The sequence below is a fragment of the Micromonospora sp. NPDC023737 genome (assembly GCF_040639715.1).
In the GTDB taxonomy this organism is placed as follows: Bacteria; Actinomycetota; Actinomycetes; order Mycobacteriales; family Micromonosporaceae; genus Micromonospora.
The window spans coordinates 454,163-569,505 of sequence record NZ_JBFAAL010000002.1 but is presented as its reverse complement, the minus strand read 5'-3'; the positions used below and the strand labels follow the sequence as shown (position 1 = coordinate 569,505).

97 protein-coding genes, 1 tRNA gene and 1 pseudogene (1 of these 99 cut by a window edge) are annotated in these 115,343 nt (G+C 71.8%); 37 read left to right on the top strand and 62 right to left on the bottom strand.

Annotation, left to right across the window (positions count from 1 at the left end):
• A protein-coding gene (locus tag AB0F98_RS08000; protein ID WP_357730428.1) for an aldehyde dehydrogenase family protein crosses the window boundary here: on the top strand, nt 1-1,392 show its 3' portion. It extends 108 nt beyond the left edge of the window; 1,392 of the gene's 1,500 nt are visible here — the last part of the coding sequence; its start codon lies off the left edge, out of view; it ends in the stop codon at nt 1,390-1,392.
• A gap of 173 nt (nt 1,393-1,565) precedes the next feature.
• Here the strand turns inward: AB0F98_RS08000 and nucS are convergent, their stop codons facing one another.
• Nucleotides 1,566-2,225: an endonuclease NucS gene (nucS, locus tag AB0F98_RS07995; protein ID WP_076472317.1), complete on the bottom strand. Its 660-nt coding sequence runs from the start codon at nt 2,223-2,225 to the stop codon at nt 1,566-1,568.
• A 71-nt stretch (nt 2,226-2,296) separates the two neighbouring features.
• Between nucS and AB0F98_RS07990 the strand changes: the two genes are divergently transcribed.
• Nucleotides 2,297-2,914 carry a DUF4126 domain-containing protein gene (locus tag AB0F98_RS07990; RefSeq protein WP_357730425.1) on the top strand — a complete coding sequence of 206 codons (618 nt, stop codon included), beginning with the start codon at nt 2,297-2,299 and terminating at the stop codon, nt 2,912-2,914.
• Between the two features lie 634 nt (nt 2,915-3,548).
• Here AB0F98_RS07990 and AB0F98_RS07985 read toward each other — a convergent pair.
• A complete protein-coding gene (locus AB0F98_RS07985) occupies nt 3,549-4,145 on the bottom strand; it encodes a hypothetical protein (protein ID WP_357730422.1) in 597 nt (198 codons plus the stop codon).
• Nucleotides 4,146-5,428: 1,283 nt separating this feature from the next.
• Between AB0F98_RS07985 and AB0F98_RS07980 the strand changes: the two genes are divergently transcribed.
• Nucleotides 5,429-5,725 carry a DUF1540 domain-containing protein gene (locus AB0F98_RS07980; RefSeq protein ID WP_357730419.1) on the top strand — a complete coding sequence of 99 codons (297 nt, stop codon included), beginning with the start codon at nt 5,429-5,431 and terminating at the stop codon, nt 5,723-5,725.
• Between the two features lie 41 nt (nt 5,726-5,766).
• On the opposite strand, the gene AB0F98_RS07975 is transcribed toward AB0F98_RS07980, so the two are convergent.
• Nucleotides 5,767-7,773 (bottom strand): protein meaA, encoded by a 2,007-nt coding sequence (locus AB0F98_RS07975; protein WP_357730416.1) that lies wholly within the window; start codon nt 7,771-7,773, stop codon nt 5,767-5,769.
• A gap of 151 nt (nt 7,774-7,924) precedes the next feature.
• Here AB0F98_RS07975 and AB0F98_RS07970 point away from each other — a divergent pair, with 151 nt between their 5' ends.
• Both AB0F98_RS07970 and AB0F98_RS07965 read left to right on the top strand, forming a co-directional pair.
• Nucleotides 7,925-8,773 carry an ABC transporter ATP-binding protein gene (locus AB0F98_RS07970; RefSeq protein WP_357730411.1) on the top strand — a complete coding sequence of 283 codons (849 nt, stop codon included), beginning with the start codon at nt 7,925-7,927 and terminating at the stop codon, nt 8,771-8,773.
• Nucleotides 8,770-9,615, top strand: a complete 846-nt coding sequence (locus tag AB0F98_RS07965; protein ID WP_357730408.1) for an ABC transporter permease — start codon at nt 8,770-8,772, stop codon at nt 9,613-9,615. The genes AB0F98_RS07970 and AB0F98_RS07965 overlap by 4 nt, the downstream gene beginning before the upstream one ends.
• 109 nt (nt 9,616-9,724) lie before the next feature.
• Here AB0F98_RS07965 and AB0F98_RS07960 read toward each other — a convergent pair whose 3' ends face one another.
• Nucleotides 9,725-10,573: a 3-hydroxyacyl-CoA dehydrogenase family protein gene (locus AB0F98_RS07960; RefSeq protein ID WP_357730404.1), complete on the bottom strand. Its 849-nt coding sequence runs from the start codon at nt 10,571-10,573 to the stop codon at nt 9,725-9,727.
• 105 nt (nt 10,574-10,678) lie between these two features.
• The gene (gene murA, locus AB0F98_RS07955; RefSeq protein WP_357730401.1) at nt 10,679-12,118 is read right to left on the bottom strand and encodes a UDP-N-acetylglucosamine 1-carboxyvinyltransferase; all 1,440 of its coding nucleotides are present in this window, start codon (nt 12,116-12,118) and stop codon (nt 10,679-10,681) included.
• Here murA and AB0F98_RS07950 point away from each other — a divergent pair.
• Together AB0F98_RS07950 and AB0F98_RS07945 are read left to right on the top strand one after the other, a co-directional pair.
• On the top strand, nt 12,117-12,689 hold the full coding sequence (locus tag AB0F98_RS07950; RefSeq protein WP_357730399.1) for a cob(I)yrinic acid a,c-diamide adenosyltransferase: 573 nt from the start codon (nt 12,117-12,119) through the stop codon (nt 12,687-12,689). The genes murA and AB0F98_RS07950 overlap by 2 nt on opposite strands.
• Nucleotides 12,665-13,096 (top strand): VOC family protein, encoded by a 432-nt coding sequence (locus AB0F98_RS07945; protein ID WP_357730395.1) that lies wholly within the window; start codon nt 12,665-12,667, stop codon nt 13,094-13,096. The genes AB0F98_RS07950 and AB0F98_RS07945 overlap by 25 nt, the downstream gene beginning before the upstream one ends.
• A 111-nt stretch (nt 13,097-13,207) precedes the next feature.
• On the opposite strand, the gene AB0F98_RS07940 is transcribed toward AB0F98_RS07945, so the two are convergent.
• The 13 genes from AB0F98_RS07940 to glyA all read right to left on the bottom strand — a co-directional run bounded on the left by AB0F98_RS07940 (nt 13,208) and on the right by glyA (nt 24,200).
• Nucleotides 13,208-13,663, bottom strand: a complete 456-nt coding sequence (locus AB0F98_RS07940; RefSeq protein WP_357730392.1) for a DUF2550 domain-containing protein — start codon at nt 13,661-13,663, stop codon at nt 13,208-13,210.
• Nucleotides 13,664-13,675: 12 nt separating this feature from the next.
• Nucleotides 13,676-13,960, bottom strand: coding sequence for a F0F1 ATP synthase subunit epsilon (locus AB0F98_RS07935; protein WP_357730389.1), 285 nt, complete (start codon nt 13,958-13,960; stop codon nt 13,676-13,678).
• 88 nt (nt 13,961-14,048) lie between these two features.
• Nucleotides 14,049-15,188, bottom strand: coding sequence for an LCP family protein (locus tag AB0F98_RS07930; RefSeq protein WP_357730386.1), 1,140 nt, complete (start codon nt 15,186-15,188; stop codon nt 14,049-14,051).
• Nucleotides 15,189-15,416: 228 nt separating this feature from the next.
• Nucleotides 15,417-16,853: a F0F1 ATP synthase subunit beta gene (atpD, locus tag AB0F98_RS07925; RefSeq protein ID WP_357730383.1), complete on the bottom strand. Its 1,437-nt coding sequence runs from the start codon at nt 16,851-16,853 to the stop codon at nt 15,417-15,419.
• Complete coding sequence (locus AB0F98_RS07920; protein WP_357730380.1) at nt 16,853-17,782, bottom strand: F0F1 ATP synthase subunit gamma; 930 nt, start codon at nt 17,780-17,782, stop codon at nt 16,853-16,855. Before AB0F98_RS07920 ends, atpD begins: the two co-directional genes overlap by 1 nt.
• A gap of 4 nt (nt 17,783-17,786) precedes the next feature.
• Complete coding sequence (gene atpA, locus AB0F98_RS07915; protein WP_357730375.1) at nt 17,787-19,439, bottom strand: F0F1 ATP synthase subunit alpha; 1,653 nt, start codon at nt 19,437-19,439, stop codon at nt 17,787-17,789.
• 93 nt (nt 19,440-19,532) lie between these two features.
• Nucleotides 19,533-20,354, bottom strand: coding sequence for a F0F1 ATP synthase subunit delta (locus tag AB0F98_RS07910; RefSeq protein ID WP_357730372.1), 822 nt, complete (start codon nt 20,352-20,354; stop codon nt 19,533-19,535).
• Nucleotides 20,354-20,893 (bottom strand): F0F1 ATP synthase subunit B, encoded by a 540-nt coding sequence (locus AB0F98_RS07905; RefSeq protein ID WP_357730369.1) that lies wholly within the window; start codon nt 20,891-20,893, stop codon nt 20,354-20,356. Before AB0F98_RS07905 ends, AB0F98_RS07910 begins: the two co-directional genes overlap by 1 nt.
• Nucleotides 20,894-20,920: 27 nt before the next feature.
• Nucleotides 20,921-21,160 carry an ATP synthase F0 subunit C gene (locus AB0F98_RS07900; RefSeq protein WP_076471928.1) on the bottom strand — a complete coding sequence of 80 codons (240 nt, stop codon included), beginning with the start codon at nt 21,158-21,160 and terminating at the stop codon, nt 20,921-20,923.
• 67 nt (nt 21,161-21,227) lie between these two features.
• Nucleotides 21,228-22,025 carry a F0F1 ATP synthase subunit A gene (atpB, locus tag AB0F98_RS07895; RefSeq protein WP_076471931.1) on the bottom strand — a complete coding sequence of 266 codons (798 nt, stop codon included), beginning with the start codon at nt 22,023-22,025 and terminating at the stop codon, nt 21,228-21,230.
• 11 nt (nt 22,026-22,036) lie between these two features.
• Nucleotides 22,037-22,273, bottom strand: a complete 237-nt coding sequence (locus AB0F98_RS07890) for an AtpZ/AtpI family protein (RefSeq protein WP_076471934.1) — start codon at nt 22,271-22,273, stop codon at nt 22,037-22,039.
• Nucleotides 22,274-22,486: 213 nt separating this feature from the next.
• A complete protein-coding gene (locus AB0F98_RS07885) occupies nt 22,487-22,918 on the bottom strand; it encodes a hypothetical protein (RefSeq protein WP_357730364.1) in 432 nt (143 codons plus the stop codon).
• Nucleotides 22,911-24,200, bottom strand: a complete 1,290-nt coding sequence (gene glyA / locus AB0F98_RS07880) for a serine hydroxymethyltransferase (RefSeq protein ID WP_357730361.1) — start codon at nt 24,198-24,200, stop codon at nt 22,911-22,913. The genes AB0F98_RS07885 and glyA overlap by 8 nt, the downstream gene beginning before the upstream one ends.
• Before the next feature lie 35 nt (nt 24,201-24,235).
• Here glyA and AB0F98_RS07875 point away from each other — a divergent pair, with 35 nt between their 5' ends.
• Nucleotides 24,236-25,723 carry an SDR family oxidoreductase gene (locus tag AB0F98_RS07875; RefSeq protein ID WP_357730357.1) on the top strand — a complete coding sequence of 496 codons (1,488 nt, stop codon included), beginning with the start codon at nt 24,236-24,238 and terminating at the stop codon, nt 25,721-25,723.
• On the opposite strand, the gene AB0F98_RS07870 is transcribed toward AB0F98_RS07875, so the two are convergent.
• The 4 genes from AB0F98_RS07870 to prmC all read right to left on the bottom strand — a co-directional run bounded on the left by AB0F98_RS07870 (nt 25,698) and on the right by prmC (nt 30,121).
• Nucleotides 25,698-27,809, bottom strand: a complete 2,112-nt coding sequence (locus AB0F98_RS07870) for a transglycosylase domain-containing protein (protein ID WP_357730354.1) — start codon at nt 27,807-27,809, stop codon at nt 25,698-25,700. The genes AB0F98_RS07875 and AB0F98_RS07870 overlap by 26 nt on opposite strands.
• Before the next feature lie 111 nt (nt 27,810-27,920).
• Nucleotides 27,921-28,532 (bottom strand): phosphotyrosine protein phosphatase, encoded by a 612-nt coding sequence (locus AB0F98_RS07865; RefSeq protein ID WP_357730351.1) that lies wholly within the window; start codon nt 28,530-28,532, stop codon nt 27,921-27,923.
• A complete protein-coding gene (locus tag AB0F98_RS07860; RefSeq protein ID WP_357730924.1) occupies nt 28,533-29,174 on the bottom strand; it encodes an L-threonylcarbamoyladenylate synthase in 642 nt (213 codons plus the stop codon).
• Complete coding sequence (prmC, locus tag AB0F98_RS07855; RefSeq protein WP_357730348.1) at nt 29,174-30,121, bottom strand: peptide chain release factor N(5)-glutamine methyltransferase; 948 nt, start codon at nt 30,119-30,121, stop codon at nt 29,174-29,176. Before prmC ends, AB0F98_RS07860 begins: the two co-directional genes overlap by 1 nt.
• A 73-nt stretch (nt 30,122-30,194) precedes the next feature.
• Here prmC and AB0F98_RS07850 point away from each other — a divergent pair, with 73 nt between their 5' ends.
• Complete coding sequence (locus AB0F98_RS07850; protein ID WP_357730345.1) at nt 30,195-31,745, top strand: GGDEF domain-containing protein; 1,551 nt, start codon at nt 30,195-30,197, stop codon at nt 31,743-31,745.
• A gap of 129 nt (nt 31,746-31,874) precedes the next feature.
• Here the strand turns inward: AB0F98_RS07850 and prfA are convergent, their stop codons facing one another.
• Entirely contained in the window at nt 31,875-32,963 is a 1,089-nt protein-coding gene (prfA, locus tag AB0F98_RS07845; protein ID WP_350786249.1) for a peptide chain release factor 1, read from the bottom strand.
• 114 nt (nt 32,964-33,077) lie between these two features.
• Nucleotides 33,078-33,302 (bottom strand): 50S ribosomal protein L31, encoded by a 225-nt coding sequence (gene rpmE, locus AB0F98_RS07840; RefSeq protein WP_076471955.1) that lies wholly within the window; start codon nt 33,300-33,302, stop codon nt 33,078-33,080.
• A 359-nt stretch (nt 33,303-33,661) separates the two neighbouring features.
• On the opposite strand from rpmE, the gene AB0F98_RS07835 reads away from it, so the two are divergent.
• The gene (locus AB0F98_RS07835; protein WP_357730341.1) at nt 33,662-34,558 is read left to right on the top strand and encodes an AAA family ATPase; all 897 of its coding nucleotides are present in this window, start codon (nt 33,662-33,664) and stop codon (nt 34,556-34,558) included.
• A gap of 39 nt (nt 34,559-34,597) precedes the next feature.
• Here the strand turns inward: AB0F98_RS07835 and AB0F98_RS07830 are convergent, their stop codons facing one another.
• The 9 genes from AB0F98_RS07830 to argS form a co-directional block, all read right to left on the bottom strand.
• Nucleotides 34,598-38,011 (bottom strand): phosphodiester glycosidase family protein, encoded by a 3,414-nt coding sequence (locus AB0F98_RS07830; protein ID WP_357730338.1) that lies wholly within the window; start codon nt 38,009-38,011, stop codon nt 34,598-34,600.
• A 472-nt stretch (nt 38,012-38,483) separates the two neighbouring features.
• Complete coding sequence (gene rho, locus AB0F98_RS07825; RefSeq protein WP_357730335.1) at nt 38,484-40,589, bottom strand: transcription termination factor Rho; 2,106 nt, start codon at nt 40,587-40,589, stop codon at nt 38,484-38,486.
• A gap of 294 nt (nt 40,590-40,883) precedes the next feature.
• Complete coding sequence (thrB, locus tag AB0F98_RS07820; RefSeq protein ID WP_357730332.1) at nt 40,884-41,828, bottom strand: homoserine kinase; 945 nt, start codon at nt 41,826-41,828, stop codon at nt 40,884-40,886.
• A 118-nt stretch (nt 41,829-41,946) separates the two neighbouring features.
• Nucleotides 41,947-43,179: an MFS transporter gene (locus tag AB0F98_RS07815; RefSeq protein WP_357730329.1), complete on the bottom strand. Its 1,233-nt coding sequence runs from the start codon at nt 43,177-43,179 to the stop codon at nt 41,947-41,949.
• A gap of 115 nt (nt 43,180-43,294) precedes the next feature.
• Nucleotides 43,295-46,576: an efflux RND transporter permease subunit gene (locus AB0F98_RS07810; protein WP_357730326.1), complete on the bottom strand. Its 3,282-nt coding sequence runs from the start codon at nt 46,574-46,576 to the stop codon at nt 43,295-43,297.
• Nucleotides 46,577-46,791: 215 nt separating this feature from the next.
• Nucleotides 46,792-47,841 (bottom strand): threonine synthase, encoded by a 1,050-nt coding sequence (gene thrC, locus AB0F98_RS07805; RefSeq protein WP_357730323.1) that lies wholly within the window; start codon nt 47,839-47,841, stop codon nt 46,792-46,794.
• Nucleotides 47,842-48,172: 331 nt separating this feature from the next.
• Nucleotides 48,173-49,486 (bottom strand): homoserine dehydrogenase, encoded by a 1,314-nt coding sequence (locus tag AB0F98_RS07800; RefSeq protein ID WP_357730921.1) that lies wholly within the window; start codon nt 49,484-49,486, stop codon nt 48,173-48,175.
• An 8-nt stretch (nt 49,487-49,494) separates the two neighbouring features.
• On the bottom strand, nt 49,495-50,880 hold the full coding sequence (gene lysA / locus AB0F98_RS07795) for a diaminopimelate decarboxylase (RefSeq protein WP_357730320.1): 1,386 nt from the start codon (nt 50,878-50,880) through the stop codon (nt 49,495-49,497).
• Nucleotides 50,881-50,886: 6 nt separating this feature from the next.
• Complete coding sequence (gene argS / locus AB0F98_RS07790) at nt 50,887-52,554, bottom strand: arginine--tRNA ligase (RefSeq protein ID WP_357730315.1); 1,668 nt, start codon at nt 52,552-52,554, stop codon at nt 50,887-50,889.
• Between the two features lie 99 nt (nt 52,555-52,653).
• Here argS and AB0F98_RS07785 point away from each other — a divergent pair, with 99 nt between their 5' ends.
• The 4 genes from AB0F98_RS07785 (at nt 52,654) to AB0F98_RS07770 (ending at nt 55,635) form a co-directional block, all read left to right on the top strand.
• Nucleotides 52,654-53,454, top strand: a complete 801-nt coding sequence (locus AB0F98_RS07785; protein ID WP_076471981.1) for a DUF3105 domain-containing protein — start codon at nt 52,654-52,656, stop codon at nt 53,452-53,454.
• An 8-nt stretch (nt 53,455-53,462) separates the two neighbouring features.
• Complete coding sequence (locus AB0F98_RS07780) at nt 53,463-54,125, top strand: DUF305 domain-containing protein (protein ID WP_357730311.1); 663 nt, start codon at nt 53,463-53,465, stop codon at nt 54,123-54,125.
• 585 nt (nt 54,126-54,710) lie between these two features.
• Entirely contained in the window at nt 54,711-55,403 is a 693-nt protein-coding gene (locus AB0F98_RS07775) for a winged helix-turn-helix domain-containing protein (protein WP_076471985.1), read from the top strand.
• A gap of 157 nt (nt 55,404-55,560) precedes the next feature.
• A tRNA-Arg gene (locus tag AB0F98_RS07770) sits at nt 55,561-55,635 on the top strand.
• A 679-nt stretch (nt 55,636-56,314) separates the two neighbouring features.
• Here AB0F98_RS07770 and AB0F98_RS07765 read toward each other — a convergent pair.
• The 3 genes from AB0F98_RS07765 to AB0F98_RS07755 all read right to left on the bottom strand — a co-directional run bounded on the left by AB0F98_RS07765 (nt 56,315) and on the right by AB0F98_RS07755 (nt 58,826).
• Nucleotides 56,315-57,127: an oxidoreductase gene (locus tag AB0F98_RS07765; protein ID WP_357730307.1), complete on the bottom strand. Its 813-nt coding sequence runs from the start codon at nt 57,125-57,127 to the stop codon at nt 56,315-56,317.
• Between the two features lie 96 nt (nt 57,128-57,223).
• Nucleotides 57,224-57,805, bottom strand: a complete 582-nt coding sequence (locus AB0F98_RS07760) for a TetR/AcrR family transcriptional regulator (RefSeq protein WP_357730304.1) — start codon at nt 57,803-57,805, stop codon at nt 57,224-57,226.
• A gap of 52 nt (nt 57,806-57,857) precedes the next feature.
• On the bottom strand, nt 57,858-58,826 hold the full coding sequence (locus tag AB0F98_RS07755) for a GlxA family transcriptional regulator (protein ID WP_357730301.1): 969 nt from the start codon (nt 58,824-58,826) through the stop codon (nt 57,858-57,860).
• 167 nt (nt 58,827-58,993) lie between these two features.
• On the opposite strand from AB0F98_RS07755, the gene AB0F98_RS07750 reads away from it, so the two are divergent.
• Nucleotides 58,994-59,632: an HD domain-containing protein gene (locus AB0F98_RS07750; protein WP_357730298.1), complete on the top strand. Its 639-nt coding sequence runs from the start codon at nt 58,994-58,996 to the stop codon at nt 59,630-59,632.
• A gap of 18 nt (nt 59,633-59,650) precedes the next feature.
• On the opposite strand, the gene AB0F98_RS07745 is transcribed toward AB0F98_RS07750, so the two are convergent.
• The gene (locus tag AB0F98_RS07745; RefSeq protein WP_357730295.1) at nt 59,651-60,604 is read right to left on the bottom strand and encodes an ATP-dependent DNA ligase; all 954 of its coding nucleotides are present in this window, start codon (nt 60,602-60,604) and stop codon (nt 59,651-59,653) included.
• A gap of 182 nt (nt 60,605-60,786) precedes the next feature.
• Between AB0F98_RS07745 and AB0F98_RS07740 the strand changes: the two genes are divergently transcribed.
• Nucleotides 60,787-61,359 (top strand): TetR/AcrR family transcriptional regulator, encoded by a 573-nt coding sequence (locus tag AB0F98_RS07740; RefSeq protein WP_357730292.1) that lies wholly within the window; start codon nt 60,787-60,789, stop codon nt 61,357-61,359.
• Nucleotides 61,359-63,632, top strand: a complete 2,274-nt coding sequence (locus AB0F98_RS07735) for an MMPL family transporter (RefSeq protein ID WP_357730289.1) — start codon at nt 61,359-61,361, stop codon at nt 63,630-63,632. The genes AB0F98_RS07740 and AB0F98_RS07735 overlap by 1 nt, the downstream gene beginning before the upstream one ends.
• Before the next feature lie 162 nt (nt 63,633-63,794).
• Here the strand turns inward: AB0F98_RS07735 and AB0F98_RS07730 are convergent, their stop codons facing one another.
• Nucleotides 63,795-65,051 (bottom strand): erythromycin esterase family protein, encoded by a 1,257-nt coding sequence (locus AB0F98_RS07730; protein WP_357730286.1) that lies wholly within the window; start codon nt 65,049-65,051, stop codon nt 63,795-63,797.
• 150 nt (nt 65,052-65,201) lie between these two features.
• Between AB0F98_RS07730 and AB0F98_RS07725 the strand changes: the two genes are divergently transcribed.
• The gene (locus tag AB0F98_RS07725; protein WP_357730283.1) at nt 65,202-65,393 is read left to right on the top strand and encodes a DUF2795 domain-containing protein; all 192 of its coding nucleotides are present in this window, start codon (nt 65,202-65,204) and stop codon (nt 65,391-65,393) included.
• A 30-nt stretch (nt 65,394-65,423) separates the two neighbouring features.
• Here the strand turns inward: AB0F98_RS07725 and erm are convergent, their stop codons facing one another.
• On the bottom strand, nt 65,424-66,221 hold the full coding sequence (gene erm / locus AB0F98_RS07720; protein WP_357730280.1) for an ErmE/ErmH/ErmO/ErmR family 23S rRNA (adenine(2058)-N(6))-methyltransferase: 798 nt from the start codon (nt 66,219-66,221) through the stop codon (nt 65,424-65,426).
• A 257-nt stretch (nt 66,222-66,478) separates the two neighbouring features.
• On the opposite strand from erm, the gene AB0F98_RS07715 reads away from it, so the two are divergent.
• Nucleotides 66,479-68,629: a PQQ-binding-like beta-propeller repeat protein gene (locus AB0F98_RS07715; protein WP_357730277.1), complete on the top strand. Its 2,151-nt coding sequence runs from the start codon at nt 66,479-66,481 to the stop codon at nt 68,627-68,629.
• A 58-nt stretch (nt 68,630-68,687) separates the two neighbouring features.
• Here the strand turns inward: AB0F98_RS07715 and AB0F98_RS07710 are convergent, their stop codons facing one another.
• A complete protein-coding gene (locus tag AB0F98_RS07710) occupies nt 68,688-69,593 on the bottom strand; it encodes a Gfo/Idh/MocA family oxidoreductase (protein ID WP_357730274.1) in 906 nt (301 codons plus the stop codon).
• A gap of 171 nt (nt 69,594-69,764) precedes the next feature.
• On the opposite strand from AB0F98_RS07710, the gene AB0F98_RS07705 reads away from it, so the two are divergent.
• Both AB0F98_RS07705 and AB0F98_RS07700 read left to right on the top strand, forming a co-directional pair.
• The gene (locus AB0F98_RS07705) at nt 69,765-70,160 is read left to right on the top strand and encodes a hypothetical protein (protein ID WP_357730918.1); all 396 of its coding nucleotides are present in this window, start codon (nt 69,765-69,767) and stop codon (nt 70,158-70,160) included.
• Nucleotides 70,153-70,569, top strand: a complete 417-nt coding sequence (locus AB0F98_RS07700) for a hypothetical protein (RefSeq protein ID WP_357730271.1) — start codon at nt 70,153-70,155, stop codon at nt 70,567-70,569. The genes AB0F98_RS07705 and AB0F98_RS07700 overlap by 8 nt, the downstream gene beginning before the upstream one ends.
• A 107-nt stretch (nt 70,570-70,676) precedes the next feature.
• Here the strand turns inward: AB0F98_RS07700 and fabG are convergent, their stop codons facing one another.
• Nucleotides 70,677-71,435: a 3-oxoacyl-ACP reductase FabG gene (gene fabG / locus AB0F98_RS07695; RefSeq protein WP_357730268.1), complete on the bottom strand. Its 759-nt coding sequence runs from the start codon at nt 71,433-71,435 to the stop codon at nt 70,677-70,679.
• 313 nt (nt 71,436-71,748) lie between these two features.
• Here fabG and AB0F98_RS07690 point away from each other — a divergent pair, with 313 nt between their 5' ends.
• A complete protein-coding gene (locus AB0F98_RS07690) occupies nt 71,749-75,480 on the top strand; it encodes a S8 family serine peptidase (protein ID WP_357730264.1) in 3,732 nt (1,243 codons plus the stop codon).
• A 175-nt stretch (nt 75,481-75,655) separates the two neighbouring features.
• On the opposite strand, the gene AB0F98_RS07685 is transcribed toward AB0F98_RS07690, so the two are convergent.
• Nucleotides 75,656-77,302: an alpha-amylase family protein gene (locus AB0F98_RS07685; protein ID WP_357730261.1), complete on the bottom strand. Its 1,647-nt coding sequence runs from the start codon at nt 77,300-77,302 to the stop codon at nt 75,656-75,658.
• A 69-nt stretch (nt 77,303-77,371) separates the two neighbouring features.
• Between AB0F98_RS07685 and AB0F98_RS07680 the strand changes: the two genes are divergently transcribed.
• Nucleotides 77,372-77,980, top strand: coding sequence for a DUF1349 domain-containing protein (locus tag AB0F98_RS07680; protein WP_357730258.1), 609 nt, complete (start codon nt 77,372-77,374; stop codon nt 77,978-77,980).
• A 77-nt stretch (nt 77,981-78,057) separates the two neighbouring features.
• Nucleotides 78,058-78,729, top strand: a complete 672-nt coding sequence (locus AB0F98_RS07675; protein ID WP_357730254.1) for a DedA family protein — start codon at nt 78,058-78,060, stop codon at nt 78,727-78,729.
• Between the two features lie 65 nt (nt 78,730-78,794).
• Here the strand turns inward: AB0F98_RS07675 and AB0F98_RS07670 are convergent, their stop codons facing one another.
• Nucleotides 78,795-79,595 (bottom strand): membrane protein insertase YidC, encoded by an 801-nt coding sequence (locus AB0F98_RS07670; protein WP_357730250.1) that lies wholly within the window; start codon nt 79,593-79,595, stop codon nt 78,795-78,797.
• A 141-nt stretch (nt 79,596-79,736) separates the two neighbouring features.
• Nucleotides 79,737-80,030, bottom strand: coding sequence for a DUF6412 domain-containing protein (locus AB0F98_RS07665; protein ID WP_357730246.1), 294 nt, complete (start codon nt 80,028-80,030; stop codon nt 79,737-79,739).
• A 238-nt stretch (nt 80,031-80,268) separates the two neighbouring features.
• Here AB0F98_RS07665 and AB0F98_RS07660 point away from each other — a divergent pair, with 238 nt between their 5' ends.
• The 4 genes from AB0F98_RS07660 to AB0F98_RS07645 all read left to right on the top strand — a co-directional run bounded on the left by AB0F98_RS07660 (nt 80,269) and on the right by AB0F98_RS07645 (nt 85,578).
• The gene (locus AB0F98_RS07660) at nt 80,269-81,417 is read left to right on the top strand and encodes a glutamate--cysteine ligase (RefSeq protein WP_357730243.1); all 1,149 of its coding nucleotides are present in this window, start codon (nt 80,269-80,271) and stop codon (nt 81,415-81,417) included.
• 12 nt (nt 81,418-81,429) lie between these two features.
• A complete protein-coding gene (locus AB0F98_RS07655; RefSeq protein WP_357730240.1) occupies nt 81,430-82,809 on the top strand; it encodes an FAD-dependent oxidoreductase in 1,380 nt (459 codons plus the stop codon).
• Between the two features lie 115 nt (nt 82,810-82,924).
• Complete coding sequence (locus AB0F98_RS07650; protein WP_357730237.1) at nt 82,925-84,346, top strand: WGR domain-containing protein; 1,422 nt, start codon at nt 82,925-82,927, stop codon at nt 84,344-84,346.
• A gap of 221 nt (nt 84,347-84,567) precedes the next feature.
• The gene (locus tag AB0F98_RS07645) at nt 84,568-85,578 is read left to right on the top strand and encodes an aminoglycoside phosphotransferase family protein (protein WP_357730234.1); all 1,011 of its coding nucleotides are present in this window, start codon (nt 84,568-84,570) and stop codon (nt 85,576-85,578) included.
• Here AB0F98_RS07645 and AB0F98_RS07640 read toward each other — a convergent pair.
• The gene (locus AB0F98_RS07640; protein WP_357730231.1) at nt 85,566-86,399 is read right to left on the bottom strand and encodes a DNA-formamidopyrimidine glycosylase family protein; all 834 of its coding nucleotides are present in this window, start codon (nt 86,397-86,399) and stop codon (nt 85,566-85,568) included. The genes AB0F98_RS07645 and AB0F98_RS07640 overlap by 13 nt on opposite strands.
• A gap of 212 nt (nt 86,400-86,611) precedes the next feature.
• Between AB0F98_RS07640 and AB0F98_RS07635 the strand changes: the two genes are divergently transcribed.
• The 3 genes from AB0F98_RS07635 (at nt 86,612) to rocD (ending at nt 89,850) form a co-directional block, all read left to right on the top strand.
• Nucleotides 86,612-87,358: a thrombospondin gene (locus AB0F98_RS07635; protein WP_357730229.1), complete on the top strand. Its 747-nt coding sequence runs from the start codon at nt 86,612-86,614 to the stop codon at nt 87,356-87,358.
• Between the two features lie 462 nt (nt 87,359-87,820).
• Complete coding sequence (gene ddaH, locus AB0F98_RS07630) at nt 87,821-88,636, top strand: dimethylargininase (RefSeq protein ID WP_357730226.1); 816 nt, start codon at nt 87,821-87,823, stop codon at nt 88,634-88,636.
• Nucleotides 88,636-89,850: an ornithine--oxo-acid transaminase gene (rocD, locus tag AB0F98_RS07625; RefSeq protein WP_357730915.1), complete on the top strand. Its 1,215-nt coding sequence runs from the start codon at nt 88,636-88,638 to the stop codon at nt 89,848-89,850. The genes ddaH and rocD overlap by 1 nt, the downstream gene beginning before the upstream one ends.
• A gap of 112 nt (nt 89,851-89,962) precedes the next feature.
• Here rocD and AB0F98_RS07620 read toward each other — a convergent pair whose 3' ends face one another.
• From AB0F98_RS07620 to AB0F98_RS07550, 15 genes are all read right to left on the bottom strand, one after another.
• Nucleotides 89,963-91,111, bottom strand: coding sequence for an FHA domain-containing protein (locus tag AB0F98_RS07620; RefSeq protein ID WP_357730223.1), 1,149 nt, complete (start codon nt 91,109-91,111; stop codon nt 89,963-89,965).
• Nucleotides 91,108-91,401, bottom strand: a complete 294-nt coding sequence (locus AB0F98_RS07615; protein ID WP_357730221.1) for a 4a-hydroxytetrahydrobiopterin dehydratase — start codon at nt 91,399-91,401, stop codon at nt 91,108-91,110. The genes AB0F98_RS07620 and AB0F98_RS07615 overlap by 4 nt, the downstream gene beginning before the upstream one ends.
• Before the next feature lie 91 nt (nt 91,402-91,492).
• Complete coding sequence (locus AB0F98_RS07610; protein WP_357730218.1) at nt 91,493-92,542, bottom strand: acyl-CoA desaturase; 1,050 nt, start codon at nt 92,540-92,542, stop codon at nt 91,493-91,495.
• A gap of 164 nt (nt 92,543-92,706) precedes the next feature.
• Entirely contained in the window at nt 92,707-93,027 is a 321-nt protein-coding gene (cutA, locus tag AB0F98_RS07605) for a divalent-cation tolerance protein CutA (RefSeq protein WP_357730215.1), read from the bottom strand.
• Nucleotides 93,028-93,036: 9 nt separating this feature from the next.
• Nucleotides 93,037-94,083, bottom strand: a complete 1,047-nt coding sequence (locus tag AB0F98_RS07600) for a 1-acyl-sn-glycerol-3-phosphate acyltransferase (protein ID WP_357730212.1) — start codon at nt 94,081-94,083, stop codon at nt 93,037-93,039.
• A complete protein-coding gene (locus AB0F98_RS07595; protein WP_357730209.1) occupies nt 94,083-94,913 on the bottom strand; it encodes a patatin-like phospholipase family protein in 831 nt (276 codons plus the stop codon). The genes AB0F98_RS07600 and AB0F98_RS07595 overlap by 1 nt, the downstream gene beginning before the upstream one ends.
• Nucleotides 94,914-95,080: 167 nt before the next feature.
• Nucleotides 95,081-96,139: a glycosyltransferase family 4 protein gene (locus AB0F98_RS07590; protein WP_357730912.1), complete on the bottom strand. Its 1,059-nt coding sequence runs from the start codon at nt 96,137-96,139 to the stop codon at nt 95,081-95,083.
• A gap of 174 nt (nt 96,140-96,313) precedes the next feature.
• The gene (locus AB0F98_RS07585) at nt 96,314-96,985 is read right to left on the bottom strand and encodes a BON domain-containing protein (protein WP_357730206.1); all 672 of its coding nucleotides are present in this window, start codon (nt 96,983-96,985) and stop codon (nt 96,314-96,316) included.
• Nucleotides 96,986-97,154: 169 nt separating this feature from the next.
• Nucleotides 97,155-98,927, bottom strand: coding sequence for a trypsin-like peptidase domain-containing protein (locus AB0F98_RS07580; RefSeq protein ID WP_357730202.1), 1,773 nt, complete (start codon nt 98,925-98,927; stop codon nt 97,155-97,157).
• Nucleotides 98,928-98,989: 62 nt separating this feature from the next.
• Complete coding sequence (locus AB0F98_RS07575) at nt 98,990-100,546, bottom strand: ATP-binding protein (RefSeq protein WP_357730198.1); 1,557 nt, start codon at nt 100,544-100,546, stop codon at nt 98,990-98,992.
• The gene (locus AB0F98_RS07570) at nt 100,543-101,244 is read right to left on the bottom strand and encodes a response regulator transcription factor (RefSeq protein ID WP_076472053.1); all 702 of its coding nucleotides are present in this window, start codon (nt 101,242-101,244) and stop codon (nt 100,543-100,545) included. Before AB0F98_RS07570 ends, AB0F98_RS07575 begins: the two co-directional genes overlap by 4 nt.
• A 106-nt stretch (nt 101,245-101,350) precedes the next feature.
• Nucleotides 101,351-101,980, bottom strand: coding sequence for a PadR family transcriptional regulator (locus AB0F98_RS07565; protein WP_357730195.1), 630 nt, complete (start codon nt 101,978-101,980; stop codon nt 101,351-101,353).
• Complete coding sequence (locus AB0F98_RS07560; protein ID WP_357730192.1) at nt 101,977-102,807, bottom strand: DUF4097 family beta strand repeat-containing protein; 831 nt, start codon at nt 102,805-102,807, stop codon at nt 101,977-101,979. Before AB0F98_RS07560 ends, AB0F98_RS07565 begins: the two co-directional genes overlap by 4 nt.
• A gap of 94 nt (nt 102,808-102,901) precedes the next feature.
• Entirely contained in the window at nt 102,902-103,849 is a 948-nt protein-coding gene (locus tag AB0F98_RS07555) for a lysophospholipid acyltransferase family protein (RefSeq protein WP_357730189.1), read from the bottom strand.
• Complete coding sequence (locus AB0F98_RS07550) at nt 103,846-104,613, bottom strand: GNAT family N-acyltransferase (RefSeq protein WP_357730186.1); 768 nt, start codon at nt 104,611-104,613, stop codon at nt 103,846-103,848. Before AB0F98_RS07550 ends, AB0F98_RS07555 begins: the two co-directional genes overlap by 4 nt.
• A gap of 161 nt (nt 104,614-104,774) precedes the next feature.
• Here AB0F98_RS07550 and AB0F98_RS07545 point away from each other — a divergent pair, with 161 nt between their 5' ends.
• The 6 genes from AB0F98_RS07545 to AB0F98_RS07520 all read left to right on the top strand — a co-directional run bounded on the left by AB0F98_RS07545 (nt 104,775) and on the right by AB0F98_RS07520 (nt 112,732).
• A complete protein-coding gene (locus AB0F98_RS07545; protein WP_357730183.1) occupies nt 104,775-105,440 on the top strand; it encodes a hypothetical protein in 666 nt (221 codons plus the stop codon).
• Nucleotides 105,441-105,599: 159 nt separating this feature from the next.
• Nucleotides 105,600-106,532, top strand: coding sequence for an ATP-binding cassette domain-containing protein (locus AB0F98_RS07540; RefSeq protein ID WP_350786343.1), 933 nt, complete (start codon nt 105,600-105,602; stop codon nt 106,530-106,532).
• A complete protein-coding gene (locus AB0F98_RS07535) occupies nt 106,529-107,341 on the top strand; it encodes an ABC transporter permease (protein WP_357730179.1) in 813 nt (270 codons plus the stop codon). Before AB0F98_RS07540 ends, AB0F98_RS07535 begins: the two co-directional genes overlap by 4 nt.
• A gap of 304 nt (nt 107,342-107,645) precedes the next feature.
• The gene (locus AB0F98_RS07530) at nt 107,646-111,377 is read left to right on the top strand and encodes a multifunctional oxoglutarate decarboxylase/oxoglutarate dehydrogenase thiamine pyrophosphate-binding subunit/dihydrolipoyllysine-residue succinyltransferase subunit (protein ID WP_357730177.1); all 3,732 of its coding nucleotides are present in this window, start codon (nt 107,646-107,648) and stop codon (nt 111,375-111,377) included.
• A gap of 106 nt (nt 111,378-111,483) precedes the next feature.
• The gene (locus AB0F98_RS07525) at nt 111,484-111,663 is read left to right on the top strand and encodes a DUF6104 family protein (protein WP_357730175.1); all 180 of its coding nucleotides are present in this window, start codon (nt 111,484-111,486) and stop codon (nt 111,661-111,663) included.
• Between the two features lie 31 nt (nt 111,664-111,694).
• Nucleotides 111,695-112,732: a glycoside hydrolase family 6 protein gene (locus AB0F98_RS07520; protein ID WP_357730172.1), complete on the top strand. Its 1,038-nt coding sequence runs from the start codon at nt 111,695-111,697 to the stop codon at nt 112,730-112,732.
• Between the two features lie 19 nt (nt 112,733-112,751).
• Here the strand turns inward: AB0F98_RS07520 and AB0F98_RS07515 are convergent, their stop codons facing one another.
• Together AB0F98_RS07515 and AB0F98_RS07510 are read right to left on the bottom strand one after the other, a co-directional pair.
• Complete coding sequence (locus AB0F98_RS07515; protein ID WP_357730169.1) at nt 112,752-114,938, bottom strand: glycosyltransferase; 2,187 nt, start codon at nt 114,936-114,938, stop codon at nt 112,752-112,754.
• Nucleotides 114,931-115,343: pseudogene (locus AB0F98_RS07510) on the bottom strand (hypothetical protein); the annotation flags it as partial. The gene AB0F98_RS07515 and the pseudogene AB0F98_RS07510, both read right to left, overlap by 8 nt.

The window sequence follows — 115,343 nt, the reverse complement described above, 5'->3', positions numbered from 1 at the left end:
GCCGACGTCACGGCGGCGGTCGCGCGTGCCCGCGCCGCCGGGCAGTGGTGGGCGGCACTCGGCTTCGCCGGCCGCCGGAAGCGACTGCTGCGCTGGCGGGCACTGCTCGCCCAGCGGATCGAGCAGCTCACCGACCTGATGCATCTCGAAGGCGGCAAGCCGGTCGCCGACGCTGTCGTCGAGGTCGTCAGCGCCGTGGAGCACATCGACTGGGCCGCACGCAACGCTCGCCAGGTACTCGGCGCGCGCCGGGTCCGGTCCCGGCTGATCCTCGCCGAATTCTCCGGCCACCTCGAATACCAGCCGTACGGGGTGGTCGGTGTGATCGGCCCGTGGAACTACCCGGTCCTCACCCCCATCGGCTCGACGGCGTACGCGCTGGCGGCCGGCAACGCGGTCGTCTTCAAACCCAGCGAGTACACGCCCGCGGTCGGGCAGTGGCTCGTCGACACGTTCGCCGAGGTGGTGCCGGAGCAGCCCGTCCTCACCGCGGTGCACGGGCTCGGCGACGTGGGTGCGGCGCTCTGCCGCTCCGGGGTGGGCAAGCTCGCCTTCACCGGCTCCAGCGCGACCGCCCGGAAGGTGATGTCGGCCTGCGCCGAGTCGCTGACCCCGGTGCTGATCGAAGCGGGCGGCAAGGACGCCATGATCGTCGACAGCGACGCCGACCTGGACGCGGCGGCCGAGGCCTGCGTCTGGGGCGCGATGACCAACGCCGGGCAGACCTGCATCGGCATCGAGCGCGTCTACGCGGTCGAACCGGTCTTCGACGCCTTTGTGGCGAAGGTGGTCGACCGGGCCGGCCGGCTGACCGTGGGCGCCGACGATTCGGACCTCGGCCCGATCACGATGCCCGGCCAACTCGACGTGATACGCCGGCACATCGACGACGCGCTCGCCCGCGGTGGTCGCGCCGTGCTGGGCGGCGCGGAGGCGGTGCAACCGCCGTACGTGCGGCCGACGGTGCTGGTCGACGTGCCGGAGGACTCCGCCGCCGTGCGGGAGGAGACCTTCGGGCCCACGCTCACCATCAACCGGGTCAGCGACGTCGACGAGGCCGTCACCCGCGCGAACGCCCTCACGTACGGCCTGGGCGGTTCGGTCTTCGGCCGGCGTCGTGCAGTGGCGATCGCCCGCCGGCTGCGCTCCGGCATGGCCTCGGTCAACTCGACGCTGACCTTCGCCGGAATGTCCACCCTGCCCTTCGGCGGGGTGGGCGACTCGGGCTTCGGCCGGATCCACGGCGCGGACGGGCTGCGCGAGTTCGGCCGGGCCAAGTCGATCACCCGGCGTCGAGCCCGCTCGCTGCTGCCCTCGATGACCTTCGAGCGCACCCCGGCCGACGTCGCCCGGCTCGTGAAGGCCATCAAGGTGATGTACGGCAGGTCATGACGGCGACCAGGCCCCGACGTCCGGAGCGGTGCTTCGTTCCGTGTCGAGGCCCCGGGCCGAGCCGTCGGAGCGGTGGTTGATTCCGTGTCGAGGCCCCGGCCGAGCCTCCGGAGCGGCGGTTCGTTCCGTGTCGAGGCCCGGGCCGAGCCGTCGGCGTCGACCCGGGTACCCGCTCAGAAGAGCGTCAGCTCGTCGCGCTCGATGCCACGCAGCTTGTCGTAGTCGACCACCACGCAGCGGATCCCCCGGTCGGTGGCTAGCACCCGCGCCTGCGGCTTGATCTCCTGAGCGGCGAAGACACCGGCGACCGGCGCGAGCAGCGGATCCCGGTTCATCAGCTCCAGGTAGCGGGTCAACTGCTCCACGCCGTCGATCTCCCCGCGCCGCTTCACCTCGACCGCTACCGCGCCCTGGTTGGCGTCCCGGCAGAGCAGATCCACCGGCCCGATGGCCGTCATGTACTCGCGCCGAACCAGGGTGAAACCCTCGCCGAGAGTCTCCGGGTTGGCGGCGAGCAGCTCCTGCAGGTGCGCTTCCACGCCGTCCTTGCGCAGGCCCGGATCCACGCCCAGCTCGTACGAGGTGTCCTGGAAGATCTCCTCGAGGGTGATCCGCAGCTCCTCGCCGGCCTTGTTGACCACCCGCCACACGCCCGGAGCCTCCTCCAGCCGACACGGCGGGCTCATCCAGTTCAGCGGCTTGTACGCGCGGTCGTCGGCGTGGATGGAGACCGACCCGTCCGCCTTGACCATGAGCAGTCGGGTGGCCGGCGGCAGATGCGCCGAGAGCCGTCCGACGTAGTCCACCGAGCACTTCGCAATGACCAACCGCACCCGACGAGGGTAGCGGAGGAGCCGACGATCACCGTCCAGCGGCACTGGCGTGCCGATGGGATGCTGTGACCGTGTTCGAACTCCTCACCGGAACCGGCCTCGCCGCCTCGGCCGGACTGAACGCCTACATCCCTCTGCTCACCATGGGTTTGCTCGCCCGGTACACCGACCTGATCGACCTGCCCAGCGGCTGGGCCTGGCTGGGCGACGGCTGGGTCCTCGTCATCCTGGCGGCGCTGCTCTCCGTCGAGGTGATCGCCGACAAGGTGCCGATGCTCGACCACGTCAACGACGTGGTGCAGACGGTGGTACGCCCCACCGCGGGCGGGCTCGCCTTCGGCGCGGGCTCGACAGCCGAAACGGTCACGGTGAGCGACCCGGGCAGCTTCTTCGGGTCCCACGAGTGGGTGCCCGTGGCGGTCGGCGTGCTCATCGCGTTCGGCGTGCACCTGCTCAAGTCCGCCGCCCGACCGGTCATCAACGCGACCACCGCCGGCGTGGGCGCACCGGTGGCGAGCACCGCCGAGGACGCGACCAGCGCCCTGGTGTCGGTGACGGCGATCCTCCTGCCGGTGCTCGTCCTGCTGTTCCTGGTCGGGCTGCTCGCATTCTGGTTCTGGTTCCGGCGCCGACGTGCCGACCGCCGACGGGAACTGGAAGCAGCCCGGGCGGCCGGCTTCCGCGTCTAGCCAACGCCGCGCCAACCGATCGTCGTCCAGCCGGCGCGGCACTGACCGATCGTGGTCCAGCCAGCGCGGCTGACCGACCTCGTCCAGCCGGCGCGGCATTGACCGATCGTGGTCCAGCCAGCGCGGTACCGACCGGCCGTCGTCCATCCAGCGCGGCATTGACCGGCCGTCGATACCTTCGTGGTCGCGGCCGCTGCGTCGCGCCGCTCACCGGCGCCGTTCAGGCACGTCCAAGCCGGCATTCCGGCGAGCGCGGGCGTCAATCGCTCGCTCTGCACCCCGATACGCGCCGGGTGCCGGGCGGCGGACGTGGGCTGAGCGCCGCAGGTGCCGGCGGCGGTCAGGCGTGACCGGGGCTGGACGCTGTGGGCCGACATCGGATGTGTGCTCTCTCGGCGCCCTGGCGCGGGACTTCTGCTCGCGCTGCTCGCAGATCTTGGACAGTTTCTATTCGCGATGAACAGCAATGCGCCGCCGTTGCTCGGCCCAGGCGGCCGGTCGGGTTTGGATATGCCGCTGGCCGGAATGCGCCGCCGTTGCTCAGCTCCTGGGGGCGGTCGGGTTTGGACATGCCGCCGGCCGGCACCCTCTCGGGGTGCCGGCCGGCGGTTCATGCTCGTGTGCTGTGTGGTTGTCAGCTGTTCCAGTAGTGGCCGACGAGGTCGGCGGCCTGCTGTTCCCACTGGGCGTAGGCGTCCGGGTAGGCCGACACCTGCACCGTCTGCGCGGCCTGGGTCAGGGGCATGTCCTGCCAGCCGTCGACCTGCTTCAGACCCTTCAGGAACGCGGTGGTGGCGTACTGCGGGTCGGTGATCTGCTCCGGGCTACCCCAACCCGAGCTCGGGCGCTGCTGGAACAGACCCAGCGAGTCATGGTCGTTGGCGTCGCCGAGGTGACCCAGGTTGTGCAGCTTCGACTCCTGCAGGCTGGTGGCGACCGAGATGACCGCGGCCCGCTCGTTCAGGTCGGACTTCTTCGTCGCGGCGATGATCGCCTTCACATTGGCGGTCTGCTCGTCGTCCAGGGTGATGCGCGACTGGGCGCCCTGGGTGCCGTGGGGGATCAGCTTCGCCGTGTCCACGGCCGGCTTCTTATCCGACTGCACGACCGCGACGGGCTTGGCGTCCACCGCGGGCGTGGCGGCGTGCGCGGCGACGGGGCCGCCGACGATGCCACCGGCGAAGGCGAGACCAGCGATACCGAGAACGCTCTTACGCATGATCGTGTTCATGATCAAAGCTCCTTCGGGGGTGATGACCCACCGGGGGTGTGGGTCAGCGCCACGAACCGGCGCTTCGAAAGCAGAGGGGGAAAGTCTGAGGGCACCGCGTGAAGCACGGGGGGGGTGTTCACGGGGCCGGGTGTCCCGGGGTGAGGCGGGGGGCTTCACCGCGCCGGGACGGTGTTCAACGACCGGCCGGCCACCATCATTCCCGGCTTTTGCCGGGGCCCTTGCGGGCTGGCTCGCCGGGCCGTGGCCGGGACCGGGTTCAACGACGGGCAGGCCGTCATCGTTCCCCGGTTGCCGGGGGCCCTGCGCACTGGCGACAGGCCGTGGCCGGGTTCAACGACCGGCCGGCCGTCATCGTTCCCCGGTTTCCGGAGGCCCTTGCGGGCCGGCCACAGGCCGTGGCCCGGACCGTGTTCAACGGGCCGCGGGCCGGCATCATTCCGGACCCTGCCGGACCAGCTTGACGGGTCCGCGGCGGCGGCGGGGGGCTGCTACCCCGACCGTCAGGGGTGTTCAACGCCCCCGGCCCGGCCACGATTCCGACCCCGGGATGCCACCGGTCACACCACAGAACCCACCAAACCATCCGATCGCCCCACCCGCAGCCGGCATCCCCGAACGCAAACCGGACACCACGCCCAGCCACCCCCACACCCCGCCCATGGTCAACTCGGCTTCCGTGAAGTCGGGGCATCCGAGCGCCCAGGACACCCCGACATCAAGGAACCCGAGTCGATCAACCTGCTCGGCGACCCACCCACGGTCCCAACCCGAGACAATCAACCCACCCAGAGGCCACCCACGGTCCCAACCCGACCCGATCAACCACCACGGGCCCGACCCGGCCTCGACCCCGAGTTCGATCAGCCACCTGCGGCCACCGACACAACCCCGCCCGGCCCGACCCCGATCACCCCCAAGGGCTACCCACACGCCCCCGACCCGGCTCGAGCAACCCTCCGAAGGCCCGACACGACCTTCTGGAACCCTCCGGCCAACCAGCCAGCCCGGAGACCGGCGCCGATCCCAGAACTAACCACCACGCAAACGCCCCACCGCCCAACCGCCCCGACCACCCAGCCGCAGCCGGTGGTCGCCACCCACCCCACGAACCGGCCACAACACCCAGCCCCCCACACCCGGCGCATGGTCAACTCGACTTCCATGAAGTCGGGGCATCGGCATGCCCAGGACACCCCGAGATCAAGGAAGCCGAGTCGATCAACCGTCGGGGGATCATCCCAAAAACCTATAATTGGGACCCTATGGTGAAGGAGGTCGCGATGACTGCGGCGATGCAGATGCCCCGAGTCGCGGAATGTGTGGTCGCGTCGTGCGCGTACAACCACACCGGCGACTGCCACGCCTTCGCCATCACGATCGGCAGCCCCGACCACGCCCACTGCCACACGTTCGTGCAGCTGCCGGTCCGCGCCGGGGTGGCCGACCTGACCGCCCAGGTCGGCGCCTGCCAGCGCGCCGACTGCCGGCACAACGAGCAGCTCGAGTGTCGCGCCCCGGCCATCCGGGTCGGCCCGGACAACGATCTCGCCGACTGCATCACCTACGACGAGCGCTGAGGGACGACGAATATCGAGGGTCAACCGGTATGGGTGCGAGATCAGGCCAGCCCGTTCGCCTCCCGGATCACGGTGACCAGCTCGTCCACGACGCCGGTGAGGGCGAAGTCCCTCGGGGTGAAGACCCGGGCCACTCCGGCGGCCCTTAGCTGCTCCGCGTCGGGGGCCGGGATGATGCCGCCGACCACCACCGGCAGGTCGCCCCGCCCGGCGTCGCGCAGGCCGTCGAGCACGGCCGGCACCGCCGCGAGGTGTGAACCGGAGAGGACGGAGAGCCCGACCAGATCGACGTCCTCCTCCACCGCGGCCGCGACGATCTGCCCGGCGGTCAGCCGGATTCCCTGGTAGATCACCTCGAAGCCGGCGTCCCGGGCGCGTACGGCGATCTGCTCGGCGCCGTTGGAGTGCCCGTCGAGCCCCGGCTTGCCGACCAGTAGCCGCAGCCGGCCGGCGCCCAGCTCGCGGGCGGTCGCGGCGACCCGCTGCCGGACGGCGGAGAGTCCGGGATCCGTGCCCGCCGCGGCGGCTCCGGCGAGGCCGGTGGGTGCCCGGTACTCGCCGAAGACCTGGCGCAGTGCGCCCGCCCACTCCCCCGTGGTCACGCCGGCCCGTACGCACGCCATCGTCGCCGGCATCAGGTTCGTCGTGGTCGCCGCGTCGGCCCGTAGCCGGGCCAGCGCCGCGTCCACCGCCGCCGGGTCACGGTCGGCCCGCCAGCGGCGTACGGCGATCGACGCGTCCGCCTCGACCGCCGGGTCGATCTGTTCGGTCGCCTCGGCACCGGTCTCGGTCAGCGGGGAGGGCTCGGTCTCGGTGAACCGGTTGACGCCCACCACCACGTCCGAGCCGGCCTCGATCCGGCGTCGCCGCTTCGCCAACGAGGCGACCAGGGCGCTCTTCAGGTAGCCGGTCTCGACCGCGGCGACCACGCCTCCCATCTCCAGCACCCTGTCCAGCTCGGCCCGCGCTCCGGCGACGATCTCGCCGACCAGCGCGGTCATCACGTGCGAGCCGGCGAAGAGGTCCGGATACTCGAGCAGATCCGACTCGTACGCGAGCACCTGTTGCATCCGCAGCGACCACTGCTGGTCCCAGGGGCGGGGCAGACCGAGCGCCTCGTTCCAGGCGGGCAGCTGCACCGCGCGGGCCCGCGCGTCCCGGGACAGCGTGACGCCGAGCATCTCCAGCACGATCCGCTGGACGTTGTTCTCCGGTTGCGTCTCGGTCAGGCCCAGCGAGTTGACCTGCACCCCGTAGCGGAACCGGCGCTGCTTCGGGTCGATCACGTCGTACCGGTCCCGGGTGATCTCGTCCCACAGCGCGCAGAAGGCCCGCATCTTGGCGACCTCCTCGACGAAGCGCACTCCGGCGTTGACGAAGAACGAGATGCGCTGCACCACGTCACCCATCCGCTCGGCGGGCACCTGGCCGCAGTCGCGGACCGCGTCGAGTACGGCGACCGCGGTGGCGAGGGCGAAGCCGACCTCCTGCACGGGCGTCGCGCCCGCCTCCTGGAGGTGATAGGAGCAGATGTTGACCGGGTTCCATCTCGGCATCGTCTCGAGGGTGTGGGCGACGACGTCGGCGGTGAGCCGTAGGGACGCCGCCGGCGGGAAGATGTACGTCCCCCGGGAGAGGTACTCCTTGATGATGTCGTTCTGGGTGGTGCCGGAGAGCATCGAGGCGGCCCAGCCCTGCTCCGTGGCCACCGTGCCGTAGAGGGCGAGCAGCCACATCGCCGGCGCGTTGATGGTCATCGAGGTGTTCATCTTGGCGAGCGGGATGCCGTCGAAGAGGGCCCGCATGTCGCCGAGGTGGGCGACGGGGACCCCGACCCGACCCACCTCGCCGACGGCGAGCTCGTGGTCCGGGTCGTACCCGGTCTGGGTCGGCAGATCGAAGGCGACCGACAGGCCGGTCTGCCCCTTGGCCAGGTTGCGGCGGAAGAGGGCGTTGGTCGCGGCGGCCGAGCTGTGCCCGGCGTACGTGCGCATCACCCAGGGACGGTCACGCTCGGGCAACCAGCCAGGGAGACCCTTCTCGTCCATGGCGGGAGTCTAAGTTACCGTTCAGTAAAACGGGCTGTGGAAAACCACACACGTCCATGTCGAGGACGGCCGGGCACGGACGGCGTGACGTGGCTCCGACCACCACACCCCGCCCTCCCGTCGACCGGCGCCACGCAGCACACTTGACGGCATGGATGACGAGCTGGCGATCTCCGTACGGGGGTTGCGCAAGGCGTACGGCGACAACGTCGCGGTGGCCGGCGTGGACCTCGACGTACGCCGGGGCGAGGTGTTCGCCCTCCTCGGCCCGAACGGGGCGGGCAAGACCACCACGGTGGAGATCCTGGAGGGCTTCCGCCGGCGTGACGCCGGCGAGGTCCGCGTACTGGGCAGCGACCCGGCGGCACCGGCCGGCGACTGGCGGTCCCGGGTTGGCATCGTGCTCCAGGGCACCGGCGAGTTCGACGAGCTGACCGTGAGCGAGGTGGTGCGGCACTTCGCCGGCTTCTATCCCGACGCGGACGACCCGGCGAAGGTGATCGAGCGGGTCGGGCTCGCCGGCAAGGCACGGGCCCGTACGCACACCCTCTCCGGCGGGCAGAAGCGTCGCCTCGACGTTGCGCTGGGCATCGTCGGCCGCCCCGAGCTGCTCTTCCTGGACGAGCCGACCACCGGCTTCGACCCGGAGGCGCGGCGGGAGTTCTGGGAGCTGATCGGCGACCTGGCCGCGGCCGGCACCACGATCGTGCTCACCACCCACTACCTCGATGAGGCCGAGGCGCTGGCCGACCGGGTCGGTGTGATCGCCGGCGGACGGTTGGTGGAGGTGTCCACGCCGGAGCAGCTCGGCAACCGGCAGGCGGCCCTGGCAACCGTCTCCTGGCGTACCCCGGAGGACGCGGTGGAGAGCGTCCAGAGCGCGACGCCGACGGCGCTGGTGGCGGAGCTGGCCGCGCGCTTCGGCGGTGAGGTGCCGGGCCTGACCGTGACCCGACCGACCCTGGAAGACGTCTATCTCACGATGATCGGACACCGATGAGCACCACCACGAAGCCGGCGGCCCCGATCGCCGCCCCTCCGGCCCGGCACCCTGGTGCGGTCGCGCTGGGCCTCCGGCAGGGCCGGCTGGAGATCACCCAGTTCCTGCGCAGCCGGGAGTCCGTCGTCTTCACGATGGGCTTCCCGGTGATCATGATCCTGATCTTCGCGTCGATCTTCAACGACGAGATCGGCCCCGGGGTCAGCTACACCCAGTACTTCATCACCGGCATGATCGCGACCGGTCTGATGACTGTCAGCTTCCAGAACCTCGGCATCTGGATCCCCATCGAGCGGGATCGCGGGGTACTGAAGCGCTACCGGGGCACGCCGATGCCGAAGTGGGTCTACTTCGCCGGCAAGGTGATCATGGTGGTGGCGATCGGCGTGGTGGAGACCGTGCTGCTGCTCGCCGTCTCGGCCGCCTTCTTCGACCTCGACCTGCCGGCCACCGCCGGGCGCTGGCTCACCTTCGTCTGGGTAGCGGTGCTCGGCGTGACCGCCTGCACGCTCTGCGGCATCGCCATCTCGTCACTGGCCCGCACCGCGCGCAGCGGCTCGGCCGTGGTCACCCCGTTGGCGCTGGTGCTCCAGTTCATCTCCGGGGTGTTCTTCGTCTTCACCGAGCTGCCCACCTGGATGCAGCAGGTGGCCGCGCTGTTCCCGCTGAAGTGGATGTGCCAGGGGCTGCGCTCGGTCTTCCTGCCGGACGGCTTCGGGGCGCAGGAGGCGGGCGGTTCGTTCGAGCTGGGCCGGGTCGCGCTCGTCCTCGGCGCCTGGTGCGTGATCGGCCTGGTGCTCTGCCTGACCACCTTCCGCTGGACCACCCGCCGCGACGGCTGACCTCGGCCCGCCAGGCGCCGGCGGCGCTCCCCCACCCGGGGAACCCGACGGGCACCGGTGGCGCTCCCGGATCGGGGAGCGTGCCACCGGCGCCTGCCGCCGGTTCCCGTCAGTACGTGTAGAAGCCCTTGCCGGTCTTGCGGCCCAGGTCACCGGCGGTGACCATGCGCTGGAGCAGCTCCGGCGGGAAGAACTTCTCGTCGGCGGTGTCGGCGTAGATGTTCTTCGCGGCGTGCAGCAGCACGTCGGCACCGGTCAGGTCGGTGGTGGCCAGCGGGCCCATCGCGTGACCGAAGCCCAGCTTGCAGGCGGTGTCCAGGTCCTCGGCGGAGATGACACCGGACTCGACCAGCTTGACCGCCTCGACCACGAGCGCGGCGATCAGCCGAGTGGTGACGAAGCCGGCGATGTCCCGGTTGACCACTACCACCGTCTTGCCGATCTCCTCGGCGAAGGCCCGGACGGTGGCGAGCGTGGCGTCGCTGGTCTTGTAGCCCCGGACCAACTCGCAGAGCTTCATCATCGGCACCGGCGAGAAGAAGTGGGTACCGACGACCGACTCGGGACGCTCGGTGACCGCCGCGATCTGGGTGACCGGAATCGCGGAGGTGTTGGTGGCGAGAACGGCGTCCGACTTGCAGATCTTGTCCAGCGCCCGGAACACCTCGTGCTTGATCTCGATCCGCTCGAAGACCGCCTCGACCACGATGTCCGCGTCGGCGGCCGCCTCGAGGTCGGTGGTCGGGGTGATCCGGCCCAGCGTCGCCTCGACCTCGGACGCCTCGATCTTCCCCTTCTCGGCGAACTTCTCCAGCGACTTCCGGATGCCGTCGACGCCCCGCCTCGTGGCCGCGTCGTCCAGGTCCCGGAGCGTCACCTGCCAGCCCGCCTGCGCCGCCACCTGGGCGATGCCGGAACCCATCAGCCCGGCCCCGACGACCGCGAGTCGACCCGCCATCTGCTCTCTCCCTCGCCTGATTGAGTGCTTGCCAGCACCCTAGTCGGCGACGCTGAACGATGGCTAAGTGAGACCGGCGACAACGAGACGATGGCGGCTCGGCGCTCAGATGGTGAGGTCCGGCTCCTCGGGTGCGGTGCCCCGCTCGACCTCGACGCCCAGCGCCCGCAGGTCGGCGACGAAGTCCGGGTAACCGCGGTCGACGTGGTGCACGTGGGAGACCTCGGTGATCCCATCCGCGCAGAGCCCGGCGATGATCAGCCCGGCTCCGGCCCGGATGTCGGTGGCCCGCACCGGCGCACCGGAGAGACGCTCGCGGCCGCGTACGACCGCGTGGTGACCGTCGGTCTTGATGTCCGCGCCGAGCCGCATCATCTCGTTGGCGAACATGAAGCGCCCGTCGAAGATGTTCTCGGTGATCAGGGAGGCTCCGTCGCTCACCGCGGCCAGTCCGATCGCCATCGGCAGCAGGTCGGTGGCGAACCCGGGGAAGGGCAGCGTCACCACGTCCACGGCGTAGGGCCGGTCGTCCACGCGGATCCGGAACGCGTCCTTCTGCGTCTCCACCAGACCGCCGGCGGCGACGAGCTTGTCCAGCGCGACCTCGAGGAAGGCCGGGTCCACCCCGGTCACCGTCACGTCGCCACGGGTCATGGCGGCACCGAACGCCCAGGTGCCCGCGACGATGCGATCGCCGACTGTGGCGTGCCGCGTCGGCCGCAACGTGGGCACGCCCTCGATGTGCAACGTGGACGTGCCGGCGCCGGAGATCTGCGCGCCCATCTCCCGCAGCATCGTGCAGATGTCCACGATCTCCGGCTCGCGGGCCGCGTTGTCGATCACGGTGGCGCCGCGGGCCAGCACCGCTGCCATCACCAGGTTCTCCGTGGCGCCCACGCTGGGGAAGTCGAGCGTGATCTCCGCGCCGTGCAGGCCGTGTGGCGCGGCGGCGATGACGAAGCCGTGCTCGCCGGAGATCTCGGCTCCCATCCGGGTCAGCCCGGAGATGTGCATGTCGAGCCCACGCGAGCCGATGGCGTCGCCGCCCGGGTGGGCCACCCGTACGTAGCCCTGACGGGCCAGCAACGGCCCGAGCACACAGATGGACGCGCGCAGCCGGCGGACCAGGTCGTAGTCGGCGTCCGTACCCAACTGCCCGGGCACGTCGATGGTCACCGACCGGGACCGGGCCACCCCGCCCCGCGCCACCATCGGATCGACCGGGTCGTCCGCGTCGAACCGGACGTCACAGCCGAGCCGCCGCAGCACCTCGCCCATGATCGCGATGTCGGTGATCCGCGGAACGTTGGTGATCACACTGCGCCCCGGCGCGAGCAGCGCGGCGGCCATCAGCTTCAGCGCCGAGTTCTTCGCCCCGACCACGTGCACCGTCCCGGCCAGCCGGGCGCCACCACGCACCCGGATGACGTCGACGTCATTGATCGCGGAATCGCCCGCGTCTCCGGGACCGACCGTGGCCGGCCACCCGGCCGCGCCCGGCCGCACCGGAATCGTCAGGTCCGGTATCCGTAGGCTGTGCGTCATGGCCGTCCACCTCACGCGCATCTACACCAGGGCCGGCGATGCCGGCTCGACCAGGCTGAGCAACAACGAGCAGGTGCCGAAGACCGATCCACGGATCGTCGCGTACGCCGATGTGGACGAGTGCAACGCTGCGATCGGCGTCGCACTCGCCCTCGGCCAGCTCGACGACGATCTGCGGTCGGTGCTCGGCTCGATCCAGAACGACCTCTTCGACGTGGGCGCCGACCTGTCCACCCCGGTGGAGCCGGAGCCGAAGTATCCGCCGCTGCGCGTCACCGAGGAGTACGTCGAGCGCCTCGAGGGCTGGTGCGACGAGTACAACGCGCGCCTGAGCAAGCTCGACTCCTTCGTCCTCCCCGGCGGCACCGCGGGTGCGGCACTGCTGCACGTGGCGCGGACCATCGCCCGGCGCGCCGAGCGTGCTGCATGGGCGCTGGTCAGCCACGACCCGGAGCGAACCAGCACTCTCCCGGCAAAGTATCTCAACCGGCTCTCCGATTTGCTCTTTATTCTGTCAAGAACGGCAAATCCGGGCGGAGATGTGCTATGGGTTCCGGGCGGGAAGCGCTGACCGGCGGCCTGCACCACGTCGAGGTGTGGGTGCCCAATCTGGCCGCCGCTGAACATTCCTGGAGCTGGCTTCTGAGCGAGTTGGGCTGGGAGATCTTCCAGGAGTGGCCGGCTGGCCGCTCCTGGCGGCTCGGCGGGACGTACCTCGTACTGGAGGAGTCCCCGGCGATGAGCGGGCGGCGCCACGACCGGCTCGCTCCCGGCCTGAACCATCTCGCCTTCCACGCGGGCCCGCCGGCCGCCGTGGACCGGCTGGTCACCACCGCACCCGCGTACGGCTGGACGTTGCTCTTCCCGGACCGGCATCCCCGCGCCGGCGGCCCGCAGTCGTACGCCGGCTACCTCGCCGACGACCAAGGCTACGAGGTGGAACTGGTCGCCGGACCGGGGAAGACAACAGGAACCTGACGCCGCGCCCAGCATCGTGAGGTATTTCCGGGGAGCCCGCCCGCGGAGGGATCAAGCCTGACCGCCCGGAGCGGGTGGGCTCCCCGGAAATACCGGAGAGCGGGACGGTCGTCAGGCCGCAGGCCAGTCCTGGGCGGCCAGACGCGACGAGACCGCCCCGGGTGGGGCGGCCTCGAGCCAGGAGAGAAAGCCGGTCACGGTCGATCGTGCCATGGCGATCTCGATCGGAGCGTGGTGACTGGTACACCGGAGAATCACCCAGTCGGCGGGCATGGAGAAGCGTTCCTGCCCCTCCGGCAGCCGCCGCCGCTCCACCACGAGTCCGTCGCGGTAGAGCACGCGCTTGGGACGCAGAGCGAAGCTGAACAAGCGGTACCAGCGCAGCTCGTCGCCGACGAACCGACCGAAACCGGGCGACCAGCCACGGCCGTCGAGCAGGGTGGAGACCCGGACGCTGAGTCGGATGGTGCCACCGCTACGGGTGAACAGGGCTCGCCGAGCGAAGAGGATCAGGAGAGCGCCGAGGACGACGGCGATTCCGATTCCGATTCCCTCGACGATCTCCATCGGCGGTGCTGGTCAGCGACCCTGTGCGGTGGAGGCCGGGGTGGCGCTCTCGGCGAGGACCGTGACGCCTTCGGCGCTCACGGAGAGGAATCCGCCGGCCACGTCGTACGCCAGCTGCTCGCCACCGGCGAGCTTGATCCGCACCTGACCGGGCTCAGCGAGCTGGCCGAGCAGCGGCGCGTGCCCCGGCAGTACGCCGAGCTCGCCCTCGGTCGTCCGGGCGACGACCATCTCGGCCTCGCCGGACCAGACCCTCTCCTCGACGGCTACGAGCTCGACGTGAAGCTGCTGTGCCACGCTGTCTCCTTGCTGGGCGGCGGAATGGGCAAATTCTAGTCCTGCCACCACCGCTTACCCAACGCGGGTGGCGAGAGACGTGCCGCGGCTACTTGTTCTTGTTCTGAAAACTGGGGTGCTCGAGAAGGAACGCGTCGAGCTGCTCGTCATGCAGCGCGGTGAAGAAGTCGTCCACGCCGCTCTCGAACTTCTCCCCCTTGTACGTCTTGCCGTTGTAGACCGGACCGCCGGGCAGCTTGATCATCTGGATCGTGTCGGGGCGGATGTCCTTCAGGGCGAGAGCGAGGTCCAGCACGCTGTGGCCCCGGCCATTGAAGATGAGCGACTGGCCGCCCGCGCGGATCACCCGGTCCAGCTTGATCGGGTTGGTCACTACGTCGGCGCTGAACGCCTGCCCCACCATCGCCTTGATGAACTGTTGCTGGTGACGCTGTCGGCCGTAGTCCGCGTCCGGCACACCGTTCTTCGGGTAGCGCTGCCGGACGTAGTCCAGCGCCTGCCAGCCGTTGAGGTGGTGGTTGCCCTTGGTGTAAACCGCCTGCGGCCCGATGTAGCCCTCACCGTTAGGGTTGCTCTCCCGGGGCGTGCCATCCGGCTTGCGGTGTTCGGAGCGCACCTCGCGCTCGATGTACATGTCGACGCCGCCCATCGCGTCGACGATCTTCTGGAAGCCGGTGAAGTTGACGATCGCGCCCGCGTCGAACCGCTTGATGCCGGTGATCTCCTGCACCGTGGTCGCCAGCAGCTCGAAGCCGCGGGCGGCGTCCGGGTTCTGCCCCGGCACCCGGCTGCCGAACGACATCGCGGCGTTCAGCTTCGTGGTCTCACCCTGGAAGTTGGCCTTCGGGAACGCCGGGATGTCGACGTAGAGGTCGCGGGGCACCGAGAAGAGATAGGCGCGGTCCATCGTGGCGGGCACGTGCAGCACCATGATCGAGTCAGCGAGCGGCGGCGTCTTCGGATTGCGCGGGTCGATGCCCACCAGCAGGATGTTGAGCGGCCCCTTGATGTCGCTCTTGGGGGGAGCGGTGGCGCCGGCTGCCTCGTCGCCGAAGAGGTCGGCAGTGCCGACGGCTCCCTCGTACCGGGCCTTGAGCGCGGCCGTGCCGACCAGGGCGGTCCCGCTGAGCACCATGAGCACGGTGCCGAAGATGGTGCAGATCCGCGCCCAGCGCGGGATACCCCGCCAGGTGGACCGCTTCCGGCCGTGCTTACCGGCCTTCGCCACAACTGTCTCCGTTCATCACGCCGCATTCCTCGAACCTGAAGGCGGCGCGCGCGTCCTCGCAAAGGTTGCACCGATCCACGTTGACCAGGTGTGAAGGTGCGCTGAACGGTACCTCGGCTTTGCGCCATCGCCGAAAGCGAGGAACGGAGCAGTGGCGACCGTACCGGCCGGAAGGCGAACAAAAAGGCCGCCCCGGCAATGCCGGGGCGGCCTTTTTTCTGAGCTGAATCAGCTCTTCATCAGTTCCTCTGCCTTGCGCTCCAGGTCATCCAACCCGCCGCACATGAAGAACGCCTGCTCAGGGAAGTGGTCGTACTCACCCTCGCTGATCTTGCGGAACGCCTCGATGGTCTCCTTGATCGGGACCGTCGAACCCGGCACGCCGGTGAACTGCTCCGCGGCGTAGGTGTTCTGCGACAGGAAACGCTCGATCCGGCGAGCCCGGCCGACCGTGACCTTGTCCTCCTCGGAGAGCTCCTCGATACCGAGGATGGCGATGATGTCCTGCAGGTCCTTGTACCGCTGCAGGATCCGCTTGACCTCGGTGGCCACCGCGAAGTGCTCCTGGCCGACGAACTCCGGGGCGAGGATCCGGGACGAGGACGCCAGCGGGTCCACGGCCGGGTAGATGCCCTTGTCGGAGATCGACCGCTCCAGGTTGGTGGTCGCGTCGAGGTGGGCGAACGTGGTGGCCGGGGCGGGGTCGGTGTAGTCGTCCGCCGGCACGTAGATCGCCTGCATCGAGGTGATGGCCTGGCCCCGGACGGAGGTGATCCGCTCCTGGAGCTCGCCCATCTCGTCGGCCAGGGTCGGCTGGTAGCCCACCGCGCTCGGCATCCGGCCGAGCAGGGTGGAGACCTCGGAACCGGCCTGGGTGAAGCGGAAGATGTTGTCGATGAAGAGCAGCACCTCCTGCTTCTTGACGTCGCGGAAGTACTCCGCCATCGTCAGCGCGGAGAGGGCGACCCGCAGCCGGGTGCCCGGCGGCTCGTCCATCTGGCCGTAGACCAGCGCGGTCTTGTCGATGACGCCCGACTCGGTCATCTCGGCGATGAGGTCGTTGCCCTCACGGGTCCGCTCACCCACACCGGCGAAGACCGACGTACCACCGAAGTTGCGGGCGACACGGGTGATCATCTCCTGGATGAGCACCGTCTTGCCCACGCCGGCACCGCCGAACAGGCCGATCTTGCCACCCTTGACGTACGGGGCGAGCAGGTCGATGACCTTGATGCCGGTCTCCAGCATCTCGGTCTTCGGCTCCAGGTCCGCGAAGGCCGGGGCCTTGCGGTGGATCTGCCAGTGGTCGTCCGGCTCGAGCGTCTCGCCCTCGGTGAGGTTGAGTACCTCGCCGATCGCGTTGAACACGTGACCCTTGACCGCGTCGCCCACCGGAACGGTGATCGGCGAGCCGGAGTCGTGCACCGTCGCGCCGCGCACCAGGCCGTCGGTCGGCTGCATCGAGATGGCGCGGACCATGTTGTCACCCAGGTGCTGGGCGACCTCCAGGGTCAGCGTCTTCTCACCGCCGGACAGGTTCACGTTGACGTGCAGGGCGTTGAACAGGGCCGGCATGGCGTCGCGCGGGAACTCGGCGTCGACGACCGGGCCGATGACCCGGACCACGCGACCGGTGGCCGTCTTGGTCTCTACTGGGGCAGTCATCACACTTCACTTCCCGACGCGGCCAGCGCGTTCGCGCCGCCGACGATCTCGCTGATCTCCTGGGTGATCCCGGCCTGGCGGGCCGTGTTCATCTCGCGCGTGTACTTCTCGATCATCTCTTCGGCGTTGTCGGTGGCGCTCTTCATCGCCCGCCGCCGGGCCGCCGACTCGCTCGCCGCCGACTCGATCAACGCCGCGTAGATCCGCGTGTTGATGTACCGCGGCAGCAGCGCGTCGAGCAGCGCCTCCGCCTCCGGCTCGAACTCGTAGGCCGGCAACAGCCCTTCGGAGCGCGGCCGGTCCTCGACCTGCATCGGACCGATGATCTTGGCGACCGGAGTCTGGGTCATCAGCGAGTGGAACTCGGTGTAGACCATGTGCAGCTCGTCGATGCCGAGCACCCCGTCCGCCCCGGCGGCGCCGTCGGCGTCGTCCGCGCCGGCCGAGAACGCCTTGATCAGCGTCTCGCCCACCGCGCGGGCGTCCGCGAACGACGGCTGCTCCGAGAATCCGGTCCAGTTCGCCTCGATGGGCCGGTTGCGGAACCGGTAGTAGCTGACGGCCTTGCGCCCGACGACGTAGAGCACCGGCTCCTTGCCGTCCGCCTGAAGCCGGGCGATCAGCGACTCAGCCGTCCGGATCGCGTTGGAGCTGTAGCCGCCGGCCAGGCCCCGGTCGCTGGTGACCAGCAGGACGCCCGCCCGCCGCACCCGCTCGCGCGGGGTGAGCAGTGGGTGGTCGATCCGTGCGTTGGACGCCAGCGCCGTGAGCACACCGGTGATGGCCTGGGCGTACGGCAGGGACGCCTCCACCCGGGCCTGGGCCTTGGCGATCCGGCTCGTCGCCACGAGCTCCATCGCCTTGGTGATCTTCTTCATCGACTTCGCCGAGCGGATTCGTTGACGAAGAACGCGTACCTGGGCCGCCATGGGATCAGCTCTCGGCCGGGCGGTCGGTCGTGCCGTCGCGGAAGCGGGTCACCGTCTCACGGTTCTCCTCGCCCTCCAGCGGCGCGGCCGGCGCGTCGTTGACCCGACGCTCGTCCTCCTTGCCGAGGAAGACCTGCTTGAACTCGGTGATGGCGGCGTCCAGCGAGCCGATGATGTCGTCGTCCCACTTGTTGTTGGCGATCCCGGCCAGGATGCCCGCGTGCTTGTGCCGCAGGTACTGGAGGAACTCCGACTCGAAGCGCCGGATCTCACCCACGGGGATGTCGTCCAGCTTGCCCTCGGTGCCGGCCCAGACCGAGACGACCTGCTCCTGCACCGGGAACGGCGAGTAGTTCGGCTGCTTGAGCAGCTCGACCAGGCGGGAACCGCGGTCCAGCTGAGCCCGGGAGGCCTTGTCCAGGTCGGAGGCGAAGGCGGCGAACGCCTCCAGCTCGCGGTACTGGGCCAGGTTGAGCCGGAGCGAGCCGGCGACCTTCTTCATCGGCTTCACCTGCGCGGCGCCACCGACCCGGGAGACCGAGGTGCCGACGTTGATCGCCGGCCGGACGCCCTGGTTGAACAGGTCGGTCTCGAGGAAGATCTGGCCGTCGGTGATCGAGATGACGTTGGTCGGGATGAAGGCGGAGATGTCGTTCGCCTTCGTCTCGATGATCGGCAGACCGGTCATCGAGCCGCCGCCCAGCTCGTCGGAGAGCTTCGCGCAGCGCTCCAGCAGGCGGGAGTGCAGGTAGAAGACGTCACCCGGGTACGCCTCACGGCCCGGCGGGCGGCGCAGCAGCAGCGACACCGCGCGGTACGCCTCGGCCTGCTTGCTCAGGTCGTCGAAGACGATCAGGACGTGCTTGCCGCCGTACATCCAGTGCTGCCCGATGGACGAGCCGGTGTAGGGGGCGATGTACTTGAAGCCGGCCGGGTCCGACGCCGGGGAGGCCACGATCGTGGTGAACTCCATCGCGCCGGCCTCTTCCAGCTGGCCCTTGATGGAGGCGATCGTGGAGGCCTTCTGGCCGATGGCGACGTAGATGCAGCGGACCTGCTTCTTCGGGTCGCCGGAGCGCCAGTTCTCGCGCTGGTTGAGGATGGCGTCCAGGGCGACCGTGGTCTTGCCGGTCTTCCGGTCACCGATGATCAGCTGCCGCTGACCCCGGCCGATCGGCGTCATCGCGTCGATCGCCTTGATGCCGGTCTGCAGCGGCTCGAACACCGACTGCCGGGCCATCACGTTCGGAGCCTGCAGCTCCAGCTCGCGGTAGCCCTCGTCGGCGATGTCGCCGAGGCCGTCGATCGGCTGGCCGAGCGCGTTGACCACGCGGCCGAGGAAGGCGTCGCCGACCGGCACGGAGAGCACCCGGTCGGTGCGCTTGACCCGCTGCCCCTCCTCCAGCTTGGCGGAGTCACCGAGAACGACGACACCGATCTCCCGGACGTCGAGGTTCAGCGCCACGCCGAGCGTGCCGTCCTCGAACTCCAGCAGCTCGTTGGTCTTGGTCGAGGGCAGCCCCTCGACGTGCGCGATGCCGTCGCCGGTGTCGGAGACGGTGCCGACCTCCTCACGGGAGACGTCGGTCGAGTAGGACGAGACGTAGCGCTCCAGGGCGCCGCGGATCTCGTCCGTCGAGATGGTCAGCTCGGCCATCCTCTGCTTCCTTAAGTATCAGGGGCCCGGGATACCTAGTACCGACCGGTCCGAATGGCGTCTGTCATTCAGGGCGCTGCGCGGCGGGGCCGGTCAGCGCTTCGCGAGCGCGTTGCGGGTCTCGTTGAGGCGGCGCAGGACTGTGCCGTCGTACAGGTCGGAACCGACCCGCACACTCACGCCACCCAGAACGTCGGGGTTCACCGTCTGTCGCACGGATACCTCCCGACCGTATATCGCGGAGAGCCGAGCGCCCAGGCGCTGCTCCTCCTCGTCACTCAACGGGGCCGCCACGGTCACGTACGCGACCTGCCGGTCCCGCCGGTCGGCGGCGAGCTCCACCAGCCGGGTGAGCGCGCCGGCGAAGGAGCGACCGCCGAAGCCGCCGAGCGCGACCCCGACGAGGTAGCCGGTGATCGCCCGGGCCTTGCCGGCGAGCAACTGGTCGACCAGCGTGGCCCGCTGCTCCGCCTGAACCGTCGCGTCGGAGAGCGCGCTGGACAGCTCCGGGGAGCCGGCGACGACCTGCCCGAAACGGAACAGCTCGTCCTCGACCTCACCGAGCTCGCCGGCGGAGTCGGCGCTGGCGAGCAACGCCTCCACCCCGAGCAGCTCGGTGCCGTCGAGCAGTTCGGACGGCGCCGACCACCGGCCGGAGATCAGGGCGGTGAGCAGGCTCAGCGCATCTGCGCCGATCTTGCCTGCGAGCATCCCCGTGAGCAGCCCGGACCGGTCCTCGCCGGACCGGGCCGGGTCGGAGAGCGCCCGGCGCAGCCGCGGCTCCCGCCGCAGCAGGGCGGCGACGGAGAGGATCTCGTCGGCGGTGGTGGTCACCGCCGACGGCTCCGCGCCGCGGACGTACTCGTCGAGGCGGTCGGCCGCGAACTTGTACGACTCCCGGCTGGCGGCCTGCATCAGCGGGCCCCCGTGCTCTCGAGGCTGCTCAGGAACCGGTCGACGGTGCCCTTGCGACGCGCCTCGTCGGCGAGCGACTCACCGACGATCTTGCTGGCCAGGTCGACCGCGATCGTGCCGACCTCGGTGCGCAGCTCGCGCACGATGGTGGCCCGCTCGGCGGCGAGCTGGTCCTTACCGGCCTGGATGACCCGGTCGGCCTCCTCCCGCGCCTTGGCGAGGATGTCCTGCCGGATGCCCTCGGCGTCGGCCCGGGCGTCGTCCCGGATCTTGGCGGCGTCGGTACGCGCCTCGGCGAGCTGCGCGCGGTACTGCTCGAGCAGCTGGTTCGCCTCGGCCTGCGCGGCCTCAGCGCGCTTGATGCCACCCTCGATGGCGTCGACCCGGGCCTGGAACGTCTGCTCCATGCGCGGGAAGACGAACTTCATCAGCACGAAGCAGAGAATGATGAAGGCGATGCCACCGACCACGATCTCCTGCCAGAGCGGAAGGATCGGGTTGTGGGTCGTCTCACCACCTTCTGCGGCGAAGGAGTACATGGAAGACCTCCCGGTCGAAGGGCGGGATTAGGCCTGGCCCTGCCACACGAAGCCGAATGCGACACCCAGCAGGGCGAGCGCCTCGATGACGGCGAAGCCGATCCAGACGTACGGCAGGGTGATCCGCGACGACTCCGGCTGGCGGGCGGTCGACTGGATGTAGGCGGCGAAGACCAGGCCGACGCCGATGCCCGGGCCGATGGCGGCGAGGCCGTAGCCGATGGCGGCGGTGCTGCCCTCTACCGCGGCGAGAACGCTAGCGTCCATTGGTGTGGTTCCTCCTGGTTATCACGCGTGACTCTCACGCGGGACGACAACGGTTGGTGCGAGTGGATCAGTGTTCCTCGGCGAGCGCGCCCTGCACGTAGCTGGCGGTCAGCACCGTGAAGACGTAGGCCTGCAGCACGATCACCAGGAACTCGAGGAAGGTGAGCGCCACGGTCATCACCCAGGACAGGACCGAGATCGGCGCCAGCAGGGCGTTGGCGTTGAGCATCGCGAAGCCGCCGAGCGTGAACACCAGCAGGAGCATGTGGCCGGCGAACATGTTCGCGAAGAGACGGACGGCGAGCGAGAACGGCCGGACCAGGAAGGTCGAGAACGCCTCGATCGGGATCAGCAGCGGCAGGATGTACCACGGCGCCGGCGGGATGAGGGCCCGCTTGAAGTAGCCACCGAAACCGTGCTTCTTGATGCCGACCCAGTTGAAGAGCACGTAGCTGATCGCGGCGAGGAAGGCCGGGAAGGCGATGTGCGAGTTCGGCGAGATCTGGAAGAACGGCACGATCGCGAAGAAGTTCGTCAGCAGCACGAAGCAGAAGAGCGTCGTGAAGTACGGCGCGAACCGCACACCCTGGTGCCCGATCATGTCGACCGCGATGTTGTTGCGCACGAAGCCGTAGATGGACTCGGCGAGCCACTGCTTCTTGGTCGGCACCAGCTGCGGCTTGCGGTAGGTCAGCAGGAAGAACAGGATCAGGATCCCGACCGCCAGCCACACCATGAACGTGATCTTGGTGAACCAGTAGTTGTTGTGCGCGCCCCACGGGGCGATGCTGGGCAGGTAGAAGTCCTCCACGCTGGGTGGGAAATTAACCTCGCCCTGTGCCAGGACGTTCGACTGTCCGAACACCGCGTCCCTTCCTATTTAGGCGTGCCGAGGTTGCGGATGACCAGGACGACGCCCCCGGCCATGCCGAGCACGATCCCGATGCCGGTGGCGATGCCTCCGGTTTCCAGCCATCCGTCAACCAGCCAGCCGATGAAGCCCCACACGAGCATGCCCGCGATCAGGTAGCTGAGCGCGGTCCAACCCTGACCGGCACCGGACGGAACATCGTCCGGGCCGCCAGCGCTGGGGGGTTTCTGGTCACCGGCCATGACGGGGCGAACGATATCAGTCGAGGAGAGAAGGCTGTGCCTCACCCCCCGCACAACCTGGTTGTGTGGGACACGGGTGGGCGAAGTCGTCGCGATGCACGCTACTCCCCTTCGGCAGGCGAGAGAATGACCGATCGGGGACACATCGGCGCGCCTTCCGAAAATTGGGACGCCGGCCGCGATCGGCGCGGCGGGCGTGGGTGCCGACCTCGGTCAGGCCCGCGCCCGTCGGAGATGGACCGTGCTCAGCCACCAGATGTGCACGCCCGTCCAGACCGCGACTCCGGCGGCGATACCCAGGCACATCGGGATCAGACCGGGCCAGCCGGTCGAGGCCACCCCGACCATCACCGCGCCGATCACGGTGAACTTCGCGACGTAGAGCGCGAGACCGAACGGCAGCACCAGCTGCGGGTTGCGGGCGTCGGCCCACGCCAGCACCACCGTGGTGAGGCTGTAGCTGATCACCGTGACGGCCACCCCGGCGGCGGCGCCGAGCGCCGCCTCGGCCCCGCCGGTCACCCCGCCGACCACCGCCGCGACCCCGGCGAGCAGCACCGATGCGATCAGCAGCACCGGCAGGTGCCGCAGCCGCCAGCCCCGGTCCTCGGCCGCCCGCTCGGCGCGGGCCACGGGCTCAGCCACGGGGGTACGCCGGGAACGTGGCGACCAGATCGGCCACCTCGGTGCCGATCCGGGCGAGCTCGTCGGTGCCGCCGGCGGCCGCCGGGTCGGTCCGCACGGCCCGCGCGATGAGGCTCGCGATCTGCCGCATCTGGGGCTCCTCCATGCCTTGGGTGGTGACGCTCGGCGTACCCACGCGGATGCCGGAGGAGACCATCGGCCGTTGCGGGTCGTACGGGATCGCGTTCTTGTTCAAGGTGATCGCGGCGGCGTCGCAGCGCGCCTCCGCGTCCGCACCCGTCACCCCGACCTGTCGCAGATCGATCAGTGCCAGATGGGTGTCGGTGCCGCCGGAGACGGGGCGCATCCCCTCGTCGGCGAGCCCCGCGGCGAGCGCCTGTGCGTTGCGGATCACCTGGTCGGCGTACCCCCGGAACTCGGGCAGCGCGGCCTCGCACAGCGCCACCGCCTTCGCCGCGACGGCGTGCATGAGCGGGCCGCCCTGCGTGAACGGGAAGACCGCCTTGTCGATCCGCTGGGCCAGCGACTCCCGGCAGAGGATCATGCCGCCGCGTGGGCCGCGGAGCACTTTGTGGGTGGTGCAGCTGACCACGTCCGCGTACGGCACCGGCGACGGAATCGCCTTGCCCGCGACGAGCCCGATGAAGTGGGCGGCGTCCACCATGAGGTACGCGTCGACCTCGTCGGCGATCTCCCGGAACTTCGCGAAGTCGATCAGCCGGGAGTACGCGGTCGCGCCACAAATGATCATCTTCGGCCGGTGTGCCCGGGCCAGATCCCGCACCTCGTCGTAGTCGATCAGCTCGGTGTCACGCCGGACGGTGTAACCGACGGTGGCGAACCACTTGCCGGAGAAGTTCACCCGGCTGCCGTGGGTCAGGTGCCCACCGTGCGGCAGGTCCATGGCCAGCACCGTGTCGCCGGGCTGCACCAGGGCCGCGTACGTGGCCAGGTTGGCGCTCGCCCCGGAGTGCGGCTGGAGGTTGGCGTGGTCGGCGCCGAACAGCTCCTTCGCCCGGGCGATGCCGATCTCCTCGGCCCGGTCCACCTCGGCGCAGCCGCCGTAGTAGCGCCGCCCCGGGTAGCCCTCGGCGTACTTGTTGGTGAGCGTCGAACCGAGCGCGGCGAGCACGGCGGGCGAGGTGAGGTTCTCGCTGGCGATCAGTTGCAGTCCGCCCCGCAGCCGGTCCAGCTCGCCGAGCACCACGCCGGCGATCTCCGGGTCGGTGGCTCGGAGCTGCTCGAAATCCGGCCCCCAAAAGGTGCTCGTCACGGTGTCCACGACGAAGCAGTCTATGGGGCCGCAGACTGGACAACGTGAGATGCCTGGTCACCGGCGCGACCGGTTACATCGGCGGGCGGCTCGCGCCCCGGCTGCTGGCCGAGGGGTACCAGGTGCGCTGCCTGGCCCGCCACGCCGGCCGGCTGCGCGACGTGCCCTGGGCCGCGGCCGCGGAGATCGCCGAAGGCGACCTACGGCGGCCCGAGACGCTACCGACCGTGTTCGCGGGCGTGGACACGGCCTACTACCTGGTTCACTCCCTCGGTCAGGCCGGTTTCGAGACGGCCGACCGGGAAGCCGCCGAGGCCTTCGCCGAGGCGGCCCAGACCGCCGGTGTACGCCGCATCATCTACCTCGGCGGGCCCCAGCCGGCGCAGGACGAGGCGTCGCCCCACCTGCGTTCCCGCGCCGAGGTCGGGCGGGTCCTGCTCGCCAGTGGCGTGCCGACGGCGGTGCTCCGGGCCGCGGTGATCATCGGGGCCGGCTCGGCCTCGTTCGAGATGCTGCGCTACCTGACCGAGCGCCTGCCGGCCATGACGACACCACGCTGGGTACGCAACCGGATCCAGCCGATCGCGGTCGAGGACGTACTGCGCTATCTCGTCCGCTGCGTCGACCTGCCACCCGAGGTCAACCGCGCCTTCGACATCGGCGGGCCGGACGTGCTCACCTTCAGCGACATGATCCAGCACTACGCCCAGGTGGCCGGGCTACGGCGGCGGATCATCCTGCCGGTCCGGCCGCTGAGCCCGGCGCTGTCGTCGTACTGGGTCGGGCTCGTCACGCCGGTGCCGAACGCGATCGCCCGGCCGCTGGTGGAGAGCCTGATCCACGAGGCGGTCGCCCACGAGCACGACATCGCCGCGTACGTCCCCGACCCGCCCGAGGGGCTGACCGGCTTCGACCGGGCGATCGAGCTGGCCCTGGCCCGGGTACGCGACGCCCAGGTGGAGACCCGCTGGTCGACCGCGAGCGGCCCGTACGCCCCGGCCGAGCCGCTGCCGAGCGACCCGCAGTGGTCCGGCGGCACCGCGTACACCGACCTGCGGGAGAGTGTCGTCGACGCGCCGCCCGAGGCGCTCTGGCGGATCATCGAGGGCGTCGGCGGCGAGCACGGCTGGTACTCGTTCCCGCTCGCCTGGTCGGTGCGGGGCTGGTTCGACCGGCTGATCGGCGGGGTGGGGCTGCGCCGGGGGCGACGCGACCCGCACCGGCTCCAGGTCGGCGAGGCGTTGGACTTCTGGCGGGTCGAGGAGATCGAACCCGGCAAGCTGCTGCGGCTGCGCGCGGAGATGCGGCTACCCGGCCGGGCCTGGCTGGAGATGCGGGCGCTGCCGGCCGACGGTGGGCGCAGCCGGTACCAGCAGCGCGCGGTGTTCCTGCCGCGCGGGCTCGCCGGGCACGCCTACTGGGGCGCCGTGACGCCGTTCCACGCGGTGGTCTTCGGCGGGATGGCCCGCAACATCGCCCGCGGCGCGGAGCGGGAAGCCGCCGCCGTCAGTTCCCGTTCCGCGGGCCGGTGAACTCGTAGGCGATCCGCTCACTCGGCGGCACGAAGTCGCGTACCGGCTGGTCGCGCAGTCCGAACGAGAGCACCTCGCCGACCGCCCGCGCCATCTGGGCCTGCACCGCCTGACCGACCGCGTCCCGGGGGTCTTCCGGATTCGCGGCCATCGAGGCGACCGCGAGCTGCGGCGTGAAGGCCACCACCGTCTCCGTCTCGTACCGCTCGGAGCTGCCCGTCTTGCCGGCCACCGGCCGACCCAGCTGCCCGCGCAGGCCCTCGACGGTCCCACCGTCGCACCGGTTGTACATCGACTGGTCGCCGACCGGGCAGCGGGCCGCGTCGACGGCCGCCCGCGCCACGTCGGTGTCCAGCGCCTGGCGGCAGGCCGGCTGGGCCGCCTCGACCGGCCGGCCGGACGAGTCGGTGATCGACACCACCGGCAGCGGGGCGCACCAGGTCCCCTCGGCCGCCACCGTGGCGTACGCGTTCGCGAGGTCGAGCGGCGTGGTGGCGGAGACGCCGAGGGTGAACGGCCCCCACTCCTTGGCGCCGCTCTCGGCGAGCCGGGCGTCGGACTGGGCGCGGAAGACGATGCCCAGCCGCTCGGCCATCTCCACCGCCCGGTCGGCGCCGACCCGCTCGATGAGCCAGGCGAAGTACGTGTTGACCGAGTTGCCGAAGGCGCTCCACATGTCGTGCGTGCCGTCGACCGACGACGAGGAGTTCTGCGGGCACCAGCGGCCGTCGCAGCTCGCCGGCCCTGTTGCTTGGTAGCCGGTGATCAGGCGGCCCGGCGCGTCGTACTCGGTCCGCAGAGGCAGGCCGGACTCCAGCGCGGCGAGCATGGTGAAGAGTTTGAAGGTCGAGCCGCCCTGGTAGCCGTTGATGGCCCCGCCCCCGGCGATCAGCTGGTTGACGGTGTTCGGGTGGTTCTTCTGCCCGTCCGGGTTGTCGGCGACGCTGTAGACGCGGTTCACCGCCATGGCGAGGACCCGGCCGGTGCCGGGCTGGACGACGGCGGTCGGCGCCGCACGGCGGTCGGTCGTCGGGTAGATCCGCAGCACCTGCTCGACAGTGGTGCGCTGCACGGCGGGGTCGAGCGAGGAGACGATCGAGAACCCGCCCCGCCGCAGGGCCTGCTGCCGCTGGTCGGCGGTGGCCCCGAAGGCGGACTGGGAGCTCCACCAGCGGGTGAACCAGTCGCAGAAGAAACCCCAGTCGTTGTGCTTCTCGGGCACCGCCGTGCAGTCGTTCGGCGTCTCGCTGGGGCGCAGCTTCAGCGGCTCGGCGTTGGCGCGCGCCGCCTGCTCGGGCGGGACCTGACCGGACTCCACCAGCCGCTGCAGCACGTACGACCGGCGGCCGAGCGCGGCGTTCGCGTCGCCGTTGATCGGCTCGTCGGTGTGCGGTGAGCGGACCAGGCCGGCGAGCAACGCCGCCTCGGACAGGGTCAGGTCGGCCGGCGCTTTGGAGAAGAACCGTTTGCTCGCCGCCGCGATCCCGTACGCCCCGGCGCCGAAGTACGCGATGTTGAGGTAGCGGCTGAGGATCTCCTCCTTGTCGAACTCCCGTTCCAGGGCGAGCGCGTACCGCATCTCCTGCACCTTGCGGGCGGCGGTCACCTCGGTGGCCGCCAGGCGCTGCTCCGCGGAGAGGCGAGGGTCGGTGCTCAGCACGTTGCGGACGTACTGCATCGTCAGCGTGGACGCGCCCTGCCGGGTCTCACCGTCGCGCTGGTTGACCGTGAGGGCGCGTGCCACGCCGCGCAGGTCCACGCCGCGGTGCTGATAGAAGCGGGTGTCCTCGGCGGCCACGATGGCCTGCCGCATCACCGGTGCCACCTCGCGCAGCGGCACGTCCACCCGGTCCTCCTGGTAGAAGGACGTGATCAGCGTGGTGCCGTCGTTGGCGTAGAGATTGGAGCGCTGCGCGGGCGGCGACGTGCGCAGCGTGTTCGGCAACTCCGAGTAGGGCGTGGAGAGCGCGCTGAAGCCGATTCCGAAGACGAGCGCGACCGGCAGGGCCGCTCCCGCCAACACCAGACCGGCGAGCACGCCGGCGATCAACACGGTCAGCACTTTGTCGAGATGGGCCCGGATCATCAGCTTCCCCCGCAGGAGCCGGTCACGCTAGGACCCGTTCAGAATGACCCGGAACGCCCCGTTTCGTCGCCGCTTCGCCCCAAACCCGGAGGAAATTCGCGAGGAGGACGGTCAGGGCACAAGCGCCGCAGCGAGCGGCTGCACCGTCTCCTCGATCTCGTCGGCTACCCGGCTGAAGCACTGGTCACCCCGGCCCCACGGGTCGTCCAGGTCGTCCGTGGAGAGAGGGCCCGCATCGTGGCGGGCCGCGTGTGCCGCCGCGACCAACGCCACCCCACGGGCGTGCACGGCGTCCGGCGAAGCCTCGGCCGCCGGCAGCCCGGCGGCGTCCACCGAGCCCAGCAGCCGGCCGAACTCCCCCAACACGAAGGTGCGCGCAGCCGCGTCGGGGCGCAGCGCCACCACGTAGTCCTGCTGGTCGGCGGTCGCCGTGAGGACGAGGTCGGCGGCGTCGATGTGCTCCGAGCGGAGCTTGCGGGCCGCGAACCCCTCGGCGTCGCCGCCCCGGGAGACGACCTGCCGGGCGGCCGGCGGGTTCATCTCCTCGCCGGCGTGCCAGCCGCCGGTGCCGGCGCTGTGGCTGTGCACCAACTCGTCCGCACCGGCCGGGTCGAGCCCCCGCCGGATCAGCCGGTCCCGTACGGCCAGCGCGAGCAGCCGCTCTGCCATCGGCGACCGGCAGATGTTGCCCATGCAGACGTGCAGCACGGTGAACGGTGGCACCTAGACCCCCTCGACGATGTCCGGCACCACGTCGCGCAGCTTCTCCAGCGGAATCGCTCCCAGACGCAGGACCTGCGGCACCTCGCCGGTGAGGTCCACGATCGTGCTCGGCACCGGGTCCGGGCAGGGACCCGCCTCCAGGTACGCGCGCACCGAGTAGCCCAGCTGGTCACGGGCCTCCTCGGCGGTGAGCGCGGACGGCTGGCCCGTCTTGTTGGCCGACGAGACGGCCATCGGCCCGGTCTCCCGCAGCACCTCCAGCGCCACCGGATGCAGCGGCATCCGCACGGCCACCGTGCCGGTCTTGTCACCGAGATCCCACTGCAGGCTCGGCGAGTGCTCGACCACGATGGTGAGCGCGCCCGGCCAGAACGCCTCGACCAGGTCACGGGCCTCACGCGGCAGCGAGAGGACCAGGCCGTCCAGGGTCTGCCGGGAACCGATCAGCACCGGCGGCGGCATCTGCCGACCCCGGCCCTTGGCGTCCAGCAGCGCCTTCACGGCGTACGGGGTGAACGCGTCCGCGCCGATGCCGTAGACGGTGTCCGTCGGCAGGACGACCAGTTCTCCGTTCTTGACCGCCTCGATGGCCGCGGCGATGCCGCGGTCCCGGTCGGCGGGCGACCGGCAGTCGTAGAGCATCACGAGGAGCCAGTCTGCCACGTCGGCCCGAGCTCGGGACGGCGGCCGTCCGCCCGTCGGGACGCGGTGGCGAACCGAGGCCGCCCGGTGAGGTCCCGGCGCTCGGTCACGGCGGCGAACCGGCCGTCGGCGACGAGCAGCGCCGGCACGTCAGCGCCGTGCGTGTCGTCGTGCTCGATGCCGAGCATCCCGCCGGGCCGCAGCAGCTCCCCCGCCCGGGCGATCACCGGGCGGATCACCGACAGCCCGTCCACGCCGCCGAAGACCGCCTCCGCCGGGTCGTACCCGGCCACCTCCGGCGCCACCACCGTGTCCGCGGGCACGTACGGCGGGTTGCACAGCAGCACGTCGACCAAGCCGACCAGGTCGTCGAGCAGGTCGGGGGCCGTGACATCCGCCGCCACCACCTCGATCGGCCGGTCCCCCGCCGTGGCCCGCTCCCCCGCGTTGCGGCGCAGCCAGTCCAGCGCCGCCGGGGAGCGTTCGACCGCGACGACCCGGGCCGCCGGCAGTTCCTGGGCCACCGCGAGAGCGATCGCGCCCGAGCCGCTGCACAGGTCCACCACCAGCGGCGTGTCCCGCTCCCGCGCCTGCTCGATGCCCCAGCCGGCCAGCAGCTCGGTCTCCGGCCTGGGCACGAAGACGCCCGGCCCGACCGCCAACTCGAGACGCCGGAAGGCGGCGCTGCCGGTGAGATGCTGCAACGGTTCGCGGCCCGCCCGGCGGGCCACCAAGGCATCGAAGGTGGCAAGCTGGCCGGCGTCGAACCCGTCGGCGAGGGCCAACCGGCCGCGCGGCACCTCCAGCACGTACGCGGCCAACAGTTCGGCTTCGGTCCGGGCGGCCTCCACCCCGGCTTCGGCGAGGATCCGGGCCGCCCGCAGCACGGCGGTCGATGGCCGGATCCGGTTCGTCCCTTCGGGGGGGTGTTGCGGCTCGATGGTCACGACATAATCATGAAGCGTCGCGGGGCACGTCACGAGCGGGTGCGTACAGGCGCATGCCGACAGGAGGTCGCTGGTGGGTTGGCTCGACCGGGTCGAAGACCAGGTTGACGCGCTGACGCAGTCGAGGGCGTTGCAGGAGGCGAGCCGGTCCGCCGAGGCGTACACCGTGCTGGAACGGGTCCTACGCACCACAACCGATCCGCGCACCCGCGCCGACGCCATGGTGCAGCGGCTCTCCGCGTTGATCAATCTCGGCCGCACCGCCGAGTTCACCCGCGCCATCGAGGAGGCCTCGGCGGCCGTACGCGATCTCGCCGAGCCCTACCTGCACGGGCACGTCAACGCGCTGGCCGCGCTCGCCGCCCACCACCAGGGCGCGCTCGACCGCTGCGTAACCCACCTGGTCAAGGCCGCCCGCGCGCTCGGCGCCGTCGAGGACCCGGACCGCGACACCGCCTGGGGCTGGCACGACCTGGCGATGGCGTACTCCTACCTGAGCTTCCACGGTTATGCGCTCGGGGCGATCGAGCGGGCCCGGCAGCTGGGCATGGCCGCCGGCATACCCGAGGAGACGTTCGCCGCGCCGGGCATCCGCCTGCGCAACGCCGTCGCGCTCGACCACAACGGAGACAGCGACGGCTGCCTGCGGGTGCTGCGCGACGTGGCGGGCGACCTCGCCCGTTTCCTGCGCGGCGGACGGGCCGGGCAGCTGCGCCCCAGCAGCCTCGCCGCCTACGGCTACGCCGCTGCCCGGCGGGCCGCGCTCGGCGACGAGATCGAACACGGCAGCGACGCCGACCCCACCCGGCTGCTCGCCCACGGCGGCGACAGCGCCCGGGCACGGGACATGCGTGAGCTCGGTCACGTGTGCCTCGCCGTCGCCGCCGGTCGGCCGATCGAGGCGGTGGCCCGGCTGGACACCGTCCGGGTCTCCAGCGAGACGCTCGGGGCGGCCGAGCCGGCCCGGTTGCGCAGCATCGCCCTGTCCCGCGCCGGTGACCACGCGCTCGCCCACCGGGCGGACCGGCTGGCGTTCCGGCTGGCGGCACAGCGCAACGACCGGCTGCGGGACGTCTACATCGACGGGATCGCGGCCCGGATCGACCACGAGGAGATGCGCCGGGAGGCCGCCCGCTACGAGGGTGAGGCGCTCACCGACCCGCTGACCGGCCTGCCCAACCGGCGCCGGCTCGAACGCTACATCGCCAGTGTGGTGGCGCGGGGCGAGCAGGTGGTGATCGGGGTCTGCGACCTGGACGGCTTCAAGGCGGTCAACACCCGGCACGGGCACCACTCGGGTGATCTGGTCCTCCAGCGCATCGCCGGTGTGATCAACCGGGTGATGCGCCGGGGCGACTTCGTGGCCCGCTACGGCGGCGACGAGTTCGTGGTGGTGCTACCCGGCGCCGGCATGAGCGAGGCCGCGGAGGTGGCCCGCCGCGTCGGCGCGGCGGTGGCGAGCGAGGACTGGGAGGCGCTGGTCCCGGGCACTCCGGTCGGCGTGAGCATCGGCTTCGCCGAGGTCTCCGGCACCGGGCCGGAGCTGCGTGACGCGCTCAGCACCGCCTTCGAGATCGCCGACCGCGAAATGCTCCGAGCCAAAACCCGCCCCCGCGCCTCCTAACCCGCGCGCTGCGCGCGCCCACCCGCTAGCGCGCCCTCGTTCACGGAAAGAGTGGCTATTCGACGCGGAACAGCCACTCTTTCCGCGAAAGAGTGGCTGGGCTGGAGGGAGGGGGTGGGGGAGGGTGGGTCAGCGGCGGGTCAGTTCGGTGTCGCCCGACAGGCGAGCGGCGCGGTCCGCCTCGGCCAGCGCGTCGAGCACGCCGTCCAGGTCACCGGCGAGGGCCAGGTCCAGGTTGTACGCGGTGTAGCCGATCCGGTGGTCGGTGATCCGGTTCTGCGGGAAGTTGTACGTGCGGATCCGCTCCGAGCGGTCCACCGTGCGCACCTGCGCCTTACGGGCGTCCGAGGCGGCCGCGTCGGCCTGCTCCTGCGCCGCCGCGAGCAGCCGGGCGCGCAGGATCCGCATCGCCTGCTCCCGGTTCTGCAGCTGCGACTTCTCGTTCTGGCAGGACACCACGATGCCGGTCGGCACGTGGGTGATCCGGACCGCCGAGTCGGTGGTGTTCACCGACTGCCCGCCGGGTCCGGACGAGCGGAACACGTCGATCCGCAGGTCGTTCGGGTCGATCGTGACGTCGACGTCCTCCGCCTCGGGCAGCACCAGGACGCCGGCGGCGCTGGTGTGGATGCGGCCCTGCGACTCGGTGACCGGCACGCGCTGCACCCGGTGCACGCCGCCCTCCCACTTGAGGCGGGACCAGACGCCGTTGCCGCCCTCCGGCACGCCCTTGGTCTTGATCGCCAGCGAGACGTCCTTCACCCCACCGAGGTCGGAGTCCTGGGCGTCGATCACCTCGACCAACCAGCCCCGGCGCTCCGCGTACCGGGTGTACATCCGCAGCAGGTCGCCGGCGAAGAGCGCCGACTCCTCGCCACCCTCACCCGCCTTGATCTCGACGATCACGTCCTTGGCGTCGTGCGGGTCACGCGGGATCAGCAGCTCCGCCAGCCGCTCCTCCAGCGCCGGCAACGTCACCGCGATCGACTCCGCCTCGGCGGCGAACGACGAATCCTCGGCGGCCAACTCCCGCGCGGCGGCCAGGTCCGCGCGCGCCTGCGCGAGCTCACCGGCCGCCTTGTGCAGCGGCACCAGCTCGGCGTAGCGGCGACCGACCCGACGCGCGACGGCCTGGTCGGCGTGGATGGCCGGGTCGGCCAACCGCTTCTCCAGGTCCGCGTACTCGTCGAGAAGGGCGGCCAGACGCTCGCTGCTCATGCTGCGGATGCTCCTTCGACGCGGGCGGACGGATGGCGTACCAGGTGAAACCGGTGGGCATACGGACGGCGCCCGCGTCCGGTGGGAAACCGGACGCGGGCGCCGAACGTGGAGTTACTTGGCCTTCTTGGCCTGAACCTTGGCGTACTTCTGCTGGAACTTCGCGACCCGACCGGCGGTGTCCAGCACGCGCTGCTTACCGGTGTAGAACGGGTGGCAGTCGCTGCAGGTCTCGACGCTGATCACGCCGCCCTTGGCGGTGCTGCGGGTCGTGAACGTGTTGCCGCAGGAGCAGCGGACCTCAGTGGTCACGTACTCCGGGTGGATGTTGGGCTTCATGTCGCCTCGGTCCTTTCGTCGGTGGTCGCCGGGTCGCCGTCGCCACCCGCCGCACGTACGACGGGCTCAGGCGTGAACCGGAACCGGTGGCCGATTGACCAGTGTGCCATGGGTGCGTGCCCGGCCCCTCATCGGGCGGCCGCGCCGTGCCCGCCGGGCGGTCACGTCAACGGCCTCGCCGGGCCCGTCACCGGGCGCACAGCTGATCCGGAATCGACAACGCCCGGCGTCCTACGGGCATTCCCGGCCGCCCGCCGGGCATTCACCGGCACGCCGCCGCGTGGCCGGTACCCCGGGTGGGGTACGACCCGGGGCGCACAATGGCTGCCGGACGACGAGCGCACGGAGGTGAGCCCGCGATGCCCCGCCTGATCGCGACCCGCGGGCTACCGGCCTCGGGGAAGACCACCTTCGCCCGTACGCTCCAACCGTCGGTGGTCCGGGTGAACCGCGACGACCTGCGCCGGATGCTGCACGGCGAGCGGTTGTTCACCCAGTGGGCGGAGGCGCAGGTGACCACGGCCCAGCGGGCCCAGGTCGAGGCGCTGCTGCGCGCCCGGGCCGACGTCTGCGTCGACGACACCAACCTGCGCTCGCGGACCCTGCGGGACTGGGCCGACCTGGCCGCCCGGTACGGGGCCGAGTTCGAGGTGCACGACTTCACCGACGTGCCGCTGGAGGAGTGCCTGCGCCGGGACGCCGCGCGCCCGGCGGAGGACCGGGTCGGCGAGGCGGCGATCCGCCGGCTGCACGAACGCTACCTGGAGGGGCGACCCCTGCCGCTGCCGGTGCCGCAGGCACGCACCGGCCGCCCGAAGCAGGTGCACCCCGCCCCGACCGGGGCGCCGGAGATCGTCCTGGTGGACATCGACGGCACCGTCGCGTTGAACGTCTCACGCAGCCCGTACGACATGACCCGGGTCGGCGCGGACGAGCCGAACGAGGCGGTGATCGCCGCGGTCCGGGCCATGCACGCGGCGGGCTACGGCGTGGTCTTCTGCTCCGGCCGGGACGCCTCGGCGCGCGCCGACACCGTGTTGTGGCTGGAGCGGCACGTCCGGGTGCCGTACCTCGCGCTGCACCTGCGGGCGGTGGGCGATTCCCGGAAGGACTCGGTGGTCAAGCGGGAGATCTACGAGCGGGAGGTACGGGACCGCTACCGGGTGGTCGGTGTCTTCGACGACCGGGCGCAGGTCGTCCGGATGTGGCGTTCCCTGGGCCTCACGGTGTTCCAGGTCGCCGACGGCGACTTCTGAGCGGGAGGGACCCCGGCGGCCCGGGGCCCCTCCCCGTGTTCAGGCAGCGGCGCGCAGCACCGTGGTGATGGTGGCGTCGGCGCGTACCCCGTTGACCGTCACCGCCAGCACCAGCGAGGCGCCGGGACGCAGCGCGGTGAGCCGGCCCGTCGTCGGATCGAACCAGGCCACGTGCCGCGGTCGCAGCCCGGTCACCGGCCCGATGTGCACGTTCGGGGACGCGGACCAGTCGGCGCTCACCGGCGCGGCCACCGGGACGGTACGCCCACCGGGTTGGGTCAGCGTGGCGGTGACCGTGACCGGGCTGCCGAGCGTGACGCCGGCCGGAGCGTTCACCGCGAGCCGGTCGGTGTGCGCGTGCACCTCGGCCGTCACCCAGCTCGGTCCCTCGGCGAGCGGGTCCCGTCGGGCCCGGTCGGCCTCGGCGGGGCTGACCGGGTCGACGCCGAACTCGGTCCAGCCGGTGAAGCCGCCCCGGTCGGCGGGGGTGGACGGCGTCTTGCCGGAGTTGCCGTTGATGACGTACGGCACGCCGTCCACCCGCTCGGCGTGGAACGTTCCGACGTGCCCGCCCACGAACAGCGCGCCCTTGCCCGTGCGGTGCTGGAAGTCGGCCAGCCACTGTTCCAGCAGCGCCGCCTCCTTCCGGTCACCGAGCTGGCTCGCCTGCGCCGGGCTGGGATCGCGCGGCGGGTGGTGGTGCAGCACCACTACCGAGCCGACCGCCGGGTCGGTGGCCGCCGAGTCGAGCGCCTCGCGCAGGATCCGTACCTGGTCGAAGCCGCCGCCGCGCAGCGAGCCGGTGGAGGTGTCCAGCGTGACGAACCGGGTGCCCTCGTGGTCGAAGACCCGCGACGTGTCGCCGAAGACGGCGCGGAAGTTGCTGATCGGAGCGCCCATGATCTCGTGGTTGCCGGGCACGTAGTACCAGGGCAGTTCGTCCCCCAGTTCCTCGTCCAGCAGCCGCTTCGCCAGCTCGAAGTCGGCCGGGTACGCGGTGTCCACCAGGTCGCCGTTGATGACCAGGAAGTCCGGCCGGGCCGCCCTGATCTCGCGCAGCGTACGGCGGGCCTGGGCGACCAGTTCGCTGTCCGGATCGGCCGCGACGAACTGGGCGTCGGACATCACCGCGAAGCGCCACGGTGCGGCGTCGACCGTGCCGTCGGTGACCACCACCCGGTCGGTGCTCGCCTCCTCGGCGGGTACGTCCACCGACGGGGGCACCTTGGCCACCAGGTCGTCGATGACGATCTCGCTGGTGTACTGGGCGTCGGCGTTGGTCTCCGCCACGTAGAAGCGCCGCACCCGCACCGGGTACTGCACGCCGGCCGGGACGGTGAACTCGACGTACCGCCAGCCGGTCCAGGTGATGTACGGCCCACGCAACACGTGTTGGGTGTCCTGAGCGTCGTGCAGGTGCAGGCTCGGCCACTCTCCCCTGCCGTTGCCGTGGATCCACATCCCGAACGCCTGGGGCTGACCGGGGACGTCGATCCAGGCGGGCGGGTCCGCGTACGCGGCGCGGGTTCCGGTGGACTGACTGAAGTCGTACGAGAGCTTCAGACCGGTGCCGGTGTGGCCCGGCGCCGGCGCGACGGATCCGCTCGCCCGGGCCTGACTGAACTTCCAGGCGGACGCATCCTCGAAGTCCGCCACCGGCTGATCGGTCAGCCCGATGGTGACCGGGACGACGACCTCCTCGGGTCCCACGTGGACGGTCACGAGGGCGGCGCCGGTGTCGCGCAGCGCGGTGACCGTGAGGTTGCCGTCGTCGTCCGGTGTGATCCGCAGCAGGTCGTGGTCGTACTCCAGGTTCAGGTCGGCGGGCTCGATCGGGGCGGTGTTCCCCTCGACGTCGCGCCCGACCACACCGAAGCGCCCGCTGCCGTCGAGGCCGGTCAGGCCGACCCGCTCGACCGTGGTGTCGATGCCGGCCAGCGGTCCGAGCACGGTGAGGTCGAGTGTTCCGGTGGCGCCGCCCCGGCGTGCGGTGACCGTCGCCGTGCCGGGCAGCAGGGCGTGGAAGACGTCGTCGCCGTCCACCCGGCCGCGGGCCGCCGGTCGGGTCTGCCAGCTCGGCCGGCCGGCCGCCGGGCCGTACGTCTCGTCGTGGCCGGCCGCGGTGAGCCGGCGGGTGAGTCCGGGGAAGACCCGGTCGGGGCGGCCGCCCCGGACCGGGGAGACGCCGGGTGCCGCGGTCGGGTCGCTGGCGGTCTCCACCCAGAACCCGGTCAACCGCCCGCTGCCCGTCGGGGCGTAGAGGGCGAGGCCGTTGGGGACGGACCGTTCGGTGCCGTCCGAGGGGCTGTTCTCCACCTGGACGGCGGCCGCGCCCGGCTCCCGGGCGAGCAGCGTCGACGAGCCACCGCCGTCCAGGTTGAGCGCGTTGTGCGCGCCCAACTCGGCCATCATCCGGCCCATCTCGGTCTGGGTGACGCCCCGGCTGTCGACCTGACGCCCGTCCACCGTCAGCATGATCATTTTGCGGCCGTCGGCGCTGAAGCCGACCGCCGTGCGCGGAGCCAGCGACGGGTCGGAGATCGTCTGCACCACGCCGTCGCGGACCAGCACAGGCCCGCCACCGACCGCGGCGTGCAGGTTGCCGCCGTCGGACGGTTTCGGCTGCCAGGCCACGCTGACCGGGTCACCGGGGCGTAGCCCGGCGAGCGCCTCGGCACCGGCCTCCCGGCCGAGCAGGATGGTGGTCCCGGCGGGAATGGGCCCGCTGCCCGCCGCCGGGTCCACGCGGGCCACCCGGCCGTCGACCACGGCGACCTCGGTCACCCGCGCCGCATCGGCGACCGCACGCTCCCGGGTGTACGTACCCCAGAGCGCGGTGAACACACCGACGCCGCCGGCCTGAACCAGGTTGTTGAACTGGGTGAGCGTGACCGGGCCGGTGGGCAGGGTGGCGGTGCCGTCGAAGTTCACCTCGACGACCCGGCCGACGCCCTGGCTCGTCACCGCCACCGCGTTCCGGTGCCCGCTGACCGCCGACTGGATCAGTTCACCGTCGCGGATGCCGACGCCCTGCGCGGCTCCGGAGTTGTTGATGTCGAAGAAGTCGCCGTTGACCGCGGCGACCGCGCGGGTGCGGTCCGCGGCGACACGCAGCGGCTCCGCCCGGCTGACCGCGCCCGAGTTGACGTAGTCCACGGTGACTCCGCCGCTGAGGTCGGCGGTGAGGGCGTCGGCGCGTAACCAACCTTCGGCGTCGTACCGGTCGAACGAGGTGAGCTGGACCCCGGGGGCGACCGGACGGCTGGTCTTCGTGGTCTCCAGGCCACCGGCCGGCTCGATGCCGCTCGGGTCGCTGGTGGCAACGCCAGGCGCGGTGGGGGTCACCGCAGCGGTGGCGGGCGCGGCGGTGGCGGGTGGTGGGCCGGCCAGGGTCAGCAGTGGCGTCAGCAGCAGGACGCCGGCGAGGTGGGCGGATCGTCTGCGGGTACGCATGGACGACAGTCAACCCGACAGTGAATAGAAGTTTCAAGAGTGACTCGATGAATGGAAGAAAGCTGCACTCGTGGCCGACGATGTCGACCTTCGGAACGTGACCGAGCGTCACCGCTCGCCACCCGGCGACACCCACTCACATCCCCTTTGCTCTGCACCCCCATACGCACCAGCAACGCAACGTCATCGGTGGCGCGCATGAGGGTGTAGAGCAAAGGGCGCCGTAGCACAGTCACCACGGTCCGCCGTCGACTCAATTACCCCTGTTCGCAGCGGTGTCACCGACTGGATGACCCCGGCCGAGGCCGAGCGAGCTCAGAGCCCGCGACTACTGTTTGTCACCGGCAGGAGGCTGAAGGAAGCTCACTCACAGTATCCGTCCCGAGTGGAGCGACGAGCCGGCGGCCCGCCGGTACAGCAGGAGGGGCACGGCCGACGGCCGTGCCCCTCTCTGTCGCCTCCTACCCGGGGATCACTCCCCCGGCGTGGACTTCGCGATCTGCATCAGGAACTCGATGTTGGTACGCGACTGCTTGAGCCGGTCCAGCAGCAGGTCCAGTGCCGCCTGCGAGTCCAGCGAGTGCAGGACCTTGCGCAGCTTGTGGATGATGGCCAGTTCCTCCGGCGCGAGCAGGATCTCCTCCTTGCGCGTGCCGGACGGGTGGATGTCGATGGCCGGGAAGGTGCGCTTGTCGGCGATCTTCCGGTCCAGCTTCAGCTCCGCGTTACCGGTGCCCTTGAACTCCTCGAAGATGACCGTGTCCGCCATGGAGCCGGTCTCGACCAGCGCGGTGGCGAGGATGGTCAGCGACCCGCCGTTCTCGATGTTGCGGGCCGCGCCGAGGAAGCGCTTCGGCGGGTAGAGCGCGGTGGAGTCGATACCACCCGACATGATCCGACCGCTGGCCGGTGCCGCGAGGTTGTACGACCGGCCGAGCCGGGTCACCGAGTCGAGCAGCACGACCACGTCGTGTCCCAGCTCGACCAGGCGCTTCGCCCGCTCGATCGCCAGCTCCGCCACCGTCGTGTGGTCCTGCGGCGGACGGTCGAACGTGGCCGCGATGACCTCGCCCTTCACCGACCGCTGCATGTCGGTGACCTCTTCGGGTCGCTCGTCCACCAGCACCACCATCAGGTGGCACTCGGGGTTGTTGCGGGTGATCGCGTTCGCGATCGCCTGCAGCACCATCGTCTTGCCGGCCTTCGGCGGCGACACGATGAGCGCGCGCTGTCCCTTGCCGATCGGCATGACCAGGTCGATCACCCGGGTGGTCAGGATGTGCGGCTCGGTCTCCAGCCGCAGTCGCTCCTGCGGGTAGAGCGGGGTCAGCTTGTAGAACTCCGGTCGGCGCTTGGCCTCCTCCGGCTCCATCCCGTTGATGGTGTCCAGCCGGACCAGCGGGTTGTACTTGTCCCGCCGCTGCTCGCCCTCCCGGGCCGCGCGGACGGCGCCGGTGATCGCGTCACCGCGGCGCAGGCCGTACTTCTTGATCTGGGACATCGACACGTACACGTCGTTCGGGCCGGCCAGGTAGCCGGTGGTCCGGACGAAGGCGTAGTTGTCGAGCACGTCGATGATGCCGGCCACCGGGACGAGTACGTCGTCCTCGCTGACCTGCGGCTCGCGACCGCCGCCGTCGCCCTCGGTGCGCTCACCGCGGCCGCGCCGACGGTCCCGGAACCGGCTGCGCCGGCCGCGCCGGCCGCCGCCCTCACCGTCGTCCTCGCCGTCGATCTCCCGCTCGGCGCGCTGCCCCCGGTCACCGCGGTCGTTGCGGTCCGCGCGCTCACCGCGCTCAGCCCGCTCGCCACGCTCGTTGCGGTCACCACGCTCGGCCCGCTCGGTGCGCTCGGCCCGCTCGGTGCGCTCGGCACGCTCACCGCGCTCGGCACGCTCGCCACGCTCATTGCGGTCGCCACGCTCGGTGCGGTCGGCACGCTCACCGCGCTCAGTCCGCTCGCCGCGCTCGGCACGCTCACCGCGCTCAGTCCGCTCGCCGCGCTCGGTCCGCTCGCCGCGCTCGGTCCGCTCGCCGCGCTCGGCACGCTCACCGCGCTCGGTCCGCTCGCCGCGCTCGTTGCGGTCACGCCCGCCGCGGCCCTCACCCCGGTCGGTACGCTCGCCGGTCTCGACCGCCTCGGTACGAGTCTCGGCAGCGCGGGTCTCCTCGGTGCGCGCCCGGCGCCGGCCCCTGCCGCGACCCTCGGTCTCGGCCGCGGCCTGCTCGGCGGGTGCCGCCTCGGCGGTGCGCCGCTCGGCCTCCGGCCGCTCGGTCGTCTCCCGCACCTCTGCGTGCACCTCTTCACGGGCGGGAGCGGTCGCGGCCGCGACCTCGGCCCGAGGTCGAGGGGTCCCGGCGGCGGCGCCGCCCTGCCGCTCGGTGATCGCGCTGATCAACTCGCCCTTGCGCATGCGGGCCGTGCCGGAGATGCCGAGCGACGCGGCCAGGCTCTGGAGCTCTGGCAGCAGCATCGCCGACAGACCGGTGCCGCTACGCCGCCGACGAGCGGGAGCGGCGGTGGTGGCTTCGCCAGCGACGTTGGAAACATCCGACGTCACGTCGGTGGTGTCGCTCAATGGATTCCTTCCCTCGATAGGCCGTGACTGCCCGGAGTCGACAAAGCAGGTGGCCGGGCGGCCTCGGTGCACCCGCCTCGCGTGAACGCGTCGCGGGAGTCTGTGACACAGCAGCCGGTAGGTTTCCGACTCACCAGCCTCGGTGAGCAGGTCTCGCCGTCTGCGGCGACCTGTGGAAACTGCGGTGCGGCGTGGCCTTGGCAGGGGTGGCGGGCTGACCGCCGAGAGCTTCGGGGGTGCGCCGACCCGCAGGAAGATCGCATGCTTCGCGGCTGTGCTAAGTCTAGAGCGTAATCAACTCTTCCGACCTGCGGCAACAGGGTCCCGCTCGGCGTGTCCAAGTCTACCCCGGGCGACCCGGGCACCGCTGACATCTATCGGTAACCGCCAGACCTGCCAGTCTCTTCCCGCTTCGAAGCCCTCGGGCGGGGCGCTGAGGGCCAGCACGGTGGGGCCCGCCCCACTGACCACAGCTGCCACACCTTTCTCACGCAGCTCGCTGACCAGGGCGGTCGTGGCCGGCATCCCGCCCGCACGGTAATCCTGGTGCAGCCGGTCGACGGTGGCCGGCAGCAGCAGCGCCGGATCGGCGGTGAGCGCGTGCACGAGCAGAGCCGCCCGCCCCGCGCTCAACGCAGCGTCACCGTGCGGCACGGTGGCCGGCAGCGCCGCCCGGGCCACCGCTGTCAGCCCCCGCCCGCCGGGCACGAAGACCGTCGGGCGTACGCCCTCGGCTACCTGACGGGCGACCGCCCGGGCGCCGGACGGTTCCGTCCAGGCGATCGTGAAACCCCCGAGCAGGCAGGGCGCGACGTTGTCCGGATGCCCCTCCAACTCCGCGGCGAGCCGAAGCGCGGCCTCGTCGTCGAGGCGGCGCTCGCCCTCCACCACCAGCGCCCGGGCCAGCAGCACACCGGCGACGATCGCCGCGGACGAGGAGCCCAGACCCCGTGCCTGCGGGATGCGGTTGACGCACTCGACGACGAGCCCCGGCGGGTGCGCGCCGAGCCGGTCGAAGGCCGCACGCATGGACCGGACCACGAGGTGCCGGTCGCCGTCGGGCAGCTCGCCCGCACCCTGCCCGGACACCGTGACCCGGACCCCCGACGGCGCGATCTCGGCCGCCACGTCGTCGTAGAGCCCGAGGGCGAGCCCCAGCGCGTCGAAGCCCGGCCCCAGGTTGGCGCTGGTGGCGGGAACCCGGACCCGGACCGGCCCGGCTTCGAAGTTCTTCGGCACCGGCTCATGCTATGGCCCCGCCCCGACAGACCCGCCGTCCGCCCGACCCGTGGGATTCGATCATCTCCGCTGGCGTGCCCGCCGCCGTCGACACCGGCCGACCGGGCTTCCCCGCCGATCAGCGGGCCGGCTCGGGAACCGGATCGGTGAGGGAGAGCCGCCGGGTGGCGATCCGCCAGCCGACGGCGTACACCAGGGTGACCAGGCCACAGCCGGCGAGGATCACGCGCTCGTCCACCGTGTCCACCACCAGCGCCACGGCGAGTTGGCTGATCGCGATGGCCAGCGTCGCCAGCATCATGTCGGTGGCGAAGACGCGTCCTCGCAGCCGGTCCGGCACCTCGCCCTGCAGGGCGTAGTTCGACATCACCCAGTTGCTGCCGCCGGCGAAGTGGGCCACGAAGACCAGCAGCAGCACGAGCGGAAACCAGCCCACCAGGGAGGTACCGAGGTAGGCCAGCCCGTACAGGGACATCGACACGGCCAGACCGGGCAGCAGCAAGGCCCGGTTGGTCAACGCCCGGCGCATGAGGATGGGCCCGACCAGCGCGCCGGCGCCGCGGACCGCGAAGAGCAGCCCGGTGCCGGCCGGCCCGGCCCCGTAGACGGCGGCCAGCAGCGGGAACACCGTCAGCACGCCGTTGCCCAGTCCGACCGCCGACTTGACGGTGACCAGCGCCAACACCCGCGGCCGGTGTCCGATGTAGCGCAGTGCCTCGCTCACCGCGGCCCAGGCCCGCTGCGGCGATTCGCCGGCCTCCCGCGGCGCCTGCAACGGCCGGCGGATGGTCGAGGCCAGGATCGCCGCGAGCGCCAGGCCGACCGCCGCGATCCAGAAGCAGGCGTACGGCCCGACCCGGTCGCTGAGCACACCCCCGAGTGAGGCGCCCACGACGGTCATGGTTCCCCACGCCGAGCCCGCGACCGCGTTGCCGGCGGCCAGCTCGTCCGGGTCGAGGACGTTGGGCAGGGCGGCCTGGGCGGCGGGCGAGTAGAAACCCTTGGCGACCGCGATCACGCCGATCGCCAGCAGCGCGAGCCAGGCGGTGCCCGCGCTGTGGACGCCGAGCAGGAGCAGCACGCCGACCAGCGCGGCCACGTTCGCGACCATCATGATCTTCCGCCGGTCGAACCGGTCGGCGATCGCGCCGGTGAACGGCAGCAGCAGCGCCACGACGCCGGTGTCCACGGCGAGCACCAGTGCTCCCCACACGCCGCTACCCGTGAGACTCGGCAGCAGCACCAGCAGCGGAACCATGACGAACCAGTCGGCCCCGAAGACCACCAGCTCGGCGAGGAAGAGGTTGCGGAAGTTCCGGTTGCGGGTGAGGACCGACAGGGTGGACGCCACGGAGCAGGACCCTACCCCGCCTGCCGGAACGCTCCCAGGTGGTGGCCCGTCTGTCCCGAATGGCACGCCCCCGGCGGGTCGGAACCCGCCGGGGGCGTGCCTGGCCGTACGCCGACTACTCGGTGGGCGGCAGCGGGGAGGTGTGGCTCTTGGGCAGCTTGAGCACCTCGAACTGGTCCGTGCCGTCGATGAGCGCCGCCGAGGGCGCGGGTCGCGCCTCCGGGCCGCCACCCGGCCGGCTCCCATTGCCATCGCCCGTGCGGGCACCGGCGAGCACCGGCTCCGGCTCGGCTGCCGTGTCCGGCGCGTCGGTGGGCTCCGCCGGCGCCGTCTGCGAACCGTCCGTGCGCCGCCGTCGCCGCGCACGCACCGACTCCTTGGTGTTCTCGACCATCGTGTAGAGCGTCGGCACCAGGAGCAGCGTCAGCAGCGTGGAACTGAGCAGACCACCGATCACCACGACCGCGAGCGGCTGCGAGATGAAGCCGCCCTCGCCGGTGAGCCCGAACGCCATCGGCAGCAGCGCGAAGATGGTCGCGACCGCCGTCATCAGGATCGGCCGCAGCCGGTGCCGGCCGCCCTCGACGACCGCCTCCTGCACGCCCAGGCCCTGCGCCCGGTACTGGTTGATCAGATCCATCAGCACGATCGCGTTGGTCACCACGATGCCGACCAGCATGAGCATGCCGATCAGCGCGGGCACACCGAGCGGGGTCCCGGTGACCAGCAGCAGACCGACCGCACCGGTGGCCGCGAACGGGATCGAGATCAGCAGGATCAGCGCCTGGATGAGGCTGCGGAACGTCGCCACCATGATCAGGAAGACGATCGCGATCGCGACGAGCACCGCCAGCCCCAGGTCGCCGAAGGCGTCCGCCTGGTCGGCGCTGACACCCCCGATGACGATGGTCGCCCCGGGCACATCGATGCCGTCGAGGCGCTGACGCAGCTCCTCGGTGGTCGCGCCGAGGTTCGACCCGGTGGCCGTACCGGTCACCGTGACGCTGCGCTCGCCGTCGATCCGGCTCACCTGCTGCGGGCCCTCGGCACGCTCGACGGTGGCGATGTCGCCCAGCTTCACCGGCCCGACCGGCAGCGCACGCAGCTGGTCGATGGTGAGCGGCGGCTTGTCGGAGAGGCGGAGCATCACGTTCTGCTGGTCGCCGTCGAGGGTGACCTGCCCGAGCGGGGCGCCCCGGAACGTCTGCGCCACCAGCTGGCCGACGGCGGCCTCGGTGAGGCCGGCCCGGCCGGCCTTGACCCGGTCGACCGTGACGTCGACCCGCGGCACCCGATCGGCGAGGCTCGTGGAGACGTCCGCCACGCCAGGCGTACCGGCCATCGCCTCCTCGGCCGCCTTCGCGGCCCGGTCGAGCGCCTCGGGCTCAGCGGCCTGGACGACGACCTCCAGGCGGCTCGCGGAGGCGTCCTGCCCGCCGCCGAAGGTGAACTCGCCGGCGTCGGGCCCGAGGGCGTCGAACTCCCTGCGCAGCGTCTCACGCATCTGCTGGGCGTCCGTGCGGTCGCCCAGCGCTAGCGACCAGCTGGCCACGTTGTTCCGGCCGCCACCCAGCAGAAGGTTGTCTCCGCCGCCGGCCGTCACCTGGTACGTCTCGACGCCGTCGGTCCGCTTCAGCACCGCCTCGACCTTGCCGGCCGCCTCGTCGGTGGCGGCCAGGCCGGTGCCGGCCGGCAGCTCCTGACGGATGCTCAGGGTGTCCTGCCCGGAGTCGTCGAGGAAGTTCGTCTGCAGCTTGCCGGCGAGGCCCAACGTGCCGAAGAGCACCAGCACACCCAGCCCGACGGTGATCCACCGGGTGCGCCGGGTACGGGTCGCGAACCCGATCGCCGGCAGGTACGCCCGTTGCAGCGGGCTGCGCAGCTCCTTCTCCTCCGCGGCCCGGCGCACGGCGTCGTCGTCCGGCGTGCCGCCGGACGGCTTCAGGAACCAGTACGCGAGCACCGGGATGACCGTGAGCGCGACCAGCAGCGAGGCGAGCAGCGCCACGGTCACGGTGATGGCGAACGGCGCGAAGAGCTGCCCGACGAAGCCGCCCACCAGTGCGATGGGCGCGAACACCGCGACCGTGGTGAGGGTGGACGCGGTGACCGCGCCGGCCACCTCACGTACGGCGTTGACGATCGCTTCGCGCTTCGCCTCGCCGTACCCGAGGTGCCGTTTGATGTTCTCCAGCACCACGATCGAGTCGTCCACCACCCGGCCGACCGCGATGGTCAGCGCGCCGAGGGTGAGCAGGTTGAGCGAGTAGTCACCGATCCAGAGGGCGATCAGCGCGACCAGCACCGACAGCGGGATGGAGACGGCGGTGACGACGGTGGAGCGCACCGACAGCAGGAAGACCAGGATGACGATGACGGCCATCACGAGGCCGAGCAGACCCTCGGTGGTGAGGCTCTCGATGGACTTCTCCACGAAGGGGGCCTGGTCGAAGACCACGGTCAGCCCGGCGCCGGACGCATCGCGCAGGGCGCCGAGCCGGTCCCGGATCTCGTGCGAGATCTCCACCGCGTTGCCGTCGGGGCTGGCCGTGACCGCGATACCCAGACTGTCCTCGCCGTTGGTGCGGGTGATGGCGGTTGCCGGCGCGAGCGTCTCCTCGACGGTGGCCACGTCACCGAGCCGGACCGGGACCGGCCCGGGTGCGACGACGATGCCGCGCAGGTCGTCGAGGGTGGCCACCGGGGTGCCGACCTGCACCGGCAGCGCCTGGCCGCCGTCGGTGACCGTGCCCGCCGGCACCGACACGCCGTTGGTCTTCAACGCCGTACCGATCGCGGTCGGGTCGAGCTTCGCGGCGGCCAGCTTCGCCAGGTTCGGCTTGACGACCACGGTGTCGCTGCGGGTGCCGGTCAGTTCGACGGTACGCACACCGTCGATCGCCTCCAGCTCCGGCAGGACGCTGGCGCGCAGGTTGTCGGCGAGGGCACGCTCGTCGCCGCCGCCGGTCGCGGCGAGCACCACGGCCGGCAGGTCGTCGGTGCTGCCCGCGAGCACCTGCGGCTCCACGCCCTCCGGCAGTTGCGCGCCGATCCGGTTGAGCGCGGTCTGCATCTTGTTGACCGTGTCGTCCAGGTCGGTGCCGAACTCGAACTGCACCTGGACGGTTGCCGCCCCCTCACGAGACGTCGAGGTGACCTTCTCCAGTCCGGGCAGCCCCTGGAAACTGTTCTCGATCGGCTCGACGACCTGGGATTCGACGATCTCGGGTGTCGCGCCGGGGTACGCAGCCATGACGAAGGCGGCCGGGAACTCCAGCGACGGCAGCAGTTGCTGCTTCAGCGACGGCACGGCGAACAGTCCGAACACCGTGGCCACCACCGCGATGAGGGCGACCAGCCCTCGGTTGGCGAGGCTTGATCTGGCGAGCAGCGACATCGGCCTGGCTCACTCCTAGAAAAATTTGCAGGGCATGCAAAGTGTGCCCGACCCGCTCACCTCGCTCCGCGCCGGGTACTGACCGGTACCCGCGCAGCCCGCCGCACCGCCGAAACCAGCCCGTTGATCATGAAGTTGTCGTCGTGACACGCCGAGGCGAGCGGCAATAACTTCATGATCAACGGGGAGGGCCCGGGGAGGACCCCGGGGAGGGGTTAGGCGAGGTCCAGGGAGCGGGCGGCGGAGAGGGGGTCGTTGGGGATGGTGATCGGGGCGGGAGCGGTGGAGATGGCCCACTCCGGGTCCTTGAGCCCGTGCCCGGTGACCGTGCAGACCACGGTCGCCCCGGCCGGAATCCGGCCCGCCGCCGCCTGCTGCAACAGCCCGGCCACACTGGCCGCGCTGCCCAGCTCCACGAAGACCCCGACCTCCCGGGCGAGCAGCCGGTACGCGGAGAGGATCTCCCGATCGGTCACCGCCGCGATCAGGCCGCCCGAGGCCTCCCGGGCGTCGACCGCCCGGGTCCAGCTCGCCGGGTTGCCGATCCGGATCGCGGTGGCGATGGTCGAGGGCTCACGTACCACCTCGCCGGTGACCAGCGGCGCGGCCCCGGCAGCCTGGAAACCGTACATCTTCGGCGCGCGGGTGGCCCGCCCGTCCGACAGCTCCTCCGAGTAGCCCATCCAGTAGGCGGAGATGTTGCCGGCGTTGCCCACCGGCAGGCAGTGGATGTCCGGTGCGTCGCCGAGCGCCTCGACGATCTCGAAAGCGGCGGTCTTCTGGCCGTGCAGCCGGTCGATGTTGACCGAGTTGACCAGCGCCACCGGGTAGTCCTGAGCCAGCTTGGCGGCCAACGCGAGGCAGTCGTCGAAGTTGCCGTTGACCTGGAGCAGCCGCGCGCCGTGCACCAGCGCCTGGGCCAGCTTGCCCAGCGCGATCTTGCCCTGCGGCACCAGCACCGCGCAGGTCAGTCCGGCGCGGGCCGCGTACGCGGCGGCGGAGGCGCTGGTGTTTCCGGTGGACGCGCAGATGATCACCTTGTTGCCCGCTTCGACCGCCTTGGAGACCGCCACCGTCATGCCGCGGTCCTTGAACGAGCCGGTCGGGTTGGCCCCCTCCACCTTCAGGTACACGTCGCAGCCGAGCCTCGCGGAGAGCACCGGCGCGGGCAGCAGCGGCGTGTTCCCCTCGTGCAGGGTCACGACGGGCGTGGCGTCGGTGACCGGCAGCCGGTCCCGGTACGCCTCGATCAGACCCCGCCACATGTCGCTCTCCTCGCCTCTTCCGCCCCCGCCGACCAGGGGCACGCCAAGCCTGGACCAGCCTGCCGGAACGGCCCGTGCATCACCCCCCGTTACCCACCTGGCGGGACGCCCGGTGGGACGGCACCGCCGGCCACCGCCCACGCCCGTGGAACCGCATCGCCGGCGCCCGGGCCACCGCTCGGCGAACCCACCGCCGTACCGCACGACCCCACCGCCTCACCGGCGTGGAGCCGTCGGGAGACGCGGACGCCCGACCAGGACAACGAGGTGGCCTCTCACCGGGGCCCGGCAGCCGCTACCGGCGACGAGCGCCCGTCACCGGGTCAACGAGTCACGCCCCGCCCTCGACCCGGAGCACACTGGTCACCGACCGGACGATGTCCAAGCCACGCAGCTCGGAGACGGTCGCGGCGAGCGCGGCGTCCGGCGCGACGTGGGTGACGATCACCAGGTCGGCGTCCGCGCCGCTGCCCGGGGCCGAGCCCTCCGCCGGCCCCTGCCGAACCGTCGCGATCGACACGTCGTGCCGCGCGAAGACGCCGGCCACCGCGGCCAGCACACCGGGCCGGTCGGCCACGTCGAGGCTCACGTGGTAGCGGGTGAGCGCCTCCCCCATGGACCGCACCGACAGGTCGGCGTACGCGCTCTCGCTGGCCGCGCGCACCCCGGCGAGCCGGTTGCGGGCGACCGCCACCACGTCGCCGAGCACCGCGCTGGCGGTCGGTGCCCCACCCGCGCCCCGGCCGTAGAACATCAGCTGCCCGGCCGCCTCCGCCTCGACGAAGACCGCGTTGAACGCGTCGCCGACGCCGGCCAACGGGTGGGTCAGCGGGATCATCGCCGGATGCACCCGGACGTTGACGGTCTCCCGGCCGGCCGCGTCCACGCCCCGGGCGGCGATGCAGAGCAGTTTGATGGTGCACCCCATCGCCTTGGCGCTGGCCACGTCGGCGGCGGTGACCTCGGTGATCCCCTCCCGGTGCACGTCGGCGGCGCTCACCCGGGTGTGGAACGCCAGCGAGGCGAGGATCGCCGCCTTCGCCGCCGCGTCGAAGCCCTCCACGTCGGCCGTGGGGTCGGCCTCGGCGTACCCCAGCTCGGTCGCCTCCTCCAGCGCCTCGGCGAAGCCGGCGCCGGTGGCGTCCATGGCGGAGAGGATGAAGTTGGTGGTGCCGTTGACGATGCCGGTCACCCGGGTGATCCGGTCCCCGTGCAGCGACTCGCGCAGCGGGCGCAGCAACGGGATCGCGCCGGCCACCGCGGCCTCGTAGTAGAGGTCCGCGCCGCCCTCGGCGGCCGCGTCGTGCAGCGCCCCGCCGTCCTCGGCGAGCAACGCCTTGTTGGCGGTCACCACGCTCTTGCCGGCACGCAGTGCCTCGACCAGCCATTCGCGCGCCGGCTCGATGCCGCCCACCACCTCGACCACGACGTCCACGTCGTCCCGCTTGATCAGGCCGAGGGCGTCGGTGGTGAAGAGCGACGGGTCCACCGGCAGCTCGCCGCGGTCCCGATTGAGCCGGCGTACGGCGATGCCGGCGAGCTCCAGCGGGGCGCCGATCCGGGCGGCGAGGTCGGCCGACTGCTCGTGCAGCAGCCGTACCACCTCCCCGCCGACCGTGCCGCAGCCGAGCAACGCCAGGCGCACAGGTGAGGTCATCCAACATCCAATGCGAGCAGGTCCTCTTCGGTCTCCCGCCGGACGATCAGACGTGCCTGGCCGTCGCGCACCGCGACCACCGGGGGGCGCGGCACGTGGTTGTAGTTGCTGGCCATGCTCCGGCAGTACGCGCCGGTGCCGGGCACCGCGACAAGATCTCCGGGCTGCACGTCGGCGGGCAGGAATTCATCCTTCACCACGATGTCCCCGGACTCACAGTGCTTTCCCACCACGCGGGCGAGCATCGGCTCGGCGGCCGACGCCCGGGAGGCCAGCGTCGCGGAGTACGACGCGTCGTACAGCGCGGTGCGGATGTTGTCGCTCATGCCGCCGTCGACGCTCACGTACGTGCGGATGCCGTCCACGTCCTTGACCGTGCCGACCTCGTAGAGGGTGAACATGGCCGGACCCACGATCGCCCGGCCGGGCTCGATGGAGAGTTGCGGTACGGCCAGCCGCTCAGCCTCGCACTCGCTGTCGACGATCTTGCGCAGCCGCTTCGCCAGGTCGTGCGGCGCGGCCGGGTCGTCCTGCGTCGTGTACGCGATGCCGAAGCCGCCGCCCAGATCCAGCTCGGGCAGCTCCACCCCACGGGCGTCGCGGATCTGCGCCTGCAGGGCGAGCACCCGCCGGGCCGAGACCTCGAAACCGCTGGCGTCGAAGATCTGCGACCCGATGTGCGAGTGCAGGCCGCGCAGCTCCAGCACATCCTCGTCGAGGATCTTGAAGGCGGCCGCCGCAGCCGCCCCGCCCGCCAGCGAGAAGCCGAACTTCTGGTCCTCGTGGGCGGTGGCGATGAACTCGTGGGTGTGCGCCTCGACCCCGACGGTGACCCGGACCAGCACCCGGGGACGTACGCCCCGGTCGCGGGCCAGCGCGGTCAGCCGGTCGATCTCGGCGAACGAGTCGACGATGATCCGTCCAACCCCGGCGTCCACCGCCCGGGTCAGCTCGGCGAGCGACTTGTTGTTGCCGTGGAACCCGATCCGCTCCGCCGGCATCCCGGCCGCCAGCGCGACGGCCAGTTCGCCGCCGCTGCACACGTCGAGGTGCAGGCCCTCCTCGTCGATCATCCGCACCACTGCCCGGCAGAGGAACGCCTTGCCGGCGTAGTAGACGTCCACGTCCGGGAAGGCGGCCCGGAAGTCGCGGCAGCGCGAGCGCAGATCGTCCTCGTCCAGCACGTAGACCGGGGTGCCGAACTGCGCGGCGAGGTCGCGCACGCTCAGGCCCGCGACGGCGAGCGCACCGTCGGCGTCCCGCCGGACGTTGCGCGGCCAGAGTTCCGGCACCAGCGCGTTGACGTCGGCCGGGGTACGCAGCCAGGCCGGCCCGCGGGTGCCGATCTCACCGTGCAGTGCGCCTGCCTCGTGAGCCCGCATGATCCGTTACATCCTCTCCGGTGCAGTGACGCCGAGCAGGTGCAGGCCGTTGGCGATCACGGTGCGGGTGGCGTCGTTGAGCCAGAGCCGGGCGCGGTGCAGGTCGGTGATCTCCTCGTCGCCCTGCGGCGCGATCCGGCAGTTGTCGTAGAACCGGTGGTACGCCGGTGCGACGCTCTCCTCCAGGTAGCGCGCCACCCGGTGCGGCTCGCGCAGCTCGGCGGCGGTGGCCACCACGGCGGGGAACTCGGCGAGCGCCTTGAGCAGCTCGTTCTCCTTCTCGTGGCCGAGCAGCTCGGGGTGGAAGCTCTCCCCGTCGCCCCGGGTCAGGCCGACCTCGGCGGCGTTGCGCGCCGCCCCGGCGGTCCGGGCGGCGACGTACTGGACGTAGTAGACCGGGTTGTCGTTCTTGGCCCGGGTCCACAGCTCCACGTCGATGTCGATGGGCGAGTCGGCCGAGTAGCGGGCCAGCGCGTACCGGGAGGCGTCCACACCGATCGCCTCGACCAGGTCCTCCAGAGTGATGACCGTGCCGGCCCGCTTGCTCATCCGCATCGGCTGCCCGTCGCGGACCAGGTTGACCAGCTGGCCGATGAGGATCTCCAGGTTGCGCTCCGGGTCGTCGCCGAAACACGCGGCCATCGCCTTCATCCGGCCGATGTAGCCGTGGTGGTCGGCGCCCAGCATGATCACGACCCGCTCGAAGCCGCGCTCGCGCTTGTCGAGGTAGTAGGCGCAGTCGGCGGCGAAGTAGGTCCACTCACCGTTGGACTTGCGCAGCACCCGGTCCTTGTCGTCGCCGAACTCGGTGGTGCGCAGCCAGGTTGCGCCCTCGGCCTCGAAGACGTGGCCCTGCTCCCGCAGCCGGGCCAGGGCGAGGTCCAGCTCGCCCCGGTCGTGCAGGTCCTTCTCGTTGAAGTACGTGTCGAACTCGACCCCGAAGTCACGCAGCGACGAGCGGATCTCGTCGAACATCAGCGCGACGCCCTCGACCCGGAACACCTCCTGGGCGCCGGCGTCGTCGAGGGAGAGCACGTCCGGCCGGCGGGCCTGGACCTCCGCGGCGATCTCCGAGATGTACGCCCCGCCGTAGCCGTCCTCCGGCACGGCCTCGCCCTTCGCCGCGGCCAGCAGCGACCGGGCGAACCTGTCGATCTGGGAACCGGCGTCGTTGAAGTAGTACTCGGTGCCGACGTCGGCGCCGGTGGCCCGCAGGAGGCGGCTCAGCGCGTCGCCGACCGCGGCCCACCGCACCCCACCGATGTGTACCGGGCCGGTGGGGTTGGCGGAGACGAACTCCAGGTTGATCCGCTGCCCGGCGAGCCGCTCGCTGCGGCCGTACTCCACACCGGCCTCGACGATCACGCGGGCGAGCTGCCCGGCGGCGGCCGCGTCCAACCGGATGTTGAGGAAGCCGGGCCCGGCGATCTCCACGGACTTGACGCCCGGCGCCTTGCCCAGCTCCTCGGCGAGCGCACTCGCCAGCTCCCGCGGCGGCTGGCCGACCTTCTTGCTCAGCTGCAACGCCAGCGTCGAGGCGTAGTCGCCGTGCTCCGGGTTTCGGGGTCGCTCGACGGTGGTCTCCCCCGGCAGCACGGAGGGGTCCAGACCCCGTTGGGTGAAGACGGCGTGGGCTGCGGCGAGGACGACCTCGGCGAGTTCTGCGGGAGTCACCGATCCATGTTATCGGGGGTAGACTCGGTCCCCGCGGCGGCGACCCGTTGTGCGTACCAGACCCGCCGGCTCCCTGACCGACCGACCTGACGAGGCACGATGAGCATCAGCACCCCGGGCGGCGAGCAGCGCCGTCCGACCGTGGTCAGCACGGGCAAGAAGCCGGCCGCGGGTCGGCCGGCGTCCGGCGCCAAGGCCGGATCCGGCAAGCCGACCGCCACCCGGTCCGGCGGAGGCAAGGGCCCCCGCAAGCCGATCGCCCCGGTCAAGGTCAGCCAGGGCCGCGCCAAGGGCCCGATCATCCTCTTCGCCGTCGTGGGCCTGGTCGCGGTCGGCATCATCGGTTTCGGCGCCTGGGCCGCGTTCCAGGGCTCCAAGCCGTGGGAGGAGCGGGCCGACGCGATCAGCGGCATCGTCAACTACCGCAAGAAGGACCCGGAGCTGGTCAAGGGCAGCAACCACCAGCCCGGCCCGATCAAGTACACGATCTCGCCGCCGGTGGCCGGCCCGCACAACCAGGCCTGGCAGAACTGCATGGGCGACGTCTACGACGCCCCGATCGCCAACGAGCACGCGGTGCACAGCCTGGAGCACGGCTCGATCTGGATCACCTACCGCCCCGACCTTCCGGCCGACCAGGTCGCCAAGCTCGCCGACAAGGTGCGGGGCAACGAGAAGATGCTCATGAGCCCGTTCGAGGGCCTGGACAAGCCGATCTCGCTGCAGGCCTGGGGCTACCAGCTCAAGCTCGACAACGCCGACGACAGCCGGATCGACGAGTTCATCAAGACGCTGCGGGTGAACGCCTCGATCGAGGGCCCGACCGCGCTGTGCAACCAGGGCATCACCGCCACCGGCACCACGCCGCATGACGACGGTGTGCAGATGCCGACCCAGTAAGGATCATGATGACGGCTCCCGCCACCCTTGACAGCTCATCCGATGCCCCGGCCGCCGACGGCGGCCGGGGGTCCCGCCCCCGCCTCGGCCTGGTGGGAATCGCCGTCGCCGTCGTGGTCGCCCTGCTCCTCGGGTACGCCGGGGGCCTACTGACCCCCCGGCTGACCCGCCCCGGCGACGACTCGGTCGAGGCCGGCTTCGCCCGGGACATGACCGCCCACCACGCGCAGGCGGTCGAGATGGGGATGCTGGCCTTCCAGCGCGGCACCGACCCCGAGGTACGCCAGATCGGCGGCGACATCGCCAGCGGCCAGCAGGGCGAGATCGGCATCATGCAGACCTGGCTGCGCAGCTGGGGGCTGGATCCGACCGGTTCGCAGCCGCGCATGGCGTGGATGCCGGACGGCGCGAGCCTGGTCAAGAACGGGCTGATGCCGGGCATGGCCACGCCTCAGGAGATGGAGCAGCTGCGCGGGGCGCAGGGCCGGGAGTTCGACCTCCTGTTCCTGAACATGATGATCAATCATCATCTGGGTGGCGTCCACATGATCGACGGCGTGCTCGACGCCGGCGACGAACCGGAGGTGCTCCGGACGGCGCAGATCATGAAGAACACCCAGCAGACCGACCTCACCAACCTCCAGAACGCGAAGAAGCGCCTCGGCGGCTGACGCCTCCGGGGCGCGCCCCCGCCCCGCCAACGGCCCCCCGGCGCCCCCTCTCCCCCGGCCCGGCCCCGCCCGTCCCGGGCACTCTCCTCACCGCGACACTCCCCCGCACCCGGCGCTCCCTCACTCCCGGCTCCGCGCCCGTCCCGGACACTCCCTCACCGCGGCACTCCCCCACACCCGGCGCTCCCCCACTCCCGGCTCCGCGCCCGTCCCGGGCACCCCCTCACCGCGGCACCCCCTCACCGCGGCGCTCCCTCACTCCGGCGCTCCCTCACTCCGGCGCTCGCTCCGGCGCTCGGCCACTCCCGGGCGCGGAGCCGGACAACTCCGTCCAGCCCAGCGGACGCGAAGGTCAACTCGACTTCCTTGAAGTCGGGGGATCCGGGCACCCGGGACAGCCCGACATACCCGCATCTCGAGTCCGGCGGGCGAGGCTCCGACCCGGTCCTGGCTGGGTCTCCGGCTGTCCCGGGCACAGGATGACAACTGCCACTCACTTTTGGGCGGTCTGCCCGATTACGTGTGTTAGAGAGTTTTCTCCACACATATCGTGACCAGTTGCGATTCGGGCTCGTTGCCCAAGACGTGGGGGTTGCACTGAGAGACGCACGGCGTTCGGTCACCAGCTGGTGCCGGCGCCACACCATCGGCGGTGACGGGGCGGTGGCAGCCGCCCGTCGCGGACAGCGGCAGGGCGAGCCGGGGATGCTCAGTCGCGAACAGGAACTCGAACTGATCGACACCCTACGAGGCGTCCATCCGGACCAGTTCGAACTGGGCGAGGAGCTCTGGACGCGGCAGAGCCTGACCGCCCTCATCCAACGGCAGTTCGACCTGCCGATGGACGCCGGCGCGGTCGGGGCGTACCTGCGGGCCTGGGGGTTGGGTCCGCGGGAGCCTCGCGAACGCGCCTGCGGGCTCTGCGTGGGCGCGGTCGAGCGCTGGGTACGCAGCGAGTACCCAGCGATCACCCGGGCCGCTCAGGAGCACCTCGCCGAGGTCTACTGGATCGGCCGGGTCCGACTGCGCGGCACGATGCCCGCGGCGGACGTGGTCTCCGCCGTCTCCTCCCGCGGCCGGGTCCGATTCATGATCACCACACCGGACGTCGACCCGCCGCTGCCACGCGACTTCGTCCTGCGCCTGAGCGGCGAGGAGCAGCGCACCGTGCACCTGATCGTGGACGGGTCCTGGGCCCGCAACGAGTGGCCGCGCCGGCTGCCCCGACGGATCACGCTGCACCCGCTACCCAGCTGCGGCCGCACCCAAGCCGCCTGACCCAACCCCTCCCCCACCCTCCGGAAACGCCTGCGGCGAGGGCAGGGCGGCGGGAGTCGGCTGGGTGCGGAGAGGGTAACTGAGCAGGGATGACACGCACGGCGGATACCGATTCGTTGTTCGTGCAGGGTGTTTGCTAGTCTTTCCCAGTCGCTGAGCCCCCGTAGCTCAGGGGATAGAGCACCGCCCTCCGGAGGCGGGGGCGCAGGTTCGAATCCTGCCGGGGGCACCACCGATGAGAAACACGAAAGGCCGCTGACCAGCACTCCTGGCAGCGGCCTTTGTCGTACGCGTGGCTTGCCCGACCGCTTTCCGCTCTCCTGTCGGCCAGGTCACGCCTTTCCTCCTCGCCGGACGCCCGACCGAGGCCGAACTGTCGCCGACCCGACCCGACCGGCCTCAATCACGTCTGCGCGCGGCCAGGCCGGCAATGGTCAGGATGATTCCGCCAAGGACGAGCGCGTAGCACAGAAGTTGCAGCATGCCGCCGCCGATGTTGGGACCGCCCCACTGCTCGGGGAACTATCTCTCGCCCAGAGGTGTGCCAGTGCTCCGATCAGACCCGTGGTTGCCATCAACGCGCCGAGCTTGATCAGCCGCACGGCGAGTCTCCCTCAGGACGACCCCGCGCTGGGTCCCTCACCGGCCCAACAACGTAGCCAACCCGCCCCGGTCGCCCAGGCACGCGAAGCTTCGCGCACAAACTCCAGCGGCCAGGAGGACAGGCCCTACGAAGAAGGCCGCCGCCAGGGGTACTGGACGGCGGCCTCTTCGGACGGGGACGGTCTCGGACCGACCCGAGACGGATCCGGGACGGGTCCGGGCCGACCCGTGACGGATCCTGGGCGGGTCCGGGCCGACCCGCGTCGGACCCCGGACGGGCCCGGGCCGACCCGCGTCGGTCGGCGGGGTCAGAGGGTCTTGACGAGCCCGCCGTCGATGACGATGTCGCTACCGGTGATGTAGGAGGCAGCGGGGCTGGCCAGGAACACCACCAGGCGAGCGATCTCCTCGGCGGTGCCGAACCGGCCGAGCTTGATCCCGCCGAGGCCGTCGGCCATCGCCTGCATCGCGCCCTGCATGTCGGTGCCCATGGCTGTGGAGAGTTGATCGCCGAGCCCACCTGGCGCGGTCCAGAGCGGGGTCTTCACGGGGCCGGGCGACACGGTGTTGACGCGGATGCCCTGGGGCGCGAACTCGGCTGACAGCGACTTGCCGAGGTTGGTCATCGCGGCCTTGGTTGCGGAGTAGTCCACCACGCTGGGGTCGGGCAGCGACGCGTTGACGGAGCCGACGTTGACGATCGCACCGCCACCGCGCCCGAGGAGCGCGGGCACCGCGGCGCGGGTGGCCCGCACCGCGGAGAGCAGGTTGAGCTCGACACTCCGCAGCCAGTCGTCGTCGCCGACCGAGAGGAATCCGCCGAGCCAGGGACCACCGTTGGTGAGCCCGCCCATGTTGTTGACCAGCACATCCAGGCCGCCGAACCGCTCGATGGCGGTGGCCACCAGCCGGCCCGGGCCCTCTGCGGTGGACAGGTCGACGTCGACCGTCGCGAGAACCTTGTCGGAGGCCAGTCCGGCGAGGTCGATGCTGGCGCTGCGGCTGCCCGCGACCACCCGCGCGCCCGCGTCGAGCAGTTCGCGGGTGACGGCGGCCCCGATGCCCTTGCCGGCACCGGTCACGACCGCGACTTTATCGGTTAGATCCACCACTACAGACATTTTCTATCCTTATTTCTTGATCGATCGGTCAAAAAAATGGGTACGCCGAAGCCATGCCCGAGGGACGAGCGAGACCTCCGAGGGACGAGCGAGACCTCAGGGGTGAAGCATCGCCAAGGCGGTGTCCAGCGCTCGGATCAGAGTGGCCCGGTCGGTGCCGCCCGCCTCCATCACCCGCATGCCCTGGATCGTGGCCACGGTCAGCGCCGCCCAGCCGGTCAGGTCGACCGTGTCGGCCACCAGGCCGGCCGCCCGGCTGCGCTGCGCCGCCTCCAACAGGGCGGTCTCCAGGCCGGCGAACGCCGCCGTGACCCGGGAACGGACCGCGGAGTCCTCACCGGCCCGCTCGGCTGCCGCAGCGACCAGGAAACACCCTCGTGGGTCATCGGCGCAGCTGCCGTCCACCAGCGGCAGGATCGCCTCCCGCAACGCCACCCGAACGTCGACGTTGCCGGACAGCGCCTCCACCAGGGGAAGGAAGAAGTGCTCGCGGTAGCGGTCGAGCGCCGCCAGGTAGAGCTTCTGCTTGTCGCCGAACGCCAGGTACAGCGACTGACGCCCGACGCCCGTAGCCTCGGTCAGGTCCGACAACGACGCGCCCTCGTACCCGCGCTCCCAGAACGTCCGCATAGCGGCCTCCAGCGCCGCGTCGACGTCGAACTCCCTCGCTCGCCCCATGACGCCACGCTACAACTTTCTTGACTGACCAGTCAACAAAGCTCGACGTGGATCAGCTCACGCCGGTGGTGCGGAAACGACGCTGGTAGACCGAGGGTGGGATGCCGTACGTCGTGGTGAACACCCGCCGCAGCGTCTCGTCGCTGCCGAACCCGCTGCGCCGGGCCGCGTCACCGACCGTGTCCCCCTGCTCCAGGAACACCCGAGCAGCCTCGATGCGCGCCAACTCCAGGTAACGGCCGGGCGTGAGACCGAGCTCCTGCTGGAAGATCCGCCGCAGGTGCCGGGGCGTCACCGTCGCGTCGCGCGCCATCGCCTCGATCGGGTACGGCCGGGCCGGGTCGGCGGCCACTCGGTCGATCACCCGGCGCAGCCGCTGGTCGCCACTCGGCGGGAGGTCCTGCCGGACGGAGAACTGGGACTGCCCGCCCGGGCGCTGCATGAACACGACGAGTTCCCGGGCCACCTCCCGGGCCGGCCCGGCACCGTGGTCCGCCTCGACGAGGGCGAGCGCGAGGTCGATCCCGGCGGTCACCCCGGCGCTGGTGAGCAGGCGGCCGCTTTGTACGTAGATGGCGTCGGGTCGCACCTCGACCTGCGGGAACTCGGCCCGCAACCGCTCCGCGTGCCGCCAGTGGGTGGTCGCCGGGTGCCCGTCCAGCCACCCCGTCCGGGCCAGTACGAACGCCCCGGTGCAGACCGCGGCGAGGCGGGTGTCCGGCCGGACCAGGCGGCCCAGGCGGGCCCGTACGTCTGCCGTGTCGGGCAGCGCGGACAGGTCGTCGGCGCCGGTGAGCACGAGCGTGTCCACCGGGTCGGCCTCGTCGAGGGTGGTGTCGGCGGTGAGCCGCACACCCGAGGAGGTGCGTACCTGCACGGACCGCCAGCCGATCAGTTGCACGGTGTAGTGGGCGCCGCGCCGGGTAGCCGCGTCGAACACGTCCACCGGCCCCGACAGGTCGAGCAACTGCATCCCGTCGAAGACCACCACACCGACGCGGTGCGGGCCCTGCCCGGCCATCCGCCGTACCCCCTCCGGTTCCGGGGCGGTCAGCCCGCGTCCCGGCCCACCATGTCCGTATCTGTGGAGTGCTTGTCCCCAGGGACATGGCCCGTCGAGTGTAGCCCCGGCAGCATCGGTGCCGAAGCGGGCGGCCACCAGCCGGCCCAGCACGGAAGGAAGCTCGGATGACCGAGATCATCGCCGGGATCACCATCCCGGACACACCGCTCGTCGCCGCCGCGACCGAACTGGTCCGCAAGGCCACCGACGACCTGCTCTACCACCACTCCCGCCGCGTGTTCCTCTTCGGCTCGCTCCAGGGCGAACGCCGCGGCCTCTCCCCCGACCCGGAGCTGCTCTACGTCGGCGCGATGTTCCACGATCTCGGCCTCACCGGCGAGTACGGGAGCACCGATCTGCGCTTCGAGGTCGACGGGGCGAAGGCGGCGGAGCGGTTCCTGCTCGACCACGGCCGCTCCGCCGAGGAGGCGCGCAAGGTCTGGCTCGCCGTGGCGCTGCACACCACGCCCGGCGTACCCGAGCACCTGGACCCGGAGATCGCCCTGGTGACCGCCGGTGTGGAGACCGACGTGCTGGGCATCGGCTACCGCGACCTCGACCCGGCACGGATCGCCGAGGTGACCGCCGCCCACCCGCGCCCCGACTTCAAGCGCCAGATCCTGGCGGCGTTCAACCAGGGCGTGGCGCACCGGCCGCACACCACGTTCGGCACGGTGAACGACGACGTGCTCGCGCACTTCGACCCGTCGTTCGTACGGGAGGACTTCGTGCAGATCATCCTCGGCAACGACTGGCCCGAGTGAGCCGGAGTGTGCCCGGCGTCAGCCTGTCTGACGCCGGGCACGGGCCCGGCGCTTGCCCTCGTGCATCGCCTGCACTCGGGCGATCGGAATGGCCCGCCCCTCCTCGACCAGGTCGGCCGGGAGGGGCTGCGGTGCCGGCATCAGGTCGAGCCACGGGTCGCGGGCCGCGACCAGCCCCGGGACGGTACGCACGGTGAAGTCGCCCGGCGTGACGTCCGGCAGGGCGGCCCACTCGACGGGGAAGGAGACCGGCAGTCCCGGCCGCAACCGCGGGCTGTACGCGGCCACGACGGTGGCCCCGCCCGCCCGGGTGGAGTCGACGAAGACCCGACCGCCCCGGTCCTCCCGGATGAAGGCGGTGGTGGCCAGCGCCGGGTCCAGCCGCTCGGCGCGGGCCGCCAGCGCCCGGGTGGCGGCCGCCATCTGCTCCGCGTCGGCGCCGGCTTCGACGGGCACGAAGACGTGCACACCCTTGGCGCCGCTGGTCTTCACCGCGCCGGCCAGGCCGGAATCGGTCAGCGCCTGCCGTACCAGCAGTGCGGCTGCCACCGCCGCGGGGAACGAGTCCCCCTCCGGCGGGTCGAGGTCGAGCACCAGGTGGGTGGGCCGATCGAGCCGGCCCGCCTGGGCCAGCGTCGGGTGGTACTCGACGGCCCGCTGGTTGGCGAACCAGAGCAGGGTCCGGCGATCGTCGCAGAGCGCGTACGACACCTCCCGCCGCGACGCCTCCGCCCAGACCGGCACCCGCCGCACCCACTCCGGGGTGTACTTCGGCAGGTTCTTCTGCATGAACGGCGCCTGCCCGCGCAGCGCCCGGATCACCGACAGCGGCCGGTCCCGCAGCTGCGGGAGGATCCGTTCGCTGATCGTGTCGAGGTAGTCGACCAGGTCGCGCTTGCTGGCCCCGTCGACGACCGGCTGATCCAGGTTGGTCAGCGACACCCCGTCCCGGGTCTCCTCCGCCGCTCCCATCAGCCCACCTTCCCGTTCGTCGGGGCGGCGGTCAACCGGACACGACGGGACGCGTCGCAGCGATCGGGGTCACGCGACCGACTGACCCGCCCCCCCTGTGGGGAAGGCCACGGTTTTCGTCTGACCGATCGGTCAGGGTCTGACCGATCGGTCAGGCATGCTGGTCAACGGAGGTGACCGGCATGCGACGGGCAGAACCGGAGACCCGCGGGGAGATCCTGGCCGCGGCGACGCGACGCTTCGCGGCGACCGGCTACCGGGGCACTTCGCTCCAGGACATCGCCACCGAGGTGGGCTGCTCGAAAGCCACCGTGCTCTACCACTTCGCGAACAAGGAAGCCCTGCTCACCGAACTGATGGCTCCGGCCATCACGGAACTTCAGGCGCTCGACGACGCCCTGACCGGGTTGACCGGTCGCGCGGCGCAGCAGACCGCAGCCGATGGGTTCGTCGACCTCGCGGTCCGCTTCCGGCGGGAGATCGCCCTCATCCGTGGCGAGTTCCCCGAGCTGCTGCGGCAGCCGGAGTTCGCGCACATCCAGCGGATCTCCGAGCGGCTGCGGGACGCCCTCGCCGGCAACACCGACCGACCGGCCGCGCAGGTCGCGGCGCTGGTGCTGCTCGCCGGCATCTCCGAGACGTGCGCGGAGTTCGTCGACATGCCCGACGCCGAACTGCGTCCCGCGCTGCTCGCGCTCGCCCGGCGAGCTCTCGAACCCGTACCTGAACACCCGACCCAGGACAAGGAAACCTGATGGCGACCCTGCTCTACCGGCTCGGCCGGGGCTCGATGCGTCGGCGGCGACTCGTCGTCGCGATCTGGCTCGTCGTGCTCGTCGGCCTCGGCCTGGCCGCCGCGTTCCTGCGCGGCCCGACGGCGAGCAACTTCACCATGCCCGGCACCGAATCCCAGCGGGCCCTCGACCTGCTCTCCCAGCAGTTCCCGGCCGCCAGCGGCGCCACCGGGACGATCGCGGTGAAGGCGCCCGCGGACGGCCAGCTGGCCACGCCGCAGGGGCAGGCCGTGGTCAAGGAGATCATCCAGGAGGCGACCGCCGTACCGGGCGTGGTCGGCGCGGTCGACCCGCTGGCCGTCGGCGCGGTCTCCCCCGACGGCCAGTACGCCCTGGTCCAGGTGCAGTTCGCCGGTGGCGCCGACGAGGTGGACGACGCGCAGCGCGCCGCGTACGAGAAGGTCGGCGCGAGCGCCGAGGCGCAGGGCTGGCAAGTGGCCCCCGGCGGCGAGGTGCTGGGCGGCGAACCGGAGGTGGGTTCGACCGAGGCGATCGGTGTGGCGGTGGCCGCGGTCGTCCTGGTCGTCACGTTCGGTTCGCTGGTGGCGGCCGGAATGACCATGCTCAACGCCCTGATCGGCGTCGCCGTCGGCATGGCCGGCCTCTTCGCGCTCAGCAGCACCGTCGAGTTGACCAGCACCGCGCCGATCCTCGCGCTGATGCTCGGTCTCGCGGTCGGTATCGACTACTCGCTGTTCATCACGTCCCGTCACCGGCAGAACCTGCTCGACGGGCTGCCACCGGACGAGGCCGTCGGCCGCGCCGTCGGCACGGCGGGTTCCGCCGTCGTCTTCGCCGGGGCGACGGTGGTGATCGCGCTGGCGGGCCTGGCCGTGGTCGACATCCCGTTCCTGACCGTCATGGGTCTCGCCGCGGCGGGCACGGTCACCGTCGCGGTGCTCGTCGCGATCACCCTCCAGCCGGCGCTGCTCGGTTTCGCCGGCCGCAAGGTGCTCCCCCGCCGCGTGCGCGGCACCGTGCCGGCCCTCGACGGCGACGGCCTCGCTCAGGGGCTGCGCGGGGCCGGACCGGGCACGCTGGTCGACGGCGTCGCGGCCCGCCACCCGGGTGCGGGCAAGCCGGCCGGGAACCGCTCCGGTTTCGGGTTCCGCTGGGCCCGGCTGGTCAGCCGGCTCCGCGTACCGGTGATCCTGGTCGGGCTGCTCGGCCTGGGACTGCTCGCGATCCCCACCTCGGACATGCGGCTCGCCCTGCCGGACGCCGGCACGGCCGCGGTCGGCTCACCGGCGCGGGTGTCGAACGACCTGATCACCGAGGGTTTCGGCCCGGGCTTCACCGGTCGGCTGGCCGTGGTGGTGGCCGGTGACACGCCGCAGGCCACGGCGGCCGCCGTACCGCAGGTCACCGCCCTGGTCCAGCGCACCGACGACGTGCTCGCGGTGGCACCGCCGCAGCTCAGCCCCGACGGGCGTACGGCCCTGCTCGGTGTGGTGCCGAAGACCGGGCCCACCGACGCCGCCACGGAGACGCTGGTGCACGACATCCGGCACGCCGTCGGCGGGATCCAGGACGTGGACGTGCTGCTGACCGGCGCCACCGCGATCGGCATCGACGTCTCGGAGAAGCTCGCCGACGCCCTCCCGATCTACCTGGTGCTGGTCGTCGGGCTCTCCGTCCTGCTGCTGATGCTGGTCTTCCGCTCGCTGCTGGTGCCGGTCAAGGCCGCGCTGGGCTTCCTGCTCACCGTCGCGGCGACCTTCGGCATCACGGTCGCGGTCTTCCAGCAGGGCCACCTCGCCGACCTGGTCGGCCTCGACACCCCGGGGCCGCTGATCAGCTTCCTGCCGATCCTGCTGATCGGCATCCTGTTCGGCCTGGCCATGGATTACGAGGTCTTCCTCGTCTCTCGGATGCGGGAGGACTTCGTGCACGGTGACACCGCGCAGCAGGCGACGATCAACGGCATGGGGCACGGCGCGCGGGTGGTCACCGCGGCCGCGCTGATCATGATCTCGGTCTTCGGCGGCTTCGTCTTCTTCCTCCACGACCCGGTGATCAAGTCGATCGGCTTCGCGCTCGCCGTCGGCGTGGCCATCGACGCCTTCGTGGTCCGGATGACCATCGTGCCGGCGGTGATGTCACTGCTGGGCAGTCGCGCCTGGTGGCTGCCGAAGTGGCTCGCGCGGGCGCTGCCGAACGTCGACATCGAGGGCGAGGGTCTCCGCGCCCACCTGGCCGACCGCGAGCCCGCCTCGGCCGGCCGCCCTGGTTGAGCCCGCGGTCCAGCCGGCGTCGCGACGGCGCCGGCTGGCGTCGTGACAGCGCCGGCTGGCGTCGCCCTTCCGGTAGGCCGTCACGCGCTGTCGAGCTGCCCCAGATCTGGGGCAGCTCGACAGCAACAGGGACGCAGCAGCGGCGGGCCCGGCCGGCGCCGGTCACACCCCGGCGGGATAGGTCTCCATCTCCCCGGTGGTGCTGACCGCCGGCAGTGGGTGCAGCGCCGTGGTGTCGTCGCACCAGATGAAGGCGTCGTACCGCTCGCCCAGCCGGGTCGGCACGTAGTTGCCCCACGACTCGAAGGTCGGGTCGTAGACCACCCCGATCGCCCGGTGGTCGGCGGTGTCGGTGGCCCACCCGGGCTGGTCGTCGCCGCCGAACACGAGCACCGCCCGCTCCGGCATCAACTCGTGCAGCCGTCGCTCGATCGAACCGGGCCGGGCCGGTGGCACCACCATCGCCTCGGCCGGTGAACCCCAGCGCGGCGCGGCGATCACGGCCCCCTGGTAGCAGCCGAAGCCGATCAGGGCCACCGCGTCGGCACCGTGCCGTTCCCGGGCCAACTGCCCGATGTTGACCATTCCCTCCGCCGTCATGTCGGTGGCCCGCGCGTCGCCCACGTGCGTGTTGTGCGCCCACACCACACCTCGCGCGCCCGGGCCGTACCGGTCGAGCAGCCGGTCCAGGGTGTCCTGCATGTGGATGTCCCGGATGTTCCAGGACTCCGGGCCGCCGGCCACCATCGCCCGGTAGTACCGCTCCGCGCCGGCCACCACCTCGGCGTTCTGCCAGGCCGAGAAGCGGTCCTGGCCGTCGGCGAGCGCCTGCTCGCGCGTACGGGCCAGCAACCGGACCACCTCCTCCTCGCACCGCGAGGAGACGAACCGGCTCGCGATGCCGTACTCCTCGGGGCGCCTACCGTACGGCTCGAAACAGCGGTACGCGTCCTGTGCGACCTCCAGCCCCGCCGGGTCCTCCTCACCCAGGTAGTCGAAGATCGCCTGCATCGACTCCCACAGGCTGTAGACGTCCAGCCCGTGGAAGCCGGCCCGCTGCCCCTCCGGCCGCTGCGCGTTCCAGGCTCGCAACCAGCCGGAGAAACGCGCGACCTCGGCGTTCGCCCACATCCAGGTGGGCCAGCGCTCGAACCGCTCGAGCGCGACCAACGGCTCGACGATCCCACCGGGCGCAGCGGTGACCGAACGGTGCACCCGGTCGCAGTCCGGCCAGTCGCCCTCGACGGCCACGAACGAGAACCCGCACTCCGCGATGAGTCGCCGGGTGAGCTGCTCGCGGAGCCGGTAGAAGTCGTAGGTCCCGTGGGTGGCTTCGCCGATCATCACTATCCGGGCGTCCCGGACGCGCTCCAGCAGGGGGTTGAAGTCGCTCGGCGCGCCGAGCCGCTGAACCAGCATGCCAGCGGCTACCCGGCGGGTCGGCGGGCAAACCGGCGGCGTGCCGAGGTGCGCCGGGCCGCCGCACCTCGGCACGACCCGGCGGCGTGCACCGTCGGACGGCCGGCACACCGCCGGTGTGCCGGCGCGCTGAACGGGTAGCCGCCGGACATGACCGTCACCGGGGTGCAGTGGCAGGAACTCCTGGCCGGGCTCGACTACCCGGTCTCCCGCGAGGACCTGGTCCGCTGGGGGCAGGAGAACGGGGCCAGTACGGAGATGTTGCAGATGCTGCGGGCCCTGCCGGCCGAGCAGTTCGACTCACCTGCCGAGCTGCACGAGACACTCGGCACGCTGGCCTGACCCGCGGTGGCGGCCCGGCCGGCGGGGCCCTCAGCGCGCGTGCAGAAGGCGGAACAGCACCAGCCACTGCTCCGGCCAGACGTACCCGACCGGCGTGCTCGGGTCCAGCCGGGTGGCCCGCAGCGCCGCCGACACCCGACCCGGTGGATACCGTCGTCGCAGCGAGGCCGCGAGGGAGCCACCGGCGCCACCGAACCCCAACTCCACCATCCGGCGGTACGCGGGCAGGGCGGCCGGGGCGACCAGCGGCTCCGGCCGCCGTTCGATCCGCAGGATGCCCGCGTCCACAGTGGGCACCGGACGGAACGCCGTACGGGACAGCCGTCCGGCGAGTTGCCAGGAGAACTCCGGCCAGGTCAGCACGGTGAGCCGGGACCAGCGGCCGTAGTCGCCGCTGCGCCGGCGCGCGTACTCCAGTTGGGTGAGCAGCGTCGCGGCGCGCAGCTGCGAGGCCGCCAGGCACCACCGGACCACCGCCGAGGTCAGCGACCAGGGAATGTTGCCGACCACCGTGAACGGCTCGCCGGGCGGCTCGGCGGTGAGGAAGTCGGCCTGCCGGTGCCGGGCGTTCGGCAGTCCGGCGCAGACGGCGGCCAGTTCGGCTCCGGCGGCGGGATCGACCTCGTACGCCACGAGCCGCCCGCACCGGGCGGCGAGCGGACGGGTCAGCTGGCCTCGACCGGCGCCGACCTCCAGCACGAGGCCGGCCCGGTCGGGGGCCGCCGACCGGACGACCCTGGCGATGGCGGCCGGATCGGCGAGGAAGTTCTGCGAAAGTACGCGACGGTTCCGGTCGCGTTCGGTTGCTCGGGTACGGCGGGGCGCCACGTGTCGTCGTCCTGTCTGTCGCCCTTGCGGCGACGAGCGGACAGGCAGCCCGGAGCGGGGCCTGTCCGAGTGGATGGGGACTCGGACGGCCCTGGAGAGTGGCGCGGGAATGCGCCCTGCGTCAGAGGCGGGTCGCGTCCCGGCCCACCAGGGCCGGACGCCGGACTCGCGGACGGGACGCCAAAAGGGGGCCCCGGGCGGCCGGCGTGCCGACCACCTGGATCAGGGCGTGCGTGAACATGACCGCAAGCTAACCCGTGCTCCGGCACACCGCCAGCGAATTACCACAGGCGTCCGCCGCACCCCGGAACTCCGACGTCGACGAAGCCGGCCAGCCGCTGCCCGACTCGCCACGCGGTTTCGCCCTGATCTCCGACACCCACCTCAACCCCGCCGCGCCGGCCCGCACGGACACCATGCGGGCGGTGTTCCAGGCAATCACCGAGCGCGACCCGGCCGCCGTGCTGCACTGCGGGGACATCACGGACTCCGGTTCGCCCGCGCAGATCGCGCTCTACCGGTCCACCGTCCCGGCCGCACTCGCCGACCGCATCCGGTACACCCCCGGCAACCACGAGGTGCGCTGGGACGTGTCCGCCAAGGAGGAGTACCTCCGCGCCTTCGGCGCCGCCCCGCAGTCGTTCGACGTCGCCGGGGTGCACGTGGTCGCGCTCGACCCGACGATGCTGCTCCAGGAGCCCGGCCACTTCGGCGGGGCCCTGCTGGACTGGCTGGAGAAGGACCTACGCAAGGTCCGGAAGAACACCCCGATCGTGATCTTCCAGCACCACCCGGTGGGCGACGCCTGGTACTACGCCGACGACCAGGACCGCTTCCTGGAGCTGGTGCGACGGTTCGACGTACGGGTGGTCTTCGCCGGGCACGTGCACGCCGAGGCGGTACGGCCGATGAACGGCCTCGTGGAGATCACTCTCAAGGCGGTGAAGGACAGCCCGCACTACTACTGGGCCGAGCGGACTTACGACGACGGCGGCGTGCCGCAACTGGTGGTGACCCGGGTCGACCTGCTCGCCACCGGCAGCACCACCACCACTGTCGCCACCGTCGCGCTGGCCGGAGACGGGCCCGCCGCCGAGGTGGAGCCGCGCACCGTCCACGTCGCCGCCGCCGGTGCGGCGTTCGACGTACGGGCCACCTTCGGGAACCGGGCCCCGACGGCCGTGCGCGCCCAGGTGCTGCCGGAGACCGGCTTCAGCGGCACCGTCAACGCCCCGTTCACCGAGCTGACCCGCACCGGGGCGAACTGGCGGGCCGCGCTGGACGCCTCGGCCCTGCCGCCCGGCACGCACCAGGTGCGGCTGCGTACGGTCGCCGCCGACGGGAGCTGGTGGGACACCGTCCGTACGGTCGAACTGCCCGGTGCCGTCCCCCGAGTGGCCTGGGAGAACGGGCTCGACGGCGCGGTGCAGGGTGCACTCGGCGCAGCAGCCGACCTGGTGGTCGCGGGCTCGACCGGAGGTGTCGTCACCGCCTGGTCGGTTGGACGCGGCCGGGCGAGGCAGCGGTGGACCACCCGCACCGGACCGGTCTACCGGGAACCGGTGGTGGCCGGCCCGACCGTCTTCGTGCCCGGCGCCGACCACACGGTGACCGCGCTCGACGCCGCCACCGGCAGGCGCCGCTGGCAGATCCGTACGGCCGAACCGGTCCTCTCCACGCCCGCACTGGGCCACGTCGACGGCGTCGACGTGCTCCTGGTCGCGGCCGGCACGACGCTGCTCTCGCTCGATCCGGCCACCGGCCGCGAGCACTGGCGGACCACCATCGGCGGGTTCGCCGCCGGCCGCCCGGCCTGCGACGGCGAACGGGTGTACGTCGGCGCGGGGGACTCCCGCGCCCACGCGTTCGACGCCCGGACCGGCGCCCCGCTGTGGACCTTCACCACCCGGGCGACGACCGACCCGAACACGGCCCTGCTCTACGACCCGTGGGACGACCGCACGGTGCTGGTGCCGAACGGCCCCGTCGTCGTCTCCTCGGTCTCCGCCACCTGGGGCCTGGACCGATCGACCGGTCAGGCGCTCTGGTCGGTCTCCGGCTCGTCGATGTACGCGGGCCCGCGGCTGGCCACCGTCGGCGGCTCGACCGCGCTGCTGCTGATCCAGGAGCGCGGCGCCACGCTGCTGGTCGACCCGGTCACCGGGGCGACCCGCTGGCAGACTCAGCTCGGCTTTCCGGTCTTCAACTCCGGCGCGGTGGTCGACGGCGAGATTGCGTGGGTGCTCGGCGCCAACAGCCAGCTCGGCGCGCTGGACCTGACCAGCGGCAGGCTGGACCGGCTGGTGAAGCTCGGCACCGGTTACAGCTTCTCCACGCCGGTGCTGGCGGGTGGTCAGTTGGTGGCCGCCGACCAGAACGGCCGCGTACGCGGCGTCGACCTCGGCTGACAACGCACGGGGCCCTGGCCGGACGCGGTGCGTCCGGCCGGGGCCCCGACGACTCTGGTCAGGCGGGAACGCTGACCGTACGGGACTCGGCGCGGGCGGTCTCGGCGGCGGCCAGCACGGCCACCACCTCCCGGCCGAAGCGCACGTCGCAGCGGTGGTCGCGGGTACCCGCGGCGATCTCCTCGAGCAGCTGGTCGATCGCCACCCCGAAGGCGACGTGCGGCTCGTACTGGCCGTCCGGCACGGTCTCGATGCCGTTCTCGCCGTAGAAGACGAACTCGCGGGTCACCGCCTCGGGCGGGGCGTCCAGCGTCAGCGAGGCGCCGCTGGTGGCGCCGCCGGCGTGGGTGAGCAGCAGGTGCACGAGGCCGTTCGGCCCGTCCACCGCGGCCACCTTCTCCACCCGGCCCATCACCGGCAGGATGATCGACAGAGCGTGCGGGCCGACGTCCCAGAGCGCGCCGTGGTCCCGCCGCCACTGGGACGCGCCGTACGGGCTGCCCGGCTGGTAGATCGCGGAGAACATGATCGTCTTCGCGTGCTGCCAGCCGCCGGCCGCTGCGGTGGACGCGACGAAGGCGGCCACGTTCGGCTGGAACCGCTGGGTGAAGAAGACCACCGAGGCGACCCCGGCGGACTGGGCGGCCTCCACCACCCGGTCGGCGTCGGCGAGGCTCAGCGACAGCGGCTTGTCCAGCAGCAGGTGCCGTCCAGCGGCGGCCGCCCGGGTCGCGATGTCCGCCTGGATGTCCGGCGGCAGGGCGACAGCCGCCGCGTCGCACGCCTCGATCAAGGCGTCGACGTCGTCGAAGGCCGGTACGCCGTACCGGTCGGCCAGCGCCGCGGCCCGCTCCGGGTTCCGCCCCCACACCCCGGCCAGCTCGGCGCGCGGGTGCGCGTCGAGCGCCGCCCCGTGCGTCTCCGCCGCCCAGTGACCGGTGCCGAACAAACCGAATCGCAGCACGTGAACCCCCGCCCTAGTCATCCCCGCGGCAAGGCCGCGGCCGTGATCCACGCTAGTCGCCCGATCCGGTCCGCGCGGCAACGGGGGCAGGTCGGGGCGGGGCCGAGCAGCCGTTACTACGACGGTTAGTAGGCTGTGCCGGTGACCGAGCCATGGACCGAGGTGGTCCCGATGACCGTCGCCGCCGCGACGGGATCGCCGGTGGACGGGCTCCTCGCCACCGCGTCGATCGTGCTGTCGCTCCTGCTCGCGGTCTGGAGCCTGGTGTCCGCGATGCGCAACCGGCCGCCGGATCGCTGGCAGCTGATCGGGTTGGGCGTCCTGGAGCTGCTGCTGCTCGCGCTGGCGGTGGTGGCTCTGGTCGCCATCGCCGGAGGTGACCGACCGGGCGAGCCGGGTGCCTTCTTCGGCTATCTGGTGACGCTGGTCTGCCTGCCGCCGCTGGCGGCGGTGCTGGCCCGGATGGAGCCGACCCGCTGGGGTTCGGCGATCGTCTGCGCGGTGTGCCTGGTGACCCCGGTCGTCGTGGTCCGGCTACAGCAGACCTGGGAGGTGCTCGGTGGTTGACACGGCTACGCCGCGGCGTACCACGAACCGCGGTCCCGGACGACTGCTGATCGCCGTCTACATCCTCTTCGCGATCGCGGCGACCTCCCGGGCACTGCTCCAGATCGTGACGAAGTTCGACGAGGCGCCGGTGGCGTACGCGCTCTCCGCGGTGGCCGCGCTGATCTACATCGTGGCGGCGATCGGGCTGGCCCGGGCCGGTCACGCCGGCCGTCGGCTGGCCCTGGTGTGCTGTTCCGTGGAGCTGGTCGGCGTGGTGGTGGTCGGCATCCTCAGCCTGGCCGACAAGGCTCTCTTCCCGGACGAGACGGTCTGGTCGCAGTTCGGCAGCGGCTACGGCTACATCCCGCTGCTCCTGCCCCTGCTCGGCCTCGTCTGGCTCTACCGCACCCGCCCCACAACCCCCTAACCTCACCCCTCGATCGGCCTCTTTCACGGAAAGAGTGGCCATGGCGAGCGGAATGGCCACTCTTTCCGTGAAGGAGTGGCCATTCGCGTCCCGGGGGTGGGTGGGGGTCAGGCCTTGGGGCCGCCGGCTACGTAGATGACCTGGCCGGAGACGAACGACGAGCGCTCGTCCACCAGGAACGAGATGGTGTGGGCGACGTCCTCGGGACGGCCCACCCGGCGTACCGGGATCTCCGCGATCGCGTGCTTCTGCAGCTCGGCGAAGTCCACCTTCATCCGGGCGGCGGTCGCCGCGGTCATGTCGGTGACGATGAACCCGGGGGCGACGGCGTTGACGGTGACGCCGAACGGGCCCAGCTCGATGGCGAGGGTCTTGGTGAGGCCCTGCAGACCGGCCTTCGCGGCGGAGTAGTTGGCCTGGCCACGGTTGCCCAACGCCGAGGTGCTGGAGAGGTTGACGATCCGGCCCCACCTGCGTTCGACCATGTGCCGCTGGGCGGCCTGGCTGAACAGGAAGGCACCGCGCAGGTGCACGCCCATCACCGTGTCCCAGTCGGCGTCGGACATCTTGAACAGCAGGTTGTCCCGGAGCACTCCGGCGTTGTTGACCAACACGGTCGGCGGTCCCAGCTCGGCGGCAACCCGATCCACGGCCGCCTCCACCTGGCCCCGGTCCGCGACATCCGCACCAACGCCGAGCGCACGACCGCCGGCTGCCACGATCGCGTCGACCGTCTCCTTCGTAGCCGACTCCTCGATGTCGACCACGGCGACGGCCATGCCGTCGGTGGCGAGCCGGCGTGCGGTGGCCGCGCCGATACCACGCGCGGCTCCGGTGACGATGGCGACGCGGAGCTCCTCCGACATGCTTACCTCCCGGTAACTTGGGCTCGATCGAAGGAGCTTAACCCCCGCCCGCCCTCGGGCGTCAGGCCGAGAAACCCCGCTGCTCGTCACCGAGACGGACCGAACGGAGGGGCGGCCTGCCGCACCGGGTCACCGGCCCGCGCCGCCGCACACCGACGTCCGCCTATTCACGGAATGATCTTTCCCGCGTAGCGTGACGTTCCGTCCCCCGACAGGCACCCCCCGCCCTGCTCTGCCCGTACCGGCATGAAGACACTTCGCTGGCGTGCCCAGCAGCGAGCGGAGCAGACGACGAAGCAAGGAACGACATCACGTGACGATCTCGCGTACCCGTGGAGGCTGGCTGGCCGCCGTGGTCTCCGCGGCCCTCGCGGCGACCGGTGGCACACCCGCCCTGGCCGCCCCCGGCTCGCCGGCCGATCCCGGCACCACACCCCCGTCCGCGGCCGGCCTGCCCACCCCTCCCGGCACCCACTCGGTCACCCTCATCACCGGTGACGTGGTGACCACCCGGCGCACCGCGAACGGCGGCACGCTCGACGTACGCAGCCCCGACGGCGTCCCCACCCCGATCCGGGTGGTGGAGGCCGGCGACGACCTGTACGTCTACCCGCAGTCCGTGCTCCCCTACGTGGCCGCGGACACCCTCGACAAGCGACTGTTCAACATCACCCGGCTGATCGCCGACAGCTACGACGACGCGCGCTCCGACCACCTGCCGCTGATCGTGTCGTACACCAACTCGCCGGCCGGGCTGCGCGCCACCGCGCCCGCCGGCGCGACCCGCACCCGCACGTTGAGCAGCATCTCCGGGGCCGCGCTGAACGAGGACCGCGACCAGGCCGACGAGTTCTGGGCCGCGATCACCGCCGCCCCCGCCGCGAAGTCGGCCACCGCGGCCGACGGCACGGCACGCTTCGGCGGCGGGATCGCCAAGATCTGGCTGGACGGGCGGGTGCGCGCCGACCTCGCCGAGAGCACCGCGCAGATCGGCGCGCCCGAGGTGTGGGCGGGTGGCGACACCGGTGCGGGCGTACGCGTCGCGGTGCTGGACACCGGCATCGACGCCGCCCACCCGGACCTGGCCGACCGGATCGCCGAGTCGGCCGTGTTCGTCCCCGGCGAGGAGCTGACCGATCGGATGGGGCACGGCACCCACGTCGCCTCGACCATCGCCGGCACCGGCGCCGCCTCCGACGGCCGGGAGAAGGGCGTCGCCCCCAACGCCCGCCTCCTGGTCGGCAAGGTTCTCAGCGACGCCGGCTCCGGGCAGGACTCCTGGATTCTCGCCGGTATGGAGTGGGCGGCCCGGGACGCCGACGCGAAGATCATCAACATGAGCCTCGGGTCGACCCAGCCGAGCGACGGCACCGATCTGCTCAGCCAGGCGGTCAACTCACTCAGCGCCGAGACCGGCGCGCTCTTCGTCGTCTCCGCCGGCAACAACGGCGCGACGGGCAGTATCTCCACCCCCGGTGCGGCCGACGCGGCGTTGACCGTCGGCGCGGTCGACGCCGACGACCAGCTCGCCTACTTCTCCAGCCAGGGGCCGCGGATCGGCGACGAGGCCATCAAGCCGGAGCTCACCGCACCGGGTGTCGGCGTGCTCGCCGCCCGGTCGCAGTACACGCCCGGGGAGGGCGCCTACCAGAGCATGGACGGCACCTCGATGGCCGCGCCGCACGTGGCCGGTGCAGCCGCCCTGCTCGCCGCGAAGCACCCGGACTGGACCGGCCAGCAGCTCAAGGACGCGCTGGTCAGCACCACCGAAGGCACTCCGCAGTACAACGCGTACCAGGCCGGCACCGGCCGGGTCGACGTCGCCGCGGCGGTGCGGGCCCCGGTCTTCGCCACCGGCACCGTGCACACGGTCATGGGCGACGACACGGTGAAGGCCGGTGGCAGCACGCGACCGGTGACGTACACGAACACCACTCCGCAGCCGATCACGCTGGACCTGGCGATCGACGCGCCGAACGCACCGGCCGGGCTGTTCCGTCTCTCCGCAACGCAGGTGACCGTGCCTGCCAACGGCACCGGCACTGTCACCCTCACCACGGACACCACCCGGGCCGCCGTCGGCAGCCGGTACACCGGGCAGATCACCGCCACCGGACCGGACCGGACCACGCCGGCCCGCACGGCGATCTCCGTCGGTACGTACACCCCGTACCACTGGCTGCGGATGGAGCTGACCGACCGGGCCGGCGAGCCCGCCGCCGGCCTCATCGAGCTGGGCCAGCCGGGCGCGTACGGGCCGGACTTCATCAACACCGACGAGAACGGCGTCGCGCAGCTCTACCTGCCCGAGGGGATCTACTCGGCATTGAGCTTCCTGAACGTCACGGGGGCGCACGGGCCGAACTCGCTCGGTGTGGCCCTGGTCGGTGACCCGGACATCGATCTGCGAGAGGACACCGTGGTCCGGCTGGACGCGAGCGCGGCGCGCCGGCTCGAGTCGCGGGTGCCGCAGCAGACCGCGGACACGTACACCCGGCTGGACTACTACCGGTCGCGAGGTGAGGGACGGTGGCGCTCGTTCATCGAGGGCGGCGTCTTCTACGACAGCTTCTGGGCGCAGCCGACCGGCCGCGACGTGAAGCACGGCGATTTCTACCTGGGTGCCCGGTGGCGTAAGGAGCAGCCGGTGCTCAGCGTCGGCACCGGGACGGTCGACTTCGACGACGTGGTCCGTCAGCAGGGCACCACTCAACTGCCGAAGGGGCGCTGGACGCTGCCCACCGTCTACGCGGGCAACGGCGCCGCGAGCGACTACGCCGGCCTGGACGCCCGAGGCAAGGCCGTGGTGGTCCGGCGCAACCAGGACGTCGGCGACGCCGACCAGGCCGCCGCGGCGACCGCCGCCGGGGCGAAGCTGCTGCTCGTGGTGAGCGACCAGCCCTGGCGGGACGTGCGTGACTACTCGATCGACTTCTTCACCCCCACGCCCATCGAGGTGGCGCTGGTCAGCCTCGACGAGGGCGAGGCGCTGATCAAGCAGATCCAGCGCGGGCCGACGACGGTCCAGGTGACCTCGCAGCCCGTCGCCGACTACGTCTACGACCTGGTGCAGGAATTCCACAACCGGATCCCGCGTGAGCTCAGCCGGACCGAGACGAAGAAGACGCTGGCCCGGATCGACGTGGGCTTCGCCTTCCCGCCCGGTCAGACCCGGGGCGGCGAGTTCCGCTTCGACTGGCCGTCGTACTCCGACTGGGGCATCGGTCAGACCAGCAACCGCCCACTCGCCCCGGTACGCACCGACTGGGTCTCCACCGGCGATCTCTACCAGTGGGGCCAGGAGGCGTACGTCGAAGCCGGCACCTACCAGATCGACGAGCGGACCGGCTACCCGGCGGGCAGCAGCGGGACGGAGCGATTCTTCGAGCCGATCGAACGGCCGCACCTGAACAACAACTTCAAGCTGCCCACCCGCTCCGGTGACGCCCTCAACCTGGACGTGCCCGGTTGGGGCGGCGCCGACCACGTCGGCATGGCGATGAACGGCGCCACCCAGACCAATCAGCTCTACCAGGGCGACGAGCTGCTCGCCCAGGGCAGCAGCACCTGGATCAGCGGAACGGCGCCGAGTGAGGGCGACCTCCCGTACCGGCTGGTGGTCCGGACCACCCAGGACCCGACCGCCGGGGCGTACTCGACGCGCACCGAGTCGGACTGGACGTTCCGGTCGAAGGCGCCGGCCGCCGGCGTGGAGTCGAGCGTGCTGCCGCTGCTGCAACTCGACTACGCGGTGGACACCGACACCACCGGCACCGCGAAGCGGAACAGCGCGCTGACCGTCTCCGCCGCTCACCTGCCCGGCGTCGCCGGTCACGGCGGCATCGGCCCGGTGACGCTGGAGATCTCGTACGACGACGGCGCGCACTGGCAGAAGCAGTCGTTGAGCCGGACGAAGGACGGTGCCTGGACGGCGAAGCTGAAGGCCCCCAAGGGGGCGTCGTACGTGTCGCTGCGGGCCCGCGCCGCCGACGGCTCGGGCAACGCGGTCGACCAGACCGTCATCCGCGCCTTCGGGGTGCGGTGACCGCCTGACGGTACGAACCCGGGGGCCACGGCGTATGCCGTGGCCCCCGGGGCTTTCCGCCGGTGGCCCCGGCCCGCCGCCCGGTGAGTCCCGGCGGGCGACAGTCGGGGCGGCGCGTTCCGGCCGGGACGGGGCGCGCTCAACGGCCACCGGTCCCGGTCCGGACGGGCGGGGGTCAGTGGCCGCGACGCAGCCGGATCCAGCGGTAGCCGCGACCGGCCAGCTGGAGCCGCTCCAGCTTGCCCACCTCGCCGTAGCCACGGTCGGTCAGCACGTCGATCGGCTGATCCGCCTCCGGTTGGAGCAGGCTGAGGTCCACCTCGACGTCGTCGGTGCCGAGGTTGTGCAGGAAGACCATGGTCCCGGTGACACCGTCGGCGCGGTGGGCGAGGACACCGGGTGGCATCGGCACGTCGATGTGGGTGGTCGAGCCGGAGCCGATCTCCGGGGCCTCACGCAGGGTACGGATCATCCGCTCGAACCAGGCGAGCAACGACCTCGGGTCGCGACGCTGGGCGGTGACGTTGACCTTCTCGTAGCCGTACTCACCCTTGTCGATGACCGGCCGGACCAGTTTGCCCGGCTCGGCGGTGGAGAAGCCGGCGTTCTCCTTGAAGGACCACTGCATCGGGGTACGGATCGCGTGCCGGCCGGGCAGGGACAGGTCCTCCCCCATTCCGATCTCCTCGCCGTAGCGCAGCACCGGCGTGCCGCGCAGTGAGAACTGCAACGCGTACGCCAGCTCGATCCACCGCCGGTCGTTGCCGAGCATGGGCGCGAGCCGGCGACGGATGCCCCGGTTGTAGAGGCGCATGTGCTCGTCCGGCCCGAACTGCGCGTAGACCTGGTTGCGTTGCTCGGCGGTGAGCCGGGACAGGTCGATCTCGTCGTGGTTGCGCAGGAAGGTGGCCCACTGCGCGCCCGTCGGCAGCAGGGGCGTGTCGCGCAACGCCTCGATCACCGGCTCCGGGTCCTGCCGGGCCAGGGCGAGCATCAAGCGGCCGTTGAGCATGAAGTCGAAGAGCATGTGCAGCCGGTTGGCCGAGCCGCCGCCGTCGCCGAAGTAGACCGGCAGCTGGTCCGGTTCGACGTTCGCCTCGGCCAGCAGGATCGCGTCGCCCCGGCGCCACTGGACGTGTTGACGCAGGTCGGTGAGGAAGTCCAGGTCCTTCGGCGAGTTCGGGTTGCCCGGCTCGGTCAGCTCGATGATGAACGGGACCGCGTCCATCCGGAATCCGGAGACGCCGAGCTGGAGCCAGAACGACATGATCTTCTTGACCTCGGCGCGTACCGCCGGGTTCGCCATGTTGAGGTCGGGCTGGAACCGGTAGAACCGGTGGTAGTACCACGCCTTCGCCGTCCGGTCGTAGCTCCACGTCTCCTTCTGCTCACCGGGGAAGACCATGCCCTGCTGGCGGTCGGACGGCTCCTGCTCGGACCAGACGTACCAGTCCCGGTACGGCGAGTCGGGCGAGGATCGGGCGGACTGGAACCACGGGTGCTCGTCGGAGGTGTGGTTGACCACCAGGTCGATGATGACCCGGATGCCCCGGTTGCCGGCCTGGTGCAGCAGCTCGGCGAAGTCGCCGAGGGTGCCGAAACGTGGGTCCACGTTGTAGAAGTCGGTGGCGTCGTACCCGTCGTCCCGGTTCGGTGACGGGTGGATCGGGTGCAGCCAGAGACAGGTCACGCCGAGCCGGGCGAGGTAGTCGAGCCGGCCGATGAGTCCCGGGATGTCACCGACTCCGTCCCCGTCGGAGTCCGCGTACGTGTCGATGTCGAGGCAGTAGACGACCGCCTCGGAGTACCACCTGTCGCCCATGCCCGTTCAACTTCTCCGATCCGTCGCCCGGGCAAACAAACTCGCGGTCCCACCGGTAGCGTGCCGATCATGCGCGACGCACCCCACACCGAACCGGTCGACTGGTCCACCGGTAGCTGGCTGCACCAACCGGTAAGCGTGGCGGGCACGCCCGAGGGAGGACTCGTGGTGGAGCCTTCCGCCGGCAGCGACCTCTGGCGGCACACCAGCTACGGCTTCGTGCACGACGACGCGCCGGCGCTGCTCGCCCCGTTGCCCACCGGCACGGCCGTCGAGGTGAGCTTCCGGCTGGAGTGGACCGAACAGTTCGACCAGGCCGGTGTGCTGGTACGGGTCGACGAGCGGAACTGGATCAAGGCCGGGGTGGAGGTCAGTGACGGCCAGCCGCAGGTCGGCGCGGTGGTTACGCGGGAACTGTCGGACTGGTCGGTCGCCCCGGTGCCGGAGTGGGCCGGGCGGGAGGTGACCGTCCGGGCCAGCCGCGCGGGCGACGCGCTCACCGTACGGGCCCGGGTGGCCGGGGAGCCGTGGCGGCTGGTACGGCTCGCCCCGCTCCCGCCCGAGGCCGAGGTGAGCGCGGGCCCGTTCTGCTGCTCGCCGACCCGGGGCGGGCTGGTGGTCCGGTTCACCGGTTGGCGTCAGGGGCCGGCCGACGCGGCTCTGCACCCGGAGGGGTGACGGCGCGGGTCCGAGGTGTGGCGCTGCCGTCGGTGGGTACAGGAAGCGATCCCCTCCGGTAGCGGAAAGGATCGGCCATGGCGAGCGCCCAGGACGTCGACCCGACCCAGCTCGGCGGGTTGACCGGCTGGGTGGCCGGCGTCATCGACGCGATGGGGGCGCTCGGCGTCGCGCTGCTCGTGGCCCTGGAGAGCGTCATTCCGCCGATCCCCAGCGAGATCGTCCTGGCGATGGCCGGCTTCCTGGCCGGCGAGGGACGGTTCAACGTGCTCGTGGTGACGCTCGCCGCCACCGCCGGCTCGCTGCTGGGTGCGCTGATCCTCTACTGGGTGGGCGCCGCGGTCGGCGAGGACCGGTTGAAGCGTTGGCTGGACCGGCTGCCTCTGGTCGACCTGGACGACCTGGAACGCGCCGACCGGTGGTTCGAACGGTACGGCCGCTGGGCGGTCTTCTTCGGCCGGATGATGCCGGTGGTGCGCAGCCTCGTCTCGATCCCCGCCGGGACGAACCGGATGCCGCTGGTGCAGTTCGTCGTGCTGACCACGCTCGGCAGCGGGCTCTGGAACGGGCTCTTCGTCGGCGGCGGGTACGCGCTCGGCTCGCGCTGGCAGCACGTCGAGCGGTACAGCACCTGGTTCGACTACGGCATCCTCGCGTTCTTCGCGCTCATGATCACGATCTGGGTGGTGAAGAAGGTCCGCCGCCGCAGTGGCCGCGGTGACCGTCCGAAGGTCACGGCCGGAAGCTGAGCGCGTACCGGCCCAAGGAGCGCCAGGCCGACGTCGCCGGACACCGGGCGCTCCTTGGGCACTCGTCAACGTCGGGATGTTGCGGTGTTCGCGGGGCTTGCCTGGGGCCGGCGCAGCACCGCCTGCTCCAGCGCCGTCCAAGCCGTCGTGGTCACCAGGTAGAGCACCGCGGCCAGCGGGAGCACCAGCGCCACCAGCACCGTCGTGTAGGGCAGCAGCGGCAGCAGCCGGCCGAGCAGAGCGGCACCCGGCAACCCGGCTGACGCGCCGTCGCCGTCCCGGGCCGACCCGCCGCCCATTGGCACCGGGACCGGCGTACCGACGCCCGGCCCGGCGGCGGCGCGGCGCATCCGCCGCGACGACAACCAGGCCAGTACCGCGAGAGCGGTCAGCAGCAGGGCGAAGAGCGGCCCGGCCGCCCCGGCCAGCCCGTCACCGAAGTGGTGGCCGAGCGGCACTCCGGCCAGCCGCTCGTCGAGCAGGCCGGTGCCGCCCTCGGCCGTGCTGAACAGCCGGTACGTCACCAGCAGGAAGGGCGCCTGGAGCAGCATCGGCAGGCAGCCCGCGACCGGGTTGGCGCCGGCCGACCGGTAGAGCGCGAAGAGCTCGCTCTGCAGGCGGGCCGGGTCGTTCGCGTACCGCTGCTGGAGCTGGCGGACCTGGGGCGCGAGCGCCGCACGACGCCGCTCCCCGCGGACCTGCGCGACGGTCAGCGGGGAGATCAGCAGCCGGACGGCCACGGTGAAGAGCACGATCGCGGCGGCCGTGGCGACGCCACCGGCGATCGGTTCGAGCAGGGCGGTGAGGTGGGCGAGCGCGGTGCCGGCGACGCCGACCACGGCGGGCAGGGGCGCGAAAGCGAGCATGGCAGATCCCTCGGTCGATTCCGGGTGGTTCCGGCCTGGCTCTCAGCCGGGCGGAACGGATGACGGCGGAATCGGCCGCGGAGCGCAGGCTGGTCCGGGACCGTCACCGGTCCCGGTGCACGGCCGGACGGCCCGACTGCGCTATGCGGCCGAGGGTCGGCGGCCGGGTGCGCGGGGGCGCGGTCGCCCGGGCGCGTCCGGATCCAGCTGGCGGGGCACCCGCCGGGACCGGGACCGGGCCCGCAGGCCGGTGGCGCGCGCACCGGCGTGCGGCGCGACGTCGAGCAGCAGCGCCGCCGCAGCGAGCAGGGTGGCCAGCAACATCGCCGCGCCGAGCGCGGCTCCGGCGAGCAGACCGGCCGGCTGGTCCGCGAGCATGGCGAGCTGGGTGCAGGCGTACGCCCACAACCCCAACGCGAACCCTGACCCGAGCACGGCGCCACCCTAGGACCGGGCCGCAAGGCGTCTGATCGAGGCGCGGTGCGCACGCCCGGGCCACCCGGCGGCAGGCGACGGTGCCGACGGGCCGGGCCGGCGTCGCACGTCGGACACGCCGGTGCGACACGCCGCACACCCGCCGAGCTGCGTTTCCCGGCTTCGCCACCCTGGGTAACCACCGGGGCGAAGCCGGCGCGGACGTACCGCGACCAGCAGGAAACGGACGGTGATGGGGATGACGGGCCAGCTGGCGGAGGCACCCGAACGGAGGGCGGACGGGACCGACCTGCTCACGGTGGGTGTCGAAGAGGAGTTCCTGCTCGTCGACCCGCACACCGGTGCGGCCGTGCCCGCCGTCGACCTGGTGCTCGAGCAGGTGCCGCCGGAGCTGCGCGGGCAGGTCGAGCGGGAGTTCCAGACCAGCCAGATCGAGATCGGCAGCCCGCCCGGGCTGGAGCTGAGTTCGATCCGGCATTCGCTCGGGGTACTGCGCTCCGCGCTGGCCGACGCGGCCGAGCGGGCCGGCGTACGCCTGCTGGCCATCGGCACCGGGCCGGTGGACGGCCCGGTACCGCCCGTGGTCGACAAGCCCCGCTTCGATCGGATGATCGAGCGGTTCCGTCTGCTCGTCCCCGGTCCCGGCAACAACGGCATGCACGTGCACGTCGGCGTCCCCGACCCGGAGATGGGCGTCCAGGTCCTCAACCACGTCCGACCCTGGCTGCCGACGCTGCACGCGGTGACCACGAACTCCCCGTTCGCGCGGAGCGAGGACACCGGCTACGCGAGCTGGCGGTCGGTGGAGTGGGAGCGCTGGCCATCGGTCGCGCCCACGCCGTACCTGGAGTCGCACGAGCACTACGAGCGGCTGATCCGTCAACTGATCGCCAGCGGGGTGATGCTCGACGAGGGGATGCTCTACTGGTACGCCCGGCTGTCGGCGAAGTACCCGACCGTGGAGATCCGCATCGGGGACGTCTGCCCGTCGGTCGACGACTCGGTGCTCGTCGCGGCGCTCGTCCGGGCGATGGTGGCGACCGCGATCGAGGACATCGGGGCCGGGCGTCCGGCCCTCCGCACCGACCACCACCTGTTGGTGGGCGCGCACTGGCGGGCCGCCCACGACGGGCTGGAGGGGGACGGGGTGGACGTGACCACCGGCGAGCTCCGACCGGCGTGGGAGCTGCTGGACCGGTTCGTCGAGCGGATGCGCCCGGCGCTGGAACGCCACGACGACTGGACCGAGGTGGCCGACCTGCTCAGCGGGTTGCGCCGACACGGCACCGGCGCGGCGCGGCAGCGGGCGGTGTTCGCGCGCACCGGGCGCCTCGCCGACGTGGTGCAGGACGTTGCGAGGCAGACCCGCGGCACGCACGTACCGTGACAGGATGAATCCGTGGCGCAACGGTTGATCGTGATCGGTGGGAACGCCGCCGGGATGTCGGCGGCGTCCCAGGCGCGGCGCCGCCGCGGCCGGGACGAGCTGGAGATCATCGCCTTCGAGCGGGGACACTTCACCTCGTACTCGAGCTGCGGCATCCCGTACTGGGTCAGCGGGCTCGTGGACGGGCCGGAGAAGTTGGTCGCCCGATCCCCGGCGACGTTCCGTCAGCGGTTCGAGATCGACGTACGCATGCGACACGAGGTGGTCGGGATCGACCTGGACCGTCGCGAGGTGATCGCCCGGGACATCGTCGGTGGCGGCGAGGTCCGCGAGCGCTTCGACGATCTCATGTACGCGACCGGCGCGCTGCCGATCCGGCCGCCGTGGGCGGTGACGAACTCCGATGGCGTGTTCGGGATGCAGACCCTCGACGACGGTGCGGCGCTGATCGACTGGCTGGAGGGCGAGCCGAGGCCGCAGCGGGCGGTGGTGGTGGGCGGCGGCTACATCGGGGTGGAACTCGCCGAGGCGCTGCTGCAGCGTGGCCTCACGGTGACCCTGGTCGAGAAGGCCGACCAGCCGATGTCCACGGTGGACGAGGACATGGCGGAGGTGGTCGTCGACGCGATGCGCGAGCTGGGCGTCATCGTCCGCACCGGGCTCGGTGTGACCGGGATCGAGGAACGGGACGGGCGGGTCAGTGCGGTGGTCACCGAAGAGGGCCCGATCCCGGCCGACGTGGTGGTGCTCGGCCTGGGCGTACGCCCCGACACCGCCCTCGCCGAGGCGGCCGGCATACCGCTCGGTCCGTCCGGAGCCGTTCGGGTGGACCGGCGGATGCGGGTGCCGGGGCTGCCCGGGGTCTGGGCGGCCGGCGACTGCGTCGAGTGCCTGCACCGGATCAGCGGGATGCCCGTGCACGTGCCACTCGGCACGCACGCGAACAAGCAGGGCCGGGTGGCCGGCACGAACATCGGCGGCGGCTACGCCACCTTCATGGGGATCATCGGCACGGCGGTGACCAAGGTCTGTGACCTGGAGGTGGGACGCACCGGGCTGCGGGAGCGGGACGCCACGGCGGCCGGGTTCGAGTTCGTCTCGGTGGTCGCCGAGTCCACCAACCGGGCCGGCTACTACCCGGGCACCCGGCCGATGACCGTCAAGCTGATCGCCGAACGGCCGAGCGGCCGGCTGCTCGGGGCGCAGATCGTGGGCTGGTCCGAGGCGGCGAAGCGGATCGACACGCTGGCCGCGGCCCTCTGGAACGGCATGACGGTGGACGACATGACGGCCCTCGACCTCGGCTACGCACCTCCGTACGCGCCGGTCTGGGACCCGGTGCTGATCGCCGCCCGCAAGGCCGTCGACGTGCTGCACCACGCCGGGCGGTAACCGGCGCGGGCCCCGCGTCGGCCGCCCGATCTTGTCGGGGGTGCGGGTTAGCGTGCTTCCGTTGTCGCGCCGGCGATCCGCCGGTCGCCCACCTCTTTCCCGGAGGCATCCCCCCATGGCTCAGGAGACGACCTACCTCGAACTGTCCGAAGTGGACGGAGGCGCGCACAAGTTCTACGAGGTGGTGGTCGAGGACACTGCCATGACCGTCCGCTACGGCCGGATCGGCGACCAGGGGCAGGTGAAGACCACCGCCTACCCGGACAATGCCCGCGCCCGAGCGGCCGCCGCGAAGAAGATCGGCGAGAAGATCCGCAAGGGGTACGCCCCGGCGGTGCGCGGCGTACGGCAGAAGCGCTCGGTCTCCCGCCGCCAGATCGTCAGCACCCGCTCCACCGCGCGCACCGCACCGGTGCTCTGGCGTTACGACTCGGGCGCACCCGCCTTCGGCATCTTCGTCGACGGGCAGAGCTGCATGGTGGGCAACGAGCACGGCGTGATCACCACCCTGGGCCACGACGCCCGGGTGCTGAACCAGGTCCGGCTCCCCGACGGTGTGAAGTGCATCGTCGCCGACGACGCGTGGATCTACGCCGGCTGCGACGACGGCAACGTCTACGACCTCTCCGGGAAGGTGCCCCGGGTGGCGTACGCGATCGCCCCGGACATCGACATCTACTGGCTGGACATCCACGACGGCGTGCTCGGTGTCTCCGACCGCGAGGGCGGCATCGCCGCGATCGACCACGAGGACGAGTTCCTCTGGCGCCGCCCGGGCCGCGGCCGCTCCGCCTGGATGGTGCGCTGCGACCCGGACGCGCTCTACCACGGCCATTCGCGGGGCGTCACCGGCTACGACTGGCGCACCGGCCGGGAGCTGTGGCACACCGACACCGGCTCGGTCCTGTTCGGTTGGCAGGAACGGGACACCGTCTTCGCCGGCACCGGCACCCGTGAGGTGGTGCGGCTACGCAAGAACGGGCGGGCCGAGCGGACGTACCGCTGCGACGCGGCGGTCTTCTCCTGTGCCACCGCCGAGGGCGGCCGCTACGTCTTCGCGGGCGACAGCGCCTCCTCGATCTACTGCTTCGACGAGGCCGGCAACCGGCTGTGGAAGCTCGGCACCGGCTGCGGCTCGGCCTACTCGATGCAATACCACGAGGAACGGCTCTACGTGGTGACCACCAGCGGCCACCTCGCCTGCATCGACGCCAGCGAGCCGGCTATCCGGGCCGCCGAGGCGGGCAGCGTGCCGGACGTCGTCGACGTGAAGGCTCCGTCCCGGTTGCCCGAGCCGGCCGCCTGGACCTCGGTCGAGGTGACCAGCGACGACCGGTCCGGCGTGGTGGTGCACTGCGTCGAGCAGGGCGGCCGGCTGCGCATCCACGTCCTGTCCGACGGCTACCAGCGCGACTGGCCGGTGCAGTTCCCGAAGGGCATCCGGGAACCGGGGGCCCGTTACCTGGTCACCGAGGTCCGGGAGTCCGGCCGGGGCGGCTTCTACCGGGCGTACGGCGACATCCGCCGGTTGCGCTGACGGCTCCGGTCCGGGGGCGGAGCGGGACCGCCCCCGGACCGGTCAGCGACAGGACCACCGGATCGGAGGATCACTCAATGGCGACGCCAGCGGATCGCCCGCATCACCACGCCCGGTCCGCCCGGCTCGACGTCCAGTTGGCCGCCGATCATCGCCGCGTCGTCGCTGACGCTCACCGCCACCGTTGTACCGATATCGAGCGCGAGGTCCAGGATGGTCGCATGACGGATCGCCTGGAGATTCCCGACGGACTGCGCTGGGTCGAGGGGACCGGGGCGGGGCGGGCCTGGTTGGCCGAGCTGCCGGACCAGGTCGCGGCCTGTGTCGCCCGCTGGTCGCTGCGGGTCGGTCCGCCGTTCCCGTACGCCTACGCCTCGCTGGCGATGCCCGCCGAGTTGCCCGACGGCACGCCGGCGGTGCTCAAGCTCCAGTACCCGGACGCGGAGAGCGAGCACGAGGCGACCGCGCTGGCGCGGTGGGCGGGTGCGGGTGCGGTCCGGCTGCTCGAACACGACCCGGCGCCGCGGGCGCTGCTGGTCGAGCGAGCCGTCCCCGGCAGCCCGCTCTACGAACTTGCGCCCGAGGCGGCGCTGGACACCATGGTCGCGCTCCTGCCCCGCCTCTGCGTACCGGCCGGCCCGCCGTTCACCTCGCTCGCCGAGGAGGCCGCCGGCTGGGCGGAGCGGATGCCGGGCAAGTGGGAGCGGGCGAACCGGCCGTACGAACGGCGGCTGCTGGACGCCGCCCTCGGCTTCCTCGCCGACCTGGTGCCGAGCCAGGGCGAGCAGGTGCTGGTCAACCAGGACCTGCACGCCGGCAACGTGCTGCGGGCGACCCGCGAGCCGTGGCTGGTCATCGACCCGAAGCCGCTGGTCGGCGAGCGTGAGTTCGCGGTGGCCCCGGTGGTGCGCGGCGCGGAGCTGGGGCACTCCCCCGTGGCCGTCCGGCACCGGCTCGACCGGCTCAGCGCCGAGCTGGGCCTGGACCGGGACCGGGCGCGGGGCTGGACGATCGCGCAGACACTGGCCTGGAGCATCGGCGACGGTGCCGTCTTCCCCGCTCAGGTCGACGTGGTCCGCTGGTTGCTCGACGACGCGCGCGGTGAGCCCGGACCTTCGTCACCGGCCGGGCCGGCCGAACACCGGCCCTGGGAGTTGGGACACCGGCCGGGGCAGGCGGGACATCGGCCTCACCAGCCCTGGCGGATGGAGTATCGGTCCTACCGGCCCTGACAGGTAGGGCACCAGTAGAGGTTGCGGCCGGCGAGTTCGCCGCGGCTGACCGCCGTGCCACAGACGTGGCAGGGCGCGCCGGGACGGCGGTAGACGTACACCTCACCACCGTGCCGGTCGACTCGCGGCGCCCGGCCCATCGCCTCCGGCAGGTGCTCGTCGCGCACAGTGTCGATGCGGCCCTGCCGCACGGCGAGGGTCATCAGCGTCACGAGGTCGGCCCAGAGCCGATCCCAGCCGGCGCGGTCCAGCGCCTTGCCGGGCAGCGTCGGCGCAAGGCCGGCGCGGAACAGCGCCTCGGTCACGAAGATCAACCCCGTGCCGGCCACCACGGACTGGTCGAGCAGGAGAGCGGCGAGCGGCGTCGCGCTGCGGGAGATCCGGGCGTACGCCCGATCGGGGTCGGCGTCGGCGCGCAGCGGGTCGGGCCCCAGCCGGGCCCGCAGCGCCGCCACCTCGGGCGGGGTGAGCACCTCGCACGCGGTCGGACCGCGCAGGTCGAGCCAGTGCCGGTCGTCGGGCCGCGCCCGCGAGCCGTCGTTGCTGAGCCGCAGCCGTACCTGGCCGACCGGCTCGGGCGGCTCGCCGACGCCGTCGGTCACCTTGCCGTAGAGCCCGAGGTGCACGTGCAGGGTCAGCTCGCCCGCGTGGTGGTGCAGGAGGTGCTTGCCGTACGCCTCGGTGGCCTCCAGAACGGTTCCGGTGAGCCGGGCGGCGCCGTCGGCGAACCGGCCCTGCGGGCTGCTGGCGTGCACCGTGCCGCCGGCGAAGAGCTCGGCGTGCCGGGCCGCCAGGCGGTGGATGGTGTGTCCCTCTGGCACGGGTGCCAAGGGTAGTCAGCGGCGATCGCGCCTGCCATGTGCCCTGATCGGAGGGGTCGTCGTGCGCTCGGTTGCCCACCGGCCCCACCTGCCCGGCGGGTGACCACGCGCCGGGCGACGTGTCAGAAAACGGCCAGCCGGGTACTTCGGTGCACGTACCGCGTGGGTGCCATCCGTTCCACGGCCGCCCCGCATTCCCGAGGAGGTGTGTTGTGGTCAGAATTCCTTCGCTGTCGCGCCGCCCGACGCGCGACGAGAACCTCGACGGCGGTGACGCCTCGGTCGCCACCGCCCCAGCGCCGGAGGGCGCGGACCGTCCGGACGCGACGCCGGCGGCGATGACCGACCGGACGTCGTACCGCGACGGCACCGCACCCGCCGGTGTCCCCGGCACCGAAACGAGGACCGCCACCCCGCCCGCCGGGTCCACGGCCGCCACGCGTGGAGCGGTCGCCCGCGCCGCCACCGCCCGGCCGACCGGCGGCGAACTTCGGCCCGATCCGTCGCCCGCCGGGCCCGGAGCGGACCGGACCGCAGGCCTCGACGGCGACCGGACCGTACGCCCGGAGCGGGACCGCCCGGTCGACGCGGCCGGACGCCGGGTCGAGCCGGACCGTCCGGTCGTGCTCGGCCCCAAGCCCCGGGCCAGCCTGCTCGCGACCCTCGGCCTGGTGGTCGGGGTCGCCGGTGCCCTGTTCGTGCTGACCGGAACCCTCGCGGGCTACGGGATCGGACTGGGTGCGATCGGTGCGGTCCTGTCGGTGCTGGGCCTGATCGCCACTCGACGTCGGCACATCGCCGGCAAGACCGACGCCCTGTTCGGCATCGCCCTGGGCCTCGCCGCGGTGGTCGCCGGGGTGCTGGCGATGACCGGCCTGTTCGACTGGCCGAGCACCGACGGCGACTGGGTGCAGCGGTTCCGGGAGTGGCTCGACTCACAGTTTGTGGATCGTTTCTAGCGGGCACTGTCCGGCTCGCCGGCGGTGCGCCGGCCACCAGGGCCGGTGGTTCACCGGCCGGGCCCGACCAGTCTGGTGGTTCACCAGCCGGGCGACACAGTTTCAGGGGCGGCGGTTCGCCGCCCCTGATGTGTTTCCCGCCGGCGCCCGTCCTGCCGGCCGCCCGGCGACGACGCGCCGGCTTCATCGATGTCGTGGCGGTCCCATCCCGTCTCGGCCACCGCCTCGTTGATCGAGCATGACCCCGCCCAGTTCCCGTGACGGTCGCCACCCGGCGGGCGCGGAAGCGCTCGCACACAACGAATCGTCGGTCAGGATGGCTCAGACGCAACGAACAGACGTCCTGCGCAATCCTCTGCGGTGGATCCTGCCGGCCCGGGCCGCATAACGTTGACCAACGGCGCCAGCCCGTGGGCCGACGGTGGCCGGGCGCGCCCGACCCCTGGGAGCAGGACAATGACGATGGACGCGACGCGCCAGCGCTTCCTGATGTGCCTGCCGACGTACTTCGCCGTGGACTACGCGATCAACCCGTGGATGGACCCGACCGCGCCGGTCGACACCGACCTGGCCGTCCGGCAGTGGGAGCAGCTGCGGCAGGTCTACCGCGACCTGGGACACACCGTTGAGGAGATCACTCCGGTGCCGGGTCTGCCCGACATGGTCTTCGCCGCCAACGGCGGCACGGTGATCGACGGCAAGGCGATGGCGGTGCAGTTCCGCGACCCGCAGCGCGCCGACGAGGCCCCCGCCTACCGGGCCTGGTTCGAGGCGGCCGGCTTCGAGATGTACGAGCCGAAGCACGTCAACGAGGGCGAGGGCGACATTCTCCTCGCCGGCGACCTGCTGCTCGCCGGTACCGGCTTCCGCACCGCACACGCGTCGCACGCCCAGTTGCAGGAGGTCTTCGGCTACCCGGTGATCACCATGCAGCTGGTCGACCCGCGCTTCTACCACCTGGACACCGCGCTGACCGTGCTCGACGAGCGCACGGTGGCGTACCTGCCGGAGGCGTTCTCCCCCGGCAGCCAGGCGGTGCTGCGCCGGCTCTTCCCGGACGCGGTGCACGCCACGATGGCCGACGCCGAGGTCTTCGGCCTGAACTCGGTCAGCGACGGCCGGCACGTGGTGCTGCCGGCGCAGGCCACCGGCCTGGCCGCCAAGCTGCGCGACCGGGGCTACGAGACCATCGGTGTCGACCTGTCCGAGCTGCGTAAGGCCGGCGGCGGACCGAAGTGCTGCACGTTGCGACTCCGACAGGGAAAGGCAGACAAGTGATCGTCGACGACATGCTGCGGACGCCGGGCGCGGTCCGCGACGCGGAGCGCTGGACCGCGCACAACTACCACCCGCTACCGGTGGTGATCTCCTCCGCCGAGGGCGCCTGGCTGACCGATGTGGACGATCGCCGTTACCTCGACTTCCTGGCCGGCTACTCGGCGCTGAACTTCGGCCACCGCCACCCGCAACTGGTCGCCGCGGCGCACGCGCAGCTCGACCGGCTCACCCTCACCAGCCGGGCGTTCATCCACGACCAGTTCGCGGACTTCTGCCGGGAACTGGCCGAGCTCTGCGGCAAGGACCTGGTGCTGCCGATGAACACCGGCGCCGAGGCCGTGGAGACCGGGATCAAGGTCGCCCGCAAGTGGGGCTACCAGGTCAAGGGCGTACCGGCGGGGCAGGCCAACGTCGTGGTCGCCGAGGGCAACTTCCACGGGCGTACGACCACCATCGTGAGCTTCTCCACGGACGAGGACGCCCGGGCCGACTTCGGGCCGTACACCCCCGGGTTCACCGTGGTCCCCTACGGCGATCTGGACGCGTTGACCGCCGCGATCGACGAGAACACCGTCGCCGTGCTGATCGAGCCGATCCAGGGCGAGCAGGGCGTGGTGGTGCCGCCGGAGGGCTACCTGCCGGGCGTACGCCAGGTCTGCACCGACCGCAACGTGCTCTTCATCGCCGACGAGATCCAGTCGGGCCTGGGCCGCACCGGGGCGACGTTCGCCTGCGACCACGAGGGCGTGGTCCCGGACATGTACCTGCTCGGCAAGGCGCTCGGCGGCGGCATCGTGCCGGTCTCCGCGGTGGTCGCGAACAACGACGTGCTCGGCGTGCTCAAGCCCGGCCAGCACGGTTCGACCTTCGGCGGCAACCCGCTGGCCTGCGCGGTCGCCGTCGAGGTGGTCCGGATGCTGGCGACCGGCGAGTTCCAGCGCCGCTCCGCCGAGCTGGGCGAGCGGCTGCACGCCGGCCTTCAGGAGCTGGTCGGCAAGGGCCTGGTCGCCGTACGGGGCCGGGGCCTCTGGGCCGGGCTGGACATCGACCCGGCGCTGATGACCGGCCGCGAGGCCTGCGAACGGCTGATGGAGCGGGGCCTCCTGGCCAAGGACACCCACGGCTCCACGATCCGCCTCGCCCCGCCCCTGGTCGTCACCGAGGAGGAGATCGACCACGCAGTGGCCCAGCTAGCCGCCATCCTCACCCCCTAACCCCCCACCCCACCCTCTCCCCTCCCTCCCCGCCCCCAGATCACCGGGGCCTGGGCGGGGCCTGAGGGCCTGGGGGCCTGGGGTGGGGGTGGGAGCGGGGGGGTGGATGGGGTTAGGGGCGGGGGAGGCGCATGGCCATGGTGGGGGCTTCCGCCATCACGGAGGTGGGGGTGAACGGCGCGCCGGCGGGCAGTTCCTCGGCCCGGCCGATCTGCACCCCCGGGTAGAGCTCGACCATGTCGTTCTCACCGAGCACCCGCGACTGCTTCGGCGCGAGCGGGATCCGCTCCGCGTCGGTCATCGACCCGCCCGGACGGATGCCCGAGCCGTTCGTGCTGACATCGGTCACGATCACCTCACCGACCCGCAGCTCGAGATGAAGGTGGTTGCGGCTGATCCAGCGCCGCGCCTCGTCGTTCAGCCACTGGCCGAGCACGATCCCGCCCTCCCCCTCGGGAGCCCGGCCGACCAGCACCGGCTGCTCCTCGCTGACCACGAACCGGCGACGCACGAGCCCGCCGATCCGCACCGCGAGGACCTCGGTACGCGGACGCGGGCCCACGTCCCCGAGCCGGGTGCCGTGCCGGGGACAGGTCGGCACGCCGTTACGCAGCGCCGGTGGCGCCTGCTCGGCGGGGCTGCGTTGTACCCGGGCCAGGTCGGCGAAGGAGCCGCCGCCACCACCACCGAAGAGTGCGCAGCCAGACTCCGGGCACCGCCACTGCCGGGTGAGCAGCTTCGCCCCGGCCGGGGAACGACGGCCCGCGACCGGTTTGTCGCCGCCCCCGACGTGCGCCACGAGGTTCGGCCCGCCGGCACCCGGCACCGGGGCGAGGACCCGACCGGGCTCCTCCGCCACCCAGGGGAACCGTCCGCGCAGCCCGTCGAGACGGGCCCGGGTGAGCACCGGAAGGCCGAGCAGGTCGGCCACCTCCAGCATCCGGTCACCGGGCTTGTCGAGCACCTCGACCAGCCCGTCGTCGGCCCACCGGCGCACCACCATCCGCTCGTTGGAGGTGAGGTCGGCGTCGGAGAGCAGGGCCCGGTGTACCACGGCGTAGACCTGGACGCTGTCCTCCTCCAACTGCCGGGAGAGGGCGTCGATCACCATGCCGAGCCGGAGCAGGCTGGCCGGTCGGCCACCGTCGATGTCCTGGTAGCGGATCACCTCGGCCAGGTCGAGGACGGCCCGGGCCAGCGACGGGTCGACGCAGACCCGCCCCTCGATGGCGTCCAACACCTTGCTGATCTCGAATCTCATCGGGCGCTCCGAACGATCTCGTCGATGCGACGGGCCAGGTCGAAGTCACGGCGGGTGACCCCGCCGGCCGAGTGGGTGACGCATCGGAACGTCACGGTCCGCCACCGGATGTCGATGTCGGGGTGGTGGTCGATCTCCTCGGCCGTCACGGCGACCCGGTCCACCACCGCGATGGCGGCCGGGAAGCTGGCCAGCTCGACGCTACGGCTGATCCCGGTCGGGTCACCCGACCATCCGGCCAGCCCGCCCAGTTCCTGTTCCACCGCCTCCGCGGTGAGCACGTCTGCCATGGGGTGACCCTACCGGGGCGGGAAGCCCCGGCAGGCGGTGCCCGACGGCGGGTACGGGCGGAGTGCCGAACCGGGGTGGAACCTCCCAGCCTCAGCCCCGCAGCGGACGCCCCACCTCGTGCAGGTGGGCGAGCGCCTGCCGGTACGAGTCGACGAGCCCGGTCTCGGCGTACGGGACGCCGCGTTCGGCGCAGTACGCCCGCACGATCGGCTGGGCCCGGCGCAGGTTCGCCCTCGGCATGTTCGGGAAGAGGTGGTGCTCGATCTGGTAGTTGAGCCCGCCCAGCGCCGTGTCGACTAGCCGGCCACCCCGTACGTTGCGCGAGGTGAGCACCTGCTTGCGCAGGAAGTCCAGTTCGTCGTCGCCCGTCGGCATCGGCATGCCCTTGTGGTTCGGGGCGAAGGAGCAGCCCATGTAGAGGCCCCAGAGTCCCTGATGTACGGCCGCGAAGAGCAGCGCCTTACCCGGCGACATGGCCAGCAGCAGCGCAGCGAGGTAGCCGGCCGTGTGCACGCCCAGCAGCAGCGCCTCGATCCGCCGGTGCCGCATCGGCGTCTGGAACCGGCCGTCCGGCTCCCGGCCGATGATCGCCCGGATGCTCGCCACGTGCAGGTTGAGCCCTTCCAGCAGCAGCATCGGGAAGAACAGGTACGCCTGCCGCCGGGCCAGCCAGCGTCCGAAGCCGCGGGTGTCGAGGGCCTGCTCGTACGTCCAGACCAGCGCGCCGGCACCGACGTCCGGGTCCTCGTCCTCGTGGTTCGGGTTGGCGTGGTGCCGGTTGTGCTTGTCCACCCACCAGCCGTAGCTGAGCCCCACCGCGAGGTTGCCGGCGAGCAGGCCGACCGCCTCGCTCGGGCCGCGCCGGCGGAACATCTGCCGGTGCCCGGCGTCGTGGCCGAGGAACGCGACCTGCGTGGTGGCCGCCGCCAGCGCGACCGCGACCAGCGGCTGCCACCAGGAGTCGCCGAGCGCGAAGACCGCTACCCAGCCGGCGGCGTAGGCACCCAGCGTGAGCGCGATCCGGGCCGCGTACCAGCCGGGACGCCGCTGGAGCAAGCCCGCCTGACTGATCCGTCGGGACAACTGTGCGTAGTCACTCCCCCGCCGTACCGGCGGATCCGCCACCGCTGACAGCACCATGGCCGCTCCCGTTTCCTCGACATACGGTCGGCCATCACGGCTCGACCCCCGCCATCGAGTCTCCGGAGATCGGTAGCGTTGAGTAACCCTGTCAGCCCCCGAGTGGGGGTAGGGAGGGCCCTACCCGCTCGTCCCACGCGTACCGGGCAGCGGGCAGCAAGCGATCACGGCCGGGTGTGCTCGTACACCCAGGCCGCGTAGCCGGGATCCCCGCTCTCCACCCGGGTCACCAGGATCTCCGGCACCTCGTACGGGTGGTTGACCCGGATCTGGTCGACCAGCGCGGCCACCCGGTCCGGGGCGGTCTTGAACTGCACCGACCACTCGGTGCTGGTCTCCACACCGGAGCGCCACCAGTACGTGCTGTCGACCTGCCCACCGACCTGCGCGCAGGCGGCGAGCCGGCCGGCCACGGCGGCCGCCGCCAACACGTCGGCGACCGAACGAGCGTCCACCACGGTCGTCACCACGCTGATCTGGTCCACGACCGCACCCTACGCGGCCGGGTCACCGTCGCTCATGGCCACACCGTCCCGATTTGCCGCGATCCACTCATCGATCCGGGCCCACCAGTCGAAGAGCCAGTCGATGCGTTCCTGCCGGGTTCGCGGAACCTCCTCGGGCGGCACCGACCAGAACCGCATCACGATCCGCTTGTCCATCGGCAGCTCACGCCAGACGTCGCCGACGGTCAGCATGCGGTCCAGTCCGGTGTGCGCCACGAAGACGACTCCGGCCCCCGGGGCGGCGTCGAGCGCGGCCAGCAGCCCACCGGGTTGCGGGGCGAGCACGTGCCGCATCCGCTCGGCCCGCAGCGCCATCCGCTCCAGGCCCAGCGACCGCAGGCGGGCGATGGCGCGCAACCGCCGCTTGGGCGTGAAGTTGCCACCCTCCGGGAAGATCACAAAAGCGTCGTCGTCGTCCAGGCCGTCGGCCAGGTTTCCGATCTGGCGGATCGCCACCTCCGCCCGGTCGTGGTCGGGTGAGGGCGCGATGAACCGGCTCGGCAACCGGTTGAGCAGCACGTCGATCGCCGGGTCCCACTGAAGGCTGTCCTTGAGCACGATCCGCGGCTCGCGCTTGAACCAGTTCACCAGGGCGTGGATCAGGATGAACGAGTCGCCGGGCCCGGCGTGCCGGCAGAGCACCAGCTCGGGGCGGCCGGGCAGGGCCGTGTCCGGGTCGGCACCGGTCACGTCGATCCGCAGCCGCAGCGTCCAGCGGGCCTGCCAGAAGAGCGCCCGCAGGAACCAGCCGGCGAGCAGGTAGTGGGCCCGCTGGAAGGCCGGCGAGCGGACCCGGGCACCGAAGCCGGACCCGACCCAGAGTCCGAAGAGCGCGATCAGCGCCGCCGCGTCCCAGGCCAGGTAGACGCAGCCGATCCAGAGCAGCCGTACCGGGCGCAGTCGACCGGGAACCAGTGGTGACAGGGCCGCCGCGAGCAGGGCCCAGGCCGGCAGGGTGGTGACCACCACGACGGCGAGCAGGACCACGGTGGGTGCCAGCAGCACCCGGCGCACCCACCGTGGCGGCAGCGGCATCAACGCTCCAGGTTGGCCAGGTACCGCCGCGAGGCCGTGTACGCGCGGCTGATCCGCCGCCCCACGGCAGCCACGTCCCGGTACGCCCACGGCGTGTCGTCGCGGGGGTTCAGCCCACCGGTCGGCAGCACGTGCACCTCGACCCCGTCGGGCAGCGCGGCCATCTCCCGGAAGAACCGGTGCCGCCGGGCGATCTCGAACGCGACCTGGGCGATCTCCCAGGGCCGGCGCGGCGGGGAGAGCTCCCGTTCGATCCGGCCCACCTGGAGGACGAAGATCCGGGTGGCGCCGGCCGTGACCGCCTCGCCGATCGGGATCGAGTTGACGATCCCACCGTCGATGTAGTGCGCGCCGTCGATCTCCGTGGGCGGCAGCAGTCCGGGCACCGAGGCGGAGGCGAGCACGGCCGGCACCACCGGCCCGCTGTCGAACCAGTGCTCGGCGGCCCGCTCGATGTGTGCCGCACAGCACCGGAAGGGCACCCGCAGGTCGGCGAAGGTCGTCTCGGCCCCCAACTCCGACTCGAGCAGCCGGCGCAGCGGGCGCGGTGAGTGCAGGTGTGTGCGGGCGGCGAACCGGCGCAGCTGACGCGCCACGGAGTCGCCGTACACCTCGCTCGCCTCGGGCGACGCCCACAACTTGACCAACCGATCGGTGACTGCTTCGGACGGGTCCGCGGCGACCAGCGCGCCGTTGACCGCACCGATGGAGGTGCCGAGCACCAGGTCCGGCTGGATGCCGGCCCGGAACAGCGCGCGGAGCATGCCCACCTCGACCGCGCCGAGCACGCCGCCACCGCCGAGCACGAACGCCACCGGTCCCCCTGCCATGCCGTTCATCCTGGCACGACCGCGGGACCCGGCCGCCGGTCAGCCGGGTGAGCCCGGCCACCCCGGCCGCCGGTCCGCATCGGACGCCGGGCGTCCCGAGGCCGGCCGGCCGGAGTACGACCGCGCGGAACTGCGCCGCCCGGGCAGCGAGCCTGGGTACGGCGGAGTCAACGGCCGGTGAGCCGAACCGGCTCCCGGACCGTCCGCCAGGGCGCGGCCGCGACGTGCCGGTAGACCGCCTCGTAGCCCAGCGCCATGCGGCTCGTGGAGAAGTTGGCCTCGACGTGCGCCACACAGTCCGCCGGGTCGAGCCACTCCACGGCCCGCAGCGCCGCAGGCAACTCCTCGGGCCCCTCGCACACGAGGCCCGTCACCCCGGTCGTCACCAGCTCCGGCACCGCACCTCGGGCGAGCGCCACCACCGGGGTGCCGGTGGCCATCGCCTCGACCATCACCATCCCGAACGGCTCATCCCACTGGATCGGCATGATCAGGCATCGGGCGTCGAGGAGCATCCGTAGGGTGCTCTCCCGGTCGGCGTTGAGCACCACCTCGACGTCGTCGCCGAGCATCGGCGCCACCACCTCGTCGTAGTACCGGCGCTCGGCGGGCTCGTTGCACTTGCCGGCCAGCAGCAGTGGCAGGCCGGCGGCGCGACAGGCTCGGATCGCGACGTCCGGTCCCTTGTCCGGGCTGAACCGCGCCAGCCACAGCACCGGCCCCGGAGCGGGCGCCGTTTTGCGTGGCAGGTCCCGCAGGTCCAGGCCGTTGTGCACCGTCCCGACCCAGGGCAGCCCTGGGTTCAGCCCGCGCTGTGCGTGCGAGATGGCGACCAACCCGACGCCGTGGTCGGTGTCGCTGAGCACGCTGCCGTACTCGCCGACCGGATTGCCGTGCACGGTCGCCACCGTCGGCACGCTGCGCCGCCCCGCGACGAGTGGGCCGATCGTGGTGTGATCGTGGATGACGTCGAAGTCCGCACGGTCGATCAAGCGGCGTATCCGGGCCAGGTGGGCCAGTTCGGGCAGGGACTCGCCGAGCCGCGCGTACTGCAGCTGCGACTCGGTGGAGACGAAGGCCTGCGCGCTGGTCCCGTGCCACTCCCCTGCGCCGAAGAGGGTCACCGCGTGGCCCCGGCGCACGAGGGCGTCCACCAGGCCCGCCACGACCTGTTCCAGCCCGCCGTAACCGGGCGGCGGTACGGAGAGCCACGGCGGCACGACCATCGCGATGCGCAGCGGCCGGCCGGCCGGTCGCTCGCTCGTCGGATGGGTCGCGCCCAAGGGTCCTCCCGTCGGTTCCCGGTGCGCGCGGTACGCCGGTGCACGGCCCGCTTTCCCGCACCGGGCGCGGATAAACCGGACAACCGGGACGCTCTACTCGTCCGCCCCTGCGACGTCTCACTCCCCGACGAGCAGTTGGGTTTCCACCTCCCGTACGCCCGGCGCCGACCAGGCCACCCGTTCGGCCTGATCCCGTTCCCACCAGGAACGCACCACGCCACTGAGCACCAGCGTGTCCCCGTCCACCGCCACCGACACCTGCCGGGTGCCGAGAGCGCGCCCGAGCGCCCGCCGGACGTCACGGAGCATCCGGTCGGTGTCCGTCGGCGCGGGCGGGCGCACCTCGATGAGGTTCGTGATACCGCGTACGCCCCGCAGCCGGCGCAGCTCACGCTCGGCGCTGCGGCGCTGCCAGCCGAACTCCACCTCGCCCCGGAGCATCACCCAGCCGTTGGCGACGGTCACATCCAGCCGCTCGGCGGGGACGAAGCTGTCCCACTCCAGCGCGCGGCTGGCGGCGATGGCGATCTCCGCGTCGGTGGCCCCGGGACTGCCGGGGAGACGTACCTCGATGTCGTCGGCGACCGCGCGCACCCCGCGTACGCGTTGCGCGCACCGGGTCGCGGCCCATCGCCGGGCGGAGCTGTCGACCCAGCCGGTCAGGTTGACCACCCCCTCCTCGACGCTCACCCCGATCTCGTTCGGCTGCACCTCGGCGTCCCAGGCCAGCTCGGCCAGGACGTCCTGCTGGATCCGCTGGTCCTCGCGGGCGGCGGCTGCCGTGCTCATCGCGTCCCTCCCCTCGCCGGTGCTGCCGAGACTGCCCCCGGTGCGGGTGACGGCGGTTCACCCGTTACGGGTGAACCGCCGTCTTCAACGGAGGTGGCGGCGGGCGACGGAGCAACCCCCTTGTCTCCGTCACCCGCCGCCTGGAGGAGGAGGCAGGTTCAGTTGTCGGTCAGGACGTCTCGGTGAGCGTGACGGTCGCGGTGGCCTCGGCGCCGTTGCGCTTGTAGTGCACCTCGACCCGGTCACCCACCTTGCCGCCCTGGACCGCGCCGACCAGGTCGTCCGAGTCGTTGATCGGCGTGTCACCGAAGCGGGTGATGACGTCACCCCGCTGGAGGCCGGCCCGCTCGGCCGCGCTGCCAGGGGTGACGGCGGCGACCAGCGCGCCGCCACCCTCGGCCATGTTCACGCTGACCCCGAGTGACGGGTGGCTGACCTTCTCGCCGCGCTGAAGCTTTCCGGCGACGTCCTTGGCCTTGTTGCTCGGGATGGCGAAGCCCACGCCGATGTTGCCGGTGCTCTGCCCGGAGGTGGCGATCGCGGTGTTGATGCCGATCACCTCGCCCCGGGTGTTGACCAGCGCGCCGCCGGAGTTACCGGGGTTGATCGGGGCGTCGGTCTGGAGCAGCCCGGCGATCGAGGAGGCGGCCTGGCGCGGGTCCTGCTGCGGGCCGTCACCGGCCTGGATCGTACGGTCGCGGGCGCTCAGGATGCCGGCGGTGACGGAGCCCTGCAGCCCCAACGGGCTGCCCAGGGCGAGCACCTGGTCGCCGACCTGCATTCCGTCGCTGTCGCCGAACTTGGCCGCCTTCAGGTTGCTCACCCCTTTGGCCTTCACCACGGCGAGATCGGTCTTCGGATCGGTACCGACGATCTTGGCTTCCGCGTTGGTGCCGTCGGCGAAGATCACCCGCACGGTGTCGCCATCGGCCGAGGCGACCACGTGGTTGTTGCTGAGCACGTAGCCGTCGGCGGTCAGGATCACGCCGGAGCCCTCGCCGTTCTCGGTGGCGATGGAGACGACGCTGTCCTGCACCGAGGCGGCGATCCGCGGCAGATCCGCACTGTTGATCACTGGCGCGGCCGAGTAGGTGCGGGTGATGCCGCCACCGTCGCCGTCCAGGGCGAGCGCGAGCGCACCGCCGCCGACACCGGAGCCGAGCATCAGCGCGAGCATCACGACGCCGGCGCCGGCGAACTTGGCGATCCGGCCCATCCGCGGCGCACCGGGATTGGCGTCGGGCTGGGTGTTCACCGCCCACGGTGGCAGGGCCTGGCCCGGCTGCTGCCCGTACGGCTGGGTTCCGGCGCCCGGCTGGCCCCCGCCTGCCCAGCCGGACTGCTGGTGCGGGTACCAGTGGCCGCCCGGGTAGCCGGCGGCCGGCTGCGGGTACCCGTGCTGGCCCGGCATGTGCTGGCCCGGCACGTGGTGTCCCGGCTGCCCCGGCATCGGCTGGCCCGGCACGTGGTGGCCCGGCTGGCCCGGAGCCGGGTGGCCGGCATAGGTGGGCGTGCCGGCATGCGGCTGGTAACCGGTCCCGGCGGTCGTCACCGGCTGGGTCGCGTCGGCGTCCGCGTTCACCCCGGCCGGTGCAGCCATCGAAACAGTCGCGTCGGCGTCCGCGTTCACCCCGGCCGGCGTCGTCACCGGCTGGGTCGCGTCGGCGTCCGCGTTCGCACCGGACGGCGTAGCCATCGAGACAGTCGCGTCGGCGTCCCGGGCGGCGTCGGCTCCGGTGCCGGCCACGGCGGCGGGCTCCGGGGTGACGGCGGCGGGAGCCGCGGGCTGATCCGTGTCCCGGGCCGCCGGAGCGGCACCCGGGTCGGTGGTCGGGGAGTCGGACTGCGCGCGCTCCACGCGCGGCAGCTCGGCGGTGAGGTGCGACGGCTCGGCGTCTGCGGGGGCCGGCCGGCGCTGCGGGTCGGACTCGTACTCGGTCATGACCTAACCTTCTCCCGTTGCTCTGCGATCAAGCTGGAACCGACCTGGAAGTTGCCTGAAAGTCATTCGCCGTCCCTGTCGGTCTCCGGCACCAGGGGCAGCCGGACCCGGAAGGTAGCCCCACCGCCCGGCGTCTCGGCGACCTCCACGTTGCCGTGGTGGGCGCTGACCAGGGCCGCCACGATGGCCAGGCCGAGGCCCGTACCGGTGTTTCCGCCGGCCCGGCGGGTACGGGCCGCGTCGACCCGGTAGAACCGCTCGAAGACCCGTTCCGCCTGCTCCGGGGTCAACCCGGGGCCGGTGTCGGCCACCTCCACCACGGCCAGGTTTCCCCGCTCGGCCCGCAGCCGCAGGGTCACCGAGGCGTCCGGCGGGGTGTGGCTGAGCGCGTTGGTCATGAGGTTGCCGATGATCTGACGCAGCCGGGCGTCGTCGCCGAGCACGACCAGCGGACCGGAGCCGGGTTCGATCTCCAGCTCGATCCTCCGGTCCGGAGCGACCGCCCGGGCGGCCTGGACCGCGTCACCGGCGAGCACCGGCAGCTCCACCGGCGCCAGGGTGATCGGCCGTTCCCGGTCCAGCCGGGCGAGCAGCAGCAGGTCCTCCACGAGCAGCCCCATCCGGGCCGCCTCGTCCTCGATGCGGCGCAGCAGCCCGGCCGTCTGCTCCGGGTCCCGGGCGGCGCCCTGCCGGTACAGCTCGGCGAAGCCGCGAATGGTGGTCAACGGGGTACGCAGCTCGTGCGAGGCGTCCGCGACGAACTGCCGCATCCGCTCCTCCGAGCGCCGCGCCCGGGCCTCGCTCGCCTGCGCGGCGACGGCCGCGTCCCGGGCGGCCACCTCGGCCGAGCGGGCGGCGCTCTCCGAGGCGGCCCGGGCCGTGAAGGCGGCCTCGATCTGGCTCAGCATCGTGTTCAGCGCGCGGGAGAGCCGGCCCAGCTCCGACGTGGGGTACTCCTGCCCCGGCTCCGGATCGGGCACCCGTTGGGAGAGGTCGCCGCCGGCGATGGCGGCCGCCGTCCGCTCGATCTCGACCAGCGGCTTGAGACTGGTCCGGACGATCCCCGCCCCGATCGAGGCGAGCAGGATCAACACCGCCCCGCCGACCAGCAGGTCGATCCAGACCAGCTGCTTGACCGCCCGATCCACCTCCTCGAGCGGCTGCCCGACGGCCAGCACCGAGCCGTCCCGCTGTGCCGCGTAGAACACCCGCCACCGGGTCCGGCCGTCCGCGGACAGCACCGTGAACGGTTCGCCCTCAAGTGTCACGAAGCCCCGGACGTCGGTGGGGAAGGTCGGCAACTGCTGCCGGTCGAGGCTGAGGTCGTCGTAGGTCGGCGGGGTCACACCCTGCTCGTCGGCCAGGGTGACGACGTAGTCGCTGGGCAGCATCGCACTGACCTCGCCGGTGCGCAGCCTGGGAAGGAGCTGCCCCAACCCCTGGGACGCGGACCGGATCTGGTTGTCGACCTGCCCCACCAGGTAGTTGCGCAGGAAATAGGTGGTCAGCGAGCTGATCACGAGCAGGGCCAGCGCGACAAGCGTGAGGACAGCGGTGACCAGCTTCAACCGCAGCGGTACGCTGCGCAGCCGTCCCTTCGCCTGGTCGACCGCGTTCACGCCGCCGGCTTGCGCAGCACGTACCCCACGCCGCGAAGCGTGTGGATCAACCGGGGCTGGGTGGTGTCGACCTTGCGCCGCAGGTAGGAGATGTACGACTCGACGATGTTGTCGTCGCCGCGGAAGTCGTAGTTCCACACGTGGTCGAGGATCTGCGCCTTGGACAGCACGCGGTTGGCGTTCAACATCAGGTAGCGCAGCAGCTTGAACTCGGTCGGCGAGAGCTGCACCCGCTGGCCGGCCCGGTAGACCTCGTGGGTCTCCTCGTCCAGCTCCAGGTCGGCGAAAGTCAACCGGGAGGGCGGCTGCTCCCCGCTGCTCGTACGGCGCAGCACCGCCCGGATCCGCGCGGTCAACTCCTCCAGGCTGAACGGCTTGGTGACGTAGTCGTCCCCGCCCAGGGTGAGGCCGCGGATCTTGTCGTCGGTGGCGTCCCGCGCGGTCAGGAAGACCACGGGCGTACGGGTGCCGGCCTCCCTGAGCATCCGGATGACCTCGAAACCGTCGAGGTCGGGGAGCATCACGTCGAGTACGACGAGGTCCGGCCGGTGGTCCTTGGCCGCGGTCAGCGCGGTGCTGCCACTGGTCGCGGTGGCCACGTCGAAACCCGCGAACCGCAGGCTCGCGGAGAGCAGTTCGAGGATGTTGGGGTCGTCCTCGACGACGAGCAGTCGCGCCTCGGTCTGGGTAGCGGGCATGTGCCCCATCATCCGCGAATTGACTGCACCCGCGCTGGACGCTTCCTGCAAAGAACCTGTGAGGCGTCCGGGCCGGGTACCGCGCCCGGACGCGTCCACCGGCCGGTCAGCGCAGCAGCCGGCGTAGCCCGTCCAGGGCGCCGTCGAGCAGCCGGATCGCGGTGCGCAGTTGCGAGTCGGTGAACCGGCGGGCGCGTACCAGCCGACCCACCTCGGCGGAGAACTCGGCCAACCGCTTGTCGAACTCGGCCAGCACGGTGGGGCCGGGCTGCGGCTCGGGCGGGAACGGGGGCGGGCCGGGCGGGAACGAGGGCGACTCCCACCGGGGGCGCCGCTCCTGCCTGGTCTGTCGCGTGGCCTCGCGCAGCTCCCGCTTGAGGTCGCGGACGGAGCCGCGTACCTCGTTGCGGATCTCGCCGGCGAGCGCGGAGAGATCCTCCACCGACGCGGCGATGTCCGACTCCAGGGCGGCCAGCTCGTCGGCCCGCTGCCGCAGTTCGGCCCGGCCCGCCTCGGTGATCTCGTACGTCTTCCGGCCGCCGGCGGCGGTGTGCGTGACCAGCCCCTCCGCCTCCAGGCGCTGGAGGCGGGGGTAGATGGTGCCGGCGCTGGGTGCGTAGAGGCCGAGGAAACGGTCCTCGAGCAACCGGATCAGCTCGTAGCCGTGCTTCGGGCCGTCGTCGAGGAGCCTGAGCAGGTACAGCCGGAGCCGCCCGTGACTGAAGACAGCCGTCACGGCAGCTCATCCTCCTCGTCGTCCACCGGGCGGGCGAGCAGCGCGATGCTGCCGGACGTGGCGGACGCCCAGAGCTTACCGTCGCCGGTGCCGAGCACTCCCTCGCTGTTGGCCACCGAGCCGATCGTGGACTCGGTACGCACCTGCTGGAAGCCGCTGGTGATCCGGCCGGACGTGGTGTGCAGGCGTACGGCGAGGTCGCTGTCCTCGCGGACCCGGACGGTGATGCTGCCGGAGATGGTGTGCAGCCGGATCTCGCTGCTGCGCGGATTGTCCAGATCGCAGGTGATCGCACCCGACACCGTCTGCGCCCGCACCTGCGCGGCCGCGCTGTCGGCCAGGATGACCTCGCCGGAGACGGTCTCCATGTGCAGGTCGCCGCCGACGCCGAGCGCCTCGACCGGCCCGGAGACGATCTTCGCCATGGTGCTGCCGCGCAGGCCCATCAGGGTGATCTGCCCGGAGGTGACGTCGGCGCGGGTCTGCCGGCGCAGCCCGGAGGCGACCAGCGAGCCGTCGACCAGGCGCAGGTCGGCCCAGACGTCGGCGGGTACCGCGATGGAGACGTCCACCCGGGCCCAGTGCCCGAACGGCCCGCTCCACCGGAAGAGGTCCCGCCAGCTCCAGTTCCGTTCCTGCCTGACGGAGAGCCGCCCGTCGTGGTGGTCGACCAGGATCGGCCGGCGGCCCACCCGGGTGATGTCGACCCGGGCCGGCCCGTCCGTGGCCACCACGTTCAGCCGCCCGCTGAACAGGCGCACGTCCAGCCGGCTCACCGGCTCGTCCAGGCTCAGCCGCTGTGGGCTGTCGACCGTCCAACCGGCCATGGCGTCCTCCCCTTCCGACGACACGCCGGCGGCGTGTCGATGAAGGAGACAGTAACGCGATACATCGCGACAGCACAAGACTGTCGCGTTCTCCTCAGGCCGCCAGACCGAGTCCTCCCGCGCCGGTCCGGTTCGGGCGATCCACCGCGCGGTCGGACGGCGGAGTGGCCGGGCCGAGGCGGCCGGACCGACGCGCCGGGACGGCGACAGCCGGCACGAGATGCACGGCGGACTCGGCTGCCCGGGCCAGCAGCCGGCGGTCCGCGTCCCCGCTGGCGTGCAGCGCGGCGGCGACCGTCAAGGTGACCTCGAGCCCCTGGGCCGCGACCACCCGGCGTACCGAGCGCAGCAGGCTCTCCTCGCCCAGGAAGGCGGCCGCAGTGGTGCCCGCCCCGGTCGCCGCAGAGCGGTAGACGATCCGCAGCGGGACGATCGGGGCACCGGCGTCTATCGCCGCCTGGAACATGGCCGGCCGGAAACCGCCGCCGGGGCGGCAATCGACCGTACCGTCGCCCGCGCACCAGGTCGTACCCTCCGGGAAGACCGCGACCGCCCGACCGCGCCGCAGCGCGTCGGCGACCCGGCGCACGGCGACCGGTAGCTCGCGGGGCCGGGAGCGGTCCACGAAGAGGGTGCCCGCCGCGGTGGCCAGCAGGCCGATCAGCGGCCAGGATCGGACCTCCCGCTTCGCCACCATCCGGCTCGGGGCGGCGGCCAGCACGACCAGGATGTCGAACCAGGACATGTGGTTCGCGACCAGCAACGAGCGCCGCCGGGGTGGCCGACCGCGCACCACCAGTCGTACCCCGAACGCCCGGGCGGTCCCCCGGGCCCAGGCACGCACCGCCGCCTGCCCTTCCCGGGTCGGGAGCACCGGCAGCAGCGCGGCCAGTCCGGCGCCGAGCAGCAGCATCCCGACCCCGGCGAGCAGCCGTCCCACCTGCCGGACCACCGGGACACGGGGCGTCTCCCCCGCGGCCGGCAGACACTGCTCACCGCAGCCGGACGTGGGGCGCCACAGGTCGTGCCTCACCGCGGTCACTGCTCCGCCCCACCGAGGAAGTGCCGCAGGTAGCGCGGGTTCATCCGATCCAGGGAGAGCAGCACGTAGAAGTCGGCGACGCCGAAGTCCGGGTCGTACGACGGCTCACCGCAGATCCACGCGCCGAGCCGCAGGTAGCCGCGGAGCAGCGGTGGCACCAGGCCCGAATCACCCGGCCCACCGGTCGGTACGGCCGACGGCTCGGCGAACCAGGGCCGCCGCGGACGTACCCGCAGCGGCGGCGGAGCCAGGTGCCGGGCCCGCGCCCGCGCCCACACCTCCGCCACGGCCCGGCCACCGTCGTCCACCGGCACCGAGGCACAGCCACCCAGCCAGCGGGATCCGCGCAGGTGCAGGTAGCGGGCGATGCCGGCCCACATCAAGTTGATCACCGCGCCGGTGCGGTGGTCCGGGTGCACACAGGAGCGGCCCGCCTCGATCAGGTCGTCGCGCAACGGGGCGAGCGCGGACAGGTCGAACTCGTCCTCGGCGTACCGGCGGTCGGTCCGGCCGGGCGGCAGCAGCCGGTACGTGCCGACCACCGCCCCGGTGCTCTCCTGCCGGACGATCAGGTGGTCGCAGTACCTGTCGAACTCGTCCACGTCCAGCCCGGCACCGTCCGGGCCGAGGTCGGCGCCGAGTTCGGTGGCGAACACCTCGTGACGCAGGCGTTGCGCGGCCGCGACCTGAGTCGGGTCGTCGGCGATCAGCAGGGTGTAACCGCTGGTCGTCAGCGGGGTTCCAGCGGCATGCAGAACAGCCATGTGATCTGTCTAGGTGTCCCGGGTTGCCGGCCCGGGTGGCGAGGAGTGTCGATCCGGTGAACGCCGGTCGGCCACCGGTGTGCGTCACGCTCACCGGTCGTGCGAGGCTGCCGGGCGGGACCCGGCGGCGGTACCGGGTCATGCCCCACGGAGGTCAGCCGGTGCGCATCGAGTCCCGCTACAACGGCCCGCCCGGCTCTGGCAACGGTGGCTGGAGCGCCGGGATCCTCGCCGCCGAGGCCGGTCCGGGGCCGGTCGAGGTGACACTGCGCCGGCCGCCGCCGCTGGAGGCGTCCCTGACCCTCGTCGACGGCGAGGTCCGCGACCCGGCCGGGCTGGTGGTCGCCGAGGTACGCCCGACCGCGCCCGTCGACGCGGTGGTGCCGCCGGTGGACCGGGCCACCGCCGTCGACGCCGCCGCCAGGTATCCCGGACTGGTCGACCATCCCTTTCCCGGCTGCTACGTCTGCGGGCCGGACCGGGCGGACGGGCTGCGGATCTTTCCCGGCCGGCTGCCGGACGGCCGGACGGCCGCGCCGTTCCGCGCCCCGGAGGGGGTCACGGGAGCGACGGTCTGGGCGGCGCTGGACTGCCCCGGTGGCTGGTCGGTGATCGCCCCCGGACGGCCGTACGTCCTGGGGCGGATCGCCGCGCGGGTGGACGCGCTGCCCGAGCCGGGCGACGAGTGCGTGGTGACCGGTGTGACGGTCGCCGTCGAGGGGCGCAAGGCACTGGTGCACAGCAGCCTGTACGGGCCGGACGGCGGCCTGCTCGCCTGCGCCCGGGCCACCTGGATCGCCCTCCCGGCCGGCCCGGACCGGGCCTGATTCGACCGGCGGAAGTCGACGGGGCGTAATCCTCGCGGATGACCGGACTCCTGCCTGAGGCGGAGGCGTGGATACGGATCGCGCCTGATTGACCTTGTTGCGCACGCCCGCCACGCTGTGCAACGGCGTACCTCGACGCCGTCGCACGGGAGGAGAACGATGTCTGACGGGCAGCGAAGCCCCACCAGCGGTCAGATCGTGGTGTCCGGCCTGACGAAGCAGTACCGCAACGTCCGGGCGGTCAACAACCTGTCTTTCACGGTCGAGCCGGGTCGGGTGACCGGCTTCCTCGGCCCGAACGGCGCGGGCAAGACCACAACCCTGCGCATGCTGCTGAACCTGGTGACCCCGACCAGCGGCACGGCGACCATCGGCGGCCAGCGGTACGCCGACCTCGTCGAGCCGCTGCGGCACGTGGGCGCCGTGCTGGAGGCGTCCAGCGCGCACAAGGGCCGGACCGGGATCAACCACCTGCGGGTGCTCTGCGCGGCGGCGGGGCTGCCGAGGCAGCGCGCCGACGAGGCGCTCGCCCTGGTCGGGCTGACTCCGGCGGCGAAACGGAAGTTCAAGGGCTACTCGCTCGGCATGAAGCAGCGGCTCGGCATCGCTGCCGCGATGCTCGGCGACCCCCGGGTCCTGGTCCTCGACGAGCCGGCGAACGGGCTGGACCCGGAGGGCATCCGGTGGATGCGCGGGTTGCTCAAGGGCCTGGCCCACGAGGGACGCACCGTCCTGGTCTCCAGCCACCTGCTGTCGGAGATGCAACTGCTCGCCGACGACGTGGTGATCATCGCGGCCGGTCAACTGGTCCGTCAGGGGCCGGTCGACCAGGTGATCGGATCCATGACACAGGGCGTGCGGGTCCGCGTCCGCACTCCGCAGGCCGAGGCGCTCGTCGCGGCGTTGAAGAGCCAGAACGCCACCGTCGACGGCGACGGGCAGGGGGCCCTGCTGGTCGCCGGTGTGGACGCGGCCACGGTCGGCCGGGTCGCTCTCGGGGCCGGCGTCGAGCTGCACGAACTCACCACGGAACGGCCCGACCTGGAAGGGGTCTTCCTGGAGTTGACGGCCGGAAAGGCGGGCATCCGATGAACCTGGTCAGAGCCGAACTCCTCAAGATCCGCACTACCAGCACCTGGTGGTGGCTGGCCATCGGCGCCTTCGTCTCGATCGTCCTGGCGTTCGCCTTCAACGCGTGGGTCGCGAGCACCGTGCTCGGCGGCGACGCCGACACCGTCGGGTTGGCCGGGGAGCAGTCGACGCCGGCGGCGCAGGCGGCGAACATCTACACCTCGGGCCAGTACCTCGGGCTGATGTTCGTGATGCTCATCGGCATCCTGATGGTCACCAACGAGTTCTTCCACCAGACGGCGACCACGACGTTCCTGGCGACTCCGCGGCGGACGGCGGTGATCATCGGAAAGCTCGTCGCGGCCAGCCTGCTGGGCTTCCTCTTCTGGCTGGCGACCACCGTGATCGACCTGGTGGCCGGCGCGGCGTTCCTCACCATCACCGACCACGGCACCCAGCTCGGTGAGTGGCCGGTGCAGCGGGCCCTGCTGTTCAACCTGCTCGCGTACGCGATCTGGACGATCCTCGGGGTGGGCATCGGCACGCTGATCACCAATCAGCTCGGCGCGGTGATCACGGCCGCCGTGCTCTACCTGATCGGCACTCAGGTGGTCGGTCTGTTGTTCCTCCTGCTCTCGAGTCTGCTCGACTCGCAGGCGGTGGTGAAGTGGCAGGTGATCTGGCCCGCCGTGGCCTCCCAGGTAATGATCAGCGAAGGCCAGTCGCCGTTGACCCCCGCCTGGTGGGTCGGTGCGCTGGTGCTGGCCGGATACGCGCTCGTGAGCGGTGTCGCCGGCGTCCTGATCACCCGTCGGCGCGACATCTCCTGACCCGCTTCCGCCCGCCGTTCCGACGGCCCCGGCCGGCCGGCGACCAGCCACCGGACCGGGGCCGTCGCGGGTGTGGCTCCCCGCGGTCACCTGGGCTCTTCGGCCGTAGCAGGAGTCAATGGGACACGCAGCGCTTCTTGAACTTCTAGCATCTTCTGTGAAACCGACCACGCGATGGAGGCGGAAATGCCGTAGGGATCCGCACGGCGTAGCCTTGTAGCGTCCCGACCAGACCCGTGATAACAGGGGTCCAGCGGGCACCGCGTGACACACCAAACCCGCGTGAAAGAGGCGATTACCGGCCGTGTCGACCCAGCAGACTTCGCAGGAGAACCCACTGGCGGGTTTCGGCCCGAACGAGTGGATCGTCGAGGAGATGTACCAGCGTTATCTCGCCGACCCCAAGAGTGTCGACTCGGCCTGGCACGACTTCTTCGCCGACTATCGCCCGGGCCCGGGTGCCGCGACCCCGCGCCCGGAGGCGAAGCCGGCGCCGACCACCACGCCGGAGCCGGCCGAGCAGCAGGAGCCGGTCGCCGCGGTCGCCCAGCCCACCCCCAAGCCCGCCGAGGCCAAGCCGAGCCCGGCCGCGCCCGACAAGGCGGCGGCCCCGGCGAAGCCGGCGGCCACCCCCGCCGCGAAGCCGGCGGCCAAGCCGGCCGCGTCCGCCCCGACGACGACCGGCCCGCAGACCACCCCGCTGCGCGGCGTCGCCGCGAAGATCGTCCAGAACATGGACGCCTCGCTCAGCGTGCCGACCGCGACCAGCGTGCGTGCCGTCCCGGCCAAGCTGCTGGTCGACAACCGCATCGTGATCAACAACCACCTCGCCCGGGGGCGCGGTGGCAAGGTCAGCTTCACCCACCTCATCGGGTACGCGTTGGTCCGGGCGCTGGCCCAGCACCCGGAGATGAACAACTCCTACGCCGTGGTCGACGGCAAGCCGACGCTGGTCCGTCCGGAGCACGTCAACCTGGGCATCGCGATCGACATGACCCGGCCCGACGGCAGCCGCAACCTGGTGGTCCCGTCCATCAAGTCCTGCGAGCAGATGGACTTCCGGCAGTTCTGGCAGGCGTACGAGGACGTGGTCCGGCGGGCCCGCCGTAACGAGCTGACCATGGAGGACTACGGCGGCACCACGATCTCGCTGACCAACCCGGGCGGCATCGGCACCGTCCACTCGATGCCGCGACTCATGCAGGGGCAGAGCGCGATCATCGGCGTCGGCGCGATGGAGTACCCGGCCCCGTACCAGGGCATGTCCGAGAGCACCCTCGCCGAGCTGGCGGTCAGCAAGGTCATCACGCTGACCAGCACGTACGACCACCGGGTCATCCAGGGCGCGCAGTCCGGCGAGTTCCTCAAGGCCATGCACGAGCTGGTCCTCGGCGAGCACGGCTTCTACGACGAGATCTTCACCTCGCTGCGGATCCCGTACGAGCCGGTGCGCTGGATGCGCGACGTCGCGGTCGACAGCGAGGGCCAGATCAACAAGACGGCCCGGGTGCACGAGCTGATCCACGCCTATCGGGTGCGGGGCCACCTCATGGCCGACACCGACCCGCTGGAGTTCAAGATCCGCAAGCACCCCGACCTGGACGTGCTCCAGCACGGGCTGACCCTGTGGGACCTGGACCGCACCTTCCCGGTCAACGGCTTCGCGGGCAAGCAGCGGATGAAGCTGCGCGAGATCCTCGGGGTGCTGCGCGACTCGTACTGCCGCCGGGTCGGCATCGAGTACATGCACATCCAGGACCCGGAGGAACGGCGCTGGCTCCAGGAGCGGATCGAGCGCAAGTACGAGAAGCCCGTTCCCGACGAGCAGAAGCACGTGCTGAACCGGCTCAACGCCGCCGAGGCGTTCGAGACGTTCCTGCAGACCAAGTACGTCGGCCAGAAGCGTTTCTCGCTGGAGGGCGGCGAGTCCCTGATCCCGCTGCTGGGCGAGGTGCTGGAGTCCGCCGCCGAGGGGGGCCTGGACGAGGTCGTCATCGGCATGGCGCACCGGGGCCGGCTCAACGTGCTGGCCAACATCGTCGGCAAGCCGTACGAGAAGATCTTCTCGGAGTTCGAGGGACACCTCGACCCGCGTTCGACGCAGGGCTCCGGCGACGTGAAGTACCACCTCGGCCAGAACGGCAAGTTCACCACCCCGGACGGGGCGAACTCGGTCAAGGTCTCGGTGGTGGCCAACCCGTCGCACCTGGAGGCCGTCGACCCGGTGCTGGAGGGCATCGTCCGGGCCAAGCAGGACCGGATCGACCTGAAGCTGGAGGGCTACACCGTGCTGCCGCTGGCGGTGCACGGTGACGCGGCCTTCGCCGGCCAGGGTGTGGTGGCCGAGACCCTGAACCTCTCCCAGCTGCGCGGGTACCGCACCGGCGGCACCGTGCACGTGGTGGTCAACAACCAGGTCGGCTTCACCACCGCGCCCGAGTACTCCCGGTCCAGCCTCTACAGCACCGACGTGGCCCGGATGATCCAGGCGCCGATCTTCCACGTCAACGGCGACGACCCGGAGGCCGTGGTCCGGGTCGCCCGGCTGGCCTTCGAGTACCGGCAGGCGTTCAACAAGGACGTCGTGATCGACCTGGTCTGCTACCGCCGGCGCGGCCACAACGAGGGCGACGACCCGTCGATGACCAACCCGCAGATGTACAAGATCATCGACTCGAAGCGCTCGGTGCGGAAGCTCTACACCGAGGAGCTGATCGGTCGCGGCGACATCACCGTGGAGGACGCGGAGGAGCTGCTGCGCGACTACCAGGCGCAGCTCGAACGGGTCTTCAAGGCCACCCGGGACGCCGCCACGATGCCGCGGCAGCTCAGCCGGCCCCACCGCGAGGAGGAGCCGGAGCCGCAGGTGGACACGGCGATCGACGCTTCGGTCGTGCGGGCCGTCGGCGACGCGCACATCAACCTGCCGGACGGCTTCACCCCGCACAAGCGGATCCAGCAGCTGCTCGACCGGCGGGCCAAGATGTCCGTCGAGGGCAACATCGACTGGGGCTTCGGCGAGATCATCGCGTTCGGCTCGCTGCTGAACGACGGGGTGACGGTCCGGCTGGCCGGGCAGGACTCCCGCCGTGGCACCTTCGTGCAGCGGCACGCCTCGATCGTGGACGCGCGCACCGGCGAGGACTACCTCCCGCTGAAGTCGCTGACCGGCGACGGCGAGCGCTCCCGGTTCTTCGTGCACGACTCGCTGCTCAGCGAGTACGCGGCGATGGGCTTCGAGTACGGCTACTCGGTGGAGAACATCAACGCGCTGGTCTGCTGGGAGGCCCAGTTCGGCGACTTCGTCAACGGCTCCCAGTCGGTGATCGACGAGTTCGTCTCCTCGGGCGAGGTCAAGTGGGGCCAGCGCTCGGCGGTGACCCTGCTGCTGCCGCACGGCCACGAGGGCCAGGGCCCGGACCACACCTCCGGCCGCCCCGAGCGGTTCCTGCAGCTCTGCGCCGAGGACAACATGCGCGTCGCCATCCCGACGACCCCGGCGAACTACTTCCACCTGCTGCGCCGCCAGGCGCTGTCGCCGAAGCGCAAGCCGCTGGTGGTGTTCACGCCGAAGTCGCTGCTGCGGCACAAGCTCTGCGTCTCCGGCGTCGAGGAGTTCACCACCGGCACCTTCCAGCCGGTGCTGGCCGACTCGGCCGCCCCGGCGCCGGCGTCGGTGAAGCGGGTGCTGCTCTGCTCGGGCAAGGTCTACTACGACCTGTTCCAGGCCCGGCAGGAGCGCGGCATCACCGACACCGCGATCATCCGGATCGAGCAGCTCTACCCGATGCCGGTGGAGGAGATCCGGGCCGCGCTGGCGCAGTACCCGAACGCCGAGGACTTCGCCTGGGTGCAGGAGGAGCCGGCCAACCAGGGCGCCTGGTCGTTCGTCGCGCTCAACCTGCTCGAGCACCTCGCGGACGTACGGCTGCGCCGGATCTCCCGGCCCGCGGCCGCCGCTCCGTCGGTCGGCTCGGCCAAGATGCACGAGGTCGAGCAGAACGCCCTGATCGAGGCGGCTCTCCCCCGCCCGTGATCTGATCGCGTCGCCAGCCGGGGCAGGACCGTCATGGACGGCCTGCCCCGGCTGCGTCGATAGCAGACCGCCCGACGCGCGTCGGGCTTAGAAAGAGGACGTACGCATGTACTTCACCGACCGAGGCATCGAGGAACTCGTCGAGCGCCGGGGCGACGAGCAGTTCAGCGTCGAGTGGCTCGCCGAACGCCTGCGCGATTTCGTCGACCTCAACCCGGAGTTCGAGACGCCCGTCGAACGTTTCGCCACCTGGCTGGCCCGCCTCGACGACGAGGACGAGGACTGACGACCGTCCGCCCCCGACGAACGGACCCCGCGTGTTGCCGCCCCGCCCCCTGCTCGCCCGTCGATCGGCCGTGACGGTCGGCGCCGCACTCGCCCTCCTCCTGTCCGGCTGCGGCGCCGAACCGAAGCCTCCGGCGCCCACGGTCCCGGTCGGCACCCCGGTCTCCGCACCGCCTCTGCCGCCGGTCTTCTACGTCGATCCCGACAACCCGGCCGGGCAGGAGGCGGCACGCCGGTCGACGCAGGGCCGGGCCGAGGACGCCGCCCTGCTGCGCGAGATCGCCACCCGGCCGACGGCGAAGTGGCTGACCGGCGATGAGGACCCGGTGCACGACGAGGTGGACGAGTTCCTCCAAGCGGCGTACCTGGCCGGTCAGACGCCCGTACTCGTCGCGCACAACGTGCCGGATCGCAACTGCGGGCGGGAGGAGACGGGGGGCGCCGCGAGCGCCGTCGAGTACCAGCGCTGGATCCGGGACGTGGCGTCCGGCGTCAACGGCCGGCCGGTCATCGTGATCCTCGAACCCGGTGCGGTGCCGGACGCCGTCGACGGCTGCCCGCGGGATGTCGGTGGCAGGTTCGCGCTGCTGCGGGACGCGGTGGCGGTGCTGCGGAGCACCGGCAGCGCCCGGGTCTACCTCGACGCCGGCCATCCCGCCTGGATACGTGACGTCGGCGCCCTCGCGGCGGCGCTGCGCAAGGCGGGCGTGACGGAAGCGGACGGGTTCGCACTCAACGTGGCGAACTTCGTCGGCACGGACGAGAACGTCCGCTACGGGCAGCAGATCTCCGACAAGCTCGGCGGCAAGAGCCGCTTCGTCATCGACACCAGCCGCAACGGCAACGGCGCGTACCCGGCGGCCACCGTGAACGGCGCGCCGAGTTGGTGCAATCCGCCCGGCCGGGCGCTCGGCGAGGAGCCGACGGCCGACCCGGGGCCGGATCGGGTGGACGCGCTTCTGTGGATCAAGTATCCCGGGGAGTCGGACAGCGACTGCCGCTCCGGTGAGCCGGAGAGCGGCGAATGGTGGCCGGAGTACGCGCTCGGACTGGCCCGGAAGGCACGCTGACCAGGTCCGGGGCGGCCGGTCAGCGGCTCACGTCCGTCAGGGTCGGCTCCAGGCCGGTACGCCGCAGCTTCTGCCAGCCCAGCCGGCCGCCGGTCAGCGCGGTGACGACCGACTGGACCATCACCAGGTACATCAGCTGCCGGTAGACGAACTGCTGCAACGGGAGGACCCAGAGCACGCCGAGTTTCTCCCGGTCGAGCCGGAACGCCACGGCCGCCGTCATCGTCTGCACCACCAGCATGATCAGCCAGGCCACCACCGTCTCGGTCCGGTCGAGGAAGAACAGGCCGTAGAGCGCCAGCAGATCGATCACCGGTGCCACCAGCGGCAGCAGCACCCCGAACAGGCTCAGGAACAGCAGGCAGCGCCGGGTGTACCGGCCGGAGGCGCCACGGTCGAACAGCGAGCGGCGGTGCTTCCACATCGCCTGCATGGTGCCGTAGCTCCACCGGTAGCGCTGCTTCCACAGCTGACCCATGGTGGCGGGCGCCTCGGTCCACGCCCGGGCGTCCTCCTCGTACACCACCTTCCAGCCGGCCCGGCCCATCGCCATCGTGATGTCGGTGTCCTCGGCGAGCGTGTCGTCGCTCATCCCGCCGGCGTAGCGCAACGCCTGCCGCCGGAAGGCGCCGATGGCGCCGGGGACGGTGGACATGCAGCGCAGGGTCTCGTAGAGGCGGCGGTCGAGGTTGAACCCGATGACGTACTCGATGTGCTGCCACTTGGCGATCAGGCTCTTGCGGTTGCCGACCTTGACGTTGCCCGCGACGGCGCCCACCTGCGGGTCGGCGAACGGCTGCACCAGCCGCCGCACCGCGTCCCGCTCGAGAATCGTGTCACCGTCGACCATCACGATCAGCTCGTGCCGGGCGAGCGCGACTCCGGTGTTCAAGGCGCTGGCCTTGCCGCCGTTCGGCTTCCGGACCACCCGGACGTTCGGCAGTCCCAGGCTGTCGGCGATGTCGGCCGTACCGTCGGTCGATCCGTCGTCGACCACGATGACCTCGATGCCGCCCGGATGGTCGCCGCCGGCCAACGACCGGACCGCCGCGGCGATCCCCTCCTTCTCGTTGTAGGCCGGGACGATCACCGACACCGGTTCCGTCACCGGTGACCCCCAGGCCCAGTCCGGGGAGCGACGGCGGCGGGCGTGCCGGACGGCGAGCACGAACAGCATGACGGTACGTCCGATGGTGAGCACACCGACGACGACGAAGAGGAACCCGAAGAGACCCAGCATGCCGTCGGCACCCTGCACCGCCCAGACGAGGAACCTGCCGCGCCACCGGTCCGCCTGCGAGGCCGCCGAGTTCCCGACCACCCGCTGGTCGATCCCAGCCGCCGCCAGCGCCAGGTTCATCCCCTCCGACACGGTGGTGAACCGGTAGCCCCGCTCCTTCATCAGCGGGATGTAGCGGTCCAGCGCGGCAACCGTCTGGCTGCGATCACCGCCGGCGTCGTGCCAGAGGGTGATCGCGCCGGAGTAGCCGGGCGGGATGGCGTTGGCGATCGCCTTGTCCGCCCCGGGCCGCTCCCAGTCCAGGCTGTCGGTGTCGTTGAGCACCGTCAGATAGCCGAGCTGGCCCGCCTCCGTCACCAACGGCCAGTCCCGGTCGTCGATCGCGTTGGCGTAGGAGGAGTACGGGAAGCGGATCAGTGAGGTCTCGACCCCGGCGGCGCTCGCCATCGCCAGCTGGGTCTGGGCGTACTCCAGCCGTCGCCGCCAGCCGGGCAGGTTGGCCAGGTCGGGGTGGGTGAAGGTGTGCACCCCGAGCTCGTGCCCCTCGTCGGACATCTGGCGGACCAGCGCGGGATGCCGGGCGACCTGCGAACCCATCACGAAGAAGGTGGCCTTGACGTCGTACTTCGCCAGTACCCGCAGGATCTCCGGGGTCCACGTCGGGTCGGGTCCGTCGTCGAAGGTGAGCGCGATGGTCCGGGCCGGCAGACGGTAGGAGCGGACCTTGCCGTCGGCGGCGCCGATGATGGGGCCGCCGTCCACGACGGCGGCGGGGACCCGGGTCTGGTCGTGGTCGGTGTGCTCGGTGTCGGGCACGAAGGCGGCGTTCGCGTACGCCGCCACGAAGAGGACGCCGGCCAGGACGACGAGCAGCATGCCCAGCACGGCCCAGCTCGGCGACGGCACGACCCGACGGACCCGCCGGACGGCTGCGGGAGGCGCGACGGCGGGGGGCCGGTCAGTCATGGTGAAGTTCGATGCCCGGTGCCGCGCCGAGGGCGAGCGGCTCCCGACCGCCGGCCGACGACGGTCCGTCGGAGGGGTCCGAGGTGACGGTGGTGCCCTCGGACGCCGGAGCGGAACTCGTCGGGGTCGGGTCCGGAATGATCGCCGGGATCGGTGGCGGCTGCCAGGGCTGCTCCGACGACTCGACGAAGGGGAGGATGGACCCGGGACTCACCGACGCGCCGGCGAAGCTCGCCCCGACGAGCGCCGTGTAGGCCAACCCCAGCACCCCGAGGGCGTACGCGACCAAGCGCAGCCGCGACCGCCGCCGACCGGTCGGGTCGACGAAGACGGGTGGAAGCCGCGGCACCACCGCCATCAGCATGGTCGGACTGTCGACTCGCCTGACGGCGGGCTTGATGATGA

Excerpts from the sequence above, each read along its gene's own strand:
- AB0F98_RS07610 (WP_357730218.1), bottom strand. The coding sequence starts at position 92,542 with ATGGTGCTGTCAGCGGTGGCGGATCCGCCGGTACGGCGGGGGAGTGAC.
- AB0F98_RS07755 (WP_357730301.1), bottom strand. The coding sequence starts at position 58,826 with ATGGCCGGGCAGGGCCCGCACCGCGTCGGTGTGGTGGTCTTCGACGGG.
- ddaH (WP_357730226.1), top strand. The coding sequence starts at position 87,821 with ATGGACGCGACGCGCCAGCGCTTCCTGATGTGCCTGCCGACGTACTTC.
- AB0F98_RS07685 (WP_357730261.1), bottom strand. The coding sequence starts at position 77,302 with ATGGGCGACAGGTGGTACTCCGAGGCGGTCGTCTACTGCCTCGACATC.
- AB0F98_RS07960 (WP_357730404.1), bottom strand. The coding sequence starts at position 10,573 with ATGGCGGGTCGACTCGCGGTCGTCGGGGCCGGGCTGATGGGTTCCGGC.
- atpD (WP_357730383.1), bottom strand. The coding sequence starts at position 16,853 with ATGACTGCCCCAGTAGAGACCAAGACGGCCACCGGTCGCGTGGTCCGG.
- AB0F98_RS07785 (WP_076471981.1), top strand. The coding sequence starts at position 52,654 with ATGAGCATCAGCACCCCGGGCGGCGAGCAGCGCCGTCCGACCGTGGTC.
- AB0F98_RS07705 (WP_357730918.1), top strand. The coding sequence starts at position 69,765 with ATGACCGTCGCCGCCGCGACGGGATCGCCGGTGGACGGGCTCCTCGCC.
- AB0F98_RS07750 (WP_357730298.1), top strand. The coding sequence starts at position 58,994 with ATGACCGAGATCATCGCCGGGATCACCATCCCGGACACACCGCTCGTC.
- thrC (WP_357730323.1), bottom strand. The coding sequence starts at position 47,841 with ATGTGGCGGGGTCTGATCGAGGCGTACCGGGACCGGCTGCCGGTCACC.
- fabG (WP_357730268.1), bottom strand. The coding sequence starts at position 71,435 with ATGTCGGAGGAGCTCCGCGTCGCCATCGTCACCGGAGCCGCGCGTGGT.
- AB0F98_RS07585 (WP_357730206.1), bottom strand. The coding sequence starts at position 96,985 with ATGAGCACGGCAGCCGCCGCCCGCGAGGACCAGCGGATCCAGCAGGAC.
- AB0F98_RS07970 (WP_357730411.1), top strand. The coding sequence starts at position 7,925 with ATGGATGACGAGCTGGCGATCTCCGTACGGGGGTTGCGCAAGGCGTAC.
- AB0F98_RS07650 (WP_357730237.1), top strand. The coding sequence starts at position 82,925 with ATGGCTCAGGAGACGACCTACCTCGAACTGTCCGAAGTGGACGGAGGC.
- AB0F98_RS07570 (WP_076472053.1), bottom strand. The coding sequence starts at position 101,244 with ATGCCCGCTACCCAGACCGAGGCGCGACTGCTCGTCGTCGAGGACGAC.
- AB0F98_RS07745 (WP_357730295.1), bottom strand. The coding sequence starts at position 60,604 with ATGGGAGCGGCGGAGGAGACCCGGGACGGGGTGTCGCTGACCAACCTG.
- AB0F98_RS07890 (WP_076471934.1), bottom strand. The coding sequence starts at position 22,273 with ATGGCCGGTGACCAGAAACCCCCCAGCGCTGGCGGCCCGGACGATGTT.
- AB0F98_RS07550 (WP_357730186.1), bottom strand. The coding sequence starts at position 104,613 with ATGGCTGTTCTGCATGCCGCTGGAACCCCGCTGACGACCAGCGGTTAC.
- AB0F98_RS07920 (WP_357730380.1), bottom strand. The coding sequence starts at position 17,782 with ATGGCGGCCCAGGTACGCGTTCTTCGTCAACGAATCCGCTCGGCGAAG.
- AB0F98_RS07725 (WP_357730283.1), top strand. The coding sequence starts at position 65,202 with ATGACCGTCACCGGGGTGCAGTGGCAGGAACTCCTGGCCGGGCTCGAC.
- AB0F98_RS07525 (WP_357730175.1), top strand. The coding sequence starts at position 111,484 with ATGTACTTCACCGACCGAGGCATCGAGGAACTCGTCGAGCGCCGGGGC.
- lysA (WP_357730320.1), bottom strand. The coding sequence starts at position 50,880 with ATGCGGGCTCACGAGGCAGGCGCACTGCACGGTGAGATCGGCACCCGC.
- AB0F98_RS07985 (WP_357730422.1), bottom strand. The coding sequence starts at position 4,145 with ATGAACACGATCATGCGTAAGAGCGTTCTCGGTATCGCTGGTCTCGCC.
- AB0F98_RS07740 (WP_357730292.1), top strand. The coding sequence starts at position 60,787 with ATGCGACGGGCAGAACCGGAGACCCGCGGGGAGATCCTGGCCGCGGCG.
- atpA (WP_357730375.1), bottom strand. The coding sequence starts at position 19,439 with ATGGCCGAGCTGACCATCTCGACGGACGAGATCCGCGGCGCCCTGGAG.
- AB0F98_RS07945 (WP_357730395.1), top strand. The coding sequence starts at position 12,665 with ATGGGTTCCGGGCGGGAAGCGCTGACCGGCGGCCTGCACCACGTCGAG.
- AB0F98_RS07680 (WP_357730258.1), top strand. The coding sequence starts at position 77,372 with ATGCGCGACGCACCCCACACCGAACCGGTCGACTGGTCCACCGGTAGC.
- AB0F98_RS07540 (WP_350786343.1), top strand. The coding sequence starts at position 105,600 with ATGTCTGACGGGCAGCGAAGCCCCACCAGCGGTCAGATCGTGGTGTCC.
- AB0F98_RS07735 (WP_357730289.1), top strand. The coding sequence starts at position 61,359 with ATGGCGACCCTGCTCTACCGGCTCGGCCGGGGCTCGATGCGTCGGCGG.
- AB0F98_RS07940 (WP_357730392.1), bottom strand. The coding sequence starts at position 13,663 with ATGGAGATCGTCGAGGGAATCGGAATCGGAATCGCCGTCGTCCTCGGC.
- AB0F98_RS07760 (WP_357730304.1), bottom strand. The coding sequence starts at position 57,805 with ATGGGGCGAGCGAGGGAGTTCGACGTCGACGCGGCGCTGGAGGCCGCT.
- AB0F98_RS07660 (WP_357730243.1), top strand. The coding sequence starts at position 80,269 with ATGACGGGCCAGCTGGCGGAGGCACCCGAACGGAGGGCGGACGGGACC.
- AB0F98_RS07560 (WP_357730192.1), bottom strand. The coding sequence starts at position 102,807 with ATGGCCGGTTGGACGGTCGACAGCCCACAGCGGCTGAGCCTGGACGAG.
- AB0F98_RS07835 (WP_357730341.1), top strand. The coding sequence starts at position 33,662 with ATGCCCCGCCTGATCGCGACCCGCGGGCTACCGGCCTCGGGGAAGACC.
- AB0F98_RS07975 (WP_357730416.1), bottom strand. The coding sequence starts at position 7,773 with ATGGACGAGAAGGGTCTCCCTGGCTGGTTGCCCGAGCGTGACCGTCCC.
- rpmE (WP_076471955.1), bottom strand. The coding sequence starts at position 33,302 with ATGAAGCCCAACATCCACCCGGAGTACGTGACCACTGAGGTCCGCTGC.
- AB0F98_RS07910 (WP_357730372.1), bottom strand. The coding sequence starts at position 20,354 with ATGCAGGCCGCCAGCCGGGAGTCGTACAAGTTCGCGGCCGACCGCCTC.
- AB0F98_RS07810 (WP_357730326.1), bottom strand. The coding sequence starts at position 46,576 with ATGTCGCTGCTCGCCAGATCAAGCCTCGCCAACCGAGGGCTGGTCGCC.
- AB0F98_RS07535 (WP_357730179.1), top strand. The coding sequence starts at position 106,529 with ATGAACCTGGTCAGAGCCGAACTCCTCAAGATCCGCACTACCAGCACC.
- AB0F98_RS07515 (WP_357730169.1), bottom strand. The coding sequence starts at position 114,938 with ATGACTGACCGGCCCCCCGCCGTCGCGCCTCCCGCAGCCGTCCGGCGG.
- AB0F98_RS07580 (WP_357730202.1), bottom strand. The coding sequence starts at position 98,927 with ATGACCGAGTACGAGTCCGACCCGCAGCGCCGGCCGGCCCCCGCAGAC.
- AB0F98_RS07730 (WP_357730286.1), bottom strand. The coding sequence starts at position 65,051 with ATGCTGGTTCAGCGGCTCGGCGCGCCGAGCGACTTCAACCCCCTGCTG.
- AB0F98_RS07615 (WP_357730221.1), bottom strand. The coding sequence starts at position 91,401 with ATGGCAGACGTGCTCACCGCGGAGGCGGTGGAACAGGAACTGGGCGGG.
- AB0F98_RS07620 (WP_357730223.1), bottom strand. The coding sequence starts at position 91,111 with ATGAGATTCGAGATCAGCAAGGTGTTGGACGCCATCGAGGGGCGGGTC.
- AB0F98_RS07830 (WP_357730338.1), bottom strand. The coding sequence starts at position 38,011 with ATGCGTACCCGCAGACGATCCGCCCACCTCGCCGGCGTCCTGCTGCTG.
- AB0F98_RS07950 (WP_357730399.1), top strand. The coding sequence starts at position 12,117 with ATGGCCGTCCACCTCACGCGCATCTACACCAGGGCCGGCGATGCCGGC.
- AB0F98_RS07765 (WP_357730307.1), bottom strand. The coding sequence starts at position 57,127 with ATGTCTGTAGTGGTGGATCTAACCGATAAAGTCGCGGTCGTGACCGGT.
- AB0F98_RS07860 (WP_357730924.1), bottom strand. The coding sequence starts at position 29,174 with ATGCTCTACGACTGCCGGTCGCCCGCCGACCGGGACCGCGGCATCGCC.
- AB0F98_RS07780 (WP_357730311.1), top strand. The coding sequence starts at position 53,463 with ATGACGGCTCCCGCCACCCTTGACAGCTCATCCGATGCCCCGGCCGCC.
- murA (WP_357730401.1), bottom strand. The coding sequence starts at position 12,118 with ATGACGCACAGCCTACGGATACCGGACCTGACGATTCCGGTGCGGCCG.
- AB0F98_RS07965 (WP_357730408.1), top strand. The coding sequence starts at position 8,770 with ATGAGCACCACCACGAAGCCGGCGGCCCCGATCGCCGCCCCTCCGGCC.
- AB0F98_RS07870 (WP_357730354.1), bottom strand. The coding sequence starts at position 27,809 with ATGATCCGGGCCCATCTCGACAAAGTGCTGACCGTGTTGATCGCCGGC.
- AB0F98_RS07675 (WP_357730254.1), top strand. The coding sequence starts at position 78,058 with ATGGCGAGCGCCCAGGACGTCGACCCGACCCAGCTCGGCGGGTTGACC.
- prfA (WP_350786249.1), bottom strand. The coding sequence starts at position 32,963 with ATGAGCAGCGAGCGTCTGGCCGCCCTTCTCGACGAGTACGCGGACCTG.
- AB0F98_RS07900 (WP_076471928.1), bottom strand. The coding sequence starts at position 21,160 with ATGGACGCTAGCGTTCTCGCCGCGGTAGAGGGCAGCACCGCCGCCATC.
- AB0F98_RS07670 (WP_357730250.1), bottom strand. The coding sequence starts at position 79,595 with ATGCTCGCTTTCGCGCCCCTGCCCGCCGTGGTCGGCGTCGCCGGCACC.
- AB0F98_RS07905 (WP_357730369.1), bottom strand. The coding sequence starts at position 20,893 with ATGTACTCCTTCGCCGCAGAAGGTGGTGAGACGACCCACAACCCGATC.
- AB0F98_RS07645 (WP_357730234.1), top strand. The coding sequence starts at position 84,568 with ATGACGGATCGCCTGGAGATTCCCGACGGACTGCGCTGGGTCGAGGGG.
- AB0F98_RS07980 (WP_357730419.1), top strand. The coding sequence starts at position 5,429 with ATGACTGCGGCGATGCAGATGCCCCGAGTCGCGGAATGTGTGGTCGCG.
- AB0F98_RS07590 (WP_357730912.1), bottom strand. The coding sequence starts at position 96,139 with ATGGTCGTGCCGCCGTGGCTCTCCGTACCGCCGCCCGGTTACGGCGGG.
- AB0F98_RS07600 (WP_357730212.1), bottom strand. The coding sequence starts at position 94,083 with ATGCCGCTGCCGCCACGGTGGGTGCGCCGGGTGCTGCTGGCACCCACC.
- AB0F98_RS07595 (WP_357730209.1), bottom strand. The coding sequence starts at position 94,913 with ATGGCAGGGGGACCGGTGGCGTTCGTGCTCGGCGGTGGCGGCGTGCTC.